The sequence below is a fragment of the Acrocarpospora pleiomorpha genome (assembly GCF_009687885.1).
GTDB classification, from domain to species: domain Bacteria; phylum Actinomycetota; class Actinomycetes; order Streptosporangiales; family Streptosporangiaceae; genus Acrocarpospora; species Acrocarpospora pleiomorpha.
Genome location: NZ_BLAF01000028.1, coordinates 9,711 through 125,053, shown reverse-complemented (window position 1 = coordinate 125,053; position 115,343 = coordinate 9,711). Strand labels below are relative to the sequence as shown.

Genomic DNA, 115,343 nt, shown 5'->3' with positions numbered 1-115,343 from the left:
AAGCGCCAGGCAGGTTAGGCGAAGGCGCGATAAGCGGAATCCCAGCAGACCCAGCCCACCCAGGCGAGACCGGGAAGGAACCCATGTCCGGCGCCACCACAGGCAGCGATGGAACAATCACCGAAGGCACCGCCCCCACCCCACCCAGATCCGGCGAAGCCGGCAGACTCCCCCCACCCAAAGGCTTCTGCCCAGCACCAGGACCGACGACAGACGGCATCCCCAAACTAGGCGAAATCCCCTGCGACGCCCCCGCCCCCTGCGCCTGAGGCACCTGCCCGACGCCAGACCCACCCTGCGCATCCCGCCCGGCAACCTGCCCCTCCTGGCCACCCGACGTCCCTGAACCACTCGGCATCCCCGAACCGCTCGGCGAACCGGGGCCGCTCCGGGGCTCGGTGGCGAAGCCACGGGATGGCGGGGGCGGGCGGAGCCCGTGGGAAAACGAAGGGAGGGTGGGTGGTGGAGACAAGCCATTCGGGAAAGTGCGCTCTGACCTGCGGAAACGTCTCTACGCAGCGGCGATATCGGGCATTTGGCCCGTGGGTGGCCCGTCGATTTGGAGCACGTTTGCCCTGGTCACAGCGGTGATGTCCGAGGCGTTGAACGCCGCCTCAATCCTGGCGTTCGCCGCGTTCTCGTCAGTCTCGATCCAGTGCGCGTACACCGCGAACAAGACCTTGACCGTGTGCCCGAGCCGCTTGGCGACCTCAAGCGGGTTGACGTTGGCTGACAGCAGCGTGGAGGCGTTGGCGTGGCGCAGGTCATAGGGACGCCGCGCCACCGGCGAGGCGTACTCAGCCGCAGTGAAGGTCGCCTTACGGGCCTGGAGCCAGATGCTGGCGTAGACCCCCTTGCCGAGTTGGCCACGGTCTAGGCCGTCCCAGAACAGCCGCCCGTCATCAGCCGTGCCATGGGTGGTGATGTGCTCGCGCAGGATGGCCACCAGCACCGGGGGAATCGGGACGACGCGGACCGCCTTACGGGAGCGGTGCTTCAGGCCCCGCTGTTCGTGGTCTTCCCCGCTGTCGGTCCACATGCCGCCCACGTACGGGGCGGAGCCGCACAGGGTGAGCCGTCCCCAGCCGGTAGCGGGAAGCAGGCAGTCACCCTCACGCAGCGCGGCCACCTCAGCAGGACGGCACCCCGCGTAGTACATGACCGCGAAGAAGGCCCGCAGACGCGGCCCCCGCACCCGGGCCTGCCGCCCTGTCAGACCCAGGCAGGCCCCCAGTAGCCGGGTGACCTGGTCCCCGTCCGGGATGGTGACCGGAGAGATCTCCTCATCGCTGACCTGACGCCGCTTGCTCTTGATCGCAGGCAGCGGGTTGACCGCGAACAGCTTCTTACTGACGCCCAGCTCGAATGCGCGGTGCAGGACGGCACGCCGATGGCGGACCACCGCCGCCGCAGCCTGCTTACCGTTCTGGAGCGTGGCCATCCCCGCCAGCAGCTCACGCAGGGTGGTGTCATCGGCCAGGGCCGACACCGGCCGGGTATGGAGCTTGAGCCAGGCCAGCGCCGCCGCGATTCGGTCTGGAACCGTCTCACGCTCGCAGCGGCCGGGTACGAACGCCCAGCTGTTGAGCGCCGCCCGCAGATCCTTGTCACACGGGCGGTTGCGGCGCGCTTTGACCGAGGTTTCGAGCATGAGCATCGTGATGTCGGTCAGGTCACGCGCGGTGCCCCGCCGGGTATTGGCCGACGCGGTAGCCCATTCCCGGGAGACGAGTTCGACGACGTGATCGAACCAGAGCGCCTGCTTACGCGCCCAGGAGAGCGGCTCACCGGTTACGGCGTCCCATTCCTGCCCGACGACCTTTGCCGCTTGGGTGAGCTTGGACTGGTGGCCCTGCGCAAGGGCTTTGGTCAGGAACGAGCGACTGTGGGCGTTCTCGCCGACCCGCCAGCGCAGTTCCCAGGGCCGCTTACGGCCCTCCCGCTTGCGGATGGCCCAGAACTGGATGTCTAACGATTCCTCCATGACCCTGCCCCTTTCTAGTCGAGTTGCTGTTCCTCTAACCATTTTACCCATTCTTTGCGGGAAATACGCCTATCTCCGTTGGGAATTCGTATCGATTTCGGGCCTTTTCCAGCAGCGAGCCACTTATAGAAAGTGGATCTAGGAACTTGCAGGCTACGGCAGCAATCAGCCACCGTCATAAAGTCCTCATCGACGCTATTCCGCGCCATTCACGCCCCCACCGGGAATGCGCACACGGGCCAGTCGCGGGCCGCCCACGGGCCAGCATGAATAGCGGACCGAATTCACGAATACGCCGCCGGAAAGGGAAGGGATCATGTCCGGGCACCCCGAGTAGTGGCCGCGCCACCCCAGCGCCGACGCTGGCACCCGTGCCCCTGCATGCCAGCCGTGACCCGAGCGTGACCCCGGTTGCGAGCTGCCGGACCCTCCCGCCCGCCCAAGGGCCAGAACGATATGGAGCCTTCGGCGCGCTCTTCCCAGGCGACGCCTCCCCGCCCCCGACGCCACCGACCCGCGAGTTCCCCGCCGCAGCTCATCGACCGCTGCCCAGCGCCCGGTGACCGAGCCCCAGTTCGCCGGAACGCCGCTACTTCCTCTGACCCCGTCCCCGCCATCAGCGCGCCCACCGGCAAGCCCCGCCCGCCTCACGCCGAGACCTCCACCGCCACCAGGCCCGCCTGACGCCGTTCGATCTCGGTACGGCCCCGAACCCGTTCGGCAACCAGCCGCAGCAACCGCAACGCAGGCGACGGCAGAGACGGATCACCCGAACTCAGCCGCTCCCACACCAGATTGGCCCCCGCGTCCGCATCCCCCGCAGGTAAGCCCAGCGCCGCCACCACCCAGGCCCGACGCTCCGCCTTGTAGTCAGCCAGCGTCTTGCCCGACCACAGACGCGACACCAGGCAACGCCGCCCGCCATACCCCGCCCGTTCGCTGCGATGTGCCTTACCCCGGCACAGGCCCGGCACCAACCCCGCATGAGCGCCTTCCGGCTGGATCCCGTACCGCAGCCAGTTCGCGCACCGCGACCCGCACGGCTCCCACCGCAACACCTCAACCAGCCGCCCCAGATGAGCCCGACGAGCCCGCCGCACCCGACCCCGACCCTCCAACACCCCCGCACTGAGACTCTTGGTCAGGTATTTCGCCAGGTACCTACTGCGCGCGTCCGCATCCGGGCTGTCACCCGTCAGCCCTTGAATGTCGAGCTGGTCACCCAGCCGCACCACATGCGCCGGAACCGCGCTAGGGTCGGCCCCGATCGCGTCTAAGGCTTCCGCCCAGGTCGGCAGCACTTCACCGGTGTCGGGATCGACCCAGTCCCCGCGCACCGAGGCGTGTTCCCCCGCGTCGGCATCGGCGACCCAGACCGGCATCCGGTCCCCGTCATAGCGGACGGTGGCGATGCTTGGCCACCACACTTGGTGGTAGGTGGCCGCCGCTACCTCCCGGATCAACGCCCGGGGGATCGCCCCCCGAATGGCCAGGTGCACATGTGGAGCCAGCCGCTTCTGTGCTTCCACCGCGCCGAAGTACTGGACCTTGAACCCGGACGTGCGGCGAAGGTTCTGGATGAACCGATCCACCAGCTTGGCGAAGTGAAGAGCGTCCCGCGCAGCGCGGACGTAGTCATAGCCGTCCGGATCGAGCGGAAGGCCGTCCTTGACCCGCCCGTAGGACGGCAGCGTGAGCGTGACGAACATCGAGGGACGATGCACCCGCCCATCCCGAGCGGTGAACGACGGCCCCACCGTCGTATCCGCCATCGGCCGCGAAGGCAGGTCCGGCGCATCCTGACGACGCCGAGTGGAGCGCACCCGACGAACCCGCCCCTCTTCCTCACCCCGGACCGCGTCCCGCGCCGCCTCTTGTGCCGACGTGATCTCTGCATCCAGGTCGGCGAGCACCTCGCGCAGCTCCACCAGCGACACCCCGTCAGGAGTCGCGTCCGCACCCGCAGCCACCGCCGCATCCAGCTGGCCCCGCCATTCCTCCCTCAGGCCCGACAGATACGCGGCGTACTCCACCGCCGACATCTCACCCCCGGACCCTTCGGGGGATGCATCGGCCGACTGGTCGCCCGATTCGATGCCCGGTTCCCCGTCCGCTTCGATGCGGGGTTGGGGATCTTCGGTCAGGTGCCAGCCGTCCCGGCATTGCGCCAGCCGCAGCAGCCGGTTGGTCCGCGCGCACGGCTTGCACTGGGCTTCCAGCCGTGCCCCGCAGGTCACCTCCACCAGCCGGGCCGACCCGGTGACCGGATCAGTGACCCGGAACGGCAGCGGACGCAGACACACGCCCACCCCTGATGCGATCTGTTCGGCAACATCCAGGGACATCAGCCCGGCATCGGCCAGCATCCCCAAACCCGCTGATAACCCCGGCTCGAATCCTGTGGTGAATCCCGTAGTGGACATGGGTGCTCCCTTCGCGTGATCTCTGATTGCCTGACTTGCTGAATCGCGCATGCCGAAATCACCTCCCTTGCATCGACGTGGAATTCCGAGGCACGCGCGGGGACGCGCATGCGGACGGAGACCGGCCAGCGTGGGGCCTGTCTCACTTACACGTGATCAACGGATTTCGCTCGACATCGGGTAATCAGCGCGCTGCAATCAGTCACGCGACGGTTGGCAACCTGTGCTCCAAGGGCGCTTACTCCCGCCCGGTACGCCCGCAACGCGGGTCCGGACTCTCATTAAGGGAGCGCGCACCGTCCCCATATTGGTGATGTCTGCTACTTCTGCTACTGCCTTACCGCCCTACGCACGGCCCCGGAAGCTAGCCCGGACCGCCCGCACGATCGCTAATCAGTCATGCCCGTACAACGCACAAACCGGGCCTGGGGTTCAAGGTCAGGCCATCCATAACCAACCGGCATAACTCGGCTCTACTCCCATCTGTCAATGCCAGTGTCAACGCCCGTACCGGCCCATGGCAACCCCCGCAGGCACCGCCGCGTACGCAACTGCCGAATTTCTCTCATGTAGGTCAAGGCGGACCGCTACGCGGCCCGCACGGGCGGCAAAGCGCCGCCCTCCCCCCGGGCATGCGGGCCTCCGGCCCGGTCCCGGGGGAGCGGCAGCCGCCCGACGTTTCGACACGGAAGCCAGCCCACCAAGATCATTAAGGGTGGCGCCGCGGAACCCTTCAAGATCAACTAGCGGCCGGCGCTGCGCCCGCCTCCTTCGGCTCTCGAACCCCCGTGCCATCCACGACCATCACGACTCCACCTCTTCAGCAAGCTTGGGCCACCGGTCCGAATCCGTCACGAACGTCCCCCGATACCGCGCCCCGCCCTGCCGCTCCCCTCCCTTCCCCAATCTCTCCGCCCTGCCCCTCTTCGCCCGCGCCCGCCATCTCAGCACCGCTCCGCACGGTTGATCTGCGGATACTTCTTCCCCGGCGCAACGGTCGGCTTGCCCGTGAAGCGCACCTGACAGCCCAGCGCCAGCGGCAGCCCGGCCCCATCCCGGAACGCCCGCGCCTCCACATACCAGTGCACGCCCACGGAGTCGGTCACAAACCCGAACCCGCGCCCGTTCTCCCACCGGTTGACCGTCCCGTACCGCCACCCGTCCCGATCCCGGCCATTCCTCACAGGCTGCCCCGCCGCCTGCTCTTCGAAGGGATAGGCCAGCCGATAGCTCCGATCCTTCAGCGTCCCCGCGATCAGCTCCATCCAGTCCGGCGCGAAATCGGCCGCTGGCCCCAGCCCCGGAGCGGTGTAAACCCGCTCCCGTTCCCCATAGTCTCCCGGGTACTCCTCATAGATCGTCGGCACGATCACCCTGACGCCCTCGGCGTGCAGACGGCGGATAAGCGACAGGTGGCAGCTGTCCCCACTCACCAGCGCCACCACATCCAACGTCGCTTCCCGCGCCCGATCGGAGACCAGCCCGTTCAGCCGCGAATCGGCGTCGAGCTCGCCAACCTCGGTCATCTTCGCGTCATGACGGGTAACCCCCGACCGCCGTAACACCAGATCCCACATGGGAGCCGCCGCCCGCCCCCGGTAGTCCATCCCGTCCGGACCCGGACGGCCCAGCATGTAGTGCGCTTCCTCCACCGTGATGGCCTCCACCGGCACACCCAAGACCCGGTGCAGGTGCCAGCGCAGCATCCCGTGCACCCCGAAGAAATTCAGCTTGGCCCGCCACGGAGAATGATCGGCCATGAAATGCCACAAGTGGCTGAACCAGCCGCCGTCATAAAACACCCCCAACCGCAGACTCTCCGGACCCGTCCCCTCACCGCGCACCAGATCACTCACCGGTCAACTCACCCTCTCTCATAAACGCGCTGGGCATTTCACCACCGCGTGCCTTCTCCACCCGATCCCGCATTTCGTCGGTGGGCACACTCCAACACCGCTCAGGGAGCACGACCGTGCCACGCCGAGCCAGGATCGCCACCAGATCCCGATGAATCAGCGGACGCAAAGCGGCCCGGACGGTTTCCCTGCCGACGCCGTAATCCCGAGCCATCTCGTCACGCCAGATTCGCGCTCCTACCGCGATCTGCCGCGACCGAATCTCAAACTCCAGGCGATCGGTGATCAGGTCCCGCACGCCAAGCCTTTCCGCACGCGCGGCACCCTCCCCACCAGAGGTCACGACGAACGACCCCTTACCCTGCACCGTGTACACCAGACCACGCTCACGCAGGGCCTCATACACGCGCCGCGCACCCCAGATCGTGATGCACAAACGGCCCGCCAGCGCGCTTTCCGTAGGCAGCCCTTCCGCGTAATCGCCATCGCTGATCTCTTGGGCCAGCAGATCAGCAAACCTCGCGATATCACTCAGGTAGCCCATCCTCAGCCCCCGGTATCGCATAATCGGCACCGGCCGCCCGGTGATCGCTCACGTGGTCCATATCGCGCACCACCCAATACCGCGCCAGCCATTCCGGGGGAAAGGTCGAAAGCACCCGATCACAGCGGTAGGCCAACTGGCCCGCCCGGAAATGCCCCACGGTAGGCGTCCGATCACCGGCCACCTCACCCGCGTCCACCCACCCCTGCCTGCCCATCTCCAAGGCCGGACGCCGGTCCTGCTTCCCGCGTTCCTGACCCGCCACCGGATGATTCACCGGGATGGCGTTGAAGTCGCCCACCAGGACCCGCAACGGCCTGTCGTCCTTCCCGCCCCCACCCTCGTCCTCCTTCTCCTCACGCTCCCTCTTCATCAGCAGCTTCATGCATTCGCCCTCAGCCGCCCTGAGACTCGCCGAATCAGGCGCGCCGTGATAGTTGATGACATCGAGTTTCAGGCCGCCGCCCACCACGCACCGCAGCACATTCATGCCATGCCAAAACGGATGACCCCTGTGCCGTTCCTCGGTAATCCGCACCACATCCGGCCGGATGAACGTCACCAAATCGCAGTCATCATGCGCGGACGGCGCAAGTACCCCCCGCATACCCAAAATCTCCTCCGCCTGGTAAAGCATGCGCTTGTAAACCTGCCGGAAGAATCGGCCCTCCTGCACGCACAGGAAATGCGGACTCCACCGCGCCAGAGCCTCAAACTGCGCCACATGCCGCGCCCCCAAAGTCCCGCCCGGCACGCGTTCCCCACGCAGGTTGTACGTCATCACCCGCACACCCATCACTCGCCTTCACCTCCCTCTCGACTTGGAATTACCGATATGACTCGCGCCGCATTCCGACGATCCAAATACGCCGCGAACAGGATTTGGCCAATCCGGGCGATCATGCAGTCAAACGCGTTCACCTCCAGCGGACGCGTAGACAGCCACGCATCCTCCCCGCCCGAATCAGCCCCGGTACCCTCCATCGCGACCGCTGGCTCCCTCCTTCGCCGCAAGCACCGCGTGAGATCAGCCCGGCCGGTCTTCCCCACAGCCAGCCACCACCCTGACCCCAGCCCCACAAGACCGAGGCCGGACGCTCACACGTGGCGGAGCGGGGAACGCGTAACGCCTCGCGCATCAAACCCGCCCCGCCACGGTCGCCCCCGGCAACCCCGCATTCCGCATGGGAGCCAACTGCCATACGCGGAACTCCTCACCAGGCACGGGGGAAGCCCGGGAGGCAAGGCATACGCCGGAGGCCGTCTCACAGATCACCCCTCAGCCGCAGCACCAGCCGCAGGCGGCGATCCCCGATAGCCGGAAATCGTCGCCGCCGCCTGTTCGGCAGTCCTGACCGTCATCAGGCGCGGCTCGTCCCCGCCCTGCAGCATGAAGACCAGGTAGGTTCTCCCGCGCGGAGCCACCAGCACCCGCGCCACCTCAAGGCCTCCGTAACCGCCCACCACCAGACCCGGAGACGAGGCCCGTCTGACGGTTGCCTCCCGCATCTCCGGCACATAGGCCGTAGGCATCCCCTTGGCGAGTAGCACCCCCTCAAGGCAGCGCAACGCGTCCTCATCGCTCACCGCCCCGGCAGCGCCCGCGACCTGACCCGGCCCGCTCACAGGCCCGCCTCAAGCGTCGCGTACACGACCTTGCCGCCGGTTTTCGGCCGTCGATAGCCCCAGCCAGCCGACAACGCATCCACCAGCCACAACCCCCGCCCGCTCTCGGCATCCGGCCCGGCTTCCAGCAGCCGGGGAGGCTCACGGGTGCAGTCCCACATCTCCACGACCACCAGCCCGTCTACCTGATAGACGCTCAGACCCATCACGCCCACGCCCGCGCGTCGCCCCGCCTCCCCAACGGGCCGACTCCGGCGAACCTCCTGCGTCGCCTTGACCGCGTTGGAGGCCAGCTCACTCGCGACCATCTCCGCCGCATCGACGAGGTCAGCCCGCCCCCACTCCTCCAGCAGCCCGCGCACATGTGCCCGCGCCTCACAGACCGACTCCGGCAGCGCCACCAGGCGCAGGAACCGCTGACGCGGCATTTGCCGAACCATCCGCGCCCAGACGCCATCTCCACCGAGGTTCACCGCAAGAGCCGCCGGTACCGACATCTGAGGTAAAACCCCAGCTAAGAGCTCCGGCGAGAGATCATCTCGCCTAACGTGACGCCTGGCTCTATCGTTTGCCATGGGTCAGGATCACCTTCCTGATCAAGGGTTCGGCTGGTCGTTCGCAGCGCCAGCCGAACCCGATTTACGCTTTTAGTCCGAATCCGCCCATGGCAAAGCCAGGGGTGGGGTAATGCGAGAGCTGATCTACAGCGGGCTTCCGAGACGCCCAAGGCACGCACGCGGTCAGTCGGGAGACTGTTCCGGCATGCTGAGACAAACGGCGTCCCGATCCGCCGCTACCACCTTCGCTGTCGTGGCCATCACTCGGCGGCCCTTGAGTAGTTCGGGATCAAGCGGTAGCCCTGGGAACCAGTGTCCGCCCGTGCATGCACGCTCCACGGATCGCACCTCCATGCGATCAAAGACCCGCCCAGCGTTGAGCCACTGGGCGGGTCCGACTATTCCCTTTCGTCCTTGGGAGGTCGTCAGGGAGTCCATGGTCTTAGCGAACGCGATGCAGTCCGTTTTGGGAGTGGCCACGGCTAGTGGCCCCGCGAGGAAAACTAGGCATCAAGCGGGACGATGTAGACATTCGCAAACCATGTCTGCACGGTAGCCGCGTGGAGGTGTCCGGAGATCGCTTTATCGCCTTCGATAGCCATTACGGCATGAATGTGCGGTTGACCGTTTACGATCTCGCCTGTTCCGCTCATCTCCGCTGGTGACGCATAGTCGGTGATGATGTCTTTCGTCGCGTCGTCGGCGGGCATGGTCGAGATGCGGAAGGTGTCGACACCTCCGACCAGAGACACGATCGCCCCCGCCGTTATGTTGAGCTCAGCAACTTTCTCGGTCAAAGTTTCGATTAGTTCGCCCTTTGTAATCGCGATCAGATGCACGGGTCTACTCCGTTCAGGATCATTCCGATGGTCCGGATGTTCTCTGGAATCGGTTCAGATCGTAGAGCAGCCCGCAGGGCCGATCTTGATGCTTGCGTCTCCGCCTCTCGCAGGAGCATCGCCGAACACCACCGCGCCCCGGCGTCCTTTGGGTTGTGCAACTCTCTGATCAGGGCATCACTAGTAGGTCCTACACGGCTTCCGACAGCGTGCAGGTAGAGGTCCCGAACCTCTTGATCCCGCCGAAGCGTCATCGTGGCTGTGTTGATGAGATCGCCCGTGGAGGACTTTGCAACGATGCCACACGCATTGACTCTGAGGATGGGCGGTCCCTCGTCGAGCCAGCTCACTAAGCGCCGGACTGTACCCGCATCTTGTGATGCCAGACGCGAGATCAGCAGATCTGTTTCATGCGAGGTCTGGACAGTGGCAAGAGGACTCGCATCCCCTTCGGCAATGGAGGAGACGATCTCCACCGCCACGTCACGTGTGACATCTGGAACGAGTGAACCTAGGGCGGTAACCGCTGTTGCGACCACAAATGAGCGACGGTTCACTGATCCAAGCTCCAGCACACTCAGTTCCACACCTAGGGCCTTTGCAAGGTGGGACAGCCAGTACGTAGGGTTCCGCTTCCCGTTCTCCCAGCGTGAAACCATCTCGCGTGTGATCGTGGGCCGACCCGAGATATCACAGAGCAGCTGGGCAAGTTCCGTCTGCGACAGGCCAGCCGCTTCTCGAAGGTCCTTGATTAAGGGTCCGACCGACACAAGCCAAATCGTACGCCTCGATTCCAGGCGAAGGGAGAGAACACGACCCCGGGATGGAGAGGGAGCGCGTACGACTTGTGGGCTCCGACTCCCGGAAGCTCCAAGGCAAACCAGCACCAACCGCAACCGCCGCTGATTGCTGGTCGTGGATTATCTACCGTGCCCGGTTGGATCGCGCCGCAAAGAGTCACCCCCCGCTCCGCTTCGCTCCGCATCCCATCTCAGCACGATGGATCTCGCCGTACCCTGCACCCGCCGCCCGATTATCCGGGGTCAGACGGAACCCATCAAGCGCGGCTGTACCGGTAGGGCAACCACGACGGTGGAAGGTCACCGGCAGGGGTACACGCGAAGCCACGCTTGACGGAACCCGCCTGAAAGGCCCCGGACCCAGGCAGCTAGCGGGAGCAGGCAGCAATGTGCCACAAGCCCAGAGCCGCGCGGCACGAGGAGAGCGACGCCACCCCAGCCCCCCGCGCTACGACGATCCAGGTACCGGACCGCACGCCTCAACACGTGGGGCATCTAGCCCGTAGGCTTCATGACAGATCGGTTCTGAGCAGGGCGAAGGTCCCCCCAAATCTGGCCCGTGTGTGGCCCGCGAATAGTGAGCCATGGTGGGTTCTGGTGGATAACAGTGAGACACCCCCCGCATCCCCTAGACCGCATTCCCGCAGGTCAGACAGATGATCAGGGCTCTGACCTGGTGTCATCTGGCCACCCCCAAATAGCTTGTCTCCATGGGTGGGACAACCCCGGAACCACCGCGCGTTTCCGAGCCACCGCGTGCCTGAGGCGCACCCTGGAGAAGGGGCATATTGGGCTTTTGGCTCGCATCCGGATCACCCCGATCCGGCGGGCTCGCGGGAGCGACCATCAGCTGATCGGGCCACCTCTTCCGTTCAGACTTCTCGCGCTCATGCATCCATCGTTCAAGCGCCTGCGATTCAGCCCTTAGACGCTGGTCTTCGAGTAGCCAGGCTCGGTCCCATTTGTCCCACTCGGAGTCCTCGCGATGCTGCACGGGCGCGAACGGTTCGACGCCCGGGCCAGCGCTGATCCCCGGCGACGGTGAGGGTAGAGGTGGCGTCGGTGCGGGACCGTTGGGCAGGCCCCTCGAAGGGGTTGCCAGGGGCTCGGTAGCCGGTACGAAGAAAGGGCCAAAAGCGGGCGAAGGCGTACAAGAGGGGTCTGGGGATGGTGGGGCTGGCCAGGGGAGGACCGAGGCGGAGGGGATCGGGACGGTGGGCATCGGGACCCAGGGGGCGGGGGTCGGGATGACCGGAATGCTTGGAATGTTGACGCCCGTGATGGGCGGCGGGACGCAGGTAGGCATGCCGGACGGAGGCAGTGGCAGAAGCGGCGCAGGCGGCCTAGGCGGCAGCGGGGGCAGAGGTAGTGGAGGGGGTGGAGGCATGGGCAACGGGGGTGGCAGTGGAACCGCGGCGAGATCTGTCAGGGTCTGGTCGTCGATGGCGGCCATCGCGGTGCCGCTGAGAATGACGGCCCCAGCTCCCACGACCGACACGACATATCCCCGTCGCCACCAATTCTTCACCCGAACTCCCCCGATGCACGCTTCGTAAGCGTTATGTCACACCAGGTCCGAGCTCAATCCTTCCTTGAGCAGATCTTGGACCGCCCCCACGATCGGAAGATCAGCCGGCAGCCACGCCACCGACGAGAACTCCCCCGGCGCCAGCCACCGCAACGCCAGATGCTCCCGCGCCACCGGCGTCCCCGCCGCCAGCGTGGCCAGCCAGACCCGCAGCACGTATCCCCCGCTCAGCGGCCAGTCCCCACCCACCCGCCGACCAATACTGATCTTTACTCCGAGCTCCTCGTCGCACTCCCGCACCAGGGCGTCATGCTCGCTCTCCCCCGGATCGACCTTCCCACCCGGAAGCTCCCACCCACCCATGAGCTCCGGCGGCTCGGCCCGCTGAGCGGCCAGCAGCCGCCCACCCTCGACTATCGCAGCGCCGACAACGATCTTCTCCATGCCTGCCTAGGGTACGCTGGAACGCTCCCCCACACCGGACCAACGCGGTTGACTCGCGCTTACCAACCAACAAACTCCTAACCAGAATCCTGCCGACCAGACGACTCACCGCCACGGCCCAGCGATCCCATCGCGACAGGACTAGGCGCCCCCGCCGCCAGCGGCAGCCGTTTGAGCTGCTCCAGCACATCCGGATTCTGCAACGGCCGGGTATACCCCACGATCCCGGTCCGATCCTTATACGTCGTGATCTTGATAGGCCCACACAACGTACACCGCGCCTCGATCATCTTCCCCGGCGAGACGATCATCCCGACATGCCCGGGATTGGTGACGGACGTCCCCGGCCCCGCGTTGAAGAACACCAGGTCCCCCGCCTGCTCCTCCCCCGCGTCGATCTTGTCCCCGAACGGCCACTGCCCGAACGTCGTCCGCGGAATCGACAACCCCGCGTTCCGATAGGCCATGTAGATGATCCCCGAACAGTCGTACGCGTCCGGCCCGGTTCCCCCCCACCGATAGGGCTTCCCCCGCTGCGCCAGCGCGTAGTCAAGGATCTTGGCCACGACCGAGCTCGGCGCCTGCACCGCGAAGTCGCAGTCGGGGTTGTTCTCCGGAGGAATGCCGACCTCACCACTGGCCGCGTACCGGGCGGCGATCTCCAGCACCTGGTCCACATACCAGGTCGCCCGGTTGTAGACGAAGATGGCTTTCCGCAGGTCATCGGGGGCGCCGTTACGTTTGAGCATCTTGGCCGCGCCCAGGATGGCATCCGCCGGGTTGTACACGTCCGCGATGCCGTCCTCGTCGCCATCGGAGGCGTACCCGTTGAACTCCGACGGGATCTCGATCCGCGCCTTGCCACCCCAGGTGCCGATCAGGAACTGCATCGGCCCAGCCGCACCCGCCTCGTTGGTGCCCGACTTGACCCCCGGAAGGTCGGAGCGCCCGTGGTCGGTCTCCCGCTTGCCGACCGCCGCCAGCACGTTCCACTGCACCCCGATGGCGGCGCCATGCTTCTTGTACAGAGCCAGATACTCCGGCGGAATGTCCTCTTTCGCGGTCTCGGACAGGTCGCCTACGTCGACCTCACACTCGGCGCCCCCGCCACCGAACAGCCCGCCCGGTAACGGCGTCATCAGCACGATCGACCCGAACAGGGTCAGCGGCAGGGCCACGGCGAGGAGCCCGGCCGCCCATTTCCACGAGAGCCGGCTCTTCGTCACGGGGTGGTGTCCCCGTCCTGCCCGGCGTCGGCGGGTTGCATGTCATAGACCCGCCAGTCCACACCCAGCTTCATGACCGTCACCGCATACGAGTCGGTCTGGTCGCGCTCACCCGCCGTGCTGGTGATGTGCTGGATGGAATCGACCACGAAGACCACCGACCCCACGCTCATGTCCCTGATCGAGGTCACCTTGGCCGAGCCGTCAGAAACGGTCTGCTCGGTGGTGTCGTGCTCGGTCAGCGCGGGCGCGGTCAGGCTCCGGGTCAGCTCCTCCCCGAACTCCACGGTCGCGAACCGCCGCACCCGATCCACCCGGGCCACCGGATCCGCATGCGTGTACGTCCCGTACGCGCCGACGAACCGCCGCGCCAGATCAGCGGCGGCGGCCAGCTCGTCCCGGCTGAGCGGCAGGTAGTCGTAGACGTCGAACTCGCCCGAAGGCGTGCTCGCCACCTGGCTCGGCAGGACGGGCGCCACGGTGCCCGAAGGCGCGTTGCGGCCGGTGGGGGCCGCCTCCGGGTCGGTCTGGCCATCCCCGCCGCCCAGCATCGTGAGATAGATGCCGAGGACGGCGAGCACGACCACCACGGCCACGAAGACGAGTCTCCTCCGGCCGTCGGTTCCCTCCATGATCAGTCCTTGTCGCGGTCGGGGGGCCTCAACCAGAACGGTGCGTTGTCGCCACCGCGCGCGCTCTTGGCTCTGCTGCTGGGCAGCCACAGCGGCGGCGCGTCGGAACGTGGCTGCCGGGGCGACTCGGCGCGCGGCGGCTGCGACGACCGGGGCGTCTCAGCGCGCGGCTGCCGTGGCGGTTCCGACCGCCGCTCCGCCCGCGGGCTCTCCGACCGCGCCGAACGCCGCCCGCCACCGAACAGGCTCCCGCCACCACCGAAGAATCCACCACTGGACGAGCCACGCGAGGAACCGCCGCCACCGAACAACCCGCCGCCGGACGATCGGCTCCCCCCACGAGACGCGGAGGACGGGCGCGAAGCCCAGCCGCCGGAACGACCGCCGAACCAGCCGCCAGAGGAGCCCGAGGAGGAGGAACCACCCGAACTCGGCACGCTCCCGCTGCTGGACGGAACCGGTCCACCCGGACGTCGCGGACCGGTGGCCCCAGGACGGGCGCCCGCAGGTGGCCGGAGGTTGAGCGGCGGAGCCGAGCCGGGCCGTGGCGCGGGCACGCCGCCGGCCTTCTTGCGCGCGTCGGTCTCCAGCGGCGCGGGCTGCCCGGTCGCCCGGACTCCGGTGGCCCCGGCCGCCTGCTCCTCGCCGCGTACCTTGCCCTGGGCCACCGTGGTGGCCGCGGCCGCTCCCGCCCCGGCCCCGGCCGCCATGGACGCGGCCCCGATGACGGGCTCCGCCTTGCGCAGCCCCCACCGGCCGATCCTGGCCGAGGCCACCGGCGGCAGCACCACGCTGGACCGCTGCAGGATCGGCGAACTCGCCGCCTCGCCGAGCATCCGGGTGGTGAGGTTGTGGCCGCCCATAGTGGAGAACAGATGCTGGAACGGACGCCGATAGAAGAACACGGCCAGCGTCAGCAACGCCATGAACATGATCTGCATGCCCCACGGCAGCGGCGTCGAGATGATCAGCGCGTAGCCGTACACCAGGACGCCCAGCACGAGGGCCAGCACCGCCTGCCGGAGCAGCGTGCCGACCAGCATCTCCACCCAGCGCATCGCGATGATCCGCCCGGCCCCTGGATGCACGCCGATCAGCAGGAACACCGGCCCGAGGATCAGCAGCAGCAGGAAGCCGATCTTGAGGACCAGCAGCGAGACCGAGACCAGGAAGATCAGCACCCCGGCCACCATGGCCGCGATGAACGCGCCGATCGCCACGCTCAGGCGGCTCGTCCAGTCCTTGCCCTGGAACAGGAAGAACTGCGGAGTGGCCTCCAGGGGCTTGGCGACCTCCTCCTCGAAACGTTGCTGGTGAGCTTCGCTGGCGGGCGCCTGGCGGGCCTGCTGCTCGGCCACGTCGATGGACTGGATCTCCAGCGTCTTCGGCCCGAAGGTGGCCACGATCGGGGCGTTCGGGTCGGCCGTGCCGAACTCGCCCATCAGCCACGGCTTGCAGACCAGCGTCGACCAGAGCGCGTCGGCGTTCTGCGCCACGCCGGGGGTGCCGGGCTGGCCGTAGCCGCCGTTGGCGGCGCGGGTGCCCTCGGCACCCTGCGCCGGCAGGCAGGACGCGCCGCCCGCGCCGGGCAGGCCGGAGAAGGCCGAGTTGACGATCTCGCTGGTCTTGTCGGTGATGGTCTTGCCGACGCCGGTCAGGTCCTGGGGACGGCTGAAGAACCAGGTGGCCACGGTGACCGCCAGGACCATCCAGATGACACCCTCGTAGGTGGTGGTGGCGCGTTTGCGGAGCAGGCCGTACCAGGCCAGCCAGATGGCGGCGATGATCACGATCGGCCGCAGGAACGGCCAGTACATCGCGTCGGCCAGGTTGACGACCATGTCGTCGACCACGTTCTTGATCGGCAGTAGCGGGCCCTCGGTGGCCGCCGCCTCGTAGGTGGTGATGGTGAGCCGGTCGACCGCCTTGGCCCAGGAGAAGATCGTGTTGGCCCAGGCGTTGCCGAGCACCGCGGCCACGTCCGAGCAGCCGAGGCCGTAGGTGTGCCAGAACTGGCCGGCCATGCCGTACCTGGCGTAGTTGGTGAGCTGCTGGTCCGGGGCGACCTCGACCGGGGTGCCCGCGCCGACGCCCGCGCCCGCCGCGGCGCCGGTGTCGCCGGTGTCCGGTGGGGGCGGTTTGACCAGGCCGTCGACGCCGCCGCCGACCATCTCGGGGGCCAGCGACGAGGACAGATCACAGATCCCGTCGGCGCTGGCCGTACTGGATGCGAAGACCAACGGAAGACTGAGGACGGTGACCACAGCCACCAGCACCAGCGCTAACCGGCGGACAAACCTCACGACCGCACCTCCTGCGCGACCCCCGACCTGCTGGATCCCCCCTGAAGATCATGCATGTTCTCGCCGGGTTTGTCGTGCGTCGGATTCGTATCGAGCCAGCGCAGCAGCTCCGGCGAGATCAGGTCCACGCCGATCCGGCCGGCCCGGCCGTCCAGATCGCGGAAGATACACTCGCCGTTGCCGAGGGAACGCAAGACCGCCTTGTGCTCCTCTGACCCATCGACACCCAGCAACTCCAGCACGTGCTCGACCTCGACCCGTTCGGTCGAGCGAAACGCGAACACCGAGGACAGGCAGTTGGTGACCTGCTCGTTCAGCAGGTCGCCCGCGTTCTGCGAGACCAGGACGAGCGCGGTGTTACGGGAACGCCCCATCCGGGACACCTCGGGCACCAGCTTGGCGCCCTCCGGCGTGGACGTGATCGCCCACGCCTCGTCCAGGAAGATCGCCTTGGGAGTCCGCCGGTCCAGGCCGTTCATCAGCCGCCGGGCGAACTGGGACACCAGGTAGAGCAGCGCGACCGAAAGCCGCTGCTCGTAGGAGTAGTCGTCGCGGGTGGTGGCCACGTCCGGCAGGGTCAGGCCGCCGAGGGTGAACACCGTGGTCCAGCCCTCGGTGTCGATCTGGTCGCCGCCGAAACGGTCGAAACAGAGCCGGGCCAGGCGCATCTCCGACATCGAGCGCAGCACCGCGCCCAGGTTCTTGGAGGCCGCGTCCTCGGTCTGCTCCAGGTGGTCGATCACCTTGCCGAGCGAGGGATCGGGCTGGTTGGAGACCGCCGCCACCGCCTGGATCATCGCCGACTCGCGCTCCTCCGACATGCGCGGCAGCAGCAGCCGCAGCGTCTCGGTGGCCATCGTCTTCTTGGCCGCGATGTCGTCGCCGAACGAGAACGGGTCGAGCAGTCCTGGCGCGGCCGAGGCCAGCGGGATCGTCCTGGCCCGGCGGCCCCGCTGGTGCAGCAGCTCCACCAGCGAGGAGGCGTCGCCCTTCGGGTCGATCACGGCCACCGTGACCCCGCGCAGCGCCATCTGGTAGATCAGCAGCAGCGCCAGCGTGGTCTTGCCGCCGCCCGGCTCGCCGGTGATCGCGATCGCCGTCGGCCGGTTCCTGGTCGCCGCCACCAGCGGGTCGAAGTGCACGATGCTGCGCGCCCGGCCCAGGGTCTCCCCGATGTACGGCCCGAGCCACCCGGAACTGCCGTCGTCCACCCGGTCACCCAGATCCACGGTCGCGTGCGCCATCCCGCCCGCGATCGTGCGCAGGGGCTGGCGCTGGGCGTACGCGTTGACCCGGACCTTCTCCCCCGGCAGCGCCTCGCAGAACAGCGAGAACTGGTCGCCGGTGGAGTTGACCACGTCGATGCCCAGGTCACGGTAGTGCTCGACGACCGCCTCGACGCGCTGCACGCACATCTCCTCGGTGGGGGCGGAGACGCTCATCCGGTGCCAGCCGTACACGAACGGCAGGCGTTCCTTGGTGATGCCGTGTTCCAGCATCCTGGCCGCGTCGATCTGCTCAGCCAGCGCCAGCGGGGCCTCCGCGCCGGCCTCCCTGATGTGGATGTCCATGTCGCGGGCGTGCGCCAGCTTGCGGGCCACGTCCTTGCTGGCCCGCACCGGCGGGATCAGCCGCATCCGGCTGGAGATCTCCACCGGGAACGGCAGCTGGTCGCCGAAGTGCATCCACGGCTCGCCGTCGGGGAACGGCATCAGGTCGGGGAAGCGGGCGAAGGACAGGTGCGCGGTGTAGGAGTCGCCGCCGGGCTGCTCGATCCGCAGCAGCGACCTGCCGTTGTGGATCTGGCCTTCGACCAGGGCCTCGATCTCGCCCCGGCCCCAGCGCCTGCGCGGGCTGGCCGAGGGCGGCGGGTCGCCGAGCGCGCCGGACGCGGCGTGCTGGAACAGCCAGGCGATCTCGACCGAGGTGGCGTGCCTGGCGTACAGCGCGCTGGAGGCAAGGGCGCGGCCGAGCCGTTCCGCCGACTCGGTCCACTTCGTCACCTCGCGCTCGGGCACGTGGTCGTCCTCCAGGCCGAGCGACTTCTCCGAACGCTGGTAGAAGCCGAACAGCTGGGCCAGCACGCCGCTGCCGAGCTGCGCGCCGCGCGGCCCAAGACGCACGCCCAGGTAGACCTCCTTGGACCAGAAGTCCTTCGCCCAGACGTGCCGGTACATCTCCTCCAGGTAGTCGCGCCAGCCCGCGCCCTCGTCCGAGGTCGCGTTCAGCGCCATCGCCCACTCGGCCGCCGGATAGGTCCGGTGCGCGACCCGCAGGTGCACCTCGGCGTCCTGCATCCGGATCGCGGCCAGCGCGATCGTCACGTTGGTGGCGAGGGACTCGCGCTCCTCTGGCGTGATGAACTCGTAGCTGACCGTCGGGAGCCTGAAGTAGGCCCACGCCGCCGACTCGGTGAGCAACACGCGGTCGTCGAAATACCGCACGGCCAGGCGGCTTCGCGCCCGGGACGCCCTAGCCAACGATGCTCTCCCCTCTCGCGGTGGTCAGCCCGCTCGCGACCACTCCGGCCAGTGCGACATACGCCCGGCGCCCGCCCGCGCGGAGATCGCCGAGATCCACCGGTCCTGATTCGGCGAGCTCGTCCTCCCACGGCACCCGCACGATGGCCCGGCACCTGCCCCGCGCCACCGCCTCGGCCCGCTCGACGTCCGCCAGGCTGCGCCGGCTGACCCCGTTCACCACCATGACCGCCCGCCGCCGCAGGTCCGCGCAGCCGTGCCCGTCCAGCCAGTCGTAGGTCATGGCCACCGCGTCCGGCGCGTCCGCGCTCGCCGGAGCCACCAGCACCAGCTGATCGGCGTACGGCAACAGCCGCGCGGCCAGCGCCGCCGCCGGATCCATCAGGATCACCCGGTACTGCTGGTCCAGCAGCCGCATCGCGCGCGCGATCCGCTGGTCGGAGAAGGCCGATCGGTCCGAGATGCGCTGTTCGGCGCCCTCGTCGGTGTCGGCGGCCAGCACGTCCAGGCCGGACTCGCACCGGCTGGTGTAGGCGCCGATGTGGGTGCCGACCTGGTCGATCACGGCCAGGAAGGAGCTGAGCGTCTCGGGGGACTCGGGCCTGATCCTGGTGGTCAGGGTGTGGTCGCCGGTGTTGGCGTCCACCGCCAGCACGCCGTCCTCGCGGTGCCGGGCCAGGGTGTGGCCAAGCAGCAGCGCCGTCGTGCTCTGGCCCGCGCCGCCGGTGCAGCCCAGCACGACCACGCGGCGGCTGCCGGTGATCGGGGTGCGCACCCGCGCCTCGTCGTTCTCGGTCCCGTCGGTACGGCCTCCGCCGCTGCCCACCACGACCTGGGCGATCCGCCGCCAGCCACCTTGGGGGTCCCGGCCGACGACGGACTCGACGCGGCGGACCTTGGGCTCTTCTGCGGGTTTGTTTTCGGGGCGGGGGACGGGGATGGGGGCTGCGGGCTGGCTGGATAATGCCGGGACTGCGCGGATGGAGACCTGGCGTTCGGGCTTGCGGTCGGGGATGGGGGGTCTGGGGGGCTGGCCGCGGCGATGTTGTTCCCTGGCCTTGTCGGCGGGGGGTGAGGAGCCGGTCGCGGAGGTGGCGGCGCTCATGGGGGTCGCGGGGGGTGACTTGTCCGGTTCGGTGGAGGCCGCGGCCAAACGACGGAGGCGACGGAGAGCGTCGGGGCCGATCGGTGGGGCCGTGGTTTCGGCGACCGGGGACTCCTGCCGCGGCTCGGGCATGCGCGGCTCGGGCATTTCCGAAATTTCCACCTGTGCCGGAATGGGCTCGGGCCTCATCGGTTCCGGCTTTCTCGGTTCTTGTTGTACGAAGACCGGAATGGCCGGGGCCTTGGCGGTAGCCGTACCCCAGGAGGGACGGACGGTCGGCTCGGCGACCGGGGGGATCGGCGTGGGCTCGGCCGGGATCGCGGCGGCCGCGGCGGCGACGGCGGGTCGGACCGTGCCAGGGACGCGGCGCTTCAGCGGCTCCAGGGACTTCTGCGGCTTCGGGGACTTCTGCGGGAGCTTCACGGAGAGCTTCGCCGACGCGGCGGCGCGGGCGAACACGGGGGCGGGCTGGGCACGGCGGGGGACCTTACGACGAGAAGCGCGCCAGACGCGGCCGTGGAAGACGACCTCGTCCGGTTCCGAGACGGGGGCCAGGCGGCACCAGGTGCGCGGCTCGGACAGGTAGCGGCTCTGCGACTGGAGCAGCTCGGTGAGGCGCTTGCCCTCGATCACCGGGCGGGTGGACAGCCAGGTGACCACGCCGGGCGGGACCAGGTAGATCACGTGCCAGGGGGCGTCGAACTTCAGGCCGACCAGCTGCAGGAAGACCCACCAGGGCGCGCTCACGCCGATGAAGACACCGATCCAGACGATGGGGAGCGGCGTCGGCAGCCGTAGGTCGTACAGCTTGTAGAGCCGCTTCTCAATGCGCCAAATATTGGTGTATGTAGGTAGGTCCACCCGATTCCTCCTCTCCCAGCGTGCCCAGGATCACTGGATGCCAAGCGCCCCCGCGATGGCCTTCGCCGTCACCTCGATGATGTTCGGCACGTAGAAGATCACTCCGATCGCGATCGCCAGAATGATGAACTGGACGAACCGCGTGATCTCCCGGGTGAAGAGGAAGAAGAGCGCGACCACCGAGACGATCACCAGGAACAAAGGCCCGAAGAAGCGGCGCAGGAATTCGGCCAGCCCTTCGGTGTTGATGCCCTGGTTCGGCGCCGGGGTCGGCGTGAAAGCAAGGAGTTCGGCGCCGCCCAGCTGGCTGGACACGGCGCTCTCCAGAATCGTGTGCACAATCATTTTCGCCCTCCCGGGGGGTGTGGATCAGCGACATCACGGTCGGCCATGTGTTACCCCACGGACCGGCCCGCGCCCTGGATCCGCCCGACGAGCCACTTCTCGCCCTGCCTCTCCATGGAGAGCTGGTAGGCCTGCTCGAGACCCGCCGATTGCGCGGCCGGATCGGCGGCCGGGTCGGTGCTCGGCTGGGCCGCGGCGGCGCCCGACGGCACGGCCCACACCACGACCGCCGTGACAGTCCGGCTCGACTCCCCGCCCACCGGCACGATCACATCGGTGAGCTGGGCCAGCTCGAACGAGCCACCAAGCCCTTCGATGGTGGCCCCATCCGTGGCGTACAGCCGGAGCTCGGCCGTGTTCCCCGACGCGTACGCCTTGAAGAAGCCCTCCAGCGTCGGCCGGAGCTGGTTCTCCAGGCTGTTGTCCCGGTCCGGGTCGGCGACAGCCGGCAGATCGGCGACGGCGGGCGCGGGCAGCAGCGCCGGGCGGCCGGTCACCACGAAGCGGTCACCCGAGTGGTAGACGGGCACCGAAAGCAGCCATCTCTTGCTGCCCGACTGGAAACTCACCACGACCGTGGCGTTCACGTTGTCGGCGGCCACATCGATACTCTGGAATTGAATGGCCCCGGCCGACATCCGGCCGTACCCATTCCAGCCGAACCGGCGCTCGCCGCCGAGGGGGAGAAAAGCGGTCAGCCTTTCGTCGCGCTGATCCGGATTGGTCGCGTCGAAATTCAAATAGACCGCGGCGAATTGACTGGCGAATCCGGCCGCCTCCTGGACCGGGAACCCGGCGTCCTCCGGCGTGGTCGGCGCGGCCGCGTTCTGGCCCTGGGTGAACCGTTCGAACGGCGCCCGCACCCCGTTGACCACGATCACGATGATGAGCGCCCACAGGATCGCCCGCCCCACCCACACGAGCCAGCGGCCCCCGCCACCGCTCCAGCCCCTGCGCCGCACCGGCGCCGAGTCGAGATCAGGCAACGGGTACGACTCGGGGTCGCCAGCGATCCGAGGATCCTGCTGGACGGTTGACCTGCGAGCCATCACGCCTCCGCTCGCGCCGATCCCCCCGGCTGGCGCGGTGTCTTCTTACTCTCGATCCGGTTATCCACGTTGAAGTATTCACCCTAGCGGTCCCGCCAATTGTTCCAGGAAAGCCACGCCCATGCTGTGCGCATCTAAGTAACCGGCCAAACCGAGTCTGCATGAGACGGAGAGTGGCCGTACCGGCAGGTACGACCACGAAACGACGTCTTAGCAGGCCAGCGGCCCGTACTATTACCAACCGGTCAGCGAGAGCTATCCAAACCGTACCGAGACTCGTACCTGGTTTTCCTTCGCCGTCACTGGCCTTCGGCAAGGCCACCGCAGGTGAAGCCCTCCTCGCGCTCGGGGCTGAGCTGCAGGCTGCCGAGGTTGGTGGTCTCGATCGGACGGCGGAAGGTATCCAGCTTGTCGCAGTCGTAGAAGAGGTACGTGCCCTCGCTCTCACCCAGCAGCATCATCCAGCGGCCGTCGTAGAGCGGCTTGTCGTCCTCGGCGTTCTTCAATATGGCCCACTGGTCCTGGAATCCCAGGGTGTCGAGCAGCAGGTTGGACTGCCCGGTCCGCTGCACCTCCACCGCGCCGTACGACAGCTGCAGGATGAGCAGGAAGCCCAGGCCCAGCCCGGTCAGACCGCCGACGAGCACCTTCAACCCGGCGCGGCCGACAGGCTTACGGCGCAGCAGCCGGAACGGCACCAGGAACGTCAGCACGCCCAGCCCCACAGCGATGACGATCATGATGGTGAGGTCGAGGTCGCCGACGAAGTTGAAGAAACCCCAGTAGGTGGCGCCACACCACAGCGCGGCGATCAGCGCGGCCACCCACGGGCGCTTCCTGATGCCTCCCACGAGTTTCTCGCCGAAGCCGAACGTCACCTTGTTGATCAGCCAACCCAGTCCCACGATCAAGCCGAGGGCCGGGATGCCCAACAGCAGGACCAGCACCAACGTGCCCATGAGCCGGCCGAACAGCACCGACTGGTCGATCCCCGCCTGCTGCGGGCTGATGCCGAAGACCGCGTACACCTCCTCGATGCCGATGTAGAGGACCGCGTAAAGCGCGACGGCGATCGGGAGGACCACCGAGGCGATCCGTTCGAGTAGTTCGACGACGCTTCCACTGGCTTCCTTGTCAGCCTGGACGTCATCGCTGGAAGGCGAAAGGTTAGCGGTGTTTTCCACCGGTATGTTCTGATCGATCACGGCGCAGGAGCCTACCGATCCAGATCCCTTGCGGTGGGCATTTCTGACATTTCCGCACGCAGAAAGTCAGCCTTTAGATGTCAAAAGACGGCCGCGCTCCCTAAGCCCTGCTTTCACCTGCGGATCGTCAGACATTGAAGCGGAACTCGACCACGTCGCCGTCGCGCATGATGTAGTCCTTGCCCTCGATCCTGGCCTTTCCGGCGGAGCGGGCGGAGGTCACGGAACCGGCCTCCATCAGGTCGTCGAAGGAGATCACTTCGGCCTTGATGAAGCCGCGCTGGAAGTCGGTGTGGATGACGCCGGCGGCCTCGGGGGCGGTGGAGCCCTTCTTGATCGTCCAGGCTCTGGTCTCCTTCGGGCCGGCGGTGAGGTAGGTCTGCAGGCCGAGGGTCTCGAAGCCGACGCGGGCCAGCTGGGAGAGGCCGGATTCGTCCTGACCGACCGACTGGAGGAGTTCGAGCGCCTCCTCGTCGGAGAGTTCCACCAGTTCGGACTCGATCTTGGCGTCCAGGAAGACGGCCTCGGCGGGGGCGACGATCGCGGACAGCCGGGTCCTGAGGTCGGTGTCGACCAGTTCGTCGGCGTCGAGGTTGAACACGTACAGGAAGGGCTTGGCGGTGAGCAGGTGGAGCTCGCGGAGGTCGGTCAGGTCCATGCCGGAGGCGTAGAGCGTGGTGCCGCCGTCGAGGATCTTGCTGGCCGTCTCGGCCGCGTCCAGGGCGGCCTTGCGGTCCTTGTTGGTCCTGGCCTCCTTCTGCAGGCGCGGCACGGCCTTCTCGATCGTCTGCAGGTCGGCCAGGATGAGCTCGGTGTTGATCGTCTCGATGTCCCGCTCAGGGGCGATGTCGCCGTCCACGTGGGTCACGTCGGGGTCGGTGAAGACCCGGATGACCTGGCAGATGGCGTCGGTCTCGCGGATGTTGGCGAGAAACTGGTTGCCGCGGCCCTGACCTTCCGAAGCGCCCTTCACCAAGCCCGCGATGTCCACGAACTCCACCTTGGCCGGGAGGATCCGGGCCGAGCCGTGGATGGTGGCGAGCTGGGCGAGACGCGCGTCGGGCACACCCACGATCCCCACGTTGGGCTCGATGGTGGCGAACGGGTAGTTGGCCGCCAGGGCGTTGGCGCTCTTGGTCAGCGCGTTGAAAAGGGTGGACTTGCCGACATTGGGCAGGCCGACGATCCCGATGCTCAGACTCACGGGATCCGAGTTTACCGGCCGGACGGGGAGCGCCTGAGCGTGCATGCCGTACGCAATGGGATGGAAACCCTAGGTAATCAGCGCACGCCGCGCAAGCGCGCCTCCCCCTTCTGCGGGGAAAGGACTGGGATCATCCCCCATGTGGACGTCATGGCTCTCGCAATCCAGCTCGCCCTCGGGTTGGCCGCCGGGCTGGCCATCGGATACACGCTCGGCCGGGGAAAGACCGGACGCGCCGCCGAGGAGACCGCGGCCAGGCTCGCCGACGCGGAGGCCCGGGCGCGGGCCGCGGAAGAGAAACTCGGCTATGTCGAGGGGCAGCTCACCGAGCGGTTCCAGGCCCTCTCCGCCCGCGCGCTCGACCTGAACAACCTGCGCTTCCTCGAACTCGCGGAGAACCGGCTCAACACCACCAGGGCCGAGGCCGCCGGGGATCTCGACCAGCGGCGGCAGGCGGTGGAGAACCTGGTCGCGCCGCTGCAGGAGACGCTGGCCCGGGTGCAGCACCAGCTGCGGGAGAGCGAGCTCGGGGCGCGCGGGGCCCGGGCCGAGCTGCAGCAGCAGATGGAGTTCGTGCGGCAGAGTTCGGAGCAGCTCCAGACGCAGACCCGCTCGCTCGTGCGGGCGCTGCAGCGGCCGGAGGCCCGGGGCCGGTGGGGGGAGCTCCAGCTGCGGCGGGTCGCGGAGATCGCCGGGATGGCCCGGTTCTGCGACTTCGACGAGCAGGTGACCGGGCACACCGCCGACGGCGCCGTCCGGCCTGACATGATCGTCCGGTTGAGTGGGGGCAAGAACATCGTGGTCGACTCCAAGGTGTCGCTCGCGGCGTACCTGGAGGCGGCCGAGGCGCAGGATCCGGAGCTGGCGGGGGCCCGGCTGGACGCGCACGCGCGGCATGTCCGCGAGCACGTGGACCGACTGGCCGCCAAGACCTACTGGCAGGCGTTCAGCCCCGCGCCCGAGTTCATGGTCCTGTTCATTCCCGGCGAGGCGTTCCTCGCCCCCGCCCTGGAGCGCGACCCCTCCCTCCTGGAGTACGCGATGAACAGGCGCGTGCACATCGCCACCCCCACCACTCTGATCACCATGCTCCGTACCGCACAGTACGCCTGGCAGCAGGCGGCGCTCAGCGAGAACGCCCGCGCGGTGTTCGACATCGGCAAGGAGCTTTACGACCGGCTTGGCGGGCTCGGGCGCAACGTGGACGCGCTCGGCAAGTCGTTGTCGAAGGCGGTCGCCGCGTACAACCGGACGGTGGGGTCGCTGGAGAACCGGGTGCTGGTGAGCGCCCGCCGCCTGAGTGATCTCGGCCTGGTGGACAGCCCATTGGCCACACCCGAACTGGTCGAGGAGCTGCCACGGCTGCTCTCCGTGCCGGAACTGGTGGAAGAAGAACAGGTAAGCGTCCCGCCACTGTCGCTGTAAAGCGGAAAGACCAGGCAAGCGCCCCTCCACTGCCCTGCAGCACGTGGGCACGCTGTACATCGAAAAGAACAGGCAAGCACTGCCCTGCAGCACGTGGGGACGCTGTACATAGAAAAGAACAGGTAAGCGCCCTTCCGCTATCGCTGCGGAGCGGGAAGAGCAGGTAAGCGCCCTCTTCCAGAGCTGTGGAACGGTAGGTTAGGGGGCTGGAGAAAGGGGGTTTCCGGCAATGAGGTTGACCGCGCGCGGCGCCATCACGCTGCTGTTCGTGATTACTCTCCTTGGCCAGCTCATCGCCCCCGGCCCCATCTTCCTCCTCGGCTGCGCGGCCGCCGTCACCCTGGTCAACCCCCGCGACCTGCTCCCCCTGGTCGTCACCCCACCCCTGATCTTTTTCCTGACGGCCCTCTTCATCGAGAGCATCCGCGCCCTCCGCACCACCCAATTCCTGCAATCCATGGCCTTGGGCCTCTTCACGATCCTCTCCGCCGCCGCCCCCTGGCTCCTCGCCGGCTCCGCCCTCACCCTCGCCATCGCCTGGTACCGCGGCCTCCCCGCCAACATCCGCACCTTCCGCCTAGCCCACGCCCACCGCGTCCCCAAACCCCGCCAAAGCCGCGAAACCACCCCCACGTACGCAGCCGAACCCGAAGGCTATTTCGAACCCCGCCTCTACGGCTCCACCAAAGAAGACTGACCTCCGGCACCGCCCCGGCGAGAACCCGCCCCAAAGCCAACCGGCATCAGCAACGCTTTGGCCTCGCCCCTGGCACAACCTCTTGGCACCGGTACGGCGAGAACTCCACACGCAGATAAACGGCGCAAGATAACGGCGAGCAACCCGGTGCTGGGGGCTTGGGCTGGGGGTCCGGGCTTGTGGGTTGTTAGGCGCGGAGGTTTTTGCGGAGTTCGTGGGGGAGGGCGAAGCGCATGCGTTCCTGGACGGATTCGACTTCTTCGACGTCGGTGAAGCCGTGGGTGGCGAGTTTGCGGAGGACGCCGTCGACCAGGATTTCGGGGACCGAGGCACCGCTGGTGAGGCCGATGGTGGTGACGCCGTCGAGCCAGGTGTCGTCGATGTGGGAGGCGTCGTCGACCAGGTAGGAGGCTTTGGCGCCATAGTCGAGGGCCACTTCGACCAGGCGCTTGGAGTTGGAGGAGTTCTCGGAGCCGACCACGAGCACCAGCTGGGACTGGGCGGCGATCTCCTTGACGGCGGTCTGGCGGTTGGACGTCGCGTAGCAGATGTCGTCGCTGGGCGGGTCGATAAGGTTGGGGAAGCGCTCTTTGAGGCGGCTGACGGTCTCCGTCGTCTCGTCGACGGAGAGGGTGGTCTGCGAGAGCCAGACGACCTTCCGCGGGTCACGGACGGATACTGTCCCGACGCCATCCAGGCCATCGACGAGTTGCACATGATCGGGTGCTTCCCCGGCGGTGCCTTCGACCTCTTCGTGGCCTTCGTGACCGATCAGCAGGATGTCATAGTCCTGGGCGGCGAACCTCTTGGCCTCATTGTGGACCTTGGTGACCAACGGGCAGGTGGCGTCAATGGTCTTCAGCCGACGACGGGCAGCCTCGTCGTGCACGGCAGGAGCCACCCCATGCGCGGAAAAGACCACGATCGCCCCTTCCGGGACCTCCTCGGTCTCATCGACGAAGATCGCACCACGCCCTTCCAGGGTTCTCACCACATGCGTGTTGTGCACGATCTGTTTGCGGACGTAGATTGGCGCCCCATACTGCGCGAGGGCCTTCTCCACCGCCTCGACAGCACGATCCACCCCCGCGCAGTACCCACGCGGCTTCGCCACCAGCACACGTCTACGGTCCGGAATGCTCGCGGGGGTCTGTGAGGTCATGGTCTCATGCTACGTGGAGCGTCAGCCGCATCCTGACCTCACGTCGACTTGACCCAATAAGACACTTTCCAGGAGCCGCGATGTCTCTCCTTCGAACTTTGACCAAACCTCTCCGTGACGCGTACGACCATCGCGGCGAAATCATGGAGAAGGCCAAGGACCTCCCGATGGCGGTCCTCCAGACCGCCCTCAGCGGCGTGGGCCACGCCCTCCTCATCGGCGACCGCGTCCGCTCCACCATCCGACGCCTGGGCGCCCCCGAGGAGAAGCCCGGTAAATCCCCCACTTCAGAAGCCGAGAAACCGGCCCGCCGCGAGCCTGTCATCTTCGCCCCCCGCCCAACGGCACCCGCCGCCGATCTCAACCAAGAACCCGAACCAGCACCCAAGCCGGCAGCCGAACCCCAGCCGACCGCCGAACCCAAACTGGACTCCGTACCCAAACCGAAAGCCGAGCCCAAGCCGGCAGCCGAACCCCTGCCCAACGTTGAGCCCAAACTGAACTCCACACCCAAGCCAAAGGCCGAACCCGAGCCCAAGGCCGAGCCCAAGCCGAAAGCCGCACCCCGGCCGAGCGCTGAACCCAAACTGGACTCCGCGCCTAAGCCGGTTGCCGAGCCCAAGCCGAACGCTGAACTCGACTCCGCGTCCAAGCCGGTCGCCGAGCCCCAGGCGGACACCGCCGTCGTCACGCCCGCCAAGAAGGCTGCCCCGGCTGAGCCCATCCCCGGGTATGCCGACTTGACGATCGCCTCCCTCCGCGCCCGCATGCGCGGAAAGTCCGCCCTCGAAATCCAGCAATTGATCGCCTACGAAGAGGCGACCTCCGCCCGCCCCGAAGTCACCACCATGTACCGCAACCGCCTGACAAAGCTCGAATCCGGAATCTGACCCAACGCCCGGCGAGGATCAGGTCGCCGAGACGAGGGCCGAACCCACGGCGGTGAAGCGGGTCGCCTGGTTCGACCAAGCCCCACCTCGTGGAAATCACCGCCAAATCGCGTGAACCGGCCGACGCTGAAATCACCTGGGCGTCGGCATACTGAGCGTTTCGGGGCGGGCACCCGCACGGCGAAAACGGACGCCGTTGGGTGAACGCCCCGTACGACAGTACGAACACGAGTCCCGCACGCGGGAGGCGGAAATGACAGGAATCTCCCGCACAACGGGACGGGACATCACGCCGTGAACACCTAAAACGACCGTCGCAGGCTGAACGCCAGAGTGTCGTGGGGATAGGCGATCTAGGACCTGTCCCGCCGATTACGTGAACGGACCTATCTGACGAAACGAGCAAGAACGGGGCAGGCCTTAGTGAACGGTGCGTTTCGCCTCCCAAACGGGGGCGGGGCGGATGGCAAACCGGGTCCTGTCGCTGGGCCAGGCGTTCCTGGAACCAGTGCCGCGTCAGGCAACATTCGCTCAGACGCGAGTGATGCCCTTTGTGATACTTTCGGCGTCGCCGTGCACCGCTACGAACTCGAGGAGGTGAGACCGATCAACACTGTGACAGATCGGGGCTCCCTCCCTTGCATGGTCTAGGGAGCGCCCGCAGAAGGCATCCCGAAAGGCTTGAAACGCTATGCGCTTCACCTCCCAGACGTCGTTGGACGGCGTCACCGAACAGCTATTCACCCTCGGCGAGATCCCCGGTGTGCTGTGGACGCCGGAAGACGCCCTCGGCACTCGTCCCCTGATCGTGATGGGGCACGGCGGCGGGCAACACAAGAAGGCCCCCGGCATCCTGGCCCGCGCGCGCCGCTTCGTCACCGAGGGCGGTTTCGCGGTCGCCGCGGTCGACGTGCCCAACCACGGCGAGCGGCCGAAGAACGAGGAGTTGGACCGGATCGCAACCGAGAACCGGGCCCGTATAGCCGCAGGAGAGGATACGGCTGCGCTGGTCGCCGCCATGCACGCTCTCGTGGCCGGGCAGGTCGTCGCGGAATGGCAGGCGGTCCTGACCGCGGTCCAACAACTCGACCATGTCGGCGGCGGTCCGGTGGGCTATTGGGGCGTGTCGATGGGCTGCGGGCTCGGTGTGCCGTTCGTCGCCGCAGAACCCCGAGTCAGCGCCGCGGTGCTGGGCCTGCTCGGGTCGCCCGCGCTGGCCGAGACCGCCGCGCGGATCACCGTACCGGTGCAATTTCTGGTCCAGTGGGACGATGAGCGGGCACCGCGGGCCCAGAGTCTGGCGTTGTTCGATGCCTTCGGTTCAGCCGAGAAGACGCTGCACGCCAACCCCGGCAAGCACGGAGATCTGCCGCGGTTCGCGACGGACGACTCGCTGCGGTTCTTCTCCCGGCATCTGGCCTGATACCCCGCTGTAGTCCTCGGCGCGCCGGTCGTGATCCGTTCACGGCCGGCGCGTTCGCGTCAGCCTGTTCGGCATGGCCGAACAGGTGCAGGTGCGGGAGATCATCGATGGGAGAGTTGGGGCGGCGGGCTGTTCTGTCGGTGGGGGTGGCTACGCTGCCGGGCGTAGGTGGATGCGGTGCGTGAGCGGGGACCAGGAGGGGTAGTGGGCGCGAAGACGTCTCCGGAGGAGCCGTTGCCGGTTCGGTCCGTGCTGCAGATGGTGGCGCAGTGGATTGGGCGGTTGGGCACGATCTGGGTTGAGGGGCAGATCACCGAGTTGACGGCGCGGGGCGGGACCGTGTTCATGACCTTGCGGGATCCGGTGGCGAATGTGTCGGCGCGGGTGACTTGTGCGCGGACTGTGTATGAGGCGAGTTTGCCGAGGCCGGTCGATGGGGCTCGGGTGGTTGTGCATGTGAAGGCCGACTTCTGGGTCAATCGGGGGTCGTTCGCATTCACGGCGTTGGAGATCCGGCCGGTGGGGGTCGGGGAGTTGCTGGCTCGGTTGGAGCGGTTGAGGCAGGTGCTCGCCGCGGAAGGGCTGTTCAACACCGATCGCAAACGGCGGTTGCCGTTCCTGCCCGGCACGGTGGGGTTGATCTGCGGGCGGGATTCCGCGGCCGAGCGGGATGTGCTGGAGAACGCGCGCCGCCGCTGGCCGGCCGTGCGGTTCAAGATCGAGGCGGTGGCCGTTCAGGGGTCGTTCGCGGTCGCCGAAGTGAGCGAGGCGCTGCGGAAGCTGGACGCCGATCGAGAGGTCGACGTCATCATCGTGACCAGGGGTGGCGGCTCGCTGGAGGATCTGCTGCCGTTCTCCGACGAGTCGCTGGTGCGAGCGGTCGCGGCTTGCCGCACGCCGGTGGTGAGCGCGATCGGTCATGAGCAGGACAGTCCGCTGCTGGATCTGGTGGCTGATCTGCGGGCGTCGACGCCCACGGACGCGGCCAAGAAGGTCGTCCCTGATGTGGGAGAGCAGCTGACGCTCGTCCGGCAGCTCAGGGATCGTGGGCGCCGGGTGGTCGGCGGCTGGCTGGATCGCGAGCAGCACTGGCTCCAGTCGGTCCGATCACGGCCGTCCCTGTCGGATCCGGTGCGGGAGCTCGATCGCCGCGCCGAGCAGGTGGACGCCCTCCGCGACCGCTCCCGCCGCTGCCTCACCGGTTCCCTGGACCGTTCGGCCGACAGCCTGGAACATCTCAGAGCCCGCCTGGTCGCCCTGTCACCCGCCGCCACCCTCGAACGCGGCTACGCCATCGTGCAACGCCCCTCCGGCGAGGTCGTCCGCCGCGCCGCCGACCTCTCCCCCGGGAACGATCTCACCCTCCGCCTGCCCGACGACCGCGTCTCGGTGACCGTCACCGAGACCGCCCCCTAGGGTGGTGCCGTGGCCCAGGACAAGCAGACCCCGTCGTACGAGCAGGCGCGCGAGGAACTCACCGAGGTGGTCCGCCGCCTCGAAACCGGCGGCCTCACCCTGGAGCAGTCCATCGAACTCTGGGAACGCGGCGAAAAACTGGCCGCCGTCTGCGAAGAATGGCTCCAGGGAGCCCGAGCCAAACTAGCCGCCGCCCTAGCCCAACGAGAAACCCCCCACCCCAACAACTCCGACGAAGCCCCCTTCTAACCCAAACCCCCAGCCCGGCAGCGCCCCCAGCCACGTCAACGAGGTGGCAGCGGCATTCTGTGGGGTGATTTAAGACCGCCCCACCAGACGCAAGCGCTCCCGCCCTCGGGGACCATCCGGCCGATAAAGACTGCGCCGGACCGGAACTATCTGCCAGGTGGGCCGTCTGGGATCTGAGTTACTCGCCGGGGGCGGGCTCTTTGTCAGGCGGCGTGCGTGACTCGAAGAGTTTGTAGAGGCCGGAAACTCCGATGCCGATCACGAGAAGTATTCCGGGCGGGTTCAAGAAGCCCTGGAAGCCTGCGAGGGCAGCCGCGATCATGAGCGCGACAATGAGGCCGGCGATGATGTAGCGGACCGGGTTGGTCATGCCCTCTTCCTCCGTGGCCGGATCGCTGGAGAGATGTTCTCCATGGCCTCATTGGAGAGCCCGCGGCTTGCACGAAGCTTGATGACCACCTGCGAATGCCGAAGCAACAACGCCACTCATGCGACCGACCGGCGGGGCGTGCTCGGAGTCAGGGGTGTTTAGGAGGCTGAGGGTTTGGGGGCGGGGGTGAGGATGGTGGCTAGGGCGGTTAGTTCGGGCCAGTCGGCGGAGCCGGTGATGATGATGGTGTGGTCGGGGAGGATTCGGATTAGGGAGCGTTGGTTTTTGTCTGCGCGGAAGCGTTGTTGCCAGGTGGTGCCGGCTATTTGCTGGGTGCCGGTGACGGTGGTGGTGTTGGCCATTCGGGCGGCGAAGTCGGCGGTTGGGGTTTCGTTGCTCTGGGCGAGCATGGCGTGCATCTTGTTGGCGGTGGCGAAGCCGAGGCGCCAGGTCAGGGTGTTCTTGTCCTGGGTCACGCGGGAGCTGGTGGGGGTCCAGCCGGTGGGGACCTGGCGGGGGACTTCGACCGCGTAAGGCGCGAGGCGGGCCGCGTTCGCGGTGTCGATGCTGAAGTCCACCCGGGGAATGTGCTGGGTCCGGCTTTGCGGGGTGATCAGGAGGAACGCGCCTGCTGCCAATAGGCAGACGAACAATGCGAACGCGTAGCCGTAGAAACCCTGGGTGAATTGGCGCACGCCAATGGAGACTACCGGGCGGGGTCAGTGGGGGCGGATTCGGCTGATGATGAGGAGGGCGTCTTCGGCCATCCGGCTGGCGGCTTCGAGGTCGTCGGAGAGGGTGAGTTCCTGGACGACGGCGGCGAGGGCGCCGGTGATGACGACGACGAGGGCGTCCTCGTTCTCGAAGAGGGTGGCGTTGCGGCGGGCCCACTGGCGGAGGCGGTCGCGCATGATGACCTCGAAGCCGGGAGGGCCGTCGCCCCGGAGGAAGAGGGCGGCGAGGTCGCGTTCGGCCAGGCAGCCGTCGAGGTAGGCGCGGGCTCCGGCGAGGAACAGCGGCATGGGGTCGGATTCCCCGGAGAGCCGGGCGAGCTGGACGGCTTGTTTGGTGCGGTTTGTCTGGCGGGTTTGGAAGTCTTCGAAGAGCGCCCGATAGAGGTCGGCTTTGCCGGAGAAGTGATGATAGAGACTGCCGACACTGGCTCCGGCCCGCTGCACCACGTCGGTCACTCCGGCGTCGGCGAAGCCGCTGGTGATGAAGATCTCCCTGGCGGCGTCGAGAAGCGCGCCGCGGGTGGCGGCGCCGCGCTCGGACGTGCGCACGGTGACCGATCGTTCGGTGGCGCTCGTGTCGCTGCTCATGGTGGCGAGATTATCCTCCGCCGTCACTCCACGAGACCGAACCTTCGCTCTAGTCGGCCCTCGCAGCCCTTTGGGAAGACCCAACTATCTCTCCGGAAAGGCCGGGAGGGTGGTGACATGCCTTGTTGATCCCTGGTGGGCGTGTTGGGGAAGCCGGTCGTAGTCGGCTGAAGGGGGGCAATTACGATCGAATGTGTCGCTGCTGGGTAGGGAAGCACCATGTGAAGGAGTTCGATCATGGCTGATCAGACGGCTGTCCCCGGTGTGCTGGCGACTGGGGAGCATGTGCCGGACCGGAACCTGGCGTTGGAGCTCGTACGCGTTACCGAGGCGGCGGCCATGGCCAGCGCCCGGTGGGTAGGGCGCGGAGACAAGATCGGAGCCGATGGCGCGGCGGTCAACAGCATGCGCCAGCTGATCAACACGGTGTCGATGCGTGGGGTCGTAGTGATCGGCGAGGGCGAGAAGGACAACGCGCCCATGCTGTTCAACGGGGAGGAGGTCGGAGTCGGAACCGGGCCGGAGTGTGATGTGGCCGTGGATCCGATCGACGGCACCCGGCTGTGCGCGCTGGGCATGAACAACGCCATCTCGGTGATCGCCGTCAGCCCGCGCGGCTCGATGTACGACTCGTCCGCCGTCTTCTACATGGAGAAACTCGTCACCGGCCCGGAAGCGGCCGACTCCGTGGACATCAACGCCCCGGTGGCGCACAACATCGGCGCGGTCGCCCGGGCGAAGGGCGGCAAACCATCGGATGTGACGGTGGTCATCCTGGATCGACCCCGGCACGAGCAGATCGTGAAGGAGATCAGGGAGACCGGGGCCAGGATCAAGTTCATCACCGACGGCGACGTGGCCGGGGCGATCATGGCGGCCCGCGCGGGCACCGGCGTAGACCTGCTGCTCGGCATCGGCGGCACCCCCGAGGGCACGGTCGCGGCCTGCGCGATGAAGTGCCTGGGCGGGGTCATCCAGGGCAAGCTCTGGCCCCAGGACGACGCCGAACGCCGCCGCGCCCTGGACGCCGGGCTCGACCTCGACCAGGTCCTGCTCACCGATGACCTGGTCCGCTCCGACGACGTGTTCTTCGCCGCGACCGGCATCACCGACGGCGAACTCATGGGCGGCGTACGCTACCGAGGCGGCGCCGCCGTCACCCACTCCCTCGTCATGCGCGGCCGCTCCGGCACCATCCGCAAGATCGAAAGCGAACACCAACTCTGGAAGCTCGGCGCCTACAGCGCCATCAACTTCGACACCGCCCTCTGAATCAGCGGCGGAAGAAGCCTCGTTTGGGGGGTTTGGGGCAGCGGGCGATGACCTTGCCGCCGTACACGAAACCGGCGAGTTCGATGATCGGTGGGGAAGGGGAGTCCGGGGGGCGGGTTTCGTTTTTGAAGGAGCGGACGCGGGCGCCGGGGGCGGGGGTGACGAGGACGCCGTCGGGGACGAGGAGGGTGACGGTGCCGGCCATGACGGCGAGTTGCACGACCACGCGGTGAGATTGCAGGAGGGCGTCGCGGAGGTCGATGTTGACCTTGCCGCCGAACGAGGTGACCGGGATCTTGGCGGGGACGACCCAGCGTCCGCCCAGGTTCTCGGTGCGGAACAAGGCCATGACCGGGCGGTCGTGCATGACGATGGGCTGGGCTTCGGGGGGTAGCAGGTCGCGGGTGAGCTCGGCGAGCCCGCCCAGCGTCTGGGCCCGGTAGGCCGCCTCGACGCGCTCTTCGTGCTCGACGGGCGAGAGCCTGCCGTCGGCGAGCGCGTCGGTGAGCGCCATGATCACTCGCTCCCGGTCGGCGTCGGAGGCTCGCAGGTCCTGGGGTCTGGGGCCGCTGGTGTCGCGGGGGGCCACCCAGGCGGCGATCCAGTCGCGGAAATCGCGGAACTCACTGCTCACGCTCTGAGCCTAAGCGCTGACCCGAAGGTCCAGCACACCGTTGACCGCCGTCTCCGGCAGCTTTAGCCTGACGGAATCTTGAATGCCCCTCATGTTCACGGAGGCATCGTGGCCCCCTCCCCACGAGACCGGCAGGCACGGCTCGCCACCTTCGCCGTCTTCTTCGTCCAAGGTCTCACCTTCGCCACGCTCCTCACCCAGGTCGCGGCCCTCCAGGAAAAGCATCACCTGACCGAGGGCGAACTGACCCTGCTCCTGCTCGTGGTCCCCGTGATCGCGGGCGTCGGCAGCGTGCTCGCGGGCGCCCTCGCCGCCCGGTACGGCAGCCGCTGGATCCTCCGCGCGGTCCAGCCCTTGGCCTGCGTAGCCGTGGCGTTGTGCGGATTCGCGGCGAACGTCCCCCTCCTGATCGGCGCCTTGGTCCTGTTCGGAATCGGCCTCGGCGGCGTCGACGCCGGCATGAACATGCAGGGCACGGCCGTGGAACGCCGGTACGCCCGCCCGGTGATGACCAGTTTCCACGCCCTCTGGAGCGCCGCCGCCGTGATCGGTGCCGGTTGGGCGTCCCTGGCCGCCGACTCCGGCCTCACGCTCGGCCCGACCTTCACGATCGCCATGGTCCCCGGCATCGCCATTTCCCTGATCGCGTCCCACTGGCTCTGCACTCCAGCGGACGAACACGTCGAATCCACCACGCGGGCCCCCGGCCGATTCCCGTGGGCTCCGATCCTGCCGCTCTGCCTCGCGATGGCCTTCCTGTACGTCGGCGACTCCTCGATCTCCAATTTCGGCTCGGTCTACTTCGACAAGATCATGCTGTCGGAGGCGTGGCTGGTGCCGTGGGCGCTGGGCGCGTACCAGGCGACGACGTTCCTGGTCCGGGTCGGCGGGGATGTCGCGGTGCGCCGGTTCGGGCCGGTCGCGATCGTCAGGACCGGCGCGGTGGTGGCCACGCTGGGCTTCCTGGCGATCGTCGCCGCCCCCAGCGAGGCCCTGGCGATCGCCGGTTTCGCCCTCACTGGAGTTGGTCTGTCCGTGATCGCCCCGCAGTCCTTCTCTGCGGCGGGCCGCCTGGATCCGGCGGGCACGGGGATCGCCATCGCCCGGGTGAACATGTTCAACTATGTCGGGTTCATCGTCGGCGCGGCCCTGGTGGGCGGCATCGCGGACGCCGCCGACCTGCGGATCGCGTTCATCGCCCCGCTGGTGCTGGCCGCCGCGATCATCGTCCTGGCCCGCGGCTTCGCCCCGACAGCCGCGCCCGCCCGGTCAGCCCTCCCATCCGACAGCCCGCCCGTGCCATAAGCCCGCCCGGTCAGCCCTCCTGTGCGATAGCCCGTACGGCTGCCGCGATCCGATGTTCCGGCAGCCGCGCGAACCCGATCGCCAGCCCGTCGCCCGCTATCTCGGCGGCGAGGCCGTGGGCTTGCGCGGAGCGGGCGAAGGTGGCGGGATCGTCGAGTTCGGCGTAGAGGTGCAAGCCCGCGGAGATGCCGCGAACGCGGATGTCGGGGAAGTGTTCGGCGAGGGCTTGGACGAGGGCGTCCCGGCGGGTGCGGTATTCGCGGCGCATGCGGCGGAGATGTCGCTCGTATCCGCCTGATCTGATGAAATGCGCGAGGGTGTGCTGATCGATCACCGGGGAGCCGAGGTCGAGTTCGGCGCGCGCCAGCCGTACCGCGCGGGCCAGGGCGGGTGGGGCGGCGAGCCAGCCGAGGCGCAGGCCGGGGGCGAGGGCCTTGCTGACGCTGCCCGCGAAGACGACGTGGCCGGGGGCGAGGCCCTGCAGGCAGCCGACGGGGTCGCGGTCGAAGCGGAATTCGGCGTCGTAGTCGTCTTCCATGATCGTCGCCCCGGTCGCGGCGGCCCAGGCGACGAGTTCGGCCCTGCGGCGCGGGGACAAAACCACGCCCGTCGGATAGTGGTGCGCGGGCGTGACCAGCACGGCCTCAGCCCCGGTAAGGGTGAGCGCTTGCACATCCACGCCCTCATCGTCCACCGGCACCCCGACGAGGTCGGCTCCGGCGCGCCTGAGCAGGGGTTCCTGGCGGGCGCTCGTGGGCGATTCCGTGGCCAGCATGATCGGGCCGCCCTTCGCCTGAGCGAGTACGGTCACCAGCAAACTGAGCCCTTGCGCGACCCCGGTGACGATCACGATGTCGCCAGGCGTGACGTCAGCGGCGCGTACCCGACGGAGGTAGGCGGCCAGCTCCACCCGCAACTCCAGCACTCCACCCGGATCCCCGTAATCCAGCCCATCGTTCGGCAACGTGGCCAGCACCTGCCGCAACGCCGCCGACCAGGCCCGCCGCGGAAACGACCCCAAATCCGGAGATGTCGGCCGATGCGCAAAGGGCTCCTCCGGCGGAACCGCCGAATGTTCCCGCTCGGAACGCCCCGCCGTCACCGCCACCCGCGTCCCAGCCCCGATCCGCGACTCCAGAAACCCTTCCGCGACCAGCTGCTCATACGCCTCGACCACCACCCCCCGCGAAACCCCAAGATCCCTGGCCAGATCCCGGCTCGCCGGCAACCGAGCACCCGGAGCAAGCCGCCCACACCGCACCGATTCCCGCAACTCCCGCGCGATCTGCCCCGCGATCCCCCCGGCCTCCCGATCAATCTCCACATGAAGATCAGCCAATTGGTCCTCAATTCCCGCACGTAATTGGACTCATAGCGAGAACCATTGCATCCCTAGCATCGTGCGACATGACCACGGATATCAAGACAGCCCATGCCCCAGACCTCCAGGCCGTCGCCATGGCCGCAGGCGCGATGTTCATGGTGGGCACCCTCGCGGCCGTCTCCGACGTGATCCAGGACTACCCCCTCTACGGCGGCCAGGCCATCCGCTACGCGGTCGCCGCCCTGGTCCTGTTCGCGACCGCGAACGCCATGGATGCGAAGAGGGCGCGGGAGGCCGGTCGGCGGACGCGAGCACTTAACAGAATGAACAGGTCGCGGGTCCTCTCGCCGTTATCCGGCGCCGTTAACGCTGGTGATAGTTCTCACCGCACCGGCGCCAAGAGCGACCGCCGCATTCTGTCAGTTGGTCCCAATGGCGCGGATCAGGCGCGTGTGAATGCGGCGCTGCTGGCGCGCGACCTCAGCGGCCAAACACAGGCGAATGACGCGGGTCAGGCGCGAGTAGATGCGGCGCGGCCGGCACAAGGCCTCAGCGGCCAAACACACGCGAATGCCGACGGGCGGGCATATACGGATGCCGCACCTGGTGGCCGGAATGGCGACGTTCGGGTGAGGTTGACGGCGCGGGATCGCGTGCTGCTTGTGTTGCTCTCGCTCACTGGGCTTGTGATCTTCAATATTTGCGTGATCGAGTCTGCTCGGCATGCAGGGCCCGCGCTGGTCGGGACCGTTCTTGGGACCGTGCCGTTGGCGTTGGCGTTGTGTGCGCCGATTCCGGCCATGCTGAGCCGGGTCAGGCCGACGCCGCCGTCCAGGCGGATTCTGATCGCCGCAGCCGTCGTCGTGGCCGGGGCCACGCTCGCGACCGGGCTGGGATCGGGGACCCCGGCCGCGTTGCTGTGGGCGTTGGGTGCGCTCGTCTGTGAGGTGTGCTTCTCGTTGCTGGCATTGCCGCTGTTGCCGAAATTGGGGGCGATCAGGGTGTCGGCGTATTCGTCGGCGCTGGCCGTGCCGTCGCTGCTCGTGCTCGGGGTGGTCTTCGACGGGTCGGGGATCCTGCGAGTTCCGACGCTCGCGGAAGCGCTCGGGCTGGGGTATCTGGCGCTGATCGTGACAACCGGGTTCCTTCTCTGGTACAGCGCGTTGCCCCGGCTCGGCCCGGGGAAGGCGGGATTGTTCGCCGGGATGATCCCGGTTGGCGCGATCGGCACGGGAGTCGTGCTCGGCCTTGGAGTGCCGTCTGTCGCGGACCTCGCGGGAGCGGCCCTCGTGATCGTCGGGATACTCCTCGGACTGCGGCCGGAGCGAGGGGTCGTACAGTGAACGGCGAGTGGACACCCCGCACGGAGGATCAAAGACGATGCCCGAGTTCGACTACACCGACCTGCTGCCGCTGGGCGCGGACGAGACCGAATACCGTCTGATCACCGCGGAGGGGGTGCGGGTCGTCGAGGGGGCGGGGCGCCGGTTCCTGGAGGTCGACCCGGAGGCGCTCCGGCTGCTCACCGAAACCGCAATTCACGATATTTCCCATTACCTCCGCGCCTCCCACCTCGCCCAGCTCCGCAAGATCATCGAAGACCCCGAATCGAGCGGCAACGACCGTTTCGTCGCGCTTGACCTGCTCAAGAACGCCTCCATCTCGGCCGGCGGCGTGCTCCCCATGTGCCAGGACACCGGCACCGCGATCGTCATGGGCAAACGCGGCCGCCACGTGCTCACCGACGGCCGCGACGCCGAGCACATCTCGCGCGGCGTCTACGACGCCTACACCAAGCTCAACCTGCGCTACTCCCAGATGGCCCCGCTGACCATGTGGGAGGAGAAGAACACCGGCACCAACCTCCCCGCCCAGATCGAGCTGTACGCCGAGGGCGACGACACCTACAAACTCCTGTTCATGGCCAAGGGCGGCGGCTCGGCCAACAAGTCCTTCCTCTACCAGGAGACCAAGGCCGTCCTCAACGAGAAGCGCATGCTCCAGTTCCTGGAGGAGAAGATCCGCTCGCTCGGCACGGCCGCGTGCCCGCCGTACCACCTGGCGGTCGTGGTCGGCGGCACCAGCGCCGAGCACGCGCTGAAGACCGCGAAGTACGCGAGCGCCCGCTACCTGGACAGCATCCCCACCGAGGGATCCCCCGCCGGGCACGGCTTCCGCGACCTGGAAATGGAGAAGAAGGTCTTCGAGCTCACCCAGAAGCTCGGCATCGGCGCCCAGTTCGGCGGCAAGTACTTCTGCCACGACGTCCGGGTGATCCGCCTGCCCCGGCACGGCGCATCCTGCCCGGTGGCGATCGCGGTCTCCTGCTCCGCCGACCGCCAGGCCCTGGCGAAGATCACCCCAGAAGGCGTGTTCCTGGAGCAACTGGAGACCGACCCGGCGCGTTTCCTGCCCGATACCACCGACGAGCACCTCTCCGACGACGTGGTCAGTATTAATCTCAACCGGCCCATGTCCGAAATACGAGCCGAGCTCACCAAGTACCCAGTCAAGACCCGCCTCAGCCTGACCGGACCGCTGGTCGTGGCCCGCGACATCGCACACGCCAAGATCGCCGATCTGCTGGACGGGGGCGGCGAGATGCCGCAGTACCTCAAGGATCACGCCGTCTACTACGCCGGCCCCGCCAAAACCCCCGAAGGGTACGCCTCCGGATCCTTCGGCCCCACCACCGCCGGCCGGATGGACTCCTACGTGGAGCGCTTCCAGGCGGCCGGGGGATCGATGGTCATGCTGGCCAAGGGCAACCGCTCCAAGCAGGTCACCGAGGCGTGCCAGAAGTTCGGCGGCTTCTACCTGGGTTCGATCGGCGGCCCGGCCGCCCGCCTCGCGCAGGATTGCATCAAGAAGGTCGAAGTCCTGGAATATCCGGAGTTGGGCATGGAAGCGGTCTGGCGGATCGAGGTCGTCGACTTCCCCGCCTTCATCGTCGTGGACGACAAGGGTCAGGACTTCTTCCAGGACACCACCGGCCCCGTGTTGACCATCGGCAGGCGTTGAACGACCGTCCTGACCGGATTTGACAGAAGATCTCGACAACTATTCGGCCAGGTGTCTACAGGCACGTGTACCGAAATGGGTAAGCTGCCACCCATGCGCGCGCCGTCCGGATACCAGTTAGCCGCGCGTTACCGGCTGCTCCAGCCGGTGGGACGCGGCGGCATGGGGACCGTCTGGCGTGCCCGCGATGAGCTTCTTGACCGTGATGTCGCGGTCAAGGAGGTGCGGCTGCCACTGGTCCTGGACGAGGATCTGCGCGCCGAACTCTGCGCCAGGACCGAACGGGAGGGCCGGGCGACCGCCATGGTGGCCCACCCCTCCGTCATCACGGTCTTCGACGTCATCACCGAGGACGACCGGCCCTGGATCGTGATGGAGCTGCTCAAGGCCGAGTCCCTGGAGGAGCTGGTCAAGAACAGCGGCCCGCAGGACCCGCAGCGGGTGGCCGAGATCGGCCGCCAGGTGCTGGGCGCGCTGCGCGCCGTGCACGCCAAGGGCATCCTGCACCGGGACGTCAAGCCCAGCAACGTGCTGGTCACCGAGGACCGGGCGGTGCTGACCGACTTCGGTCTGGCCGCGCTGGAGGGCGACGTCTCGATCACCCAGGCGGGGATCGTGCTCGGCTCGGCCGGATACATCGCGCCGGAACGGGTGCTGGGCGACAAGGCCAGCCCCGCCGCCGACCTGTGGTCGCTCGGCGCCACCCTGTACACCGCCGTCGAGGGCCGGGGCCTGCACGGCCGCCGTACGGCTGCCGCTGCGCTGGCCGCCCTGACCAGTGGCGCGCCGATCCCGATGGAGCGGGCCGGGCCGCTGGCCCCGGTGCTGCGCGGCCTGCTGCAGATCGACCCGGAGGCCCGCCTCGACGCGGTCCGGGCCGCCCTCATGCTGGCCCGGGTGGCCGCGGGCGGCTCCGCCGAGGAGCCGATCACCCCGCATCGCACGCCTCGCCCGTCCGCGCCGCCGGTGTTCCCGTCGGCGACCCGCAAACCACCGCATCGCGGGCAGCACCGCGCCGAGGCGCGCCCGCTGCCCCGGCCCGCGCCGCGCCCGTCTCCCCTGCCGGTCTACCCGCGCGAGCCGCACACCGGCGAGATCGCCGCCGTGCCGGTGCCCGCCCAGCGCCGCCGCCCGAGCGAGGGCGTGCACCGCAAACCGGCGGAGTACGAGGTGACTCCGAGCCCTTTCTCGCGAGCCCTCTCCAACTTCCTGAAGATGGTGCTTCCCCGCCGGTTCTGGCCCCGGCGACTTCGCCGATGAAAATTCGCAAGTGATCAGAAAGCGATACTCAAGGAAGAATCGCTATCTTTCTACTCATGCAGAGCAGGCTGCTCGCTGAGCGCTACGAGTTGATCACACCCCTTGGTCGCGGCACCATGGGCACCGTCTGGCGTGCCGTCGATCGCTCGCTCGGGCGCGACGTCGCGGTCAAGGAGATCAGGCAGGATTCCGGTCTGACCGCCGAGCAACGCCACGAGCTGCGAGAACGCATGATCCGTGAGGGCCGCACCGCGGCCAGGGTGCGCCATCCCTCGGTGGCCACGATCTACGACGCGATCGAGTTCGAGGGCGTGCCGTGGATCATCATGGAGCTGGTCGAGGGGCGCTCGCTGGAGGGGGTCATCGAGGCGGAGGGGCCGCTGCCGCTCCGGCTGGTGGCCGAGATCGGCCACGATCTGCTCGGCGCGCTGCGGGCCGCGCACGCCCAGGGCATCCTGCACCGGGACGTCAAGCCCAGCAATGTGATCCTCACCGATACCGGCCGGGTGGTGCTCACCGACTTCGGCATCGCCAAGTCGATCGGGGACAGCGCGCTCACCCAGACCGGGATGGTGATCGGTTCGCCTGGTTACACGGCGCCGGAACGCGCCAGGGGCGATCACACCGGGCCGGAGTCCGACCTGTGGGCGCTGGGCGCGACGTTGTACTACGCGGTGGAGGGCCGTCCCGCGTACGAGCGGCGGTCGGTCGCCGAGACGCTCACCGCGCTGATGACCGAGAGCTGCGATCCGCCCACGCATGCCGGGCCGCTGCGGCCGGTGCTGGAGGGCTTGCTGGAGAAGGACTACACGCTCCGCCTGACCCCGGATCGCGCGGCGGTGATGCTGCGCACGATCGCCGACACCCCGACGTCGGTCCGCCTGCCGGGCGAGGGCGTCGCTCCCCCGCCGATGCGGCCCGCGGCTTCCCCGGCCCCGCCGCAGGCGCCTCGTCCCACGAGCCCGCCCCCACAGCATGCTCCTCATCCGGCGAGCCCGCCGCCGCAGCAAGCGCCTCGTCCCGCGAGCCCATCGCCTCAGCAAGCGCCTCGTCCCGCGAGCCCGCCGTCACCCACTCCACCGCCGCCCGCGCCGGTGCCGAGTGCGGGACCGGACGAAACCGATCGCACGGTCGTGATCCCCCGTTCGCCCGGCGGAGCGCTCATTCCGGAAGTGGCGGAAATGCCCGCCGCCGACACGCCGACCGTCGTCAAGAAGTCGTCCGCCGAGGACACGACGGTCGGGGGACGGCTGCCCGGTAAGCGTGTCTTCCCGCCCGACAACGACGCCACCCCGAGCTCGCTCCCGCTGCCCGGCGCTCCGCAGCGCCCGCAGCAGCCTCCGCCACCGCCGCCGGGCCCGGCGCCTCTCCAGAACCAGCCCGCCCCTCCGCCCTTCGCCCACCCGTCCCCGGGCTACGCTCCGCCGCCGGAGTACCAGCCGGGTCCACCGGCCATGCCCGGGTACGGTCAGCCCCCGCCCGCGCCACAACAGCACCCGCATGATCCGCAGGGCTGGCAGCAGGGTTATCCGCAGGGCGAGGTGCCGCCGATGGTGGCTCCGCTGGGGATCGGCCCGGATTCGGCGACGCGGGCCGTACCCATCCCGGCGGGGCATATGCCGCCCGGCGGTGGGATGCCGCCGCAAGGACTGGGCACCGACCTGTTCGCGATGCAGTCCAAGCAGGGTGGGCCTCCGGTCAAGCAGGGACGCAACGGCCGCAAGGCGATGCTGATCATTTTGATCGCGCTGGCCGTGCTGGCGGCCGCCGCGATCGCGGTGTTCGCGATGAACGCGCTCGGCGCGAGCGCCGACGACGCCACGCAACTGAAGCGCCCGGCGCGGACGACCAGCAATTCGGAGGAGGGCGCCCCCAGCAGTTCGGACGAGGGTGCCCCCAGCAGTTCGGCGGCCGCCCCCGATCCTGCTCTGAAGCACCACGAAGACTCCAACGGCTTCACCGTCGACTACCCGAGCCGCTTCGCCGAGCCCAAGGGTGACGAGGACGGCATCACGTTCGGCAAAGGCCTGAACCGGATGCGCGTGGAGATCGTCCCCGAGCGTCCGGCCGACCTGGTCGAGGCCATCCAGGCGGTCGAGGCGGCGGGTGAGCAGGACGGCCAGTACCCCGGCTATCAGCTGATCAGGATTGCTCCGGTCCAGCCGAGCCCGTACTCCGGCACCGACACCGCCGATTGGGAGTTCACCTACGAGGACGGCGGCAAGACCGTCCGGGTGCTGTGCCGCTGGGTGTCTGTGCCCGGCGGAACCACGTACGCGATCTCCTGGCAGTCCCTCGCATCCGAATGGGATAAGTCCGCCTCTGAACGGGACGCGGTCTTCGCCTCCTTCGCCCCCACTTTGGATAGGCCGTCCGGAGGTTCTTGATACTGGAGTCATGACGCGGATCGAACATGACTCCATGGGCGAGGTACGGGTGCCCTCCGAGGCCAAATGGCGGGCCCAGACCCAGCGCGCGGTGGAGAACTTCCCGATCTCCGGCCGTGGCCTCGAACCCGCCCATATCGCCGCGCTTGGGCGCATCAAGGCGGCCTGCGCCACGGTCAATTCCGAGTACGGCCTGCTCGACCAGGACCTCGCTGAAGCGATCCGGGAAGCCGCCAACGAGGTGGCTGAAGGCCAGTGGCACGAGCACTTCCCGGTGGACGTGTTCCAGACCGGTTCCGGCACCTCGTCCAACATGAACGCCAATGAGGTGATCGCCACCCTGGCCGAGGAACGCCTGGGCCGCCCGGTCCACCCCAACGACCACGTCAACGCCGCACAGTCCTCAAACGACGTCTTCCCGAGTTCCATCCACATAGCAGCCGTCCAGGCCGTCACAGACGATCTCACGCCCGCCCTGGAGCATCTGGCGACCGCCCTGGTAGCCAAGTCCACAGAATTCGCCGATGTGGTCAAGTCCGGCCGTACCCACTTGATGGACGCGACCCCCGTCACACTCGGCCAGGAGTTCGGCGGCTACGCGTCGCAGATCGAGCACGGCATCGACCGCGTGCTGGGCACGATCTCCCGGGTGGCCGAACTCCCGCTCGGCGGCACGGCGGTCGGAACCGGGATCAACACCCCCGACCGGGCCTGGGCCGGAAAGGTCATCGCCGAACTCACCCGGGCCACCGGCCTGCCGTTCACCGAGGCCAGGAACCACTTCGAGGCGCAGGGTTCGCAGGACGGGCTGGTCGAGCTCTCCGGCGCGCTGAAGGTCGTCGCGGTGTCGCTCATGAAGATCGCCAACGATCTGCGCTGGATGGGCTCGGGCCCGCGCGCCGGGCTGGCCGAGATCAGCCTGCCCGACCTGCAACCCGGCTCGTCGATCATGCCGGGCAAGGTCAACCCGGTCATCCCCGAGGCCGTCACCATGGTCGCCGCCCAAGTGATCGGCAACGACACCACGGTCACCCTCGCCGGCGCGTCCGGCGCGTTCGAACTCAACGTGATGCTCCCGGTGATCGCCCGCAACGTCCTGGAGTCGATCCGCCTGCTGGCGAGCGTCTCCCGCCTGCTCGCCGACCGCTGCGTCGCCGGCATCACGGCCAACACCGAACGCCTCCGGGAGTACGCGGAATCCTCCCCCGCGATCGTCACCCCCCTCAACCGCTACCTCGGCTACGAGGAGGCCGCGAAGATCGCCAAGCAGGCCCTGGCCGAACGTAAGACCATCCGCCAGGTCGTCCTCGAACGCGGCCACGTGGCCGCCGGCACCCTCACCGAAGCCCAGCTGGACCAGGCCCTGGACGTCCTGTCGATGACCTATCCACCCACGTAAATCCAACCCTGGGACAATAACCGCCCTAGTCGTATGTGGGGTCTGGCTTGGCCGCGCCTGTGTCTGGACTGAGGAACGCAGGTCGCGGAGCGGCCGGAGTGACGAGGGAAGGCACAGGCTGAAGGCGGCCAAGCCCGCCGTGCCGGAGGCGCGGCCAATGTCACTGCCGTATCCCGCCGAGCCGGAGGGTCGGCCATCTACACAGTGCGATACGGGAGTATGTCGGCCAACCCCATGGGCGGCCCTCGGAACGCCGCCTAGATTCTGCGAGCATGACGAGTATGAACGGGGATCTAGCGGGACGTACCGCACTGGTCACCGGTGCGGGCAGTGGCATTGGGCGGGCGTGTGCGCGGCGGCTGGCGGCGGCGGGCGCGCATGTCGTGGTCGTGGATCTGCACGCCGAGTCGGCCGAGAAGGTGGCGGCCGAGCTGGGCGGGACTCCGGTGACCGTGGATCTGTCGGATCCGGGGTTCATGGCGGCGATCCGCGATCAGGTCGCGCGCAGCCCGTACGCCCAGGAGAGCGCGGACTGGACGGCTCCCTCACCCCCCGACGAGGTCCGGATATTTCCGGACATCATCGTGAACAACGCGGGGTTCCAGCATGTCGCGCCGATCGAGGAGTTCCCGCTCGAGGTGTTCGCCCGGATCCTCAAGGTCATGGTGGAGGCGCCGTTCCAGCTGGTCCGGGCGGCTTTGCCGTACATGAAGGAGCAGGGCTGGGGCCGGGTGGTCAACATCTCGTCGGTGCACGGCCTGCGGGCCTCGCCGTATAAATCCGCGTATGTGACGGCGAAGCATGCGCTCGAAGGGCTGTCCAAGGTGATCGCCCTGGAAGGGGCGTCCTTCGGCGTGACCTCCACCTGCGTGAGCCCGGCCTATGTGCGTACGCCCCTGGTGGAAGCCCAGATCGCCGCCCAGGCCGAGAGCCACGGCATCGACCCGGCCGAGGTCGTCGAGCAGATCATGCTCCAGCCCGCCGCGATCAAGCGCTTGATCGAGCCCGAGGAGGTCGCCGAGATGGTCGCCTACCTCTGCTCCCCCCAGGGCTCGTTCATCACCGGCGTCTCCATCCCCCTCGACGGCGGCTGGAGCGCCCGCTAGGACCTGGATAGCCGCCGCGCGATCCGCCGGAACAGGGACGGCTTCGCGGCGGGCTCCACAGGCAGCACCCGCACCTGCCCCGCCCGGCTCACCTCGAGCCCGAACCGCAGATCGACCACCTTGTCGTCCATCCGCAACCGCGGCCGCCACGTGCCGGGCCCGAGCACCCCGGCCCCGCTCAACCGCCGCACGGGCACCTTGGCGACCAGTTGCCCGGCCAGCCGCCCGGGCACCCCCGGCTCCACCAGCGCCGGGAACACGATCGTCCGCCCCCGCCCGCCCTTCTGCCGCAGCAGCAGCTCCACCATCGGCCCCCCGCTGGGCGGCACGTACGGCACCGGCATCGCCACATACACGTGCCCATCCCGCCGCGCCACCGTCACCCCCGGCGAGACCAGCGCGATCGACTCGGGGAACGACCGCGGCTCCACGCACACGCTCAACTCCCCCAGCTCCGACCAGCACGGCACCACCAGCCGCCGGGGATAGTCGGCCAGCACCCCGGCCACGTTCATGCCCGACTCCGGCCGCCCGACCCGGCTCCGCGCCGGATGGGTGCCCCGCATCCGGACATGCACCTCCCACACCCCCGGATCGACCGGATTGCCCAGCGCGGCCGTGCCCACGTCCAGCCGGGCCGCGCCGACCGCGCGCAGCCGTACCCGCTCGCCCACGACCTTCTGGTCGACCTCGCTGGTCACCGGGAGGAAGAAGCTGACGCCGGTGTCCGGATTGCGGATGAACACCTCCATCCGCGCGGTCGCCGCGGCCTCCGTCACATCGGCCATCTCCGGATCGAGCAGCCCGTCGATGGCCACCGGCGGCGTCCACAGCAGCCGCCCGCTCTCCTGCCGGAACCACAGCGGCGAGCCGTTCGCCCGGACGATCTCCACCGTCAGCGACAGGGTGAGCACGCTCGAATCCCAGCGCACGTCCGACAGCCGGGCCCGCAGCCGGGTCCCCTTCGACTCCCAGGCCAGATCGGTCAGCTCCGCCTGCCGCCCGGCCCGCAGCAGCGCCACCCGCGCCCGCTGGTAAACCGGCAGGTACGGATCCAGCCGCGCCGGGAACCGATCGGCGGCCAGCTGCCGCAGCAGCGTGAACGTGGTCGTCCGCAGCCCCGCCGAGGCGCTGGTGAACCGGGCGCCGCCCAGCCGCCGCAGCGCCAGCACCCGGAACAGGTAGGCGTTGACCCGATCCCGCTGCGCCCCCGGCTGCGTCTGCGCGTCCACGATGTCCATCAACGTCCGCAGCCCCGCGACCAGCGCCTGCGGATCCTCCGGCTCCCCCGGCCCCGCCGGCGCCACGTGGCAGCAGATCGGCTCGGCCAGGATCGCCACCACCTTCGCCGCCAGGTAGGCGTGCAGCACGAACGCGTGCTCCGCCAGCGGCCGCTCGGCGAAGCTCAGCTGGTGAGCCTCCAGGAAGTCGCGGCGGAACAGCTTGTGCGCGGTCGGCACGGTCAGCAGCCGGTCCTTGAGCAGATCCGCCCGGTCCCGGTTCCGGCTGAACACCGACAGCGGCGGCCCGTCCAGGGCCAGCCGCCCGAGCAGCACGTCGGCGTCGGTCTCCACGGCCTTCGCGTGCATCTTCACCATCGAGCCGGGTTCGAGCCGGTCGTGGGCGTGCATGAAGAACACGTAGTCGCCGCGCGCGGCGGCGAGCCCCGAATTGCGCCCCTTGAGCGGCGACCCGCTGTGCTCCAGGTGCAGCACCCGGATGTTGGGGCGGACCGCGGCGACCGCGTCCAGGCGCGCCTCGGTGCCGTCCGTGGACTGGTCGTCCGCGAAGATCACTTCATATTCGTCCGGCGGCAACTCCAGCAGCGAGCGTACGCACGCGTCGAAGGAGTCGTTCGAAGGCCCCGGATTGAACACCGAGACCACCACGCTGACCTTCACACCCATGCGGCAAGCGTGCGCCGCTCACCGGCGGGGGCGAATCCGCCTTGCCGAAGGATCAGGAAACCCTGACCTGGATTTCGCTAGATTTCGCTAGTACCAGCCCACCCGCTGGGAGTGTCCCCACGCGCCGCACGGCGAGCCGTACCGGTTCTTGATGTAACCGAGGCCCCACTTGATCTGGGTGGCGGGGTTGGTCTGCCAGTCGCCGCCGGCGCTGGCCATCTTGCTGCCGGGCAGCGACTGCGGGATGCCGTACGCGCCGCTGTAGCGGTTCATCGCCCGCTCGTTCCAGCCGCTTTCCTTGTCCCAGAGCTTCTCCAGGCAGCCCCACTCGTCCGCCCAGCCCATGGCCTCGGTCATGGTCTTGCCGAGGGCCTTGTTGCTGCCGGGGTCCGGGTTGGAGCCGGTCGGGAAGTCGATCGGCGGGAATCCGCCGCCGCCGGGGGCCTGCGTCGGCCGGCTGGCCGGGTCCAGGGGCTTGCGGCCCTCCCGGTCGGCCTCGATCTTCTCCTTCTGGATCGCCGCGGCGGCGTGCGCCTTCAGGGCGTCGATCTTGGGGCTGCTCTCGAAGTCACCGGCGAGAATGGCCGGATCGATCACCTGCGGCGGCAGGCTGTTGTTGTAGATGGAGGTCTTGACCAGGTAGGTGGTGCCCCCCGCGATCACCGCCACGGTGACGGCCATGATGGCGATGCGCTTGGGGGTAAGCAGGGGTTGGCGCGGGCGGCGCGGCGGGAGGTCGGGGCGATCCTGCCGGGCGGGACGCTCCGGACGCCGGGCGCGTCGGGATCGGGCGCGCGGCGGCGCCGACCGATCCGATAACTGCTGACCTGGACTCACGACCTATGAGCTTGCCCTGGGACGGGGGGTGGTCCGCAACCCATACATGAAAGTGAGTTGGTGTTTCTTTGACCTAACCGCCGGTTACATGGGGTTTCTTGGCCATTGTGATTTTGGTCACAGTGCTCGTGTGGTGCGTGTTGCTGGAGGGGCCGCCCCTCGGACCCCCGTACCGAAGGAGGGCCCCCTGGCCAGCCTTCCGGGAGATCGTTCGGATCCTGTGCGTCCGGTGTCACGGTTTCGGTACATTCGAGGCCCCATAATGACTCAGTGGCAGGCATCCTCCTGGTCGAAGACGACCCCTCGGTCCGTACCGGCCTCGAGCTCGCGCTGGCCCGGCAGGGGCATTCCGTCACCGGGTACGCGACGGGCGAAGAGGCGCTCGATCACATCAGGGCCCGGCGGCCGGAGATCGTGATCCTGGATGTGATGCTGCCCGGAATCGACGGCGTCGAGGTGTGCCGCCGGATCAGGAAGCTGGACTCGCTGCCGATCATCCTGCTCACCGCGCGCGGCGACGACCTGGACGTGGTGGTCGGCCTGGAGGCGGGCGCCGACGACTACGTGGTCAAACCGGTCGAGCCGCGGGTCCTCGACGCCCGCATCAGGGCGGTGCTGCGGCGGCTCGAATCGGCCTCCACCGACCGCATCACCTTCGGCGAGCTGGTCATCGACCGGGGCGCGCTGAAGGTCACCCACAACGCCCGCGAGATCCACCTCACCCCGACCGAGCTGCGGCTGCTGCTGGAGCTGGTCCGCCACCCCGGGCAGGTGCTCAACCGGCGCTACCTGCTGCGCGCGGTCTGGGACCACACCCACGTGGCCGACTCCCGGCTGGTGGACGCGTGCGTGCAGCGCATCCGCGCCAAGATCGAGCCGGTCCCGGCCGAGCCGATCTTCATCCACACGGTCCGCGGCTTCGGCTACCGCTTCAGCCCCCCGTGAGGAGTCTGCGGAAGAGGCTGGTCGTCACGTTCACGATCGTCGCGGTGACCGCCTCGGTGATGGTCGCGGGCATCGGCTACCAGCTGGTCCGCGGTGAACTGCTGCACCGCGCGGAGAGCAGCGCGATCGAGGACGTCCGCGACGTGCTGGACCGGATGACCCTGCCGATCGGCACCAGCGACCTGCTCTGGCCCAACGACGCCTCGGTCACCGACGACGACCTGGCCGGCCTGGTCGAATCGCTGAGCGGGCCCGACCGCCAGGTCGTCCTGGAGTACGGCCAGGAGGTCCCCCGCACCAGCGTCGGCGCCACCCTCGGCCCCGGCGACATCCCCGACAAGCTCCGCGCCGAGGCCAGGAACCGGCTCTCCTACCAGACCCTGATGATCGACGGCGAGCCGATGCTCCTGGTCGGCACCGACGTGGAACGCCTCACCGGCACCGGCTCCACCCGCTCCACCGGCATGTCGGTGTACGTCTTCGTCTCGATGCGCAACGAGGAGCGGGTCCTCGCCAACCTGCGCTACGCGCTGCTCCAGGCCGGCCTGCTCACCCTGGTGATCGCGCTCAGCCTGGCCCTGCTCTCGGCCCGCCAGGTGCTGCTCCCGATCCGCAGGCTCGGCGCGGCCGCCCGGGCGCTCGGCGCGGGCGAGCTCGACACCCGGCTGCCGGTGCACGGCCGGGACGAGCTGGCCGAGCTGACCGCCACCTTCAACGAGACCGCCGCCGCGCTGGAGCAGACCGTCTCCGAGCTGCGCGGGCTCGAGGCCATGTCGCGCCGGTTCGTGGCGGACGTGTCGCACGAGCTGCGCACCCCGCTGACCACCATGATCGCGGTCACCGACATGCTCAGCGAGGAGGCCGGCAAGCTGCCCGAGGACGCCGGGCAGGCGGTGCACCTGGTGGTGAAGGAGATCGTCCGGCTGCGGGTGCTGGTGGAGCATCTGATCGAGGTGAGCCGGTTCGACTCCGGCGCGGCCGTACTGCACCGGGAGAATGTGGACGTGGGCGACGCGCTGGCCGACTGCCTGGAGATGCGCGGGTGGAGCGACCAGGTCAAGCTGACCGTGCCGCCGGGGCTGATCTACTCGCTGGACCCGCGGCGGTTCGACGTGATCGTGGCCAACCTGGCGGGCAACGCGCTCAGCCACGGCGCGCCGCCGGTGCTGATCAGCGCCCGGGTGCTGCCCAGCGGCCTGGAGGTGATGGTCCGCGACCACGGCGAGGGCATCCCCCGCCAAGCCCTCCCGCACGTGTTCGACCGGTTCTTCAAGGCCGGGGTGACCAGGACCCGCAGCAACGGCAGCGGCCTGGGGCTGTCCATCGCCAAGGCCAACGCCGAACTGCACCGGGGCACGATCACCGTGAAGCCGGCCGAGCCCGGCACGCAGTTCACGCTCTGGGTGCCACGCCCATGAGAAGGCTCTGGCTCCTCGCGCTGGTCGTCCTCACCGCCTGCGGCGTGCGGCCGACGGACGTGCTGGACGGCGGGATGCCGCCGGTCATCAGCCCGAAGTCCACCTTCGCCACGGTTTACCTGCTGCGCGAGGACCGGCTCGAACCGCTCAAGGTCGCGGCGGCCTCGCACTCCATGGACGACGTCATGGGGGCGCTGTTCGAGGCGGGCGCCCGGACCACCGACGGGCTGAGCACCGCCCTGGCCGGGCTTCAATGGCAGACCAGCCAGATGACCCGTTTCGGTGTCGTACGCAATGACCCGGAGAACGCCGACGGGTTCCGGCTGGCGCTGTTCATCACCGGGGGCGGGCAGATCACCAGAACGGCGCTGGCCCAGATGACCTGCACCGCCATGCGGCAGCGGCAGGACATCTGGGCCGTGAAGATCACCCACACCGACGGGAGCGGGCCGAGAACCCTCGGCGAGCACACCTGCCGCGAGTTCTGGGACCTCGCGGCAGAAGGCCGGCAGCTTCCCCGTTAAACCGTGATGTCTTCCAGCATCTCGGTGACGAGGGCCGCGATCGGCGAGCGCTCCGAGCGGGTCAGCGTGACGTGCGCGAACAGCGGGTGGCCCTTGAGCTTCTCGACCACCGCGACCACGCCGTCGTGCCGCCCGACCCGCAGGTTGTCACGCTGCGCGATGTCGTGGGTGAGCACCACCCGGGAGTTGGCCCCGATCCTGGACAGCACGGTCAGCAGCACGCCGCGCTCCAGCGACTGGGCCTCGTCCACGATCACGAACGCGTCGTGCAGGGACCGGCCGCGGATGTGCGTCAGCGGCAGCACCTCCAGCATGCCGCGGTCGAGCACCTCCTCGATCACCTCCGGTGTGGTGACCGCGCCGAGGGTGTCGTAGACCGCCTGCGCCCAGGGGCCCATCTTCTCGTTCTCGGTGCCCGGCAGGTAGCCGAGGTCCTGGCCACCCACCGCGTACAACGGGCGGAAGACGATCACCTTGCGGTGCTGGCGGCGCTCCAGCACGGCCTCCAGGCCCGCGCACAGGGCCAGCGCCGACTTGCCGGTGCCCGCCCGTCCGCCGAGCGAGACGATGCCCACCTCGGGGTCCATCAGCAGGTCGAGGGCGATACGCTGCTCGGCGGATCGGCCGTGCAGGCCGAACACCTCGCGGTCGCCGCGGACCAGCCGGACCGACTTGTCCGGCAGCACCCGGCCGAGCGCCGAGCCCTTGCTGGACAGCAGCCGCAGCCCCGTGTGGGTGGGCAGCTCGCGCGCTTCCTCCAGGTCTGCCGTGCCGCCGTCGAAGAGCGCCTCGACATCCTCCGTCGTCACCTGGAGTTCCGACATTCCGGTCCAGCCGTTGTCGGTGGTGGCCACCAGCTCGGCCCGGTACTCCTCCGCGGCCAGGCCGATGGAGGCGGCCTTAATCCGCATCGGCAGGTCCTTGGAGACCAGCACCACGTCGAAGCCCTCGCTGGCGAGGTTCTGCGCGACGGTCAGGATTCTGGTGTCGTTGTCGCCCAGCCGAAACCCGGCCGGCAGCCCCGATGGGTCGCTGTGGTTGAGCTCCACCCTGATCGTGCCCTCGCCGATGGGCATTGGCTCGTCGAGTCGTCCGTGCCGCAACCGAAGGTCGTCGAGCGAGCGCAGAGCCTGCCTGGCGAAGTACCCCAGTTCGGGATGATGCCGCTTGGCCTCCAGCTCGGTGATGACGACGATCGGGAGTACAACCTCGTGCTCTTCGAACCGGCTCATCGCCGCTGGATCAGCGAGCAGCACCGATGTGTCGAGGATGTACGTGCGACGGGACTTGGACGGGTTGCCTGAGGACAATGCCACGCGTTCTCCCCCGGGCGCCAAAGCGCGGCGCCCTGCCTTGACTGGTGGTGAACGGACCGGGCCCGGACCCCGCCGAGGCGGAACCGTGGACCGGCCCTCCTCGCAAGGTCTTTGAGACGCAAGGATGGGCCCTCTCCCGAGGTAAGCACTGCTGCTTACTTCTTACGGTACGACCTGAATCCCCGCCCGCCAACGCTTCAATCCTGTCCGATAGGGGCTGTTCACGTGCCGTTTCAGGAGCCGTACCTACGGTGACGCGCGCCATAGGACCGGAGTGCCCGGAGGAAGTCGACTCTGCGAAAATCGGGCCAGTAGGCCTCGCAGAAGTAGAACTCCGAGTGGGCGCTCTGCCAGAGCAGGAATCCGGACAGTCGCTGCTCTCCCGAGGTCCGGATGACAAGATCCGGGTCGGGCAGGCCACGCGTGTAGAGATGCTCCGCGATGTGCTCGACATCGAGGACCTCGACAAGGTCCTCGATACTCGCGCCCTTGCTGGCGTGCTCCTGGAGAAGAGAGCGCACCGCATCAGCGATCTCACGTCTTCCTCCATACCCAACCGCAACGTTCACAATCAGCCCGGGACGGTGTGATGTGACTTCTTTGGCATCTTTCAGGACACGAGCCGTGTGATCGGGCAACAAATCGAGCGATCCCATGGGGGTGACGTGCCATCCCTGCTCGACGAGATTGCCCACCAGACCCTCGATCACCTGGAGCAGGGGTTCCAGCTCGGCCTTGTCGCGGGAGAGGTTGTCGGTGGAGAGCAACCAGAGGGTGACGTACTCCACTCCGGCCTCGCGGCACCACACCAGCAGCTCGGAGATCTTGTCCGCGCCCTTCTGGTGACCGCGGTTGACGTCTTCCAGGCCCATCATCCTGGCCCAGCGACGGTTGCCGTCCACTATCACGCCGACATGCCTGGGGATCGGAGCCGCCGCTTTGGCGATCTTGTGCTCCAGCCTGCGCTCGTACACCTTGTACAGGAGATTGCGGTATACGAGATCGCGCACGCCCATGGCGCCCCCAGGTTTCGTCGCCGCCGCCTCAGGCCGACTTCCGAGACAGCTGGGTCAAGCAATTATCGGGGGCGCGCGATAGTGCCCGCTCCGTTTATGAGGTTGCTGTTGCGTTCCATCCCAAAACAGGTTCCAAGTCGGTCTTCTGCTTCGGCGACCAAGGCTTGGAGGAAGGTTGCCAGTTGGCTGGAGGTGAGGACCGCTCGGAGTCCGATTCCCGAGGTGCCCCAGGCTTCGACGAACGCCCGCCTGGTCAGGTGCCATTCGCCGCGGGCCTGGGGGCCTCGCGGTTTCCATACCGGAATCGTCCGGACCTGGCAGCGCAGCTCTCCGCGGCCCACGATGTCGGTTCGCGCGCGGTAGCGGAACGCGAACAGCTCTTCTTCGCCCCTTGGGAATCGGTCGTCCGGATCCCCCCACTCATTCGCCTCTTCTCGCGCTTCCGTCACCCCTCTGGCCAGTCGCGCCAGCAGCCACCCGCATCGCTCGCCGACCATGCCGTAGGGCGCGCCGTCTCGGTGCAACGCCAGGGTGATCTCGTACGGGATGCCTGCGCTGTCCCGGCAAACGACTGGGGTAACGCTTAGGTACGAGCTATCAACACAACGTAGTCCTCCCACCTCCAGAGGATATCCACCGCACATCCCCGCAAACCCGACATGTATTCAGCCGGTGGTCTCCGAGCTGCCCAGCCTGGGGGGATCAATGGGCTCGATGGGTGGGAGAACCACGCTGATCAAGCTACCGCTTCGTTCGGGCGACCATGGCACTGGCGGGGACGGGCGGAGCCCGAGGGAAAACAAAGGCGGGTGGGAGAACCACGCTGATCAAGCTGCTGCTTCATTCGGGCGACCACGGCGCCGGCGGGGACGGGCGGAGCCCGAGGGAAAACAAAAGGGCTGGGCGGGTGGGAAAACCACGTAGCTGAAGAGCTGATCGCGGATGTGGGGTCAATTCGGCTGCTTCCGCTGTCGCCACCATCGCCGCCAAGGGGATTGGGCGGCTTCCTCTCCAGCCCAAACGATCGCTTGGCTTTCCACGCCAGGGGGTTTGGCGGCCTTTGGGCTGTCCGTACCTTCGGGGAGGCGGCCTTCCGCGCGAAGCCATTCGGCGAAAGCTCGGGCGTCGGCGCGGGATCCGCCCGGCGGTTTGGGCCGGCCGTTGGCGTAGTCGAAGAACTCGCGGGCGAAGTTCCCGCCAAGTGCGGAGGCCAGCGCGGGAAGAGCGGTCGCCACCAGACCGCGTCGCTTGGCGATCAAGCTATGCGCCTGGATCCTCAGGCGGGAACCATCGAAGCCGGGAGGTTCCGGACCGCCGGCGACCAGAGCCGCAAGCAATCGACCTTCGGCCACGGCCAGCCGCTCCCGAGCCGCATCGGCAGAGTTTTGCGAGGCCGCAGGATCAGCCGTACCCAAAGAGCCCCCCAAGCTCAACGAACCCGCAGGAGGTGTCAGGTGAAGTTGAGTGTCGGTCATGGGCGGGTGGAGGCTCGGCTCATCGCGGTGCGGATGCGGGTGAGCTCTTGGGCGAGGGCGGCGTCGCTTGGGTAGTCGTCGTCCCATTCCAGGAGGACTCCTGGCGGGTCGACGCGGCTACAGAGTTCGGTGAGGACATCCAGAATGGGTTCCGGGACGGAGGCGGTGTGGGTGTCGTGCCAGACGCCGTTGTGGGAGTGCCCTCCGGCGACGTGGACATAGGCCAGTTCGGTGAGAGGCAGGCGATCGAGGGCGGCTCTGGCGTCGGAGCCCAGGTTCACCTCGTTGGTGTAGAGGTTGGCCACGTCGATGAGCAGCTTGACGCCGGTGCGCTCGACGAGTTCGCCGAGGAATTCGGCCTCCGTGAGCTCGTCGTCGGGCCAGCCGAACAGGGCGGCGACGTTCTCCAGCGCGAATGGAACGGGCAACTCGGCTTGGGCGATCTTGATGTTCTCGACGACGACCGTCAGCGCGTCGCGGGTCCGGGGAACCGGGAGCAGATGACCGGCCTCCATTCCGTCGCCTCGGACGAAGGCCAGATGTTCGCTGACCAGCGGTGCGTCTAGGGCCTCCGCACAGGCGGCCAAATGCTCAAGTCGTGAAATTTCCGGCTTGTCGGCACCACCGATTCCCAGCGCCACCCCGTGCGGAATCACGGGCACCCCACGCTCCCGCAACACCCGCAACGACTCCGGAATCCGCCCAGGCCGCACCGTCTCCGCGATCACCTCAACGAACTCGACCCCCGGCAGCCGCTCCACGGTGAGATCGATCTCGGACCGCCATCCGATCCCCACCCCCAACTCGACCCGTGGATCAGCCGCCACCTCAGCCACCACCACCGCAGCCGCCGCCGCAACCGCCGCCGCCACAGCTGGACCCGCCGCCCGAGTCGCTGGAGCCGCCGCCGAAGTCGCCGCCGCCGAAGCCACCCGGGTCGGAGCCCCAGCTGTTGGAGTCGCTGGAGCCTCCGCCGCCGCAAGCGCCAGCCGCGCACCCGTATCCGCTGCCCCCGGAGTTCTCGTCTTCTCTCGCGATCTCAGCCGCGTCGGGCGAGTTGAACTCGCCTAGGCCGTACAGCGCGACCGCGCCGCCGACCGCCGCGTACGCGAAGGCGTTGTCGTTGGCGTGGCCGGGGTGGTGGTCAGAGTAGAAGACGAAGTTCCGGCCGGCCCCGGAACCGGGTCGGTGCGTGAGCCGGGCCGTGCTCAGGATCTCGTGCCCGGCGGTCGTCAGCAGGTTCCGCAGCCTGTTCCGGTTGGCCTGGTGCAGGGCCAGGCCGATCAGGCTGACGAACGCGCCGGCGACCAGGGCGAGGATGTTGAAGACGCTGACCGGAACCGAACCGGTGGCGAGCGCCACCACCGAGATCACCCAGTTGAGGCCGGACAACAAGACGAACCAGCCCAGGCCGCGGTTGAGTACGCGGCCGTGAGTGAGGGCCTCGTCCTGGACCATGTAGCCGCGGCCGATCAGCCGATGCATGAGCCCGATCAACGCGGGTCCTTGGGCCATTATCTGGCGTACCTCACCGGCCGTCCGGCCGCCGGGCACGGAGGCCAGATCGAGGAGCTCCTGCTCGACCGCCTCCGGCGAGCCGCCGGCACCGGCCACGGTGGTCACTCTCCCGCCCCGGGCCACACGGAGCTTGCCCTGCGCGCTGAGCATCGCGATCGCCGTGTTCACCGTCCGTCGCGGCCCTCCGGCCAGGTACGCGAGCTCGTACACGTCCGGGGGCGGCCCGCCGAGCGTATGCCCGGACCGGACCCGCCGAAGTTCACGATTGACCGCCGACGCGACCGAAAAGACCAGCACCGCGATAACGATCGCGGAGACCAGAAGCACAAGCTCCATGTCGCCTCCTGGGGACAGGACGGGGGGCCTCTGTCCCACATCACCCCGTCTACCCGATAGACGATCGCATGCCCGCCTTAGTTTCGCATCCACCTGAAGAACGAACGACCCACTCCTTCCCGGCACGGACCGGAGTACGAAATACGCGCGTCAGGCCGTCGTCCAAGGTCGGAGTTTCTCGGGGTTCCGTACTGCCCAGATGTGTTTGATCCGGTCGCCTGCGACGTCGAATGCCACCACTACCACGGTGACGCCGTCCAGTTGGGCCGCCAGACCGGGCTGGCCGTTGACCGTGCGCTCCAGGATCGTCAGGTTGGGTGCCTTGCCGGCGATCTCGACGAAGGCGCGCGCGATCCGCTCGCCGCCCTGGACCGGGTGGAGTTCGGCGCTGGCGAGGCCGCCGCCGTCGGCGGTCGCGGTGGCGTTGGGGTCGAGGAGGCCGATGAGGGCGTCGATGTCCTTGGCTTCCCAGGCCTGCTTGAAGTTCCTGACGATGCCGGCCTGCTGGGCTGTCGGCGTCGCGGGAGTCTGGGACGCGCGAATGCGGCGGCGGGCCGAGGAGGCCAGCTGGCGGCATGCCGCCGGGGTGCGGCCGACGATCTCGGCCACTTCGGCGAAGGAGTAGCGGAAGACGTCGTGCAGGATGAGCGCGACGCGCTCGGCCGGGGTCATCGATTCGAGTACGACAAGGAAGGCCATGTTGATCGACTCGTCGAGGGTGACCCGGTCGGCCGGGTCGGCCGAGGCACCGCCCGACCGGCCGTTGATCCACTCGGTACGTCCGGGCAGCGGTTCCGGGATCCATTCGCCCACGTAGCGTTCGCGCCGGGCGCGTGCCGAGCCGAGCAGGTCGAGGCAGATGCGACTGGCGACCCTCGTCAGCCAGGCGCCGGGGGACTCGATGGCTTCCTGCTGTTGCTGGGACATGGCGTACCAGCGGGCGTACGTCTCTTGTACGACATCCTCCGCCTCGGCCAGGGAGCCGAGGAGCCGGTACGCGAGATTGATCAGTTGACGCCGCTCGCTCATGATCGCGCTCAGGCTCGGATCGGGCCGGCCGTGTCCTGGCTCGGATCGGGTCATGGTGTCGACGACTCCCTCGGTCGCATCTGGCCTCACCAGTTCGACGAGATATCGCACCGAACTGTGAGGTCGGCGTCTCACCTCACCTTTCGAGGGGCCGTGTCGTCGTACTGCTGAACCGAAGCCGCTCAACCCTGCGAGGAGAACCCTCATGAACATCGCTCTGTGGATCATTGCGGGACTGCTGGCCGTAATCTTCCTGGCCGGCGGCGCCGTGAAGCTGATCCAGCCCAAGGAGAAGCTGGCCGCCTCCGGCATGGGATTCGCCGAGGACTTCAGCGTCGGCGCCGTCAAGGCCATCGGCACCCTCGAGATCCTGGCCGCGGTGGGCCTGATCCTGCCCGCCGCGCTCGACATCGCGCCGGTCCTGGTGCCACTGGCTGCCGTCGGCCTGGTCCTGCTGATGGCCGGTGCGATCATCACGCACCTCCGCCGTCACGAGGCCCGGGCAATCGTGGTCAACCTGGCCTTCCTCGCCCTGGCCGCCCTCGTGGCGTGGGGCCGCTTCGGCCCTCAGTCCTTCACCGGCTGACCACAACCCTTCGGAACGCCCGACGACGCTGGCGGGCATTCCTGCTTTAGGGTGAGCGCCGCTCACCGCCCTCAGTTTAGGCGGGCGAGCAGAGCGTGGTACTCCTCCCAGAGTTCCTTGGGCAGATGATCGCCAAAGGTTCGGAAGAACTCGGGGACGAGCGCGGCCTCCTCCCGCCAAACTTCCGGATCGACGGTCAGGAGCAACGAGAGATCCTCGGGCGAAATGTCGAGACCCTCGATGTCCAGCGAGACGGGAAGGCGACCGATCGGAGTTTCGACAGCGGAGGCCTGACCGTTGAGACGGTCGACGATCCATTTGAGTACGCGGCTGTTCTCCCCGAAGCCGGGCCACACGAAGCGCCCCTGGTCGTCCTTGCGGAACCAGTTGACGTAGTAGATCTTCGGGAGCTGCGCACCCGGCGTCCGGCCGATCGAGATCCAGTGCGCGAAGTAATCGCCCATGTTGTAACCGCAGAACGGCAACATCGCGAACGGATCCCGGCGCAGTTCGCCGACCTTGCCCTCAGCGGCGGCGGTCTTCTCCGACGCCACGTTGGCGCCGAGGAACACCCCCTGCTCCCAGCTGAGAGATTCGGTGACCAGCGGCACAGCGGTGGCCCGGCGCCCCCCGAACAGGATGGCCGAGATCGGAACTCCGTCGGGGTTCTGCCATTCCCTGGCGATCGTCGGGCACTGCTCGGCGGGCGTGGTGAAGCGCGCGTTCGGGTGGGCGGCGGGCTCGGGCGAGTCGGGCGTCCAGGACTGCCCCTTCCAGTCGGTCAGATGCGCCGGCGGCTCGTCCGTCATGCCCTCCCACCAGACGTCCCCGTCATCGGTGAGCGCCACGTTGGTGAAGATGCTGTTGCCCCACAGCGTCTTGATCGCGTTCGCGTTGGTGCTCTCGCCGGTGCCGGGCGCGACCCCGAAGAACCCGGCCTCCGGGTTGATCGCGTAAAGCCGCCCGTCCGCACCGAACCGCATCCAGGCGATGTCATCCCCGATCGTCTCGACCTTCCAGCCGGGAATGGTCGGCCGCAGCATGGCCAGGTTGGTCTTGCCACACGCGGACGGGAAGGCCGCCGCCACATAGCGGGCTTCTCCGGCAGGCGGGGTGAGCTTGAGGATCAGCATGTGCTCGGCCAGCCAGCCCTCGTCCCGGGCCATCGTGCCGGCGATGCGGAGCGCGTAGCACTTCTTGCCCAGGAGTGCGTTGCCGCCGTAGCCAGAGCCGTACGACCAGATCTCCCGGGTCTCCGGGAAGTGGCTGATGTATTTGGTCTGGTTGCACGGCCAGGGCACGTCGGCCTGCCCGGGTTCGAGCGGCGCGCCGACCGAGTGCACGGCCTTGACGTAGTCGCCGCGCTCCTCGATGAGGCGGAGCGCGTCGTCGCCCATCCGGGTCATGACCCGCATCGACACCGCCACGTACGCCGAGTCCGTGATCTCTACCCCGAGTTGCGAGATCGAACCGCCGAGCGGGCCCATGCAGAACGGGACCACATACATGGTGCGCCCGCGCATGCTGCCCCGGAACAGTTTGCCGAAGGTGGCGCGCATGTCGGCGGGCGCGACCCAGTTGTTGGTCGGCCCGGCGTCCTCTTCCCGCTCGGAGCAGATGAAGGTCCGGTCCTCGACCCTGGCCACGTCGCTCGGGTCGGAGGCGGCGTGGAAGCTGTTGGGGCGCCGTACCAGCCGGGTGAAGGTGCCCTGGTCGACCAGGAGGTTGGTCAGCCGGGTCCATTCCGCTTCGGAGCCGTCACACCATTCGATCCGGTCCGGCTCGGTGAGTTCGGCGATCGCGCCGACCCAGGCGGCCAACTCGCGGTGAGTGGTCGGGTGGGAGAACTGCTCAGAAGTCGGCTGGGGATTACGCGAAACGGTGACGGACATCGGCGACGGCTCCTTTGTCTAGCGGGGCCAAATCATCATTGACGATGAATACGCGCCTAATCCAATTGGCGTAGACCAGTATGTTTCCACGCCGTTAATCAGGCCATATCCAGCCACCTAAGCGCAGGTGGCGGCCATGATGCTCAGTGGGAGCCTACCCACCAAGGCCCGGTTCAAAGAAAACGCGCCCACTCCTTACCCGAATTTTGCGGCCCACACATTGGTATAGGCCAATCGCATTGGTCCAGACCTTTTGAATAATTGGTTTAGTCCACTACGTCGGGGCCCGCCGCACGAACTCGATCAACGTGCTGGAGGGCATCGCGCAGGTCAGCGAGCCAGGTGTCGGTGTGCTTGCCGACCAGCCTGACGCACCAGGCGAGGGCGTCGGAGCGGCTGCGCGCGACCCCGGCGGCGACGAGTGTGTCGAGCACCTGCCGTTCCGGCTGCCGCAGCCGGGTCATGACGGGCACCGAGAGAGTGGTGAACATCACTGTCTCCTCGCCGGCGGTGACCCCCCAGGAGACCTTGCGGCGGAACCGGTGCTCGGCTTCGCGGGCGATGTCGATCCGGCGTTCCCTGGTCTCCTCGCGGAACCGCTCGACGTAGCCCTCCAGCGCGGCGGCCTTCTCCACGTCCGGCAGGTCGTCGGCGACGGTCAGCGGCGGGAGCGCGCCGAGCACGGTGATCTCTTCCCGGTCCAGCACGATCTCGGGCCGCCCGGTGAACCAGCCTTCGGGCAACCGCCCGGTGAACCAGCCTTTCAGCTGTTCTTCTGCATCCATGTAATAAAGATTACATCGCCAGAGCGTCGGAGCAAAGGCGTTGACAGTAACTAGATTTTGACAGCTACTATCAATTCATGGTTACTTCCAGATGGTGGGCTCTCTCAGCCCTAGTTCTCAGCGTCCTGGTCATCGGACTGGACGCGACCGTGCTCAACGTGGCGCTCCCCACGCTCGCCGTGGACCTGAACGCCTCCACCGGCGAGCTCCAATGGATCGTCGACGCCTACCTGGTGACATTCGCGGCGCTGCTACTGCCCGCGGGCGTGTTCGGCGACCGGCTCGGCCGCAAGAAGCTGCTGGTCGCCGGTCTGGCCGCCTTCGGGGTGGCGTCGGCGGTGGCGATGCTGGCCGACACGACCGGCTGGCTGATCGCGGGCCGCGCGCTGATGGGCGCGGGCGCGGCGTTGATCATGCCGCTGTCCACCTCGATTCTGCCGAGCATCTTCCCCGCGGGCGAGCGGGCCAAGGCGATCGCGGTGTGGACGGCGGGCATGGCCGTCGGGCTGCCGCTCGGCCCGATCGTGGGCGGCTACCTGCTCGACCACTTCTGGTGGGGATCGATCTTCCTGATCAACCTGCCCGCGGTGGCGATCGCGCTGGTCGCCGTGGTCCTGCTGGTGCCGGAGTCGCGCGACCCCGCCTCGCCCCGGCTGGACGTGCCCGGCACGCTGCTGTCGGTGACCGGTCTCGCCGCCCTGGTGTACGGCGTGATCCAGGCCCCGGTGGACGGCTGGGGCTCGGCTGGGGTACTCATCCCGCTGGTGGTCGGCCTGGTGCTGCTGACCGCGTTCGTCCGGGTGGAAATGCGCAGCGGCACCCCGATGATGGACCTCAGCCTCTTCCGGGACCGGGTCTTCCTGTGGGGTTCCATCGCGGCCTCGCTGGTCTCGCTCGGCATGATGGGCGTGCTGTTCGTGGTGCCGCTCTACCTGCAGGCCGTCCAGGGCTTCGACGCGATGGGCACCGGGCTGCGCATCACCCCGATGATCCTCGGCCTGATGCTCGGCGGATTCGCGGGCGAGCGCCTGCTCAAGAAGGCCACGCTGCGGCCGATCATGACCGCCGGGCTGCTGCTGCTCACCGCCGGGCTCGCGCTCGGCGCGATCCTGCCCGGCGAGTACGCCTACACCGCCGCCTGGCTCACGGTCGCCGGAGCGGGCGTCGGCCTGACCATGGTCCCCGCCATGGACGGCGTGCTCGCCATGCTGCCCGAGCATCGCACCGGCATGGGCACGGGAGTGCTCCAGTCCCTGCGCCAGACCGGCGGGGCCTTCGGGGTGGCCGGGCTCGGCAGCCTGCTCTCCGCCGTGTACGCCGGCAACCTGCCCGATTCCGCCCCCGAGGGAGTGCGCGACTCGGTGGCGGCAGCCGTACACGTGCCGGAGTTCGCCGCGGCGGGGCGGGACGCCTTCGCGGCGGCGATGGACGCGGTGTTGTGGACGTGCGGCGCGGCGGCGCTGCTCAGCGCGGTGCTGGTGGCGGTGTTCATGCGTGGCACGAGCGCGAAGGAGGCGGGAGAATCGGCCCATGAACTCGCCGGGACTGCGTGAGCGGAAGAAGGCCAAGACTCGGCGGACGATCCAGGAGCACGCCCTGCGATTGTTCGCCGAGCAGGGCTACGACACGACGACCATCGAGCAGATCGCGGAGGCCGCGGAGATCTCCCCCAGCACGATCTTCCGATATTTCGCGACAAAGGAAGACATCGTCGTCCAGGACGACTACGACCCCCTGCTGATCGCCATGCTGGCCGAGCAGCCGAAGGACAAACCGCCGTTGCGGGCGCTGCGGGACACCTTCCGGGAGTCGATGGCGATGATCCCGCCGGACGAGCAGCGGGAGATGCTCGCCCGAGCCCGGCTGCAGCTGACCGTTCCGGCGATCCGCGCCCGGGTGACGCAGAACATGATGGACACGCTCGGCGTGCTGGCCGAGGCGATCGCCAAGCGGGAAGGCCGCGATCCGGCCGACCTCGCGGTGCAGACGCTCACCGGCGCGGTCGTGGGCGCGCTCATCCCCACCCTGCAACGCTGGGTGCGGGAGGACGGCGCGCGCCCGCTGTCCGAACTGGTGGACGAGGCGTTCGCCCTGCTGGAGGCGGGGCTGCCGATCTAGCGAACCCGGGCGGCGACACCCGGGCTCACCCGGACCGCCCCGGCGAAGCCCCTGGTGTGAATCTTGGCGATCTTGACGACGTCGCCGGTTCTGGGTGCGTGCAGCATCTTCCCGCCACCCCAGTAAATCGCCACATGGGAGATATATGCGGGATTGGTGGGATCGCTGCGCCAGAACAGCAGATCGCCCGGCTGGGCCTGCTCCAGCGGGATCTGCGGCCCGCTCGCCCACTGCTGCGACGCCACCCTCGGCATACTCACCCCGGCCTGCCGGAACGCCCACTGCACCAGACCGGAACAGTCGAAACTCTCCGGGCCTTCGGCCCCCCACTCGTACGGCCTGCCCAGCTTGCCCACCGCCGCCCGCAGCATCGCCTCGGTCTGCTGCACCGACATGAACGCCGACGCCGGCCACGCGGTCTGCCGCCGGGGCCCGGCCAGCACCGGATTGATCGTCACCACCTGGCTGCCCTTCGGCAGCAGCCGCAGCAGGGCCCGGCGCAGCTTCCCGGTGTCGGCCTTGGGCGCGCTCACCACCAGCGCGTTCCCCTCCGGCAGGCCCAGGGCCCTGGCCGTCGGCCGGGACACGATCGCGGCGATCGTGCTCATGCCCACCGTGGCGTACGCACCGATTCTGAGCTTTTGCCCGCCGCTGGTCACCTCGGACCCGAGCGGCAGGCCGCCGTCGTTGCCGAGCTCGAACGAGACGGCCACCTCGCCCTTGGCGATGTTCGCCCACAACACGTCGGACCCGGCGGTCGGCGCCGGGGTGTAAGCCCGGAATGTGGACGGATCGACTCCCATGGTGGGCACCCGCCGCCCGTCCATGGTCACCTCGGCCGCGTCGGTGACGTCCAGCGCGGCCACACCCGGCACCTCCCGGATCCGGGCGATCGTGTCCGCCGCGAGCGGCTGATCGTTCACCACGAACAGGTGCGGCTGCCGTAACTTGCCCAGCGGGGCCACCGGCGGCGGGGGGTCGTCCCTGGACTCATCGGAGGTGGTCACGAAATTCTTCTGCCGGGCGGCCACGGGGCGTTCGGTCTGGCCGTACAGGTCGGCCAGGATCACGAGGTCGGCGGAGATGACCGCGACCAGCAGCACCACCAGCAGCGGGATGGCCCGCCGCCACAGCCAGGGCCGCCGGAGTGGCCGACGGCCGGGCAACCGGGGACGGTAGGCGAGATCCCTGCGGGCTTCCGCGAGTGCCCTGCGGATCACGCCCTCACCCCTCTCGCCACGCCCCGACCCACGAGGCTAGCGGATGCAAAACGCCGAAATCCGCCGGAGCGCGTGTCTCCGGCGGATTTTGAACAAACGTCAGTTGCCGATGTACGGCACGGCTTCGAGCACCTCGACCGTGATCGCCCGGCCGTTCGGCATCGTGTACGTCGCCTTGTCGCCGATCTTCTTGCCGTTGATGGCGGCCCCGAGCGGGGACTTGGGCGAGTACACGTCGATCGGGGCGCCGCTCTCCTCACGGGAGGCCAGCAGGAAGGTCACCTCGTCGTCATCTCCGACGAAGCGGATCGTCACCGTCATGCCGGGCCCGACCACCCCCTCGGTTCGGGGGGCCTCGCCGACCTTGGCGCTGTCGAGGATCTGCCGGAGGTGGAAGATGCGGGCCTCCATCTTGCCCTGCTCGTCCTTGGCGGCGTGGTATCCGCCGTTCTCCTTGAGGTCACCCTCCTCGCGGGCGGCCTCGATTTTCTTGGCGATCTCGATCCGACCCGGACCAGAAAGGCGGTCGTACTCCTCCTTGAGGCGGTCGTACGCCTCCTGCGTCAGCCAGGTGACGGAATCGTTCTGGGAGACGGCCACGCGGGTTCTCCTTGCTTCCCTAGGTGAGTCGAAAGGCGTAGAAGTTAACGCCTTCGAACGCTTCCCCAAAGATTCCACTATACGAGATTGCAATACTGAACGTGCACGGCTGTGGCTTGCGCACTGGTCTTCACGCGCTCAGTGAACGATTTGTCGGACTCCCCCGCGGGGATCGTGACGTCGCGGGTGCCCACCTCGACGTGATGGGTGTCCAGGGCGCGCACCAGGCACCTCGCCTCGCGGTCGGCGGGCTTGTGCACCAGGAAGGTTATCGCCGCCGAGTCGGCCGCGCTCGCGTCGAAGGAGACCACCTCGGCCCGGACCTCCGGATTTCCGCGCGCGCTGAGGATCACGTAGCCCCAGCCGGAGGCGATAACCGCGACGATCAGGCCAATCACCGCATACACCACGAACCGGCTGCGGCCCGCGGGGGGACGTTCGGGGAAGTCCGCGGGCGTGCCGAGAACCGGGCGCGTGACTGGCTCTGGGGACATGCGCGGAATCTCCCTGCGGTCTGGCGGCGTTGTCCGAGACAATTGTTCGCGAAGGGGTGCCGCGGAGGGTTGCCCAAGGCGAAAACTGTCGCACCTTGAAGCTAGCCTCTTTGAGCAGTTGCCCAGGACATTTGAGGAGACCCGTGAGTGCTGAGATCGCGCCGTTGCGGCTGATGGCCGTGCACGCGCACCCCGACGATGAGTCGAGCAAGGGCGCGGCGACCATGGCCCGCTATGCCGGCGAGGGCGTGGACGTGCTGGTGGTCACCTGCACCGGTGGTGAGCGCGGATCCATTCTGAACCCGAAGATGGACCGGCCGGACATCCTGGAGAACATGGGCGAGGTGCGGCGGCTTGAGATGGAGCGGGCCCGCGAGATCCTCGGCGTGCGCCAGCGTTTCCTCGGTTTCGTCGACTCCGGGTTGCCCGAGGACGAAACCGAGCCGCTGCCGGAGGGCTGTTTCGCGCTGCAGTCGCTGGAGGTGGCCTCCGCGCCGCTGGTGGCCGCCGTCCGCGAGTTCCGGCCGCATGTCATCTTGACGTACGACGACAACGGCGGTTACCCGCACCCCGACCACATCATGACCAACCGGGTCTCCGTGGAGGCGTTCGACGCGGCCGGGGATCCCGATCGTTACCCCGAGGCCGGGGAGCCGTGGCAGCCGCTCAAGCTCTACTACCAGATGGGTTTCTCCAAGAACAAGTTCGAGGCGCTCCATGAGGCGATGACCTCGCGTGGCATGGGCTCGCCGTATGCGGACTGGATCTCCCGCTGGGAGGACAGGCCGGAGAAGTGGGATGTCACCACGCAGGTGCCGTGCGCCGACTTCTTCGAGACCCGGGATCGCGCGCTCCTCGCGCACGCCACTCAGGTGGACCCTGACGGCTTCTGGTTCGTCTGCCCGATCGAGATCCAGATGGAGGTCTGGCCGACCGAGGACTTCCACCTGGCCCGCTCCCTGGTGGACACCACCGTCCCCGAGGACGACCTGTTCGCGGGAGTCCACGCGGAGGCCCCCACCGCCTGCTCGTAGACTTGAGAGATGAACTTCATCGCCGCCGCCGCTCCTGAGTACGGCCCGGGGCTGCTCGGCTTCCTCGTCGTGTTCGCGCTGGGCGTCGCGCTGTTCTTCCTCGTCAAGTCCATGAACAAGCAGCTCTCGAAAATCCAGGTCCCGCACGAGAAGGACAAGAAGTGACCCAGGCCACCGTCGTCGACAATCCCGAAACCCACCGTTACGAGATCCTTGTCGAAGGCGATGTGGCCGGGTTCGCCCAATACCGGCTCCGCCCCGGGAAAATCGTCTTCCTCCACACCGAGATCGACTCGGCATTCGAGGGCCAGGGCCTGGGCAGCCAGCTCGCCCGCGCCGCCCTCAACGGCGCCCGCGACCGCGCCCTGTCCGTCGTCCCCCTCTGCCCTTTCATCGCGTCCTACATCAAACGCCACCCCGAATACGCCGACCTCGTCCCCGACAACTACCAGGACGAAATCGCCTGACCTACTCGGGGGACCAGGCGCGTTCCAATGCCTTCGGGAGGCCCCACCAGCCCAGCGGGGTGAGCACTTCGGCTTTGTCGACGATGCCGAGGTGGGCCCACAGGGGGGTGACCGCGGTGAAGAGCATTTCGGTCGCTTCCAGGTCTTCCAGGCTGTCGGCCTCGCCGTCGTTCTCCTCCGAGTCCGCGATGAAGCGGGCGATCCGCTCGGGTGAGGCGAGCACGCCGGGGCCGTACCGGGCCAGAGCCGTCACGGCGGCCAGCCAGTCGGCGTGGTTGATCGCGCACAGCGAGGCGAGCACCGAGTCCTCGTGGCTGAGCTCGCCGTCCAGGTCGAAGAACCGGGCCGCGTCCTCCTCGTCCGGCAGGTCCGAGATCGGCGCGGTGATCCCGGCCGCCACCGCCAGCCACAGATCCTCGTCCTCGGCCGGCAGCGCCGCCTCGTCCAGACCCGCGCAGGCCCGCAACACGTTCCCCGGGAACCCCGGCCGTACCAGCGTGCGCCGCAGCCGCCCCGCGGCCGCCCGCAGATCCTCCGCCGGCAACGGCGGCGCCGGCAGATCGGCCATGCTCCGGCGCAGCTCGCCGAGCGCGAACGCCTCCTCCTCGTCCCAGGCCGCGAACAGCTCCTCATCCTGCTCGTCGCTGACCACCGCGCTGGGCACCCGCCCATCGGGCAGCGACGTCGCCAGCCACTGCTCCTGCAGTTCCTCGTACGCCTCCCGCGCCGCCGGATCCCCCGCCGCCAGCGCATCGGGATCGATCACGCCGATCGCCAGGAGCGACTCCAGGTGCTCGACCAGGCGCGCGTACATCTCGGTGGCCACCGGGCCGCGCTCGCCCTCATCCGGCCAGACGAAGTAACTGCGGGTCAGCAGGATCGGCTCGGTCCCCGTCGACTCCAGCCACCGCTGCACGTCACCCACCGTGGCCAGCCCCGACTCGATCCGCGCCAGCGTGGTCTTCGCCGACTCCCAGAACGCCGCCGACAGCGGATTCCCCACCGCCAGCAGTTCCCGCTTCAGGTCGGGCATCGACACCAGCGCCTGCCCCGTCGGCACCGCGAGCAGCACCCGCGCCACGTCCCGCCGGGTGAGATCTTTCCCCGCCCGCCCGGAATGCCGGATCGCAAACTCCAAATCCACGCTCACGCAGCCTCCTCCACCGGCCACGCCCACACCCCACCGCGACACCTGACATCCTCGCTCACGTCCCGTGAGCCTACGCCCGCCGCCACCCGATTACATCCCCAGACCCCATACCTGCTTCGCCACCACGCCCCGCCCCCGGGCAACCTTCGCCAGAGCGATCCCACGCCGCCGTTCCCCACTGAACGCCTCATCCGGCGACTACTGCCCGGAAGATCCACGCACCCACCCCTACCCGGATCGGCATCTGGCTAGCGTCGCGCGAAAGCCGGTGGTCGTTCGGAGTTCGGGCTCGGGGAAGATGGAGGGAGCGGCTACCTCGGCCTGTCACTGGTAGCAGTGAATTATGCGAGAGGCCGTGGAGCCTGTCCGATGCGCCGTACGCTGGTGCGGTAGCGATGAAAGGTAGTGCCGATGAGCGCTCAGCCCGTCCACCAGCATTCGGCCAACGAGCCGCGTGTGCCCCGGACCATCGGTGGCATCTCCGACGCCCTACGGGGTGGCCGCCGGGCACAATTCTTCGCGGAGTTGCTGGAAGCCCAGCAGGGGCCGGAACTCGACGGCGTGCTCACGGCCTGGTGGGGGCGAGCGGTGCTCGACACCGACCCGCAGCGTGACCGTGTCCGTACGGCAGCCGAAACGGGGACGCTCCCCACCACGACGATGGACGATATCGCTCGCCGCCGGCAGGAGCGCGCCATCTCGTGAAACGATCTATGGCCTGTCCTTCCCTCAGAGATCGTTGCCGATACTCTCGGCGACCCCGCCGTCTCCGCTGACGTCTTCTCCACCGTGGCCGCGTTGACTGTCGCGATTTGTGAGGATCCCTGGTTGCCGGGCAGCGACCAGGTGGGTATGGATCCTGACTGGCGGGAAATCTTGATCCCCAAGGGGTACGGCATCGCCGAGTACCGCATCAGCAGGAAGGACCACCACGTAGTCCTTACCCGCATCGTCCTCTTCTGAGGGTGTGAGAGGCTGAGTACATGAATCGGCTAGGTAGTGAGACTTCTCCCTACCTCCTCCAACATGCCCGCAATCCAGTGGATTGGTGGCCATGGGGAGAGGAGGCGATGCAAGAAGCGAGTAGGCGGGACGTGCCCCTTTTGATCTCAGTGGGGTACTCATCCTGCCATTGGTTACCCGCTTCTTGACATCACTGGTGCCATGTGATGGCGCACGAGTCGTTCGAGGACGAGGCTACCGCCCGGATGATGAACGACCAGTTCGTCAATGTGAAGGTCGATCGGGAGGAACGTCCCGATGTGGATGCCGTGTACATGGGAGCCACCCAGGCGATGACCGGGCACGGTGGCTGGCCGATGACCGTTTTCGCGACGCCGGATGGGCATCCGTTCTACACAGGAACGTATTTTCCGCGTGCGCAGTTTCAGCGGTTGCTTCATGGGATCTCGCAGGCGTGGATGAACGACCGGCCTGCCGTGCTGGCGCAGGGCGTCAATGTGGTTGAGGCGCTGAATGAGCGGGCGGGACTGCCCGCGGGACCGCTGCCGACGCGGGAGACCCTCACCAGGGCCGTTCACAATCTGGCCAATACCTTCGACGCCACACGCGGAGGTTTCGGCGGCGCGCCCAAGTTCCCGCCGTCGATGGTGCTCGAGTTCCTTCTTCGTGCGGGTACGGCGGATGCTCTCGCGATGGCGGAGAAGACGCTCGACGCCATGGCCCGGGGCGGAATTTACGACCAACTCGGCGGCGGTTTCGCGCGTTACAGCGTGGACGCGGAGTGGATTGTCCCCCACTTCGAGAAAATGCTGTACGACAATGCACTGCTGCTTCGCGTGTACACGCATTGGTGGCGGGCCACCGGTTCCGTGCTCGCCAAACGAATCGCCCTGGAAACCGCCGACTGGCTGCTGCGAGAAATGCGAACCCCGGAGGGCGGTTTCGCGTCGGCTCTGGACGCCGACAGCGAAGGCGAGGAGGGCCGATTCTACGTCTGGACCCCCGACCAGCTCAGGGAGGTCCTCGGAGACGAGGACGGCACCTGGGCGGCGACGGTGTTCGACGTCTCGGGAACTTTCGAGCACGGCACTTCGGTTCTTCAACTGCCAGAGGATCCCGATGACGGCGATCGTTTCGAGCGGGTACGGAATGCATTGTTCGCCGCCCGGGGAGAACGTGTCCGCCCGGGACGGGACGACAAAGTCGTGGCCGGATGGAATGGCCTCGCGATAGCCGCCCTCGCCGAAACAGGCGCACTTTTCGACCGTCCAGATCTGATTGATGCAGCCAGGTCTGCCGCCGAGTTGCTCATAAAACTACACGTCACGAAAAATCCACACAAACCCATCGATTCACGCGACGACCTCAGCCCGGAGGGAACCTCCGCCGAATCGACTGGTGTATGGCTGTTGCGCACCTCCCTAGGCGGACACGCAGGACGGAATTCGGGCGTCCTCGAGGATTATGCGGATCTAGCCGAGGGGCTTATCGCGCTTTATGGCGTTACCGGGGAGACGCGGTGGTTCGAGAGCGCCGGAGAGTTGTTGGAGAGCGTGCTAGAACGCTTCGGCGACGGAGCCGGCGGTTTCTTCGACACAGCAGATGATGGGGAGCGTTTGTTCCAACGACCTCAGGACCCGACAGACAACGCAACCCCTTCCGGGCAGTTCGCGGCGGCAGGGGCATTGTTGTCATACGCGGCCCTGAGCGGATCGAGCAGACATCGGGAGTCAGCCGAGGCGGCACTGGGGGCGGTTTCCGTGCTGGCAGAAAAGTACGCCCGATTCGCCGGATGGGGACTGGCAGTGGCACAAGCCGCCTTGGACGGACCAATCGAAGTCGCCGTGATCGGCCCACCAGACGACCTCCGAACAAAACAACTCCATCGGACAGCATTGATGTCGACGATCCCCGGCCTGGTCCTAGCCTGGGGAAACGGAGACGAGACCGTACTCCTCCTACGCGGAAGGGGCACGATCAACGGCGAACCGGCCGCCTACGTCTGCCGCCAGTTCACGTGCAGACTCCCCGTCACCACCCCCGAAGCGCTCAAGAGCGAACTCAGCCAGCTGACTTGAGAGCACCCAACACAGAACAACCAGGTCGCCGAGTCACTCACCGTTATCCGGCGCCGGGTGACGGTTCTCGCCGCGCTGGCGCCAGGAGTGGCGGCGAGAGTCTGGTAGGCGTCGCTCGAAATTCGCGTCGGGCGGTTTGGTGTTCTTAGAAGTTCACTTCGGTTGTTGTGGGGTCGGGGGCTTCTGGTTCGGCGGGGGTTGGGGGGTCGGGGTTTGAGGTGTCGGTGCCGGTGCCTGGGTTGTCCTGGTTGCCCTGACCGTCGCCCTCGGTTGGTGGGGGTGAGTCGGGCGTTTCGGGGGTGTCTGTTGGGGTGGGGAATGGGGATGGGCTGTCCCAGGAGTCGGGGTTTTCGCCGTCGCCGTTCTGGTTGTTCTGGTCGGAAGGGGTGTTCGGGCTGCTCCACATTGTCTGGTAGTCGGTCGGTGGTGGGAATTCCTCGACCGGTTTGCCGTCCATCGCGGCCGACATGAAGTACTTCCAGATCTGCGCGGGTAGCGTCCCCCCGTACAAAGCGCCATAGCCAGGGACGGTCACCGCTTTGTTGTCGTCCCTGAACATGTTCACCGCGACCGACAGTTGCGGGACATAGCCGGTGAACCAGACGGCGGCCGATTCGTCGGTGGTGCCGGTTTTGCCGGCGGCGGGGCGGTCGTAGAGGCGTGCGGCCGTTCCGGTGCCGCCCTGGACGACCTGCTGGAGCGCGAACGAGGTGTCGGCGGTGGTCTCCGCGCTGAATGCCCGCTTCCCGGGCGCGGTGATCTGCCGGGTGTGTCCCCGGACATCGGTGATCGACCGAATCACGTGCGCGTCATGATGGATCCCGTCCGCCGCGAATGTCCCATACGCGGACGCCTGCTGCACCGCGCTCACCGACGCCACTCCCAGCGGGAACGTGGGCGCGGCCTGATGTTGCGTCAGCTGGTCGGCCGGGATCCCGGCTGCCTCCGCCGCCCGCGCGACCTTGGCGAGCCCGACCTTCTGCCCGAGATCGACGAACGCCGTGTTGACCGAGCTCCGGGTGGCCTGCACGAGATCCACCGACCCGTACGACGCATCCCCCGAGTTCGGGATCGTCGCGGACGCGATATGCATCGGCGAGTTCCCGTCCACCCGGGTCCACAGGTCGAACCCGTTCTCCAGCGCCGCCGCCAGCGCGTACGCCTTGAACGTGGACCCGGCCTGCACCTTCGCGTCGAAGGCGTTGTTCCACTCGGTCGCGTTGTAGTCCCGCCCGCCGTAGAAGGCCACCACCTCCCCGGTGGCCGGATCGACCGCCGCCAGCCCGGTGCGCACCTTCTTCGGCGTGTCGTCCGGCAGCACGGTCTTGACCGCCTCCTCGGCCAGCCCCATCAACTTCCGGTCGAACGTCGTGGTGACCTTCAGACCGCCTTGGTTGATGTCCTCGTCGCTGTACCCGAGCCGGTTCAACTCGGCCCGTACCTGCGCGAGCATGTAGCCCTTCTGCCCGCCCAGCGACAGCGGCGCCTTCTGCTTGACCAGCGTGGGGAACACCAGCCCGGCGGCCTGCGCCGAGGTGAGCACCTTCGTCTCGGTCATCCCGGAGACCACCGCCTGCCAGCGCGCCTTGACCGCCTCCAGGTCCGCGCCCTTCGGGTCGGCGAACCGGGTCGGCTGCTGGATCACGGCCGCCAGGTACGCCCCTTCGGCCGCGCCCAGCTTGCTCACGTCCTTGTTGAAGTAGGCAAGCGACGCCGCCTGCACCCCGTGCGCGCCCCGGCCGAAGTAGATCGTGTTGAGGTACTGCTCCAGCACCCAGTCCTTGGACTTGGAGCGATCCACCTTCAACGAGATCATGATCTCCTTGAGCTTGCGGATCACGGAACGTTCCTGGCTCAGCCCGCTGTAGTAGTTGCGCACCATCTGCTGGGTGATGGTCGATCCGCCCTGGATCTGCTGCCCGGTGAACGTGGACCACATGGCGCGAGCCGTACCCGTGAGTGAGACGCCCGTGTCCTGGTAGAACGTCCGGTTCTCGGCGGCGATCACGGCGTCCTTGACCACAGCGGGGACCTTGCTGAGCGGCACGTTCTTGCGGTTGACGCCCTGGGTGGCGAGGACGGTCTTGCCATCCCGGTAGTAGAACAGCGAGCCTTGCGCGGTGGCCAGGGCCTGGGTGGTGTCCGGAATCGGGGTCATCGCCCAGACGACCCCGAACATGCCGATCAGACCGGCGATCCCGATCCCGCCGGCGATGAGGACACGGCGTAGCAGCCTCCGGCGCGGTTTCGCCGTCGGTTCAACGGCTTCCAGCACAGCCGTCGGCTCGCCGGCCTCCTGGGCAACCGCCGGTTCGGCGGCCTCCTGACCAGGTGCCTCATCTTCCTCACCGCTTCGCACGCGATCCCCCAGACCTCTCGCAGGCGTTCACGGTAGACGATAGATAACGATGCTTGGGCCATTGCAACTACCTTGCGGCTATCGTCCACTACCGTTGCGCGGCCTTGACCAAAGGCAGAGTTCGGTAGGGCACCGGGGTGTCCAACGCGATCACAGATTCGGTCCTGACCACCCCGTGCACGTCCACGATCTGGTCGATCACCCGCTGCAGGTCGGCGTTGCTGCGCGCGACGACCCGGCAGAGCATGTCATGCCCGCCGGTGATCGTGTGCACCTCCAGCACCTCGGGGATCAGCGCCAGCCGGTCCGCCACTGGATCATGCCCGCTGACCTGCCGGATCTGCAACGTCACGAACGCGGTCACATCGAAGCCGAGCGCGGCCGGATCGATCTGCGGGCCGTATCCAGTGATCACGCCGCGGGCGGCGAGGCGGTCGAGCCTGGCCTGTACTGTCCCGCGCGCCACGTTGAGCCGCCGCGAACATTCCAGCACGCCGATGCGCGGCTCTTCCTCCAGCAGTGCGACAAGCCGGACATCCAACTGGTCAACGGTCACAATAATGCTCCGATGATCGCCGCCTTCCCTGAGCATATTGTCCACTATTTTCGGTGAGTGTTGCGCAGGTTGGCCATCGCGTCCGAGAGTGTCGCCATGACTGATGACGTGTTTCCGGTCCATGGGATGGACGCTGTCGTGTTCGCCGTCGGCAACGCCAAGCAGGCCGCCCACTTCTACTCCACCGCCTTCGGGATGCGCCTGGTCGCCTATCGCGGGCCGGAGACCGGCAGCCGGGACGAGGTAGCGTACGTGCTGACCTCGGGCGGCGCGCGCTTTGAACTGCGTGGCGCGGTGCGGCCCGGCACCGACCTGGCCAGACATGTCACCGCGCACGGCGACGGTGTCATCGACCTGGCTCTGGACGTGCCGGACGTGGACGCCGCCTATCGGCACGCCCTGGCGGCGGGCGCGCGCGGGCTGGCCGAGCCGCATGTGGTCGAGGACGACCACGGCAAAGTGGTGCTGGCCGCGATCGCCACGTACGGCGAAACCCGGCACACCCTCGTCGACCGCGCCAACTACACCGGGCCGTACCTGCCGGGTTACGTCGCCGCGGACCCGATCGTGGAGCCTGGTCAGCGGATGTTCCAGGCCATCGACCATTGTGTCGGCAATGTCGAGCATATGGACGAATGGGTGGAGTTCTACGAGCGTGTCATGGGCTTCACGCGGATGGCCGAGTTCATCGGCGACGACATCGCGACCGAGTATTCGGCGCTGATGTCCAAGGTCGTCGCGAACGGCACCCGGAAGGTGAAGTTCCCGCTCAACGAGCCCGCCGCCGGGAAGCGCAAGTCGCAGATCGACGAATACCTGGAGTTCTACGGCGGTCCCGGCGTGCAGCACATCGCGCTGGCCACCAACGACATCCTCAGCACGGTCGACCGCATGCGTGCGGCGGGCGTGGAGTTCCTGGAGACCCCCGACTCCTACTACGACGACCCGGAGCTCCGAGCCAGGATCGGCCAGGTACGGGCTCCCGTGGCCGAACTCAAGAGGCGCCGCATCCTGGTGGACCGGGACGAGGACGGCTACCTGCTGCAGATCTTCACCAAGCCGGTGCAGGACCGCCCGACCGTGTTCTTCGAGCTCATCGAGCGCCACGGCTCGCTCGGCTTCGGTAAGGGCAACTTCAAGGCTCTCTTCGAGGCGATCGAGCGTGAGCAAGAGCTTCGCGGGAACCTGTAGATCTTTTCGCCCGGCGAAAGCCGCATGGCCCGACAAGGCCCTGCAAACCTCTGTCGCCGCCGCCTGAACCTGTCGTTCTCCTCGCGTAGGGTTGCTCGTCAGGGATCGGGTGCGGAGGGGGCACGTCACACATGCGTGGACGCCAGGTGGTCAGCTTGCTCGCGGCTGGCCTTACGGTCGCCTGCTCGGCGTCGAACAGCGCCACGGGAGACAGGGCCGCAGACAGGGAGGCGCCGATCGCGTCCCGCCCACCGGCCGCGGCGCGGTCGGTGTCGGCCGCGACCGCGGGGACGACCGGGATCGGGGATCCCTACTTTCCCGGGGATGGGAACGGCGGGTATGACGTCACCCGCTACGCGCTGGCGCTGGCTTACGATCCGCGGAGCAAACACCTGGGCGGCTCGGCGACCATCGACGCGAAGGCCACGCAGGAGCTGTCGCAGTTCAACCTGGATCTGCACGGGTTCACGGTGAGCGCGGTGACCGTCAACGGGCGACCCGCCCAGTTCGAGCGGCACGGGGATGAGCTGACGATCTTCGCCGATCTCCGGGACGGCGCCGTGTTCAAGGTCGCGGTCGCCTACGCGGGCACGCCCGATCCGGTGCAGAACTCCTCGAACCTGGGCTCCTACGGCTTCATCCCCACCGCGGACGGCGCGTTCGTGACGTGTGAGCCCAACGGCGCGAAGACCTGGTTCCCCAGTAACGACCACCCCTCCGACAAGGCCACCTTCGACTTCACCCTGACCGTCCCCGAGGGCGTGACCGCGATCGCCAACGGCGAGCTGGCCGGAACGCCCCAGACCAAGGACGGCAAGACCACGTTCGTCTGGCGCGAGTCCAACCCCATGACGACCTACCTGGCCACCATGACCACCGGCAAGTTCAAGGTCCGCACCGGCGACTCGCCGGGCGGCATCCCGGTCTACGCCGCCACCGACCCCCGCTTCAGCAACACCCTGAACACTCTGTATGACCAGTCCGCCAGGATCACCGACTACTGGACGACCGTGTTCGGGCCCTACCCGTTCAAGTCCACCGGCGGCGTGGTGGACGACTTCGCGGCCGGTTACGCGCTGGAGAACCAGACCAAGCCGATCTACGGCGGCTTCGAGCCGGACGAGGGCATCATCGCGCACGAGCTGGCCCACCAGTGGTTCGGCAACAGCCTGAGCATCAACCGCTGGAAGGACCTCTGGCTCAACGAGGGCTTCGCCACCTACGCCGAGTGGCTGTGGAGCGAGCACCGCGGCAACGGCACCGCCCAGCAGTCGTTCGAGGACGCCTACGCCAGCGCCACCGACGAGATCTGGAAGTACCCGCCCGGCGTGACCCGCCCCCACGACCTGTTCAACGCCTCGGTCTACGTCCGCGGCGGCATGGCGCTGCACGCGCTGCGCACCGAGATCGGCGACACGAAGTTCTTCCCGCTGCTCAAAAAGTGGACGGCCGACCACCGCTACGGCAACGTCACCACCGAGCAGTTCATCGACCTGGCCGAGAAGATCTCGGGCGAGCAGCTGGACGACCTCTTCGACGCTTGGCTGTTCAAGCCGGCCAAGCCCGCGTCAGTGCGATGACACCCTCTTGTAGGTGGTGATCGCGCCGGTCAGGCAGATCGCCGTAATGAGCACGCACCAGACCAGCGACTTGATCAGGGGTGACAAGGTCGGGCCGCCGTGGAACAGTCCGCGCAGCGCGTCCACGGTCGCGGTGACCGGATGGTTGTGGGCGAACGGCCGGATCCACAACGGCATCGAGTTGACCGGCACGAACACGCTGCTGACGAAGGTGAGCGGGAAGACCCACACCATGCCGGCCATGTTCGCGGCCTCCACGGATTTCATCGAGAGGCCGATCCAGGCGCCGATGGTGGCGAAGGCGAAGGCGAACAGGAGCAGCAGCAGGATCCCGGCCAGCGCGGGGAAGAACCCATTGGTGATCCGGAACCCCACGATGTAGCCGACCACGATCATGATGACCAGGATCAGCGCGTTCTTCACCGTGTCCGACAGCAGCCGCCCGACCAGCACCGCGGACCTGGCCATCGGCAGCGCCCGAAACCTGTCCACCAGACCCTTGTGCAGGTCCTCGGCGAGCCCGACGCAGGTGCCCATGGTGGCGAAGGCCATGGTCTGCACGAAGATGCCGGGCAGCAGAAAGTTGGTGTAGTCCCCGCCGGGCACCCGGATCGCATTGCCGAAGACGATCGAGAACAGCAGGATGAAGATGATCGGCTGCACGATCGTGAAGAACACCAGTGCCGGGATCCGCGGGATGTGCGTCAGATACCGCCGCGCGATCACCAAACTGTCAGCAACAGCCCAGCGAACCGCCCCGAACCGTCCAGCCGCCCCGGACCGCTGCTCCATCTCGGACCGTTTAGCCATTGCGGATCACGCTCTCGACCCGATGCCCGATCAGAGCCAGCCCAGACCATTCAGCCAGCTCCGACCACCTACCCATCCCGGATCACGCCCTCGGCCCGATCCCCGGCCAGGGCCAGCCCAGACCATTCAGCCGACTCTGACCACCTAACCATCGCGGATCACGCTTCCGGTGCGGTGGCCGGTCAGGGTCAGGAAGACCTCGTCCAGGGTTGGGGAGCGTAGTTCCACCTCGCTTGGCTCGATGCCCTTGGCGTCCAGCCCGCGCACGAGTTCCACCAGCGACGCCGCCCCATTGCGTACCTCGACGGTGACGCTGTGGCTCTCGAGATCCACCTCGGGCACGCCGCTGCCGACAATGCCCGCGATCGCCTTCAGTTCGGGCAGCCGGGCCCGATCCTTCACCGCGACCTGGATTCGTTCCCCGCCAAGGCGGTCCTTGAGCTGGTCCGCAGGTCCCCGCCCGATCACGAGGCCGTGATCGATGATCATGATGTTGTCGGCGAGCGCGTCCGCCTCCTCCAGGTGCTGCGTGGTCAGCAGCAACGTCGCGTCATCGTGGACCAGCTCCCTGATCACGTCCCACATGCCGTTCCGGCTGCGCGGATCCAGCCCAGTGGTCGGTTCGTCCAGAAAGATGACCTTGGGTTTGGCCACGAGCGACGCCGCCAGGTCCAGTCGCCGCCGCATCCCCCCGGAGTATGTCCCGGTCTGCCGGTCGGCCGCATCCGTCAATCCGAACTGTTCGAGCAGCTCGGCGGCTCTGTCCCGGGCCCTCTGCTGATCCATGTGGTAGAGCCGCGCGAACATGACGAGGTTCTCGCGCCCGGTCAGATACTCGTCCACGGCCGCGTACTGCCCGGTCAGCCCGATCACCTTGCGGATCTCGTCCGGCCGGGCAAGCACGTCGATGCCCGCGATGGTGGCGCGCCCGGCGTCGGGGCGGAGCAGGGTCGCCAGGATGCGTACGGTGGTGGTCTTTCCTGCGCCCTTGGGGCCGAGCAGGGCCAGCACACTGCCGCGGGGAACCTCAAGGTCCACCCCATTGAGCGCTTTTACCTTGCCATAGTGCTTAGCAAGGCCTTCAGCCCTAATCATGGTTTCAACCACGTTTCACCCCCATTGACGTGGTTGATGCCCGTTTTATCCCCTCGTCCCGTACGCCCGCCGGAAGCTTTAGGAGAAGATGAGCTTGTAACCCTCCCGGCGGAGCGCCCCCAGCACCTCGTCGCAGTGCGCCGGCCCGCGGGTCTCCAGTTGCAGCAACACCTCGGCCTCGTCCAGGTGCAGCCGCGCCCCCACCCGCTCGTGCACGATCTCCAGCACGTTGGCCCGCAGCTCGGCCAGCCGCCCGAGCAGGGCCGCGAGCGCCCCCGGCCGATCCTGCAGCCGGATCCGGAACGCCAGATACCGCCCGGCCGCCGCCAGACCGTGCCGCAGCAGCTTGGCCAGCAGCAGCGGGTCGATGTTGCCACCCGACAGAACCGCCACCACCGGCGCGTCGAACGCGTGCGGCTGGTCGAGTAGCGCGGCCACGCCGGCGACCCCGGCGGGCTCCACCACCAGCTTCGCCCGCTCCAGGCAGAGCAGCAGCGCCCGCGACAGCGACTCCTCCGACACGGTGACCACCTGGTCCACCAGGTAGTGGATCAGCTCGAACGGCAGGTCGCCGGGGCGGCCGACCGCGATGCCGTCCGCCATCGTGGCGGCCGGTTCGACCATGACCGGATGCCCAGCCGCCAGTGACTCGGGGTAGGCGGCCGCGCGTTCGGCCTGCACGCCGACGATCCGCACCCCCGGCCGGAGCTGCTTGACCGCCAGCGCGACCCCGGCCGCCAGCCCGCCGCCGCCGATGGCCAGCACGATCGTGCCGGTCTCCGGCAGCTGCTCCAGGATCTCCAGCCCGAGCGTGCCCTGACCGGCGATCACGTCCGGGTGGTCGAAGGGGTGGATGAAGATCGCCCCGGTCTCGGCGGCGTGCGCCTTGGCCTCCTGCAAGGCCATGTCGACCGTGTGTCCCGCGAAGATCACTTCAGCGCCGTAGCCGCGGGTGGCCTCGACCTTGGGCAGCGGCGCGCCCTCCGGCATGTAGACCGTGGACTTGGCGCCCAGCAGGCCCGAGCCGAACGCGACACCCTGGGCGTGATTGCCCGCGCTCGCCGCGACCACGCCCCGCGCCCGTTCCTCCTCGCTGAGGCGGGCGATCCTGACGTACGCGCCACGGACCTTGAACGAGCCGGCACGCTGGAGGTTCTCACATTTGAGATGCACCGGGCCGCCGACGATCTCGGACAGCACCCGGGAGTGGATGACCGGCGTTTGCACAATTACGTCGGTCAGCAGCTTGCGTGCGGCGACGACATCGTCGTACGTCACCTGAGGAACGTCCATGGCGTCATCTTCGCAGGGTGGGATTCACCCTGCCCAATAGTGGTCGCTCCGAAGGATCAACGCGGCGGCGCCGATGAGACCGGCGTCCTGGCCGAGCGCGGCGGGCAGCACCCGGACACGCTGGGCGAAGTCCATCCGGGCGTGGGCGCGCAGGCTCTCCTCCAGCGGATCGAAGATCAGTTTGCCCGCCTGGGAGAGGCCGCCGCCGATGGTGACCAGGTCGAGGTCGCAGAGGTGGGTGGCCGAGGCCAGGGCGAGCCCGATCGCCCGCCCGGCCCTGCGCATCGCGGCCAGCGCGATCGGGTCCCCGGCGGCGGCGTCGAAGGCCAGCTGGCGGGCCGAGGCCATCGCGGCCTCCATGTAGAGGGGTTCCGGCAGGTCCGACACAGCGGCACCGCCGGGCTCCCAGCCCTGCGTCACGGCCCAGTTCGCCAGCGCGGGCCCGCGCGCGACCGCCTCCAGGCAGCCCCGGCCGCCGCAACCGCAGGCGGGGCCGTCCGGTTCGACGATGATGTGGCCGATGTGCCCGGCGTTGCCGGTGCCGCCGTCGATCAGGTGGCCGCCCAGGATGAGACCGCCGCCGACGCCGGTGGAGACGACCATGCCGAGCATGTTGTCGCTGCCGTGACCGGCGCCCCGCCAGTGTTCCGCCACCGCGAAGGCCACGGCGTCGTTGTGGATCCTTACCGGGATGCCGGGGAAACGTTCCGACAGGCGGGCGACCAGCGGGAAGTCGCGCCAGCCGGGCATGTTGAGCGGGGAGACCACGCCTTCCGGCCAGGCCATCGGGCCGCCGACGCCGATGCCGATGCCGATCAGCTCGCCTGCCGCCCGCTCGGCGACGCTCTCGGCCAGCCCGGCCAGGGCCTTCCATAAGGCGTCGGCGTCGCCGCCGGGCGGGGTCGGCATCCGCTCCGAGAGCACCAGCTCGCCGTCGGTGTCCACCAGGCCTACCGCGAGTTTGGTTCCGCCGACGTCGACCGCCAGCACGACCATGACGGAGCTCCCTCAGATTGTGGTGGAGAAGACCAGGACGGAGGCAGTGAAACCGTGCACGTGGTTGTGACCGGCGACCGGGCCCACCTCGCCGGCCGCGAAGAATCCGGCGACGCCGATCGGGCCGAGGGTGTCGCGGAGGGCGAGCGCGTCATGGTCGGGCGTGCCGAACATAGCCGAGCCCCGGCCGTTGCAGGAGAACAGCAGGGCGCCGTCCACTCGGCCTCCCTCGGCCAGGTGCGCGTCCAGCAACTCGTAAAGGTCCTCGTCGGCGGTTTCCGCGTCCCTGACCTGGAAGCGTACGGTACGGCCGACCGGCACGATGTCGCCGATCGCGACCGCCTCCCGCTCGGGGTCGATGCCGAGCACACCCCGGATGAGGAAGTCGCCCCGTTCGTGGCGTTCCGCGTATTCGTCCATGGCGATGCCGATCTGCAGGCCGGAGGCGACGAGCTCGCGGTCCTCCTCGTCGAGCGCGCTGACGATGTCCTCCAGCCGGGCCAGCGCGGGCTGGCCGGCGAGCTCCAGCAGCACGTTCTCCTCGGCGCGGGTGACGACCATGGTCGGGCCGATCGGGCGGCAGCCCTGGCTGACCACCGTGCTCACCCGTACCGGGCCGCTCAGCATGACGCCGATGGCGCCCTCGGTGTAGACCTCGCCGTCGGCGAACAGCCGGACCGAACCACGGCCCTGCAGGCCGTTGGCCAGGCCGCCGATGAGCGGCAGGTTCCCCAGCACCTCGCTGGAGTGCTCCACGAACGCGTCGGTCGGGAACGTGTACGGATCGGCGAGCATGATCGCCACCCGGTCGTCCACCTCCCGTTCCGGCAACCCGATCACCACAAATCGGTCATCGGCTCGCAGCGATTCCAGGGCGAACGTGGTCACCCTGGCCTCCCCCAGCGAAGCCGCCCAGGCGCTCACCGACGGGGACAGCTCGACGCCCTGGGCGTCGCCGATCACGCCGGTGGCGCTACAGCCGATCACCGCAGCCTCGCCCACCAGCTCCATCGCCCGCTGCCCGGCCTTCGTCACGTCCTCGGCGTCCTCGCCGCAGATGAAGAAACAGACCAGGTCGGCCTGCCCGGTCAGCCCCGCGAGAGCCTGCCGGATCGCGGTCTCCGCGCTCTCCACCAGGTTGGGCCCGACGGCTAGCCCGTCAGCGAACCGGCTTGTCAACACCGCCATCGCGCGCCCCCTCTCATCAGGACAAGTCCGTTATCTCATGCAGTTCTATTTCATAGCCCTCATGCCCGATTCTCCCCACAACACCGTTCCGGAACTCACCCGATTCGTCACTGAATGGTCAAGATCCGCAGCGCAATCGGATGCGGGTGTTGCATCCGCGACGTAGGCTCAATCCCGTGCACAAATCGCCCGCACCTGCTCCGTCACTGAGCACTCTGCGTGAACTGCGCGAGAGTGGACACGTCCACCGGCCGGTGAAAGCCGAGATCCGGGAGAACCTGCTGGCCCGCCTGCGCGCGGGTGAGCCCCGGTTCCCCGGCATCGTCGGCTTTGACGAGACCGTGCTCCCGCATCTCGAACGTGCCCTCATCGCAGGTCACGACCTCGTGCTCCTCGGCGAGCGCGGTCAGGGCAAGACCCGACTGATCCGCACCGTCATCGGGCTGCTCGACGAGTGGACGCCGGTGGTGGCCGGGTGCGAGATCAACGACCATCCGTACGCTCCCGTCTGCGCCCGCTGCCGGGGCCTGGCCGACGACGAGATCCGCGTCGCGTGGAAACACCGCAGCGAGCGGTACGGCGAGAAGCTGGCCACCCCCGACACCTCGGTGGGCGACCTGATCGGCGACGTGGACCCCATCAAGATCGCCGAAGGGCGCACGCTGGGCGACCCGGAGACCGTGCACTACGGCCTGGTGCCCCGCACGAACCGGGGCGTCTTCTCCGTCAACGAGCTGCCTGACCTGGCCGAACGTATCCAGGTGTCGCTGCTGAACGTGCTGGAGGAGCGGGACATCCAGGTTCGCGGCTACAACCTGCGGCTGCCCCTGGACCTGCTGCTGATCGCCAGCGCCAACCCGGAGGACTACACCAACCGGGGGCGGATCATCACTCCGCTCAAGGACCGGTTCGGCGCGGAGGTCCGTACCCACTATCCGAAGACGATCGAGGATGAGCTGGTCCTGATCCGCCAGGAGGTCATCCCCGACATCGGCGCGGACGTGCCCGAGCACCTGGTCGAGATCATCGCCAGGTTCACCCGGCTGGTCCGGGAGTCGACCGCCGTGGACACCCGCTCCGGCGTGTCGGCCCGCTTCTCGATCGCGGCCACCGAGACCGCCGCCGCGTCCGCGGTCCGCCGGGCCGCGCTGACCGGCGAGGAGAACGCGGTGACCCGGGTCTGCGACCTGCCCGGCATCGTGCACACGCTGCGCGGCAAGGTGGAGTTCGAGGTCAGCGAGGAGGGCCGCGAGGTCGAGGTGCTCGCCCACCTGCTCCGCCGCGCCACCGCCGAGACCTTCCGCAACACGCTGGGCGGCCTGGAGCTCGCCCCGCTGCTGGAGAAATTCTCCGAAGGCGCCCAGATCGAATCCGGCGAGCTGGTGCCCGCCACCGAACTGCTGCGCCGGATCGGCCGGGTGGACGGCCTCGCCAAGATCATGTCCCGGATCGGCATGGGCGAGGGGGACGAATCCCCCGGCCACGCCGCCGCCGCCCTGGAGTTCACGCTCGAAGGCCTTTACCTGATGCGCCGCCTCTCCAAGGACGACATCGCGGGCGGCGCGGTCTACCGCACATGACGGCCTACCGTTACGGCGAATATCAGGACGGGCCGGATCCGCTCGCCCCGCCCTATGACGTGCGCTCGGCGCTGGACGAGATGGGCGACGCCATCCTGTCCGGCTCCACCCCGCTGGACGCCCTGCGCGACCTGCTCAAACGCGGCCTCCCCGACGCGCCGGACCGGCGCGGCCTCGAAGAGCTCCTCCGCCAGGTACGGCAACGCCGCCGCGAACTCCGCGAGAACACCCGCCTGGACGGCACCCTCGAACGCGCCCGCGCCCTGCTGGACAAGGCGATCGGCCAGGAACGCGCGGAACTGTTCCCCGATCCCTCGGATGACGCGCGGTTCCGCGAGGCCGCCCTGGACGCGCTGCCGTCCGACACCGCGCGGGCCGTGCAGGAACTGGACGCCTACGACTGGCGGTCGGCGGCGGCCCGGCAGACCTTCGAGGAGCTGCGCGACCTGCTGCGCCGGGAGATCCTGGACAGCCAGTTCCGCGGCATGAAGGAAGCCCTCGCCAATCCGGATCCGGAGGCGATGGAACGGGTCCGGCAGATGATGTCCGACCTGAACGACATGCTCGACAGGGACGCCCAGGGGCAGCACACCCAGGAGGATTTTGAATCCTTCATGCGGAAATATGGGGACATGTTCCCGGAGAATCCGCGGAACCTGGAGGAGCTTGTCGATCAGCTTGCCCGGCGGGCCGCGGCCGCGCAGCGGCTGCTGGCCTCGCTCACGCCGCAGCAGCGCGAGGAACTCGCCGGTCTCATGGCCCAGACCCTCGAACGCGCCGGTCTCGCCGACCAGATGCGCCGCCTCGGCGACTCCCTGTACGCCCGCCGTCCCGATCTGTCCTGGAGTTCCCCCGAGCGGGTCAGCGGCGACGACCCGATGGGCATGGGCGACGCGGTGGGCGCCCTCCAGGAACTCGCCGACCTGAGCGAGCTCGAAGCCGCCCTCCGCCAGGACTACCCGGGCGCCCGCCTGGACGACATCGACGAGGCCGCCGTCCGGCGCGCGCTCGGCCGCTCCGGCGTGGACGACCTGGAGGCCCTGCGCCGGATCGAGCGCGAGCTGGAGAACCAGGGTTACCTCCGCCGCCATCGGGGCAAACTGGAACTCACTCCGAAGGCCGTACGCCGCCTGGGCGAGACCGCCCTGCGCCGGGTGTTCGCCTCCCTCGACTCCAGCCGCCGCGGTGACCACGACCAGCGCGACGCGGGCGCGGCAGGTGAGCTCACCGGCTCCACCCGCCCCTGGCGTTTCGGCGACGAGCAGCCCATCGACGTCGTCCGCACCGTCATCAACGGGGTACGGCGCGGCACGGCGGACGGCCGGGTCCGCCTCTCGGTGGACGACTTCGAGGTCTCCGAGACCGAACGCCGTTCAGCCGCCGCCGTCTGCCTGCTGGTCGACCTGTCCTACTCGATGGCGCTGCGCGGCACCTGGGCCGCCGCCAAGCAGACCGCGCTCGCCCTGCAGGCCCTGGTCGCCTCCAAGTTCCCGCAGGACTCGGTGCAGATCGTCGGCTTCTCCAACTACGCCCGCGTGCTGCAGCCCGACGAGCTGGCCGGCCTGGAATGGGACATGGTCCAGGGCACCAACCTGCACCACGCCCTGCTCATCGCGGGCCGCCACCTCGACCGGCATCCCGACTTCGAACCCGTCGTGCTGGTCGTCACCGACGGCGAGCCCACCGCCCACCTGATGCGCAACGGCGTGCCCCGCTTCGAGTGGCCGCCCTCCCGGGAGACCCTCGAACTCACCCTCGCCGAAGTCGACAAGATGACCCGCCGCCGCGCCACCATGAACGTCTTCATGCTCGCCGCCGACGAACGCCTGCGCGAGTTCGTGGACGAGGTGGCCCGCCGCAACGGCGGGCGCGTCTTCGCCCCCAGCGCCGACCGCCTGGGCGAGTACGTCGTCAACGACTTCCTACGAGCCCGCCGACGTACCTGACCAGCTTCTGGTCGAACCCGTCCCCGATATCCCGGTACGACCGGTAGACGGGCCGCTCCGCTCCGCCGCCCGCGAGCAGCTCGGCCACCCGCTCCGGTTCCGGCAGCACGCCGCCGCCCAGGTAGAGCGCCCCGGCCAGCTCGGTGCGCACGCCCTTGCGCCCGGACAGGAAGGTTCCGCGCCGCCACCCGCTCTCCTCGTCCCAGACGAGCGCGCGCCCGTGCCCGAGCAGGATCGTCGCGTCCCGGGGATCGAAGGGGTCGTCCCACCAGCGTTCAGCGCCCAGCACCTCGGCCACCCGCGCCACATAAGCGATGGGAAGCTCCAACCAAGCGTCGCTGTACGCTTCGGGCACGAAGATCATGACGCGTGTTTCCATTCTATTAATCGACCGGTTGTTTAATTCACGAGGCGAACGATCACTCGTTACCTAGTTCTCCGATATTGTAGGCCAGCTGGGTGCTGTCCCCCGCATACACATTGATGGTCAAACGGATCGGCCGGTCCGGCGAGTGGGCCGTCCGGAACAATTCTAGAACCGGCACGCCCGCGCCTAGGCCGAGAAACACCGCCTCCACCTGGGTCGGCATCCGGCAGACAATCTCGTCCCGATACCCGACCTGGCCGTGCCCGTGCCGGCGCAACTCGGTGACCGTGCCGTGCTCGATGTTCTGCGGGAACATGAGCAGAGTGCCCGCAGCGATGTCCATCGGGTAGAAGGACTCTTGGATCGACCAGGGACGGCCGTCGATCAGGCGGTTCATGCTCCGCACGACGACGGTGTCGCCTTCCTCGATGCGCAGCCGTTCCGCCACCTCGGGCGAGGCGGTCCTGATCTCCATGCGGAGGCCCAGCTGCTCGGGCTTGCGGCCCAGAACGCTCACCGCCGCCACGAAAGCGTCGCGATCGGTGACCTCCACGCCCTCCTCCGACGAGGCGAGGACCGTGAACGTCACGCGCTCGCGCACGAACGTCCCCCGGCCGTGGCGAGCTTCGACGAGGCCCTCGTTCTGCAGGATCGCGATCGCGAGCCGCACCGTGTTGCGCGAGAGCCTCGCGTCCCCTCGCCCGCTCGCGAGGTGGCCGTACAGCCGCTCCAGCGCTGACTCGGACGGGAGCTGGATGCCCGGCGGCAGCTCCCCCGTGTTGATCTTTGCCCGGAGATCTGCCGCGACCTGCCGATAGAGCGCTTCCGCCACGTGAACCCCTTCCCCTGGCAAAGTTAGACCTACACCACTCATTGGTACAAGCCGCTCATGCCAATGAGTGAGACGAGCCGGTCGCCTAAAAACATCAGACTCATTCCAATGAGTAGCTCAATGGCATGAGTCCGGTCATGAGTTTAACGATGGCCAACAGGGCTGAGTTTATATTCCAACCCTTCCTTCACAGGCCTCGAGAATGCTGATATAGAGGCCACCGAAGAAAAGGATCCGCCGTGGAAATCATCCTCATCGCGTCGCTGGTCATCGGCGCCGGCATCGCCCTCGCCTTTGTCACGCTGGCGGTCAACATCGTGCTGACCGACCGGGCGCGGACGCACCACACCTGTGACTACCGGGTGCCGCCGTGCCCGATCTGCGCGCGCCGCTACAGCCACAACCGGAGCTAACCACGAGGGCAGGACGACCATCCGTCCGGCATAGCCAAACCTGTCGGAACCCTCACAACTCAGGGTCGGATCGCCCTCATATGGTCGGTTTACAGCGTGTCATGCCTGGCGATCGGGGAGTCAGCGGCGACACAAAACCCAACATCAGATGGGGAGCCGCACGTGTTGTACACCGTAATCGTTCTCTTCAGTCTCACCGCGGGGCTGGTCGCGCTCAGCGCGTTCATGCTCCTCGTGCACAGTATCCGGCGCGAGGACCGGCGGCGGTCGCTGACCCTCAGCCCGCGGAGCGCGCTGTCGTCGGGGACCCGGCGCGTCCTCGGGCTCAGCGTCGATCACACGGCCTGCGTCATCCATCCGGAGCACGCGTGCCCGACCTGTCTGGAGTTGGACCGCGAACTGCGGGTTTGAGCATCGGCGTGATTCCGTATGTCTTGCGGGAGCCGTACGGAATCGCACTGCCGGTCTGATCACTGAAGCGATAGCCTCAGAGTATGTCGTTCCTCGACAAGCTACTGCTGTGGCTGCACATCGGGTTCGCGATCTTCGCGATCGGTCCGCTCACCGCCGTCACGAGTTATGTGCCGCGGTACATCCGGGCGCGTGACCTCAACGTCCTGCGCTTCCTGAGGCGGGCCGGGCGGCTGTTCGGGTTCCTGACGCTCGGGGTCTTCCTGTTCGGGATCCTGCTCGGCCGGTCCGACCTGGCGAAGGTGTACCTGACGGTGTCGATGACCTTGTTCATCGTGGCCGTGGTGCTGCTGGTCATCATCGACCGGGATCTGAACAAGGCCCTCCGGGCACTGGAGAACGACAACCCGGAGGACGACGCGAAGGTTCAGGTCGGGCGGATCGCCGCGCTGGGCGGGGTGACCTCGCTGATCTGGCTGGTGATCCTGGTGCTGATGGTCTTCGGGAGTTAGCCGAGCGCCTGGGAGAGGTCCGCCAGCAGGTCGTCGACGGTTTCGATGCCGACCGACAGGCGGACCAGGTCGGCGGGCACTTCGAGGGCCGAACCGGCCACGGACGCGTGCGTCATCCGGCCGGGGTGCTCGATCAGGGATTCGACGCCGCCCAGGGACTCGCCGAGCGTGAACAGCCGGGCCCGGTTGCAGACGTCCACGGCGGCGGCTTCGCCTCCGGCGACCCGGAACGAGATCATTCCGCCGAAACGCTTCATCTGCTTGGCCGCGATCTCATGTCCGGGATGTCCGGGCAGGCCCGGATACAGCACCTCGGTCACCTTCCGATGCGCCAGCAGCAGATCGACGATCCGCTCGGCGTTGTCGCAGTGCCGATCCATCCGCACCCCGAGCGTCTTCAGCCCGCGCAGCGTCAGCCACGCGTCGAAAGGCCCGGCCACCGCGCCCATCGCGTTCTGGTGGTACGCCAGGCGCTCCCCCAGCTCCGCCGACCCGGCCACGAGCGCGCCCCCGATGACATCCGAATGCCCCCCGACATACTTCGTCGTGGAATGCACCACCGCGTCGGCGCCGAGCGCCAGCGGCTGCTGCAGGTACGGCGAGGCGAAGGTGTTGTCCACCACGAGCATGGCCCCCGCGTCGTGCGCGATGGACGCGAGCGCGGCGATGTCGGCGATGCCGAGCAGCGGATTGGTGGGCGTCTCCACCCAGATCACCTTGGTCTGCGGGCGGACGGAGGCCCGGACCGCGTCCACGTCACCGAGCGGAACCGGGTCGTAGGACAGCCCCCAGGCCTCCAGAACCTTGGCGAACAGGCGGAATGTCCCGCCATATGCGTCGTTCGGAATGATCACATGGTCGCCCGGGCGGCAGACCGCGCGCAGCAGCGTGTCCTCCGCGGCCAGGCCGGACGCGAACGCCAGCCCCCGCGCCCCGCCCTCCACGGCGGCCAGGCATTCTTCCAGTGCGGTACGGGTCGGGTTGGCCGACCGGCTGTACTCGTATCCGGAACGAAGCCCACCCACGCCGTCCTGCTTGTAGGTAGATACGGCGTAAATGGGCGGAACGACGGCTCCGGTCAGCGGGTCCGCCTCCTGACCCGCGTGAATGGCCAGGGTCTCAAAGCCTTCAGTCATGCAGTGAGGCTACCGCCAGACGTTCTCTTTCTCGGCCAGGTCCTTGTCGCCCAGTCGCTCGAATCGCGACAGGAGCAGCGGATCGGCCAGCGCGAGTAGTACCACGATGACCACAAAAATGATTCCGAGGACGGTCATGCCCCCCACCTCCTCAGTAGATAGAACACTTTCGAAGCTTGGGTTCATCTCGCCCGAAGGATGGGTTCGGCCGTCCAGGGGTCGGCCGAACGGCCGATGCGGTTTGTCGGTGGGGGGTTCTAGGCTCGGCCAGCGTGGGTGAAGGTTTCGTCAACTGGATCCAGCGGCTCAGCGAGTTCGCCCTGCTGGGGCTGCTGGGGATGATTCTGCTGCTCGAAACCGCGTTGTCGGTGTCGCAGGGGCAAGCGTCGGCCTTTCTGATTCCGGTGGGTGGTCTGACGGGGCTGGTGGCCGTGCTGGCGCGCAGCCGGTTCCGGGTGGGCTCGATGGTGACGCTGGTCGTGGTGTCGCTGGTGCTCACCCTCGCCGCCGCGGCGATGGACGATCTTCCGGTGCCGGGCATGGCAGAGGCCGGGGCGTTGATGGTGCTCACGATCAGCGTGTTGCGGTGGGTGCGGCCGCTGAGAGGTGCCGTCGTGCTCGCCGGCGCGGCCCTGATCACGCTGCAGCTGTCGGCCGGACTGCGGGTGGGCGGCGGCATGCCGGGGGGTGTGTTCGAGGTCCTGTTCTTTGTCGGCTGGGCGGTCGGCGCGGTGACCGGGGCCTATCTGCGGCTGCAGCAGCATCGGCGGGAGGCGGCCGTGGAGGCGGTGCGCCGGTCCGAGCGGCTGGATCTGGCCCGTGAGCTGCACGATCTGGTGGCCCATCACATCACCGGCATCGTGGTCCAGGCGCAGGCGGCCAGGGCCGTCGGCGAGCAGCGGCCGGAGACGGTGCTGCCCGCTCTGGACGCCATCGCGACCGCCGGGGGTGAGGCGCTGACCTCGATGCGCCGCCTGGTCGGGGTGTTACGCGCCGACGAGCAGGCCTCGCGCAGTGCGGGGGTCGATCTCGCCGACCTGCGGATCCTGGTGGAGCGGTTCGCCGCTCAGGGCCCGCGGGCGAGCTTCGACATCGGCCACGGGGTCACCGACCTGGCGCTCCCGCCGGAGGTGATGACGACGCTGCATCGCGTGCTCCAGGAGTCACTCACCAACGTCCGCCGCCACGCCCCCGGCGCGGCCTGGGTGGAGGCCGCCCTGAGCGCGCCCCCCGATCTGGTACGGCTCCGGGTGCGAAACGTGGGCTCCCCCGGCGACCCGCGGCTGACCCGGCTGGGGGGAGGGTTCGGCCTGGTCGGCATGGTCGAACGCGTCCAGGCCCTGGGCGGCCAGTTGACCGCCGGTCCTACTAGGGAGAACGGCTGGGAAGTCGTCGCCGAGTTCCCAGCCGTCAGCGCGTCACGAGGAAAGTGAGCGACCAGTTCGCCGGGTCGCTCGCCGTTATCCGGCGCCGTTCACGCCGGTGGACGCTTCTCGCCGACCCGGCGCCAAGAGCGGCACTCCGCCAGGTGTTTTTGGTCTCAGTGGGACGCGAGGAAGGTTAGGAGGTCTTGGCGGGTGAGGAGGCCGATGGGTTTGCCGTCGTCTAGGACTACGGCGGCGTCGGCTTTTTCTAGGGCGTCTACTGCGCGGGCTACTGGTTCGCCGGAGCCGATCATGGGGAGGGGGGCGGACATGTGGTCGCCCAGGGGGTCCTCGGCGCGGACTTTGCCGCGGTAGAGGCCGTCCAGGAGGTCGCGTTCGACGATGGAGCCGACCACTTCGGCGGCCATGACCGGGGGTTCCTCCTTCATGACGGGGAGCTGCGAGACGCTGTACTCGCGCATGATCGCGATAGCCGTACCGACCGATTCGTGCGGGTGCACGTGGACGAATTCGGGGAGGACGCCGGTTTTGCGGCTGAGGACGTCGCGGACCATGCCCTCGTCGTCGGCGGTGGACAGGAAGCCGTAGTCGGCCATCCACTCGTCGTTGAAGATCTTGGACAGGTAGCCGCGGCCGCTGTCCGGCAGCAGCACCACCACGATGTCGTCGGGCCCGGCCCGCTCGGCCACCCGCAGTGCGGCCACCACGGCCATCCCGCACGACCCGCCCACCAGCAGGGCCTCCTCGCGGGCCAGCCGCCGGGTCATGCCGAACGAGTCCTTGTCCGAGACGGCGATGATCTCGTCGCAGATGGTGGTGTCGTAGGTGGCCGGCCAGATGTCCTCCCCGACGCCTTCCACCAGGTAAGGCCGCCCGGTTCCCCCCGAATAGACCGACCCTTCCGGATCGGCCCCGATCACCTTAACCCGCCCGCCGGACACCTCCTTGAGGAACCGCCCGGTCCCGCTGATCGTCCCGCCGGTCCCGATGCCCGCGACGAAATGCGTGATCCGCCCGTCGGTCTGCTCCCACAGCTCAGGCCCGGTCGAATGGTAGTGGCTGGCCGGATTCTCCGGATTCGAGTACTGATCCGGCTTCCACGCGTTCGGCACATCCCGCGCCAGCCGATCCGACACCGAATAGTACGAATCCGGGTGATCGGGCGACACCGCCGTCGGGCACACCACGACCTCCGCCCCGTACGCCCGGAGGACCGCGATCTTGTCCTGAGCCACCTTGTCCGGGCAGACGAACAGGCACTTGTAGCCACGCTCCTGCGCCACGATGGCCAGCCCGACCCCGGTGTTCCCCGAGGTAGGCTCGACAATCGTGCCGCCGGGAACGAGCGCGCCGCTCTTCTCGGCCGCCTCCACCATCCGCACCGCGATGCGGTCCTTCACCGAGCCACCGGGGTTGAAATACTCCACCTTGGCCAGAACCTGGGCGGGAGCGCCCGCCGCAACCTTGCGCAGCCGTACGAGCGGGGTATTGCCCATCAGCTCGATCAGCGAATCGTGTACGCGCACCGCGAGAACCACCTTTTGTACTGGAGCCTTTTGCCGAAGCTTTGTCAGCCTGCCGGTAGCCGGGGTCCCGAGGGGGTGGCCAGGACTCGGCTAGTTTCTGTCTCACACCGTATATGGGGGAGGCTGGTGTGATCTGGACTCCGGGAGCGGTCAGAGCCGCGCGCCGCATCGCCACCGCGGCCGTGGTCGGCGGTGGTGGCCTTACCGCGCTGGGCGCCGCCGCCTACGGCCTGCTTTTCGCCGAAGCCCTGCTGGCCCGCCGGATCGTCGGCCAGCCCCACGGCCTGGACGGCCCGCCGTCCGACGGCCTGTACGGCGCCGACTTCCCTGGCCAGCCTATCCGGATGGCGATGCTGGGCGACTCCACCTCGGTCGGCCTGGGCACGACCATCCCGGCCCACACCCCGGGCGTGAGCATCGCCAACGGCCTGGCCGCCGTGGCGGAACGCCCGGTCCAGCTGACCGTGGCCGGGCAGTCCGGCGCCGCCTCCGCCGACCTGGCCGTGCAGGTCGACCGGGCGCTCCAGGCTCACCCGGAGGTTGCGGTGATCTTCGTCGGGGCCAATGACGTGACCACGCAGACGCCACCGGCTCAGGCCGTACGCCATCTGCAGAAAGCGGTGCGGCGGCTAAAAGATGAGGGATGCGAGGTCGTTGTCGGGACATGTCCGGATCTGGGGACGGTGCGGCCGATCGCGCAGCCATTGCGGTGGGTGACCCGGCGGTGGAGCCGGCAGCTCGCGGCCGCGCAAACCGTGGCCGTGGTCGAGGCGGGCGGGCGCACGGTGGCCTTCGCCGACCTGCTCGGACCGGAATTCATGACATACCCGGCAGAAATGTTCGGACCCGATCGATTCCATCCATCTGACCGAGGCTACCTACAGGCCGCTTACACGGTGCTACCGTCTGTATGCGCCGCGTTGGGGTTGTGGCCAGAACCGGAACCCGAGCGCGTCGAAGGCTCGCAATACCTTCTGGCGGCGATGGCCGTGGAGGAACCCGGCACCGAGGTCACGGCGACCCGCGTCGCCGGCCGAGCGGTCGGTCCCCACGGACGGTGGGCGATCCTGCTCCGCCGGAGGCACGGGCCGATGCCCGGCAGCACCTAGGTCCGGTCACTCCCCGCGTCCGGGCCGTCACCCCCTGGAGGAGTGAAATGACCCGGCCCACTGCCCCCACTGCCCTCGCGCTCGCGCTGCTGGCCAACGGAGCACTAGTGGCGTGCTCCGGCAGCGACGCGGCCTCCGCCTTCCCGGCCTGGCAGAACACCCAGGTGAACGTGGTCAGCCGGGTGTCGACCGGGGCGGGGGTGGCGGCGACCACCTCGATGCGCCCGGACGGAACGCTGGAGACGGTGGCGCTCGATCTGGCCAGCGGCAAGAAGTTGTGGGCCTATCCGGCCACGATGGCGGGGCGGCTGCCCGGGATGGGGGTGCAGACGCCCGCGACCGTGGAGACCGGCCCGGGTCGCGCCGTGGTGGCGGCCGTCGATCCCACCAAACCGGGCAAATGGAACGCGACGCTGTCGGTGCGGGACGCGAAGACCGGGCAGCAGAAGTGGAGCCGGCCGGTCCACTCGACGTTCGGGCCGCAGCGGTGCGGGCCCTACCTGTGCCTGTCGGAGCACACGGCGCTGGCGCAGGCGCGGATGGTGGTGCTGGATCCGCAGACCGGGAAGATGCTGTGGCGGCTGCCCGGGATCGCCGAGGTCGAGTGGTCGGATCAGAACCGGGTCGTGGTGCTGCGGCTGGCGGCCAATCCGGTGCTGGAGGCCTACGAGCTGAAGAGCGGCAAGGCGCAGTGGCAGCTGCCGATCGAGCAGGCGCTGGGTGAGGGCATCGATCTGTCCGGTGGGTGGGCGTTCGGGGCCACCGGGGACAAGCTGGTGGGGTACGTCGCGCCCTATACGAATCAGCGGAGCAAGAAGACGTCCACGTTCGGGCTGTTCTCGGTGCGGCTGTCCGACGGGATGGTGGACTGGATGCGGCCGTCCGTGGTGCGGGTGTATCCGAGCGGCAATCCGGCGTACGCGCCGGTGGTGCGGCCGGTCGACCAGCAAGGGCAGTATGGCGGGTTCGCCCGGTTGGACGGGGAGAGCGGGCGGGTGCTCGGGCAGATCACCGCGACCCAGGTGCCCGGGTCCGGGTGGTGGCTGGCGTTTCCCCCGAGGATGGACAAGCTGGGCTTCCTCCAGCACAACACCCCGAGCGCGGCGTACGACCTGGCGAGCGGCCAGAAGGCCGAGGTGAAGGGTCTCAAGGCGTGGTCGTTCTGCGTCACCGATCCGCAGCCGTTGAAGCTGGCCGGGAACGTCACGCCCGGGTTCTACTCGATCGCGGCGCTGTGCGAATTCGATCTGGCGACCGGCAAGCGGGTGGCGGGCGCCGACGCGCCGCCGTCGTGGTTCACCGGGAGCCAGGGCGGGTGGCGGCTGTGGCGGGACGAGAAGGGCGCGCTGCACGCGATCAAGGACGAGGCGGCGACGGCTCCGGGCATGTACGGGTGACCGTACAAAGTTCTGGGCCGGGTGTGGCTTCCTTAGTACTGCGCGGTAACCTCCGAGAGGAGCCCAGCCGCACAACCCCAGGAGAGCCACATGCCCGAGGCAGTCATCGTCGCGACCGCGCGCTCGCCGATCGGCCGCGCCTTCAAGGGGTCGCTCAAGGACATCCGTCCGGACGACCTGACCGTACAGATGATCGGCGCCGCGCTGGCGAAGGTCCCGCAACTTGATCCGGCCACGATCGACGACATCATGGTGGGCTGCGGCCAGCCGGCCGGGGAGCAGGGGTTCAACATCGCACGGGTGGTCGCGGTGCAGCTCGGGCTGGACGGCGTGGCGGGGACGACCGTCCAGCGCTACTGCTCGTCGTCGTTGCAGACCACGCGGATGGCCTTCCACGCGATCAAAGCCGGAGAGGGCGACATCTTCGTGTCGGCCGGGGTCGAGTGTGTGTCCCGGTACGGCAATGGGGCGGCCGACCTGCCGGACGCCATGAACAGCGTGTTCCTGGATGCGAAGGGCCGTACCGACGCGGCCGCCGCGGGTGGGGCCGGGGTGTGGCACGATCCGCGGGAGGACGGGCTGCTGCCCGATGTCTACATCGCGATGGGGCAGACCGCGGAGAACGTGGCCTCGCTCCGGTCGGTGTCCCGCAAGGAACAGGACGAATTCGGGGTGCGGTCCCAGAATCTGGCCGAGAAGGCGCTGGCCAACGGGTTCTGGGAGCGGGACATCACCCCGGCGACGCTGCCCGACGGGACCGTGGTCAGCAAGGACGACGGGCCGCGTGCGGGCACCACGTATGAGGCGGTGTCCCAGCTGAAGCCGGTGTTCCGGCCGGACGGCACGGTCACCGCGGGCAACTGCTGCCCGCTCAACGACGGCGCGGCGGCCGTGGTCGTGATGAGCGACACCAAGGCCGCGGAGCTGGGCATCACGCCGCTGGCCCGGGTGGTTTCGACCGGGGTGACCGGTCTGTCGCCGGAGATCATGGGTCTTGGGCCGGTGGAGGCTTCCCGGCGGGCGCTGGCGCGGGCCGGGATGGCCATCGGGGACGTCGACCTGGTCGAGATCAACGAGGCGTTCGCGGCCCAGGTCATCCCGTCCTACCAGGAGCTCGGGATCGACCTGGACCGGCTGAACGTGAACGGCGGCGCGATCGCGGTGGGGCATCCGTTCGGGATGACCGGGGCGCGGATCACCTCGACGCTGATCAACAGCCTGCAGTTCCACGACAAGGCGATCGGCCTGGAGACCATGTGCGTGGGCGGCGGGCAGGGCATGGCCATGATCCTGGAGCGCCTCAGCTGACCCTGCTCGACCAGCCCGGCTCGGTTGGCCGCTGACCTGGTCAATTGGCCCTGCTCAGGAGCTTTGCCCAGCTTGTTGTGCTCAGCCTTGGAAGTCGGGACCGGCTTTGGTGATCCGTACCCGGATCAGGACACGCCGGTCCCGCTCCATGGCGGCCCGATAATCGTCCCAGTCGGGGTGTTCGCCGCTGATGTCCCGGTAGTAGGTAACCAGGGGCTCCATGGCATCCGGCAGGGACAGGACGTCGGCGGTCCCCTCGATCTGCACCCACGGGCCGTAGAACTGATCGCTCATCACCGTCAGGAACACCTGCGGATTTTTCCGGACATTTCGTGTCTTGACGGCGGTCTCGCGGGTGCTGATCACCACGTGTCCTTCGGCGTCGACACCCACCGTCACCGGCGACATCTGCGGACGGCCATCCGCGTGCCAGGTCATCATGACCGCACGATGGTTGGCGCGGACGAATTCGAGAGCTTTCGCTGCATCCATGCCGTCCATCATGCTTGAACGATCAAGCGCCCGCACCGGCGGACGGCACGGGCGCGAAGCAGGTGTTTCTAGAAGAAGTGGCCGCGGCGCCGGCGCTCGTGCTCCAGCACGATGGCGGCAGCGTAGCCGTGGGTCAGCCCGTGCTCATCCGCGAGCCAGTTGGCGCGCTCGTCGCAGCGCAGGAAAGCCGGGCCGTTGTCGATGGCTTGAAACCACTCTGGGAGTTCGCGACCGGTAATGGATGGGACGCGCGCGATCAGCTTTGTCTGTGTCTCCGGTGAGTGGTTCAACGACATGGGCACCTCCACGGGTAAGGCTCCTTTTGGTTGACACTGCCTCACTCATCGGGGCTTGACAAGACCCCATTAGACATCCATTCGTTACGAGATGTTGATCATTCGTTGCCGTGGGTATCTCTTGACCTAAAAACAAGACGCCCCCCGGGACTCCCGGAAGGCGCCTGTTCTGGTACGGCTTACGCCGCGACGATCAGTCGTCGCCGCTGAAGTAGCTCAGCAGCCGCAGGACCTCCAGGTAGATCCAGACCAGGCTGAGCGCCAGGCCAAAGGCCATCAGCCAGGAGAACTTCTCCGGCACCCCGGCCCGCACGCCCTCGTTGATCTGGTCGAAGTCGAGCAGCAGGAAGAAGCAGCCCAGAAGGATCATGCCGACGCTGAACGCGATCGCCAGCGGCCCACCGGACCGCAGCCCGAGCCCGCCGTCCACGAAGAAACTCGCGATGACATTCACCAGGATCAGGCCGAGCGCGGCGATCGCGGCGCCGATCACGAACTTGGTGAACTTCGGCGTCGGCCGGAAGATCTTCAGCGAGTAGACCGCGAGGGTGCCGAGGAAAGCCATCATCGTGCCGATGACGGCCTGCAACACGATCCCAGGGTAGCGGGCCTCGAAGAAGTTACTGATCACCCCGAGGAACACGCCCTCGAAGGCCGCGTAACCCAGCACCAGCGCCGGATTCGGCCGCTGGGTGAAGGAAACGATCAGTCCGAGCACGAGGGCCACCAGCGCGGCCCCGACCCCGATCCCGATCCCCCAGTTCAGGTACCAGGAAGTGCCGGCCGTAGCGAGAATCACCCCAAGGACGATGAAGCCCTTCATGACGACGTCGTCCATCGTCATGGTCCGCGAAATCGTCGGCGGCGCGTACGACGGCGCGTTGTACATCTCGTTCAGCTGCTGAGGGCTCGGCGCGGGCCCCGACCAGCCCTGCTGGCCGACGCTCCCCCGCCGACTAAATATCGGGTTCCTGCTCTCCACCATTCCTCCACGAAGCGGGCTACATGATCAGCGTAGTGCCATGCTCCCTTGTGAACGGGACTCCCGCAAGAGCAGCCACTACACCACATCGCCCAACGCGCCAACCCCCGGCGAAGTTCCCGGCGATTCTTCGACGAGGGTGCGGAGCAGTTCGGCGGGGATTCGTGACCCTGCCGCGGGTCATGGCCTGCCCCGCGTAGGAGGCAGGCCATGCGGCGGTCCCGACCAAACCGTGCCGTCGGCATCGCGTGGTCCGAGAACTCTGAAACTTTCGGTAATACAATCCAACTTTCGGCAGTATTGTCCGTACTTTGATCATGTATTGGATGGCATCTAGCGACCAACTTCACACTTGATCAGCTAAGAGAGGTCGTTTAGCAGGCCAAACATCTTTCCCGGGAATTCACAATCAAGATCAAATTTCCGATATGTTTCTGAAAGTTGTTGACAGCTCGATGGTGTCGACACACACTTTCACCATCGACAGACCTCAACCACTGTCGATCCAGGTCACTCGCCCCGACCTGGTCCCCCGGCCGTCGACCGCACGACGACCGGCCACCTCCGCCGCGTTGCACGGCGCCGACGCGCGGCGGCTCTCACCCTGTCCACCGACAGCTCCCGTCGGGTCGTATCGCGCTGCCCGGCCTCCCCCGGCCGGCCTTCACGAGGAGAAGCACGCACATGAACGACTCCCCCACCCACCCGAAGAGCCGCAGACGCGGCCGCACCAGGCTGCTCATCGGCGGCGCCTGGGTCGCGGCGCTGGCCCTGGTCACGATGATGCCCGGCATCGCCCACGCGGCCGTCACCACAAACCAGACCGGCACCAATAACGGCTACTTCTATTCCTTCTGGACCGACAGCCAGGGCACGGTCTCCATGGAACTGGGATCCGGCGGCAATTACAGCACCTCATGGAGCAACACCGGGAACTTCGTCGCCGGCAAGGGCTGGAGCACCGGCGGACGCAGAAGCGTGACCTATTCCGGCAGCTTCAACCCATCCGGCAACGCATACCTGACCCTCTACGGCTGGACGAGAAACCCACTCATCGAGTACTACATCGTCGACAACTGGGGCACTTATCGGCCCACAGGAACATTCAAGGGCACTGTCACCAGCGACGGCGGCACGTACGACATCTACCAGACGACACGAACCAACGCGCCCTCCATCGAAGGCACCAGAACTTTCCAGCAGTACTGGAGCGTCCGGCAATCAAAGAAAACCGGCGGAACCATAACCAGCGGCAACCACTTCGACGCATGGGCCAGCAGGGGAATGAGCCTGGGCAGCCATGACTACATGATCCTCGCAACAGAGGGCTACCAAAGCAGCGGCAACTCCAACATCACGATCGGCGGCTCCGGCGGCGGTGGGGGCGGCGGTGGTGGTGGCGGCGGTGGCAGCTGCACCGCATCGCTGTCCGCGGGCCAGCAGTGGAGCGACCGCTACAACCTCAGCGTCTCGGTCAGCGGCTCAAGCAACTGGACCGTAACGATGAACGTGCCCTCCCCGGCGAAAATCATCGCCACCTGGAACATCAGCGCCAGCTACCCCAGCGCCCAAGTCCTGACCGCCAGACCCAACGGCAACGGCAACAACTGGGGCGTCACCATCCAGCGCAACGGCAACTCAACCTGGCCAACGGTCTCCTGCAGCGCAAGCTGACCCCGAGCAGCCAAAACACCTGTGGCGCGGCGGCCCATGTCCGCCGCGCCACACTGTCTTGCCGACCGTATAAGGATGTGGACCCGGCGGGTCTCAATCTCCATCACGAAGAAGCGCGCGTATTCGCACAGCGCTCGGCCTATGCGGTCGCGCAGCCCCGTCACGTTCGAAGGCCTCTACCGGCCCTCAGACACCATCGGGTGACCTCACCGAAGGTGTCCGTGCTGCAGGGGAACCTCAAGGGCGCTACTGCTGCGGCCGTACTGACCGATCAGCCGTAGAACGCCGTCCAGGACCGGATGAGCCGAAGCCCCGGTTGTTGCCCGGGGCTTCGGTTGGTGTGGTGGGTTAGGCGATGGAGCCGGACCAGAGGTTCTTGGCCGCGCTGTAGACGCCGTAGAGCTCACCGTCGAAGTACGGGGAGACCGAGGTGTCGTAGCGGTTGTTGCCGTCGGTGTCGGAGACGCCGATGGTCACACCGTTCAGGTAGCCGAGACGGCGGGTGTTCTTGTACCCGACCAGCCAGGACGAGCCGAGCGCGCCCTCACCGGTGAAGCTGGACTTGACGCCCTGGAGTTCCTCGGCCTTGATGGCCGAAGCGCTTGCCGCGAAGGTCTTACCGTAGCTCCACTTGAGGGTCTTGCCGGAGTAGGCGTAGTTCCCGTCCGGGTGCGACCCGCTCGGGTAGCCGAACACGAAGACCGGCTTGCCGATCTTCTGGTTGTAGGCCAGACCCTGCCCACCGACGTTGTCGCCCAGGCGGCCGGCGTCAACGAACTTCCAGACGAAGTAGTGCCACTTGCCGTCGACCTTGACCTTGTCGACGTCGCCGATGAAGGTGTCGGCGCCCAGGTACTGCTTGTAGACCTCTTCGCTGACCTCGACCCAGCCGCCGATCTCGTTCCAGCCCTTGCCGCCATTGGCGAACCAGGTGCTCGGCTTGTCGCGGCCGGAGGTGACACCGTCGTGCGGGGCCTTGAGGCCGTTGTACACGGTGACGAACGCGTAGTCGCGGTCGCCGTCCTCGTAGACGTCGTAGTCGTAGTGGGTGAAGGCCTGCTTGCCGACGTAGATGCCCCACGGGGTCTTGCCCTGGTAGTAGCCAGGGATGAAGACCCAGTAGTCGAGGGTCTGGCCGTTGCTCTCGGTGTCGTAGACCGCATGACCGGCCGTGGCGACCAGGTTGCGATACGTGGACTGGACCGAAGTCGCGGTGGCCCAGTGCGGCTTTCCGTCGGTGCCGAGGAAGAACACCTTGCCCGAGGTCTTGGGCAGGTTGACGTTCTTGGACTTGGCCGTGCTCTTCTTCTCGTCACCGATCGCCGGGACGACGCCAGGCTTGCTGTCCGCGGCCGGGCCACCGGTCGAGATGTGCTTGGCGACAACCTTCGTCTCCACGTTGTACGGCGTGGCCCCGATCAGGTTGGCGGCGTTGTTGGCGTACCAGTAGGCGACGATGTTCTTGGCGGCGATGCCGGTCGAGGCGAGCGGGACGGCCTTGACGTCGCCGGCGGCCGAGGCCGGCGTGGTGACGAGGGCGGTGGCAAGCAGTCCGGCCGCGACTCCACCGATGGCGAGGGTGCGCTTCATGGGAGAAAACTCCTTGGTCTGTCGTGGAACGCCTCATGCGTCCCATACGTCAGGAAAGGGATCACCGGGAACTTACTCCACATCAGCCGCATTTGGAAGTTAGTTGGTAGGAAATAGGGGTTTGACCCAGGGCGGCGAACATTGCAATGGCCTCGTCCAGCGAAAAGGTGGACTCGTGTAACACGAGCACTCAAAGAGTGTGATGCACATCACGTCGACCGGTCGGCGGTCACCGCGTTGGGGTTCTCAGCAAGGCGGCTTCGCCCAGGAAGCCAGGTATCACACCCCCGGGTGCGGTAGCCGTTGCGGAAGCCCGCTGCGGGGAGATCTCCCCGCAGCCGACACCGCAATCACAGTTCACGGGTTGTGCCTAAGTGGTCACGGAGAGTGCCCCCGGCGGGAGTCGAACCCGCAACACAGCCCTTTTAAGGGGCTTGCCTCTGCCATTGGGCTACGGGGGCGCCGCGATCATATGTCACGGAGCGCACATCTGTAACTGGTGAGACTTTACGCCGCAACTCGTCCTTCTAGACAGCATGTCGGGCGCGGGAATCCGTTGCCCTGTCGGGGAATATGCCGTTTTGGGAGGGGGCGAGAGGGTGGTGGAGGCGGCGGGTCTCAGAGCAGTCATGGTGAACTGTGAGTAACCGCCACGAAAGGGACGAAAGCCCTCGGGGATGGCCGCCGGGATGGTGGGGGCGGGCATGCGGGTGGCTCGCTCGGTGGGGGGTGCCAGGCGAGGGAGCAGGGGGTGGGGTCAGCTCGTTCACGGGACGATCTCAGGTCGGTCAGGGCGATGCACGGTCAAAAGGTATCGAAAACCGGCGGACAGTGGACCGGCGCACCCCCGGGAATCTCGTTCGCCTGGATTGGGCCGGTCGGATTGCCCGGCGTGGCCGGGCCTGATGTCTACGCCGGGGAGGGCAGGATGGTCGGCCGCGTGTCGACACGCGTTGGAAGTGGCCGGTTGGCGCCTCGAAGCCCCGTGGTCGGCCGTAGAGGTCGCGTGTCGACAGGCGCTGAGAACAGCCGGTCGGCGCCTCGGGAGCTCGCGGTCGGCTGTGGAGGTCGCGTGTCGGGATGCGCTGAGGATGGCCGGTCGGTGCCTCTGAGCCTTGTGGTCGGCCGTGGAGGTCGTCTGGTGGGTGCCCGCTCTTGTGTGTGCGTGGGGAACGCATGTTGGGAGTGGGCGCCTGTCCATTCGGTATGCCCCCCTCGCGCGTGCGTGCGAAATGGTGCACGACGCCCGAGGAGGGGGTCCGTCGGTCGTGCCCTGGGGTGCCGGGCTAGCGTTTCTGGTCGGTGGCGGCTGCGGCTTTGAACTCCTGGCGTGGGTTCTCGATCGCGCCCAGGGAGATGGTCTCCCGTTTGAAGAACAGCGACAGTGTCCAGTCGACCAGCACGCGGACCTTGCGGTTCGTCGTCGGCACCCTGGACAGATGGTACGTGCGGTGCATGAACCACGCTGGGAATCCGCGAAGCTTTACCCCGTACACGTTGGCGACGCCCTGGTACAGGCCGAGTCCGGCGACCGAGCCCGCGTACCGGTGACGGTAGACGCGCAGGGGGCGGCCGCGCAGGTGGGCGGTGATGTTGTCGCCGAGGACCTTGGCCTGGCGGACGGCGTGTTGCGCGTTGGGGGCGCAGTATTCGCCGGCTTTGGTGACGTCGGGGACGCCGGCCACGTCGCCGGCGGAGAAGGCGTCCTTGACGCCGGTGACGGTGAGGCGGGTGGTGGTCATGATGCGGCCGCGCTCGTCCAGGGGGAGATCGCCGGAGTTGACGACGGCGGAGGGTTTGACCCCGGCCGTCCAGACGATGGTGGCGGATTCGAATTCGTCGCCGTCGGAGGTTTTGACCAGGCCGCCGACGCAGGACTGCAGCAAGGTGTTCATCTTCAGCTCGATGCCGCGGCCGCGGAGTTCCTGTGCGGTCCACTCGCCCATCTCGGGCCCGACCTCGGGCAGGATCCGGTCGCTGGCCTCGATCAGCACCCAGCGCAGGTCCGCGCGCGTGATGGTCGGGTAGTACTTGATCGCGTCCTCGGTCATGTCCTCCAACTCGGCGAGCGCCTCGATGCCGGCGAAACCACCGCCGACCACCACGAAGGTGAGCGCGCGGCGGCGGATTTCGGGGTCGTCGCTGGATTCGGCGCGGTCGAGCAGGCCCAGCACGCGGTTGCGCAAGGTGATCGCTTCGGCGATGGTCTTGAAACCGATGGCGGCCTCGGCCAGGCCGGGGATCGGGAGCGTACGGGAGATCGATCCGGCGGCCATGACCAGGATGTCGTACTCGATCTCGCGGGGATTGCCCGCGACCGGTTCGAAGGTGACGCTCTTGTGGTCGTGGTGGACCTTGGAGACGCGGCCGTTGAGGATGCGGGTCGCGCGCAGGACCCGCCGGAGCGGGACCACGACGTGGCGCGGGGAGATGTTCCCCGCGGCGGCCTCGGGGAGGAACGGCTGATAGGTCATGTACGACTGCGGATCGATGAGGGTGACACGCACCTGGCCGGAGCGGAGTTCGCGGCGCAGCGTGCGCTGGAGGCGCAGGGCGGTGTACATCCCGACATATCCGCCACCGACAATGAGGATGTGCTTGGCTTTGAGGTTCACCGTAGGCGCCCTTCAGATTGCTTGTGAAAGCATTCACAAGCCTACGTCATCCCACCAGGCCGACACCAATCGACCCTGAGAGCAACATAAGCGACATTTCCGGAAACGCAACGCTGGCCTGGAGTTTCCTGGGGGAAGATCGACTGATATTTCGGGACGTGATGGACTTCACACTTGTGAAGCGCTTCACAAGCTCAGTGCCGCGCTCGATCATGCGGGATGCCGTTGCCGCCAGCCGGCCGACCCTCGTCCTCCATCGCCACTGCTGGCCGACCCTCGTCGTCGGTGCCGTCAACCACTGGCCGCGTCGCGGGGGGCAGGCGTCCGGACGAGCACCCCGTGCATCAGCGCGAGCAAGGGCATGTGACCGGCAGCGTGGCCCGGCAGAGTCTCACCGCCCTGCCAAGTTCGATGCGCAAGGTGTGTTCCCGGGCTCGGTTTCGACTGGATAGGTTCGGCATGTCCGGCTTGATGCGCGGGAGGTGCATCGCGGGCAAAGGGAGGCTGAGGTGACGGAGCAGGAGCAGGCGTGGGGTGGGTCGCTGTGGGCGGCGGCCGATCTGATCACGCCGATGGCGGTGCGGGTGGCGGCGACGTTGCGGGTCGCGGATGCGATCACCGCCGGAGTGACCTCGGGGCCGGAGCTCGCCGCCCGTCTCGCTGTGGCGGCCGATCCGCTCGTCCGAGTGCTGGATCACCTCGTTACCGCTGGCTTTCTGCGACGCGACGAGGACGGCGCCTACGCGTTGACCGATGCGGGGCAGTGGCTGCGCGACGATCACCCGGAGGGCATTCGGGCGTGGATCGATCTGGAGGGCGCCGTCGGGCATGCCGACATGTCGGTGGTGGAGCTGTTGCACACGGTTCGCACCGGTGAGCCAGCCTTTCCCCGGCATTTCGGGCGCGGGTTCTGGGAGGACCTCGCCGAGCATCCCGGCAGGAACGCGTCCTTCGACGCGTTGATGGGCCGCCAGCTGAACACTGAAGCGCCATTGGTCGCGGCCGCGTACGACTGGTCCGCCCTCGGCGAGGTCGTCGATGTGGGCGGCGGCGACGGGTCGCTGCTGATCGCCTTGCTGCGCGCCCATCCCACCCTGCGGGGAACCGTGCTCGACCTCGCATCGCCGGCTGCCACCGCCGCCCGGGCCTTGGCGGCGGCCGGTCTCGCCGATCGCGGCCGTACCCAGACCGGGAGCTTCTTCGACCCGCTCCCGGTCGGCGCGGGCGGCTACATCCTCTCCAGGGTGATCCACGACTGGGACGATGACGACGCGCTCCGTATTCTCCGGAACTGCGCGCACGCCGCACGGCCCAACGGCAAGGTCATCGTCATCGAAGACACCGGCACCGAGCACGCTGAGTCTGTCAGCACCGAGATGGACCTGCGCATGCTCGCCTACGTCCTCGGCCGAGAACGAAGCCTCGACAAGCTCACCGACCTCGCGCGCGTTGCCGGCCTCGCCCGTGGCGCGGTCACGTCCGCCCGGTCCCGTTCCATCGTCGAGTTCCTGCCGGATTAGACGCTCAGTTCGAGGGCCCTCTTGAAGATCGTTTCCAGCATCTCGGCCGTGACGCGGCCGGTGAACGTGTTCTGCTGGCTCGGGTGGTAGCAGCCGAGCAGCACCGCGTCCCCGACCGGAACCTCGACCCCATGCCCGAACCGGGGCCTGGGCCGGGGCAACGCGTACCCAGCTGAACCCAGCGCGGGCCAGATCGCCTGCCACGCGAACCCGCCCAGCGCGACGATCACCTTCGGCCGGGTGAACCCCAGCTCCCGCAGCAGCCACGGCGCGCACGCGTCCCGCTCCTGCGGCGTCGGCTTGTTCGCCGGCGGCGCGCAGCGCACCGTCGCCACCATCCGGGCGCCGATCAGCCGCTGCCCGTCCCCGGCGTGCGTGCTCGTCTCCTGTACGGCCAGCCCAACCCGATACAACGCCCGAAACAGCCAGTCCCCGCTCCGATCCCCGGTAAATATCCGCCCGGTCCGATTCCCCCCATGAGCCGCCGGAGCAAGCCCGACAATCAACACCCGAGGGTCGTCATCCCCCCACCCCGCGATCGGCCGCCCCCAATACGTCTCCTCCGCGAACGCCCGCCGCTTGACCTCCGCGACCTCCTCCCGCCACGCCACCAACCGAGGACAAGCCCGACAAACCGACTCCCGAGCCAGCAATTCCCGCAGCGTACGGCTCCCACCCGCGAGCTCCACCACCTCCGCCGCATCCCGCGCGACCGGCGTATCCGCCGAAGCGGGATCGTCGGGCCAACCGGTCCCCGGAGGTACACAACTCATACGACCCAGCCTCCCACGCGATCATGTGATCCATTTCGGGAGGAGTTGGGTAGGAATGGCGGCGTGGCTATCCCCCCGATGTTCGGACCCGCGTTCGACGCCGATCCGTACCCCGCCTATGACTGGCTCCGGCGCAACGCGCCGGTGACCCGGGTGCCGTTGCCGGGCTGTGAGGCGTGGCTGGTGACCCGCTACGAGGACGCGGCCGTCGCGCTGAGCCATCCGGCGCTGGCCAAGGATCCGGAGCGGGGGTCGCCGGAGTGGCGGGCCGCGAGTCTGGGGCTGCCGCTGGATCACCGGCCGTCGCTGGCGCGGCACATGCTCAACGCCGACCAGCCCGATCATCCCCGGTTGCGGCGGCTGGTGAGCGCCGCGTTCACGCCGCGGCGGATCGCGGGGCTGCGGGAGCGCACGCAGGAGGTGACGGAGACGCTGCTGGCCGCGATGGCGGGCAAGGACGAGGTGGATCTCGTCACCGACCTGGCGTATCCGCTGCCGATCGCGATCATCTGCGATCTGCTGGGGGTGCCGGAGGCGGATCGGGCCACGTTCCACCACCACGCCTCGGTGATCGACTCCGCGGCCGCCTCGGCTGTCGAGGAGATCACCAAAGCCACCGACGCGCTGGAATTGTTCCTGGCCGACCTGGTCGCGGGCAAACGTACCCATCCCGGCGACGACCTGCTGACCGAGCTGGTACGGCGGCCGGACATCACGCCCGACGAGCTGACCTCGACCGCGTTCCTGCTGCTGATCGCCGGGCACGAGACCACGGTCGCGCTGATCGGCAACGGGCTGCTCGCGCTGCTTCGCCATCCGGAGCAGCTGGCCGCCGTCCGGGCCGACCCCGATCTGCTGCCGGACGTCATCGACGAGATGCTCCGCTACGACGGCCCGGTACGGAACGCGACCTGGCGTTTCCCCACCGAACCCGTGGTCATCGGCGGCCAGGAGATGCTCCCGGGCGAGCCGATCCTGATCTCCCTGCTGGCCGCCAACCGCGACCCGGCCGCCTTCCCCGACCCGGACGCGTTCACGCCGGGCCGGATCGGCGTACCGCATCTGGCGTTCGGGCGGGGGCCGCACTACTGCATCGGCGCGGCCCTGGCCAAGATCGAGGGTGAGGTGGCCATCGGCAGCCTGCTCAGGCGTTACCCCGATCTCGCGCTGGCCACCGACCCTGACCAGCTCACCTGGTGGCCGAGCGCGATCATGCGAGGGCTGTTCTCGTTGCCGGTCCGCCTCAACGAGCCGAAGGCGAAGGCGTAGGAGTCGGGGTTGGGGCGGGCGTCGCGCATGGGGTCGCTTCCGGTGTGGGCACCACCGATACGCGCCTCTTCAGGTCCCATTCGACGATGTAAGGATCACGCCGCAGCGGCAGTGGGTATTCGTTGCGAGGCGCCGGTCCAGCCAGACAGCGCTGATCTATCACATATCCGTTCATTTCCGGATTTAAGGTGATCGGTCTGCCGTCCTGGTCGAAGAGGCGCACATCCTGGAGCGGGGTTCCATCCTTGGCGTACGGGTAGATGTTGTACACCTCGCTCCCGCTTATCCCGACCTGGACCACAGGCGCATACGAGGTGAACTCGCTCTGGCCGTTCCATTCGGCGACGGCCACCATGCCGCCCACGAACAAGAACCCGGCGAACACGTTGACGGCGACCAGCAGCGTGCGCCCCCATCCGCCCTGCCGCGCCCGCCGCCCGATCCATACCGACAGCCAGATGGCGGCCAGCGTGAACAGCCACGCGCCGATGCTCTCCGGCACGAACTGCGTCGAACCTGTCGAAATCGAAACCAGCAGCAGCCCGAGCGCGTAACCGCGCAGCACCCACCAAGCGGGGCGTAAGTCCGGCATGAAGCCCGATACCTGCCGGTAGGGCGGGAACCGCGACGCCCTCGTGTGCGCCCGCGCCACCGTCCCAGCCGCCCAGGACCCCACCCGCGTGCGCACACCCGGCCGGACCGGCACCCGATCCTCGGGCCTGCCCCCGTAGGCGGCCCGCAACTCCGCCGCGTACGCCTCCGGCGACCCGAGCCGTTCCTCCAGCGGTACGTCGGACTCGGCCGCCACCTCCGCCAGATGATCGTCCAGATCCTCGACGAGCTCCTCCAGATCCGCCGCCGGGAGGTCGGCGAGCGCGTCCCGTACGGCCTGCGCATACTCGTTCGGATTCATCACGCGTGCACCTCCTTGAGCAGATCGTTCATGGTCGCGGCGAAAGCCGTCCACGTGGCCGCGGACTCGGTCAACTGGGTCCGTCCCACGCTGTTGAGCCCGTAATACTTCCGATGCGGCCCTTCATCCGAGGCCACCACATACGACGTGAGCGCCCCCGCCTTGAAGAGCCGCCGAAGCGTGCCATAAACGGACGCGTCCCCCACGTCCTCCAACCCCGCCTCACGCAACCGCCGGACCACGTCGTAGCCGTAGCTGTCGCGCTCATGAAGGACCGCCAGCACGGCCACGTCAAGCACACCCTTAAGAAGCTGACTGCTATCCACGCACCGCACAGTACTGCGCAATGCGCACTAGCGGCAAGTGGCTGTTCCCCACCCTCGCGTCCAGGGGTTATGCGATGGACCAGGCGATTCCGTCGAGGATGTCGTGTTCGCTGACGACCACGTCAGGGAAGTCGTAGTGGCGCATGATCTGGTCGAGGATGGTGGCGCCGGTGCTGATGACGTCCACCCGGCCGGGGTGCATGACAGGGATGGCGGCGCGCTGCTCGTGGGTCATCTGGGGTAGCCGGGAGGCGATCTCGTGGACCTGGGCGGCGGGAATGCGGGCGTGGTGGATCTTCTCGGGGTCGTATTCGGGGAGGTCGAGGGCCATTCCGGCGACGGTGGTGACGGAACCCGCCAGGCCGATCAAGGTCTTGGCGGTGCGGATGGGGACGACTTGTTCCACCTGGGCCAGCGCCGCTTCGACGTCGCGGATGACCCCGGCCACGTCCAGGCCGTCAGGTCCCGTGTGACGTTCGGTGAGGCGTACACAGCCGATATCCACGGAGAGCGCCGCGTCCACGGACGTATCGCCGAGGACGAATTCGGTTGAACCGCCGCCGATGTCCACGACCAGATAGGGGGGTTCGATGCCGGGGAGCGATCGGGTGGCGCCGGTGAAGGAGAGTTCGGCTTCCTCATGGCCGGTGATGACCTCGGGGTCCACGCCGAAGATCTCGCGTACGCCAGCGACGAAGTCGGCGCGGTTGGTGGCGTCCCGGGTGGCCGAGGTGGCGACTACGCGGACCGGCATGAGGTCGGCGCACTGCAGGCCCGTCGTCGCCACTCCGGCGCTCGGGACGAACAACCCCACCGGACCGGCCAGGGGCGGAGCCGCGTGCCGCCGGATCAGCCGGCGGTATTCGCACATCGCGTCGAACGTACGCTGCAGGGCGTCAGGCGCGAGCATTCCGGTGCGATCGACGCCCTGACCCAGCCGGACGATCTCCATGCGCCGTTCCAGGTCGGTCTGGGTGTCGCCCTTGATGTCCGTGATCAGCAAGCGAACCGAGTTCGTCCCGCAGTCGATGGCCGCCACCCGACTCATGTATGCCTCCGAGGGTTAGTCCGCGCAGCAAGGCCCATCAGACCACCAGTCGGGCAGCAGGTCCAAAGCCTCCCGCCCGAACGGGTTGATTCCGGGCACCGCCAGTTCGTGGCCGACCAGTGCATGCAAACACTTCACCCGGTCAGGCATACCCCCGGCCGTCTGCATATCCCGCGGCAGCGGCGCAAGCCCATCCTCAGCCGCCGCCTTGTCCCGCCGAGCCACATAGTCCTCATGCGCGACCCGATAGGCGGCCGCCAGCTCGGGATCCTCCAGCCGAGCCGTCATCTCCCGCATCAACCCGGACGCCTCCAGCGTCCCGATGGCCGACGCCGCCTTAGGACAGGTCAGGTAGAACAAGGTCGGAAACGGCGACCCATCGGGCAACCGAGGCGAGGTCTCCACCACATCCGGCAGCCCACACGGACACCTGTGCGCGACCGCGCGAACCCCCCGGGGTGGTCGCCCCAACTGCCGCTCCACCGCGGCCAGGTCGCCTTGATCAACCATCGTTCCCCCTCGCTGAGAACACCTAACGACGCCACGGGGCGGGTTGCCCATCGACGCCGGAGCTTCTGCCGCGCGCCTGCCCGGTCTCCGGTCAGAATGCCGCAACCGCTCTTGGCGCCGGTGCGGTGAGAACCTGAACGGCGCCGGATAACGGCGAGCAAGCCGATAGGCGCTCTGACTCACGAACAACCGGAGTGCCGGGCGTCAATCCCGCGTTGCCGTGATCTTCTTGCCTTCGCCCTTGTCGGCCGCCTCGACGGACTCCCAGAGCGCCACATACCAGGGCGCCTTGCCCTCGGCCTGCTTCCCGGCCTTCGCCTGCGTCTTCCCGGTGTCGTTCAGCACGCCATAACACTTGGCGCCAGGTTCGCAGAAGTGCAGCTTCTCTTTGGCCTGGCGCTTCACGTAATCAGGATCCTCAAGGCGTTTGCGCTGCTCTTCCAGTTTCCTGAGGTCCCCGAGTGCTTTGGCCTGCTGCTGCTCCAACTGGGCGATCTGCCGACGCTGCGCGATGAACTCGCGCACCGGATAGGCCAGGCTCATCGCGATCGCGCACACGACAACCGCGAGGATCGCCGCCCTTCCGGTCAGCTGTGGACGCTTGGCCATCACACTCCCAAAGCCGGTTCGGTACGGCTTGCGCCTCTCATTGGGCGCAAGCCGTACCGCAAAACCTAGCCGCGGTAGCGCGGGAACGCCGCGCGACCCGCGTAACGGGCGGCGTCGTCGAGGAGTTCTTCGATCCGGAGCAGCTGGTTGTACTTGGCGACGCGGTCCGAGCGGGCGGGCGCGCCGGTCTTGATCTGGCCGCAGTTGACGGCGACCGCGAGGTCGGCGATCGTCACGTCCTCGGTCTCGCCGGAGCGGTGGCTCATCATGCAGCGGTAGCCGCTGCGGTGGGCCAGCTCGACCGCGTCCAGCGTCTCGGTCAGGGTGCCGATCTGGTTGACCTTGACGAGCAGGGCGTTGGCGGTGCCCTCCTTGATGCCGCGGGCCAGCCGCTCGGGGTTGGTGACGAACAGGTCGTCGCCGACCAGCTGCACGCGCGAGCCGAGCGAGACGGTCATCGCGTTCCAGCCGTCCCAGTCCGACTCGTCCAGCGGGTCCTCGATCGAGACCAGCGGGTAGTTGTTGACCAGGTCCTCGTAGAAGGCGATCAGCTCGGCCGAGCTGAGGCCCTTGCCGTCGATGGTGTAGACGCCGTCCTTGTGGAACTCGGAGGCGGCCACGTCCAGGGCGAGCGCGATGTCCTCGCCGGGACGGTAGCCGGCCTTCTCGATGGCGACCAGGATCAGGTCGAGCGCGTCCCGGTTGCTGGGCAGGCTGGGGGCGAAGCCGCCCTCGTCGCCGAGGCCGGTGGCGTAGCCCTTCTCCTTGAGCACGGACTTGAGCGCGTGGTAGGTCTCGGTGCCGATCCGGACGGCCTCGGAGAACGTCTCGGCGCCGATCGGCGCGATCATGAACTCCTGGATGTCCACGTTGGAGTCGGCGTGGGCGCCGCCGTTGAGAATGTTCATCATCGGGACCGGCAGCAGGTGAGCGTTGGGGCCGCCGAGGTAGCGGAACAGCTGCAGGTCGGCGCTGGCGGCGGCGGCCTTCGCCACGGCCAGGGAGACGCCGAGAATGGCGTTGGCACCCAGCTTGGACTTGTTGTCGGTGCCGTCCAGATCGATCATCGTCTGGTCGATGATGCGCTGCTCTTCGGCGTCCATGTCGAGGATCACATCTTGGATCTCGTCGGTGACCGCGAGCACCGCCCGCTCGACGCCTTTACCGTTGTAGCGGGAGCCCCCGTCACGGAGCTCGACCGCTTCGAACTTGCCGGTCGACGCGCCACTGGGCACCGCGGCCCGGCCGGTGCTGCCGTCTTCCAGCAGGACTTCGACCTCGACGGTGGGGTTACCGCGTGAATCGAGGATCTCGCGTGCGTGTACGGCCTCGATGGCAGCCACGAAGCACTCCTTGAATCGAAGGACAGTTTGCGAGGAGAGCCTACCGAGACCTACTCCTCGATACGGGTATCTAGTCCATCAACTGAGACGACATGAGCCTTGTACGCCCTCGCGACGGCCCGCAGTTCCGCCTCCGGATCGAGACCGGCCGCCTGCGCCTCCCGGACGAGCGCGAACAATCGCTTTCCCAGATCCGACCCTTCCGGCGTGAACTCGGCATGATCTCCGCCCCGGCGTAGCAACTGCGCGACCAGCGACAGCGCGGGCTGCCCCATCGGCACCCCGTCCAGCGGCGACGACTTCCCCTTCGCGGCCCGCTCCGCCTTCTTGATCGCCTCCCAGTTGGCGTTGACCTCGTCCGCGTCGGCGACCTCCACGTCGGCGAACACATGCGGATGCCGCCGGACCAGCTTGTCCACGATCCCTCCGGCGACATCGTCGATGTCGAACCCGTCCGCCCGCTCCTGCGCGACCCGCGCGTGAAAGACCACCTGAAACAGCAGATCCCCGAGCTCCTCACGCAGCGCCGGGTAATCCCCCGCTTCGATCGTTTCCAGCACTTCGTAGGCTTCCTCCAGCAGGTACGGCACCAGCGACTCGTGCGTCTGCTTCCCGTCCCACGGGCACTCCCGCCGCAACCGATCCATCACCGCGACCATGTCCAGCATTCGCGCGCCCGGAAGGTCGTAAGACCCCGGCACAAGCTCAATCTCCGGCGGCTCCGCCAACGCCAACGCCGCATGCCCAACCGCCCGCAAGAAGCTCTCATCCCCATCTTGCGCGGCCAGCCACACCAGAGTGCCCTCACAACTCTCGGCCGCAACCCCAGCCGGATCCGTACGGACCTCAACGGGAACGCCCTCAAGGTAGGGCAACACAGGATGCTCAGCCGACCCGGTGACCACCCGCCCCGCCCGAAGCACCTCCCAAGCACGCTCACTCAACAGACCGGGAGCGACCCGAGGCGAGGTAGTGACAATGATCAGCGGCATGCCTTCACCCTACGACCACC

104 protein-coding genes, 1 tRNA gene and 1 pseudogene are annotated in these 115,343 nt (G+C 67.9%); 40 read left to right on the top strand and 66 right to left on the bottom strand.

Annotation, left to right across the window (positions count from 1 at the left end; genetic code table 11):
* Positions 1-511: 511 nt before the first annotated feature.
* From Aple_RS24930 to ychF, 20 genes are all read right to left on the bottom strand, one after another.
* Positions 512-1,984, bottom strand: coding sequence for a tyrosine-type recombinase/integrase (locus tag Aple_RS24930; RefSeq protein ID WP_170321650.1), 1,473 nt, complete (start codon positions 1,982-1,984; stop codon positions 512-514).
* Positions 1,985-1,998: 14 nt separating this feature from the next.
* Positions 1,999-2,163 (bottom strand): helix-turn-helix transcriptional regulator, encoded by a 165-nt coding sequence (locus tag Aple_RS24925; protein ID WP_218038499.1) that lies wholly within the window; start codon positions 2,161-2,163, stop codon positions 1,999-2,001.
* Positions 2,164-2,631: 468 nt separating this feature from the next.
* A complete protein-coding gene (locus tag Aple_RS24920; protein ID WP_155347106.1) occupies positions 2,632-4,350 on the bottom strand; it encodes a replication initiator in 1,719 nt (572 codons plus the stop codon).
* A gap of 1,001 nt (positions 4,351-5,351) precedes the next feature.
* A complete protein-coding gene (locus Aple_RS24915; protein ID WP_155347105.1) occupies positions 5,352-6,263 on the bottom strand; it encodes an NYN domain-containing protein in 912 nt (303 codons plus the stop codon).
* Positions 6,256-6,807, bottom strand: a complete 552-nt coding sequence (locus Aple_RS24910; RefSeq protein WP_170321649.1) for a GntR family transcriptional regulator — start codon at positions 6,805-6,807, stop codon at positions 6,256-6,258. The genes Aple_RS24915 and Aple_RS24910 overlap by 8 nt, the downstream gene beginning before the upstream one ends.
* Positions 6,791-7,588 (bottom strand): endonuclease/exonuclease/phosphatase family protein, encoded by a 798-nt coding sequence (locus Aple_RS24905; RefSeq protein WP_155347103.1) that lies wholly within the window; start codon positions 7,586-7,588, stop codon positions 6,791-6,793. The genes Aple_RS24910 and Aple_RS24905 overlap by 17 nt, the downstream gene beginning before the upstream one ends.
* Before the next feature lie 491 nt (positions 7,589-8,079).
* Positions 8,080-8,433: a hypothetical protein gene (locus tag Aple_RS24900; RefSeq protein ID WP_155347102.1), complete on the bottom strand. Its 354-nt coding sequence runs from the start codon at positions 8,431-8,433 to the stop codon at positions 8,080-8,082.
* Positions 8,430-8,861, bottom strand: coding sequence for an ATP-binding protein (locus Aple_RS24895; RefSeq protein ID WP_155347101.1), 432 nt, complete (start codon positions 8,859-8,861; stop codon positions 8,430-8,432). Before Aple_RS24895 ends, Aple_RS24900 begins: the two co-directional genes overlap by 4 nt.
* A 632-nt stretch (positions 8,862-9,493) precedes the next feature.
* A complete protein-coding gene (locus tag Aple_RS24890) occupies positions 9,494-9,829 on the bottom strand; it encodes a PCC domain-containing protein (RefSeq protein WP_246264757.1) in 336 nt (111 codons plus the stop codon).
* Positions 9,820-10,599: a helix-turn-helix domain-containing protein gene (locus Aple_RS24885; RefSeq protein WP_170321648.1), complete on the bottom strand. Its 780-nt coding sequence runs from the start codon at positions 10,597-10,599 to the stop codon at positions 9,820-9,822. The genes Aple_RS24890 and Aple_RS24885 overlap by 10 nt, the downstream gene beginning before the upstream one ends.
* Positions 10,600-12,193: 1,594 nt before the next feature.
* Positions 12,194-12,601 (bottom strand): (deoxy)nucleoside triphosphate pyrophosphohydrolase, encoded by a 408-nt coding sequence (locus Aple_RS24880; RefSeq protein WP_155347099.1) that lies wholly within the window; start codon positions 12,599-12,601, stop codon positions 12,194-12,196.
* A gap of 77 nt (positions 12,602-12,678) precedes the next feature.
* On the bottom strand, positions 12,679-13,827 hold the full coding sequence (locus Aple_RS24875) for a C40 family peptidase (protein ID WP_246264756.1): 1,149 nt from the start codon (positions 13,825-13,827) through the stop codon (positions 12,679-12,681).
* Complete coding sequence (locus tag Aple_RS24870; RefSeq protein ID WP_155347098.1) at positions 13,824-14,459, bottom strand: hypothetical protein; 636 nt, start codon at positions 14,457-14,459, stop codon at positions 13,824-13,826. The genes Aple_RS24875 and Aple_RS24870 overlap by 4 nt, the downstream gene beginning before the upstream one ends.
* Before the next feature lie 2 nt (positions 14,460-14,461).
* Positions 14,462-16,762, bottom strand: a complete 2,301-nt coding sequence (locus tag Aple_RS24865) for a type IV secretion system protein (RefSeq protein ID WP_155347097.1) — start codon at positions 16,760-16,762, stop codon at positions 14,462-14,464.
* Positions 16,759-19,242: an ATP-binding protein gene (locus Aple_RS24860; RefSeq protein ID WP_155347096.1), complete on the bottom strand. Its 2,484-nt coding sequence runs from the start codon at positions 19,240-19,242 to the stop codon at positions 16,759-16,761. Before Aple_RS24860 ends, Aple_RS24865 begins: the two co-directional genes overlap by 4 nt.
* Positions 19,235-21,208, bottom strand: a complete 1,974-nt coding sequence (locus Aple_RS24855; RefSeq protein ID WP_155347095.1) for a TcpE family conjugal transfer membrane protein — start codon at positions 21,206-21,208, stop codon at positions 19,235-19,237. The genes Aple_RS24860 and Aple_RS24855 overlap by 8 nt, the downstream gene beginning before the upstream one ends.
* A 30-nt stretch (positions 21,209-21,238) precedes the next feature.
* Positions 21,239-21,553: an LptF/LptG family permease gene (locus Aple_RS24850; RefSeq protein ID WP_155347094.1), complete on the bottom strand. Its 315-nt coding sequence runs from the start codon at positions 21,551-21,553 to the stop codon at positions 21,239-21,241.
* A 50-nt stretch (positions 21,554-21,603) separates the two neighbouring features.
* Positions 21,604-22,602 carry a conjugal transfer protein gene (locus tag Aple_RS24845; RefSeq protein WP_155347093.1) on the bottom strand — a complete coding sequence of 333 codons (999 nt, stop codon included), beginning with the start codon at positions 22,600-22,602 and terminating at the stop codon, positions 21,604-21,606.
* Between the two features lie 299 nt (positions 22,603-22,901).
* Positions 22,902-23,786 (bottom strand): PrgI family protein, encoded by an 885-nt coding sequence (locus tag Aple_RS24840; protein ID WP_170321647.1) that lies wholly within the window; start codon positions 23,784-23,786, stop codon positions 22,902-22,904.
* Positions 23,787-23,934: 148 nt separating this feature from the next.
* Positions 23,935-25,011 carry a redox-regulated ATPase YchF gene (gene ychF / locus Aple_RS24835; RefSeq protein ID WP_155347091.1) on the bottom strand — a complete coding sequence of 359 codons (1,077 nt, stop codon included), beginning with the start codon at positions 25,009-25,011 and terminating at the stop codon, positions 23,935-23,937.
* A gap of 150 nt (positions 25,012-25,161) precedes the next feature.
* On the opposite strand from ychF, the gene Aple_RS24830 reads away from it, so the two are divergent.
* Positions 25,162-26,436 (top strand): DNA recombination protein RmuC, encoded by a 1,275-nt coding sequence (locus Aple_RS24830; RefSeq protein ID WP_373869626.1) that lies wholly within the window; start codon positions 25,162-25,164, stop codon positions 26,434-26,436.
* Between the two features lie 229 nt (positions 26,437-26,665).
* A complete protein-coding gene (locus tag Aple_RS24825) occupies positions 26,666-27,133 on the top strand; it encodes a DUF6542 domain-containing protein (protein ID WP_155347089.1) in 468 nt (155 codons plus the stop codon).
* A 187-nt stretch (positions 27,134-27,320) separates the two neighbouring features.
* Here Aple_RS24825 and Aple_RS24820 read toward each other — a convergent pair whose 3' ends face one another.
* Positions 27,321-28,295, bottom strand: a complete 975-nt coding sequence (locus Aple_RS24820; RefSeq protein ID WP_155347088.1) for a 4-hydroxy-3-methylbut-2-enyl diphosphate reductase — start codon at positions 28,293-28,295, stop codon at positions 27,321-27,323.
* Between the two features lie 98 nt (positions 28,296-28,393).
* Here Aple_RS24820 and Aple_RS24815 point away from each other — a divergent pair, with 98 nt between their 5' ends.
* The 4 genes from Aple_RS24815 to Aple_RS24800 all read left to right on the top strand — a co-directional run bounded on the left by Aple_RS24815 (position 28,394) and on the right by Aple_RS24800 (position 32,273).
* The gene (locus tag Aple_RS24815; RefSeq protein WP_155347087.1) at positions 28,394-29,185 is read left to right on the top strand and encodes a hypothetical protein; all 792 of its coding nucleotides are present in this window, start codon (positions 28,394-28,396) and stop codon (positions 29,183-29,185) included.
* 691 nt (positions 29,186-29,876) lie between these two features.
* Positions 29,877-30,608 (top strand): dienelactone hydrolase family protein, encoded by a 732-nt coding sequence (locus tag Aple_RS24810; protein ID WP_155347086.1) that lies wholly within the window; start codon positions 29,877-29,879, stop codon positions 30,606-30,608.
* 204 nt (positions 30,609-30,812) lie between these two features.
* Positions 30,813-32,024 carry an exodeoxyribonuclease VII large subunit gene (xseA, locus tag Aple_RS24805; protein ID WP_155347085.1) on the top strand — a complete coding sequence of 404 codons (1,212 nt, stop codon included), beginning with the start codon at positions 30,813-30,815 and terminating at the stop codon, positions 32,022-32,024.
* A gap of 9 nt (positions 32,025-32,033) precedes the next feature.
* Positions 32,034-32,273 (top strand): exodeoxyribonuclease VII small subunit, encoded by a 240-nt coding sequence (locus tag Aple_RS24800; RefSeq protein WP_155347084.1) that lies wholly within the window; start codon positions 32,034-32,036, stop codon positions 32,271-32,273.
* Positions 32,274-32,451: 178 nt separating this feature from the next.
* On the opposite strand, the gene Aple_RS24795 is transcribed toward Aple_RS24800, so the two are convergent.
* The 3 genes from Aple_RS24795 to Aple_RS24785 form a co-directional block, all read right to left on the bottom strand.
* Positions 32,452-32,643: a hypothetical protein gene (locus Aple_RS24795; RefSeq protein WP_155347083.1), complete on the bottom strand. Its 192-nt coding sequence runs from the start codon at positions 32,641-32,643 to the stop codon at positions 32,452-32,454.
* Between the two features lie 158 nt (positions 32,644-32,801).
* Complete coding sequence (locus Aple_RS24790) at positions 32,802-33,338, bottom strand: DUF4245 domain-containing protein (protein ID WP_155347082.1); 537 nt, start codon at positions 33,336-33,338, stop codon at positions 32,802-32,804.
* A 24-nt stretch (positions 33,339-33,362) separates the two neighbouring features.
* Entirely contained in the window at positions 33,363-33,965 is a 603-nt protein-coding gene (locus Aple_RS24785) for a TetR/AcrR family transcriptional regulator (protein WP_155347081.1), read from the bottom strand.
* A gap of 237 nt (positions 33,966-34,202) precedes the next feature.
* On the opposite strand from Aple_RS24785, the gene glpX reads away from it, so the two are divergent.
* The gene (gene glpX, locus Aple_RS24780; protein ID WP_155347080.1) at positions 34,203-35,237 is read left to right on the top strand and encodes a class II fructose-bisphosphatase; all 1,035 of its coding nucleotides are present in this window, start codon (positions 34,203-34,205) and stop codon (positions 35,235-35,237) included.
* A gap of 1 nt (position 35,238) precedes the next feature.
* On the opposite strand, the gene Aple_RS24775 is transcribed toward glpX, so the two are convergent.
* Entirely contained in the window at positions 35,239-35,871 is a 633-nt protein-coding gene (locus tag Aple_RS24775) for a DUF1707 SHOCT-like domain-containing protein (protein ID WP_246264755.1), read from the bottom strand.
* A 108-nt stretch (positions 35,872-35,979) separates the two neighbouring features.
* On the opposite strand from Aple_RS24775, the gene Aple_RS24770 reads away from it, so the two are divergent.
* Positions 35,980-37,176, top strand: coding sequence for an MFS transporter (locus Aple_RS24770; protein ID WP_155347079.1), 1,197 nt, complete (start codon positions 35,980-35,982; stop codon positions 37,174-37,176).
* 10 nt (positions 37,177-37,186) lie between these two features.
* On the opposite strand, the gene pdxR is transcribed toward Aple_RS24770, so the two are convergent.
* Entirely contained in the window at positions 37,187-38,515 is a 1,329-nt protein-coding gene (gene pdxR, locus Aple_RS24765; RefSeq protein WP_155347078.1) for a MocR-like pyridoxine biosynthesis transcription factor PdxR, read from the bottom strand.
* Positions 38,516-38,583: 68 nt separating this feature from the next.
* Here pdxR and Aple_RS24760 point away from each other — a divergent pair, with 68 nt between their 5' ends.
* From Aple_RS24760 to Aple_RS24735, 6 genes are all read left to right on the top strand, one after another.
* Entirely contained in the window at positions 38,584-39,843 is a 1,260-nt protein-coding gene (locus Aple_RS24760) for an EamA family transporter (RefSeq protein WP_246264754.1), read from the top strand.
* A 37-nt stretch (positions 39,844-39,880) separates the two neighbouring features.
* Positions 39,881-41,521, top strand: coding sequence for a fumarate hydratase (locus tag Aple_RS24755; RefSeq protein WP_155347077.1), 1,641 nt, complete (start codon positions 39,881-39,883; stop codon positions 41,519-41,521).
* 93 nt (positions 41,522-41,614) lie between these two features.
* Entirely contained in the window at positions 41,615-42,781 is a 1,167-nt protein-coding gene (locus Aple_RS24750; RefSeq protein ID WP_155347076.1) for a serine/threonine-protein kinase, read from the top strand.
* 56 nt (positions 42,782-42,837) lie between these two features.
* Positions 42,838-45,168, top strand: coding sequence for a serine/threonine-protein kinase (locus Aple_RS24745; RefSeq protein ID WP_155347075.1), 2,331 nt, complete (start codon positions 42,838-42,840; stop codon positions 45,166-45,168).
* A gap of 10 nt (positions 45,169-45,178) precedes the next feature.
* A complete protein-coding gene (locus Aple_RS24740) occupies positions 45,179-46,567 on the top strand; it encodes a class II fumarate hydratase (protein ID WP_155347074.1) in 1,389 nt (462 codons plus the stop codon).
* Positions 46,568-46,848: 281 nt separating this feature from the next.
* Positions 46,849-47,673, top strand: coding sequence for a 3-hydroxybutyrate dehydrogenase (locus Aple_RS24735; protein WP_155347134.1), 825 nt, complete (start codon positions 46,849-46,851; stop codon positions 47,671-47,673).
* On the opposite strand, the gene Aple_RS24730 is transcribed toward Aple_RS24735, so the two are convergent.
* Together Aple_RS24730 and Aple_RS24725 are read right to left on the bottom strand one after the other, a co-directional pair.
* Entirely contained in the window at positions 47,670-49,580 is a 1,911-nt protein-coding gene (locus tag Aple_RS24730; RefSeq protein ID WP_155347073.1) for a glycosyltransferase family 2 protein, read from the bottom strand. The two genes, Aple_RS24735 and Aple_RS24730, sit on opposite strands and share 4 nt — an antisense overlap.
* Positions 49,581-49,667: 87 nt before the next feature.
* Positions 49,668-50,261 (bottom strand): aggregation-promoting factor C-terminal-like domain-containing protein, encoded by a 594-nt coding sequence (locus Aple_RS24725; RefSeq protein ID WP_308805519.1) that lies wholly within the window; start codon positions 50,259-50,261, stop codon positions 49,668-49,670.
* Between the two features lie 426 nt (positions 50,262-50,687).
* Here Aple_RS24725 and Aple_RS24720 point away from each other — a divergent pair, with 426 nt between their 5' ends.
* Genes Aple_RS24720 through Aple_RS24710 form a run of 3 tightly spaced genes read left to right on the top strand, consistent with a single transcriptional unit; the run spans position 50,688 to position 53,304 of the window.
* Positions 50,688-51,362: a response regulator gene (locus tag Aple_RS24720; RefSeq protein WP_155347071.1), complete on the top strand. Its 675-nt coding sequence runs from the start codon at positions 50,688-50,690 to the stop codon at positions 51,360-51,362.
* Positions 51,359-52,780, top strand: coding sequence for an ATP-binding protein (locus Aple_RS55620; RefSeq protein ID WP_281361610.1), 1,422 nt, complete (start codon positions 51,359-51,361; stop codon positions 52,778-52,780). Before Aple_RS24720 ends, Aple_RS55620 begins: the two co-directional genes overlap by 4 nt.
* Positions 52,777-53,304, top strand: a complete 528-nt coding sequence (locus Aple_RS24710) for a hypothetical protein (RefSeq protein ID WP_155347070.1) — start codon at positions 52,777-52,779, stop codon at positions 53,302-53,304. Before Aple_RS55620 ends, Aple_RS24710 begins: the two co-directional genes overlap by 4 nt.
* Here Aple_RS24710 and phoH2 read toward each other — a convergent pair.
* From phoH2 to sigJ, 6 genes are all read right to left on the bottom strand, one after another.
* Positions 53,301-54,575 (bottom strand): RNA 5'-3' helicase PhoH2, encoded by a 1,275-nt coding sequence (gene phoH2, locus Aple_RS24705; protein WP_218038500.1) that lies wholly within the window; start codon positions 54,573-54,575, stop codon positions 53,301-53,303. The genes Aple_RS24710 and phoH2 overlap by 4 nt on opposite strands.
* A 278-nt stretch (positions 54,576-54,853) precedes the next feature.
* A complete protein-coding gene (locus Aple_RS24700) occupies positions 54,854-55,636 on the bottom strand; it encodes an isoprenyl transferase (RefSeq protein WP_155347068.1) in 783 nt (260 codons plus the stop codon).
* A 950-nt stretch (positions 55,637-56,586) separates the two neighbouring features.
* Positions 56,587-57,111: an SCO6045 C-terminal-like domain-containing protein gene (locus Aple_RS56730; RefSeq protein WP_486303364.1), complete on the bottom strand. Its 525-nt coding sequence runs from the start codon at positions 57,109-57,111 to the stop codon at positions 56,587-56,589.
* Complete coding sequence (locus Aple_RS24690) at positions 57,108-57,938, bottom strand: MbnB/TglH/ChrH family RiPP precursor modification enzyme (protein WP_155347066.1); 831 nt, start codon at positions 57,936-57,938, stop codon at positions 57,108-57,110. Before Aple_RS24690 ends, Aple_RS56730 begins: the two co-directional genes overlap by 4 nt.
* Before the next feature lies 1 nt (position 57,939).
* The gene (locus Aple_RS24685) at positions 57,940-58,965 is read right to left on the bottom strand and encodes a TIGR04222 domain-containing membrane protein (RefSeq protein WP_155347065.1); all 1,026 of its coding nucleotides are present in this window, start codon (positions 58,963-58,965) and stop codon (positions 57,940-57,942) included.
* 150 nt (positions 58,966-59,115) lie between these two features.
* Positions 59,116-60,048: an RNA polymerase sigma factor SigJ gene (sigJ, locus tag Aple_RS24680; protein ID WP_155347064.1), complete on the bottom strand. Its 933-nt coding sequence runs from the start codon at positions 60,046-60,048 to the stop codon at positions 59,116-59,118.
* Between the two features lie 151 nt (positions 60,049-60,199).
* Between sigJ and Aple_RS24675 the strand changes: the two genes are divergently transcribed.
* A complete protein-coding gene (locus Aple_RS24675) occupies positions 60,200-60,580 on the top strand; it encodes a DoxX family protein (protein WP_155347063.1) in 381 nt (126 codons plus the stop codon).
* A gap of 71 nt (positions 60,581-60,651) precedes the next feature.
* On the opposite strand, the gene Aple_RS24670 is transcribed toward Aple_RS24675, so the two are convergent.
* Both Aple_RS24670 and abmR read right to left on the bottom strand, forming a co-directional pair.
* The gene (locus tag Aple_RS24670; RefSeq protein WP_155347062.1) at positions 60,652-62,472 is read right to left on the bottom strand and encodes a phosphoenolpyruvate carboxykinase (GTP); all 1,821 of its coding nucleotides are present in this window, start codon (positions 62,470-62,472) and stop codon (positions 60,652-60,654) included.
* A gap of 266 nt (positions 62,473-62,738) precedes the next feature.
* The gene (abmR, locus tag Aple_RS24665; protein ID WP_155347061.1) at positions 62,739-63,257 is read right to left on the bottom strand and encodes an ATP-binding transcription factor AbmR; all 519 of its coding nucleotides are present in this window, start codon (positions 63,255-63,257) and stop codon (positions 62,739-62,741) included.
* Positions 63,258-63,334: 77 nt separating this feature from the next.
* On the opposite strand from abmR, the gene Aple_RS24660 reads away from it, so the two are divergent.
* A complete protein-coding gene (locus tag Aple_RS24660; protein ID WP_155347060.1) occupies positions 63,335-64,810 on the top strand; it encodes a DHA2 family efflux MFS transporter permease subunit in 1,476 nt (491 codons plus the stop codon).
* Positions 64,788-65,375 carry an acyl-CoA-like ligand-binding transcription factor gene (locus Aple_RS24655; protein ID WP_155347059.1) on the top strand — a complete coding sequence of 196 codons (588 nt, stop codon included), beginning with the start codon at positions 64,788-64,790 and terminating at the stop codon, positions 65,373-65,375. Before Aple_RS24660 ends, Aple_RS24655 begins: the two co-directional genes overlap by 23 nt.
* Here Aple_RS24655 and Aple_RS24650 read toward each other — a convergent pair.
* From Aple_RS24650 to Aple_RS24640, 3 genes are all read right to left on the bottom strand, one after another.
* Positions 65,372-66,595, bottom strand: a complete 1,224-nt coding sequence (locus Aple_RS24650; RefSeq protein ID WP_155347058.1) for a C40 family peptidase — start codon at positions 66,593-66,595, stop codon at positions 65,372-65,374. The two genes, Aple_RS24655 and Aple_RS24650, sit on opposite strands and share 4 nt — an antisense overlap.
* A gap of 99 nt (positions 66,596-66,694) precedes the next feature.
* Positions 66,695-67,195, bottom strand: a complete 501-nt coding sequence (gene greA, locus Aple_RS24645) for a transcription elongation factor GreA (protein WP_155347057.1) — start codon at positions 67,193-67,195, stop codon at positions 66,695-66,697.
* 77 nt (positions 67,196-67,272) lie between these two features.
* Positions 67,273-67,689, bottom strand: coding sequence for a DUF4307 domain-containing protein (locus tag Aple_RS24640; protein ID WP_155347056.1), 417 nt, complete (start codon positions 67,687-67,689; stop codon positions 67,273-67,275).
* 173 nt (positions 67,690-67,862) lie between these two features.
* On the opposite strand from Aple_RS24640, the gene mca reads away from it, so the two are divergent.
* From mca to Aple_RS24630, 3 genes are read left to right on the top strand one after another with little or no spacing between them, the layout of a single operon-like run.
* Complete coding sequence (gene mca / locus Aple_RS24635; protein ID WP_155347132.1) at positions 67,863-68,723, top strand: mycothiol conjugate amidase Mca; 861 nt, start codon at positions 67,863-67,865, stop codon at positions 68,721-68,723.
* 9 nt (positions 68,724-68,732) lie between these two features.
* A complete protein-coding gene (locus tag Aple_RS52170; RefSeq protein ID WP_170321646.1) occupies positions 68,733-68,888 on the top strand; it encodes a hypothetical protein in 156 nt (51 codons plus the stop codon).
* Positions 68,885-69,190, top strand: a complete 306-nt coding sequence (locus Aple_RS24630) for a GNAT family N-acetyltransferase (RefSeq protein WP_155347055.1) — start codon at positions 68,885-68,887, stop codon at positions 69,188-69,190. Before Aple_RS52170 ends, Aple_RS24630 begins: the two co-directional genes overlap by 4 nt.
* A gap of 1 nt (position 69,191) precedes the next feature.
* Here the strand turns inward: Aple_RS24630 and Aple_RS24625 are convergent, their stop codons facing one another.
* Entirely contained in the window at positions 69,192-70,340 is a 1,149-nt protein-coding gene (locus tag Aple_RS24625; RefSeq protein ID WP_170321645.1) for a hypothetical protein, read from the bottom strand.
* A gap of 411 nt (positions 70,341-70,751) precedes the next feature.
* Here Aple_RS24625 and Aple_RS24620 point away from each other — a divergent pair, with 411 nt between their 5' ends.
* The 3 genes and pseudogenes from Aple_RS24620 (at position 70,752) to Aple_RS24610 (ending at position 73,381) form a co-directional block, all read left to right on the top strand.
* Positions 70,752-71,045: a hypothetical protein gene (locus Aple_RS24620; protein ID WP_155347054.1), complete on the top strand. Its 294-nt coding sequence runs from the start codon at positions 70,752-70,754 to the stop codon at positions 71,043-71,045.
* A 93-nt stretch (positions 71,046-71,138) separates the two neighbouring features.
* A complete protein-coding gene (locus tag Aple_RS24615) occupies positions 71,139-71,303 on the top strand; it encodes a hypothetical protein (protein ID WP_218038497.1) in 165 nt (54 codons plus the stop codon).
* 20 nt (positions 71,304-71,323) lie between these two features.
* Positions 71,324-73,381: pseudogene (locus Aple_RS24610) on the top strand (thioredoxin domain-containing protein).
* A 145-nt stretch (positions 73,382-73,526) separates the two neighbouring features.
* Here the strand turns inward: Aple_RS24610 and Aple_RS24605 are convergent.
* Positions 73,527-75,740: a transglycosylase domain-containing protein gene (locus Aple_RS24605; RefSeq protein WP_246264752.1), complete on the bottom strand. Its 2,214-nt coding sequence runs from the start codon at positions 75,738-75,740 to the stop codon at positions 73,527-73,529.
* Between the two features lie 88 nt (positions 75,741-75,828).
* Entirely contained in the window at positions 75,829-76,296 is a 468-nt protein-coding gene (locus tag Aple_RS24600; RefSeq protein ID WP_246239504.1) for an Lrp/AsnC family transcriptional regulator, read from the bottom strand.
* 96 nt (positions 76,297-76,392) lie between these two features.
* Here Aple_RS24600 and hppD point away from each other — a divergent pair, with 96 nt between their 5' ends.
* Both hppD and Aple_RS24590 read left to right on the top strand, forming a co-directional pair.
* Entirely contained in the window at positions 76,393-77,487 is a 1,095-nt protein-coding gene (hppD, locus tag Aple_RS24595; protein WP_155347052.1) for a 4-hydroxyphenylpyruvate dioxygenase, read from the top strand.
* A 131-nt stretch (positions 77,488-77,618) separates the two neighbouring features.
* The gene (locus Aple_RS24590; protein WP_155347051.1) at positions 77,619-79,067 is read left to right on the top strand and encodes a M1 family metallopeptidase; all 1,449 of its coding nucleotides are present in this window, start codon (positions 77,619-77,621) and stop codon (positions 79,065-79,067) included.
* On the opposite strand, the gene Aple_RS24585 is transcribed toward Aple_RS24590, so the two are convergent.
* From Aple_RS24585 to Aple_RS24565, 5 genes are all read right to left on the bottom strand, one after another.
* The gene (locus tag Aple_RS24585; protein WP_155347050.1) at positions 79,056-79,877 is read right to left on the bottom strand and encodes an ABC transporter permease; all 822 of its coding nucleotides are present in this window, start codon (positions 79,875-79,877) and stop codon (positions 79,056-79,058) included. The two genes, Aple_RS24590 and Aple_RS24585, sit on opposite strands and share 12 nt — an antisense overlap.
* A 144-nt stretch (positions 79,878-80,021) precedes the next feature.
* Entirely contained in the window at positions 80,022-80,972 is a 951-nt protein-coding gene (locus Aple_RS24580; protein WP_155347049.1) for an ATP-binding cassette domain-containing protein, read from the bottom strand.
* A 78-nt stretch (positions 80,973-81,050) separates the two neighbouring features.
* Positions 81,051-82,265: a threonine ammonia-lyase gene (gene ilvA / locus Aple_RS24575; protein ID WP_155347048.1), complete on the bottom strand. Its 1,215-nt coding sequence runs from the start codon at positions 82,263-82,265 to the stop codon at positions 81,051-81,053.
* Between the two features lie 24 nt (positions 82,266-82,289).
* Entirely contained in the window at positions 82,290-83,261 is a 972-nt protein-coding gene (locus tag Aple_RS24570) for an ROK family protein (RefSeq protein ID WP_155347047.1), read from the bottom strand.
* 12 nt (positions 83,262-83,273) lie between these two features.
* Positions 83,274-84,449, bottom strand: coding sequence for an FIST signal transduction protein (locus Aple_RS24565; RefSeq protein ID WP_155347046.1), 1,176 nt, complete (start codon positions 84,447-84,449; stop codon positions 83,274-83,276).
* A gap of 140 nt (positions 84,450-84,589) precedes the next feature.
* Between Aple_RS24565 and Aple_RS24560 the strand changes: the two genes are divergently transcribed.
* Together Aple_RS24560 and Aple_RS24555 are read left to right on the top strand one after the other, a co-directional pair.
* The gene (locus Aple_RS24560; RefSeq protein WP_155347045.1) at positions 84,590-86,029 is read left to right on the top strand and encodes a sigma 54-interacting transcriptional regulator; all 1,440 of its coding nucleotides are present in this window, start codon (positions 84,590-84,592) and stop codon (positions 86,027-86,029) included.
* Positions 86,026-87,975, top strand: coding sequence for a vWA domain-containing protein (locus Aple_RS24555; protein ID WP_155347044.1), 1,950 nt, complete (start codon positions 86,026-86,028; stop codon positions 87,973-87,975). Before Aple_RS24560 ends, Aple_RS24555 begins: the two co-directional genes overlap by 4 nt.
* Here the strand turns inward: Aple_RS24555 and Aple_RS24550 are convergent.
* Both Aple_RS24550 and Aple_RS24545 read right to left on the bottom strand, forming a co-directional pair.
* A complete protein-coding gene (locus Aple_RS24550; protein ID WP_155347043.1) occupies positions 87,941-88,339 on the bottom strand; it encodes a DUF6292 family protein in 399 nt (132 codons plus the stop codon). The genes Aple_RS24555 and Aple_RS24550 overlap by 35 nt on opposite strands.
* A 55-nt stretch (positions 88,340-88,394) precedes the next feature.
* Positions 88,395-89,174, bottom strand: a complete 780-nt coding sequence (locus tag Aple_RS24545) for a GntR family transcriptional regulator (RefSeq protein ID WP_170321644.1) — start codon at positions 89,172-89,174, stop codon at positions 88,395-88,397.
* Positions 89,175-89,413: 239 nt separating this feature from the next.
* On the opposite strand from Aple_RS24545, the gene Aple_RS24540 reads away from it, so the two are divergent.
* The 3 genes from Aple_RS24540 to Aple_RS24530 all read left to right on the top strand — a co-directional run bounded on the left by Aple_RS24540 (position 89,414) and on the right by Aple_RS24530 (position 90,510).
* Positions 89,414-89,587, top strand: a complete 174-nt coding sequence (locus Aple_RS24540) for a hypothetical protein (RefSeq protein WP_155347041.1) — start codon at positions 89,414-89,416, stop codon at positions 89,585-89,587.
* A gap of 162 nt (positions 89,588-89,749) precedes the next feature.
* Positions 89,750-89,998, top strand: coding sequence for a hypothetical protein (locus tag Aple_RS24535; protein ID WP_155347040.1), 249 nt, complete (start codon positions 89,750-89,752; stop codon positions 89,996-89,998).
* Positions 89,999-90,081: 83 nt separating this feature from the next.
* Positions 90,082-90,510, top strand: coding sequence for a hypothetical protein (locus Aple_RS24530; protein ID WP_155347039.1), 429 nt, complete (start codon positions 90,082-90,084; stop codon positions 90,508-90,510).
* On the opposite strand, the gene Aple_RS24525 is transcribed toward Aple_RS24530, so the two are convergent.
* Both Aple_RS24525 and Aple_RS55615 read right to left on the bottom strand, forming a co-directional pair.
* The gene (locus Aple_RS24525; RefSeq protein ID WP_155347038.1) at positions 90,507-91,646 is read right to left on the bottom strand and encodes a cystathionine gamma-synthase; all 1,140 of its coding nucleotides are present in this window, start codon (positions 91,644-91,646) and stop codon (positions 90,507-90,509) included. The genes Aple_RS24530 and Aple_RS24525 overlap by 4 nt on opposite strands.
* Before the next feature lie 9 nt (positions 91,647-91,655).
* On the bottom strand, positions 91,656-91,784 hold the full coding sequence (locus Aple_RS55615) for a hypothetical protein (protein WP_281361609.1): 129 nt from the start codon (positions 91,782-91,784) through the stop codon (positions 91,656-91,658).
* 134 nt (positions 91,785-91,918) lie between these two features.
* Here Aple_RS55615 and Aple_RS24520 point away from each other — a divergent pair, with 134 nt between their 5' ends.
* The gene (locus Aple_RS24520) at positions 91,919-93,079 is read left to right on the top strand and encodes a sensor histidine kinase (RefSeq protein WP_246264750.1); all 1,161 of its coding nucleotides are present in this window, start codon (positions 91,919-91,921) and stop codon (positions 93,077-93,079) included.
* Between the two features lie 107 nt (positions 93,080-93,186).
* Here the strand turns inward: Aple_RS24520 and Aple_RS24515 are convergent, their stop codons facing one another.
* A complete protein-coding gene (locus Aple_RS24515; protein WP_155347037.1) occupies positions 93,187-94,557 on the bottom strand; it encodes a cystathionine beta-synthase in 1,371 nt (456 codons plus the stop codon).
* A 128-nt stretch (positions 94,558-94,685) separates the two neighbouring features.
* On the opposite strand from Aple_RS24515, the gene Aple_RS24510 reads away from it, so the two are divergent.
* The 3 genes from Aple_RS24510 to Aple_RS24500 all read left to right on the top strand — a co-directional run bounded on the left by Aple_RS24510 (position 94,686) and on the right by Aple_RS24500 (position 98,371).
* On the top strand, positions 94,686-95,666 hold the full coding sequence (locus tag Aple_RS24510; RefSeq protein WP_246264749.1) for an SGNH/GDSL hydrolase family protein: 981 nt from the start codon (positions 94,686-94,688) through the stop codon (positions 95,664-95,666).
* 47 nt (positions 95,667-95,713) lie between these two features.
* Complete coding sequence (locus tag Aple_RS24505) at positions 95,714-97,063, top strand: outer membrane protein assembly factor BamB family protein (RefSeq protein ID WP_155347035.1); 1,350 nt, start codon at positions 95,714-95,716, stop codon at positions 97,061-97,063.
* Between the two features lie 90 nt (positions 97,064-97,153).
* The gene (locus tag Aple_RS24500; RefSeq protein ID WP_155347034.1) at positions 97,154-98,371 is read left to right on the top strand and encodes an acetyl-CoA C-acetyltransferase; all 1,218 of its coding nucleotides are present in this window, start codon (positions 97,154-97,156) and stop codon (positions 98,369-98,371) included.
* Positions 98,372-98,452: 81 nt separating this feature from the next.
* On the opposite strand, the gene Aple_RS24495 is transcribed toward Aple_RS24500, so the two are convergent.
* The 3 genes from Aple_RS24495 to Aple_RS24485 form a co-directional block, all read right to left on the bottom strand.
* Complete coding sequence (locus Aple_RS24495; protein WP_155347033.1) at positions 98,453-98,863, bottom strand: PPOX class F420-dependent oxidoreductase; 411 nt, start codon at positions 98,861-98,863, stop codon at positions 98,453-98,455.
* Positions 98,864-98,931: 68 nt separating this feature from the next.
* On the bottom strand, positions 98,932-99,159 hold the full coding sequence (locus Aple_RS24490; RefSeq protein WP_155342170.1) for a DUF4287 domain-containing protein: 228 nt from the start codon (positions 99,157-99,159) through the stop codon (positions 98,932-98,934).
* 193 nt (positions 99,160-99,352) lie between these two features.
* A complete protein-coding gene (locus Aple_RS24485) occupies positions 99,353-100,141 on the bottom strand; it encodes a Bax inhibitor-1/YccA family protein (protein ID WP_170321651.1) in 789 nt (262 codons plus the stop codon).
* A gap of 684 nt (positions 100,142-100,825) precedes the next feature.
* Here Aple_RS24485 and xynA point away from each other — a divergent pair.
* Positions 100,826-101,815, top strand: coding sequence for an endo-1,4-beta-xylanase XynA (xynA, locus tag Aple_RS24480; protein WP_155347031.1), 990 nt, complete (start codon positions 100,826-100,828; stop codon positions 101,813-101,815).
* A gap of 348 nt (positions 101,816-102,163) precedes the next feature.
* On the opposite strand, the gene Aple_RS54645 is transcribed toward xynA, so the two are convergent.
* The 3 genes from Aple_RS54645 to Aple_RS24465 all read right to left on the bottom strand — a co-directional run bounded on the left by Aple_RS54645 (position 102,164) and on the right by Aple_RS24465 (position 106,020).
* Positions 102,164-103,405 carry a trypsin-like serine peptidase gene (locus Aple_RS54645; protein ID WP_246264748.1) on the bottom strand — a complete coding sequence of 414 codons (1,242 nt, stop codon included), beginning with the start codon at positions 103,403-103,405 and terminating at the stop codon, positions 102,164-102,166.
* Between the two features lie 388 nt (positions 103,406-103,793).
* Positions 103,794-103,866: transfer RNA gene (locus tag Aple_RS24470), tRNA-Leu, on the bottom strand.
* A gap of 825 nt (positions 103,867-104,691) precedes the next feature.
* Positions 104,692-106,020 carry an NAD(P)/FAD-dependent oxidoreductase gene (locus tag Aple_RS24465; RefSeq protein ID WP_155347030.1) on the bottom strand — a complete coding sequence of 443 codons (1,329 nt, stop codon included), beginning with the start codon at positions 106,018-106,020 and terminating at the stop codon, positions 104,692-104,694.
* A gap of 509 nt (positions 106,021-106,529) precedes the next feature.
* Here Aple_RS24465 and Aple_RS24460 point away from each other — a divergent pair.
* On the top strand, positions 106,530-107,540 hold the full coding sequence (locus Aple_RS24460; RefSeq protein WP_155347029.1) for a methyltransferase: 1,011 nt from the start codon (positions 106,530-106,532) through the stop codon (positions 107,538-107,540).
* On the opposite strand, the gene Aple_RS24455 is transcribed toward Aple_RS24460, so the two are convergent.
* Positions 107,537-108,151 carry a uracil-DNA glycosylase gene (locus tag Aple_RS24455; RefSeq protein WP_281361608.1) on the bottom strand — a complete coding sequence of 205 codons (615 nt, stop codon included), beginning with the start codon at positions 108,149-108,151 and terminating at the stop codon, positions 107,537-107,539. The genes Aple_RS24460 and Aple_RS24455 overlap by 4 nt on opposite strands.
* Before the next feature lie 225 nt (positions 108,152-108,376).
* Between Aple_RS24455 and Aple_RS24450 the strand changes: the two genes are divergently transcribed.
* The gene (locus tag Aple_RS24450; RefSeq protein WP_246264747.1) at positions 108,377-109,582 is read left to right on the top strand and encodes a cytochrome P450 family protein; all 1,206 of its coding nucleotides are present in this window, start codon (positions 108,377-108,379) and stop codon (positions 109,580-109,582) included.
* Here Aple_RS24450 and Aple_RS24445 read toward each other — a convergent pair.
* The 7 genes from Aple_RS24445 to Aple_RS24415 all read right to left on the bottom strand — a co-directional run bounded on the left by Aple_RS24445 (position 109,557) and on the right by Aple_RS24415 (position 114,999).
* Positions 109,557-110,495, bottom strand: a complete 939-nt coding sequence (locus Aple_RS24445) for an HAAS signaling domain-containing protein (protein WP_373869627.1) — start codon at positions 110,493-110,495, stop codon at positions 109,557-109,559. The genes Aple_RS24450 and Aple_RS24445 overlap by 26 nt on opposite strands.
* Positions 110,495-110,821 (bottom strand): PadR family transcriptional regulator, encoded by a 327-nt coding sequence (locus Aple_RS24440; protein WP_155347026.1) that lies wholly within the window; start codon positions 110,819-110,821, stop codon positions 110,495-110,497. Before Aple_RS24440 ends, Aple_RS24445 begins: the two co-directional genes overlap by 1 nt.
* Positions 110,822-110,888: 67 nt before the next feature.
* A complete protein-coding gene (locus Aple_RS24435) occupies positions 110,889-111,869 on the bottom strand; it encodes a Ppx/GppA phosphatase family protein (protein WP_155347025.1) in 981 nt (326 codons plus the stop codon).
* Between the two features lie 15 nt (positions 111,870-111,884).
* Complete coding sequence (locus Aple_RS24430; RefSeq protein WP_174889870.1) at positions 111,885-112,379, bottom strand: DUF501 domain-containing protein; 495 nt, start codon at positions 112,377-112,379, stop codon at positions 111,885-111,887.
* Between the two features lie 204 nt (positions 112,380-112,583).
* Positions 112,584-112,988: an FtsB family cell division protein gene (locus Aple_RS24425; protein ID WP_155347126.1), complete on the bottom strand. Its 405-nt coding sequence runs from the start codon at positions 112,986-112,988 to the stop codon at positions 112,584-112,586.
* 65 nt (positions 112,989-113,053) lie between these two features.
* Positions 113,054-114,331, bottom strand: a complete 1,278-nt coding sequence (gene eno / locus Aple_RS24420) for a phosphopyruvate hydratase (protein WP_155347023.1) — start codon at positions 114,329-114,331, stop codon at positions 113,054-113,056.
* 50 nt (positions 114,332-114,381) lie between these two features.
* A complete protein-coding gene (locus Aple_RS24415) occupies positions 114,382-114,999 on the bottom strand; it encodes a nucleoside triphosphate pyrophosphohydrolase (protein ID WP_246264746.1) in 618 nt (205 codons plus the stop codon).
* Between the last annotated feature and the right edge of the window lie 344 nt (positions 115,000-115,343).

Bases quoted from the DNA above. Each gene is read 5' to 3' on its own strand.
- Aple_RS24725 (WP_308805519.1), bottom strand. From the start codon at position 50,261: ATGGCCGTCACCGTGGCGGTGATCGCGGGGGGCACCACCTACCTGGTC.
- Aple_RS24495 (WP_155347033.1), bottom strand. From the start codon at position 98,863: ATGGATGCAGCGAAAGCTCTCGAATTCGTCCGCGCCAACCATCGTGCG.
- Aple_RS24910 (WP_170321649.1), bottom strand. From the start codon at position 6,807: ATGGGCTACCTGAGTGATATCGCGAGGTTTGCTGATCTGCTGGCCCAA.
- sigJ (WP_155347064.1), bottom strand. From the start codon at position 60,048: ATGACCCGATCCGAGCCAGGACACGGCCGGCCCGATCCGAGCCTGAGC.
- ilvA (WP_155347048.1), bottom strand. From the start codon at position 82,265: ATGGACGTTCCTCAGGTGACGTACGACGATGTCGTCGCCGCACGCAAG.
- Aple_RS24505 (WP_155347035.1), top strand. From the start codon at position 95,714: ATGACCCGGCCCACTGCCCCCACTGCCCTCGCGCTCGCGCTGCTGGCC.
- Aple_RS24670 (WP_155347062.1), bottom strand. From the start codon at position 62,472: ATGTCCGTCACCGTTTCGCGTAATCCCCAGCCGACTTCTGAGCAGTTC.
- Aple_RS24795 (WP_155347083.1), bottom strand. From the start codon at position 32,643: ATGACCAACCCGGTCCGCTACATCATCGCCGGCCTCATTGTCGCGCTC.
- Aple_RS24905 (WP_155347103.1), bottom strand. From the start codon at position 7,588: ATGACGTACAACCTGCGTGGGGAACGCGTGCCGGGCGGGACTTTGGGG.
- Aple_RS54645 (WP_246264748.1), bottom strand. From the start codon at position 103,405: ATGAAGCGCACCCTCGCCATCGGTGGAGTCGCGGCCGGACTGCTTGCC.
- Aple_RS24880 (WP_155347099.1), bottom strand. From the start codon at position 12,601: ATGGAGAAGATCGTTGTCGGCGCTGCGATAGTCGAGGGTGGGCGGCTG.
- Aple_RS24590 (WP_155347051.1), top strand. From the start codon at position 77,619: ATGCGTGGACGCCAGGTGGTCAGCTTGCTCGCGGCTGGCCTTACGGTC.
- Aple_RS24565 (WP_155347046.1), bottom strand. From the start codon at position 84,449: ATGGCGGTGTTGACAAGCCGGTTCGCTGACGGGCTAGCCGTCGGGCCC.
- mca (WP_155347132.1), top strand. From the start codon at position 67,863: ATGGCCGTGCACGCGCACCCCGACGATGAGTCGAGCAAGGGCGCGGCG.
- Aple_RS24730 (WP_155347073.1), bottom strand. From the start codon at position 49,580: ATGGGTGTGAAGGTCAGCGTGGTGGTCTCGGTGTTCAATCCGGGGCCT.
- Aple_RS24425 (WP_155347126.1), bottom strand. From the start codon at position 112,988: ATGGCCAAGCGTCCACAGCTGACCGGAAGGGCGGCGATCCTCGCGGTT.
- Aple_RS24525 (WP_155347038.1), bottom strand. From the start codon at position 91,646: ATGACTGAAGGCTTTGAGACCCTGGCCATTCACGCGGGTCAGGAGGCG.
- Aple_RS55615 (WP_281361609.1), bottom strand. From the start codon at position 91,784: ATGACCGTCCTCGGAATCATTTTTGTGGTCATCGTGGTACTACTCGCG.
- Aple_RS24825 (WP_155347089.1), top strand. From the start codon at position 26,666: ATGAGGTTGACCGCGCGCGGCGCCATCACGCTGCTGTTCGTGATTACT.
- Aple_RS24895 (WP_155347101.1), bottom strand. From the start codon at position 8,861: ATGCCGCGTCAGCGGTTCCTGCGCCTGGTGGCGCTGCCGGAGTCGGTC.
- Aple_RS52170 (WP_170321646.1), top strand. From the start codon at position 68,733: ATGAACTTCATCGCCGCCGCCGCTCCTGAGTACGGCCCGGGGCTGCTC.
- Aple_RS24685 (WP_155347065.1), bottom strand. From the start codon at position 58,965: ATGGAGCTTGTGCTTCTGGTCTCCGCGATCGTTATCGCGGTGCTGGTC.
- Aple_RS24810 (WP_155347086.1), top strand. From the start codon at position 29,877: ATGCGCTTCACCTCCCAGACGTCGTTGGACGGCGTCACCGAACAGCTA.
- Aple_RS24655 (WP_155347059.1), top strand. From the start codon at position 64,788: ATGAACTCGCCGGGACTGCGTGAGCGGAAGAAGGCCAAGACTCGGCGG.
- Aple_RS24700 (WP_155347068.1), bottom strand. From the start codon at position 55,636: ATGGGCGTGCGCGATCTCGTATACCGCAATCTCCTGTACAAGGTGTAC.
- Aple_RS24570 (WP_155347047.1), bottom strand. From the start codon at position 83,261: ATGGTCGTGCTGGCGGTCGACGTCGGCGGAACCAAACTCGCGGTAGGC.
- Aple_RS24750 (WP_155347076.1), top strand. From the start codon at position 41,615: ATGCGCGCGCCGTCCGGATACCAGTTAGCCGCGCGTTACCGGCTGCTC.
- Aple_RS24585 (WP_155347050.1), bottom strand. From the start codon at position 79,877: ATGGCTAAACGGTCCGAGATGGAGCAGCGGTCCGGGGCGGCTGGACGG.
- Aple_RS56730 (WP_486303364.1), bottom strand. From the start codon at position 57,111: ATGACCGACACTCAACTTCACCTGACACCTCCTGCGGGTTCGTTGAGC.
- abmR (WP_155347061.1), bottom strand. From the start codon at position 63,257: ATGGATGCAGAAGAACAGCTGAAAGGCTGGTTCACCGGGCGGTTGCCC.
- Aple_RS24930 (WP_170321650.1), bottom strand. From the start codon at position 1,984: ATGGAGGAATCGTTAGACATCCAGTTCTGGGCCATCCGCAAGCGGGAG.
- Aple_RS24710 (WP_155347070.1), top strand. From the start codon at position 52,777: ATGAGAAGGCTCTGGCTCCTCGCGCTGGTCGTCCTCACCGCCTGCGGC.
- Aple_RS24870 (WP_155347098.1), bottom strand. From the start codon at position 14,459: ATGGAGGGAACCGACGGCCGGAGGAGACTCGTCTTCGTGGCCGTGGTG.
- Aple_RS24560 (WP_155347045.1), top strand. From the start codon at position 84,590: ATGCGGGTGTTGCATCCGCGACGTAGGCTCAATCCCGTGCACAAATCG.
- Aple_RS24745 (WP_155347075.1), top strand. From the start codon at position 42,838: ATGCAGAGCAGGCTGCTCGCTGAGCGCTACGAGTTGATCACACCCCTT.
- Aple_RS24550 (WP_155347043.1), bottom strand. From the start codon at position 88,339: ATGATCTTCGTGCCCGAAGCGTACAGCGACGCTTGGTTGGAGCTTCCC.
- Aple_RS24760 (WP_246264754.1), top strand. From the start codon at position 38,584: ATGACCACGGATATCAAGACAGCCCATGCCCCAGACCTCCAGGCCGTC.
- glpX (WP_155347080.1), top strand. From the start codon at position 34,203: ATGGCTGATCAGACGGCTGTCCCCGGTGTGCTGGCGACTGGGGAGCAT.
- Aple_RS24530 (WP_155347039.1), top strand. From the start codon at position 90,082: ATGTCGTTCCTCGACAAGCTACTGCTGTGGCTGCACATCGGGTTCGCG.
- Aple_RS24415 (WP_246264746.1), bottom strand. From the start codon at position 114,999: ATGCTGGACATGGTCGCGGTGATGGATCGGTTGCGGCGGGAGTGCCCG.
- Aple_RS24555 (WP_155347044.1), top strand. From the start codon at position 86,026: ATGACGGCCTACCGTTACGGCGAATATCAGGACGGGCCGGATCCGCTC.
- Aple_RS24580 (WP_155347049.1), bottom strand. From the start codon at position 80,972: ATGATTAGGGCTGAAGGCCTTGCTAAGCACTATGGCAAGGTAAAAGCG.
- Aple_RS24920 (WP_155347106.1), bottom strand. From the start codon at position 4,350: ATGCTGGCCGATGCCGGGCTGATGTCCCTGGATGTTGCCGAACAGATC.
- Aple_RS24430 (WP_174889870.1), bottom strand. From the start codon at position 112,379: ATGGTTGATCAAGGCGACCTGGCCGCGGTGGAGCGGCAGTTGGGGCGA.
- Aple_RS24620 (WP_155347054.1), top strand. From the start codon at position 70,752: ATGAGCGCTCAGCCCGTCCACCAGCATTCGGCCAACGAGCCGCGTGTG.
- Aple_RS24830 (WP_373869626.1), top strand. From the start codon at position 25,162: ATGGCTCTCGCAATCCAGCTCGCCCTCGGGTTGGCCGCCGGGCTGGCC.
- Aple_RS24500 (WP_155347034.1), top strand. From the start codon at position 97,154: ATGCCCGAGGCAGTCATCGTCGCGACCGCGCGCTCGCCGATCGGCCGC.
- Aple_RS24820 (WP_155347088.1), bottom strand. From the start codon at position 28,295: ATGACCTCACAGACCCCCGCGAGCATTCCGGACCGTAGACGTGTGCTG.
- Aple_RS24660 (WP_155347060.1), top strand. From the start codon at position 63,335: ATGGTTACTTCCAGATGGTGGGCTCTCTCAGCCCTAGTTCTCAGCGTC.
- Aple_RS24490 (WP_155342170.1), bottom strand. From the start codon at position 99,159: ATGTCGTTGAACCACTCACCGGAGACACAGACAAAGCTGATCGCGCGC.
- Aple_RS24445 (WP_373869627.1), bottom strand. From the start codon at position 110,495: ATGAATCCGAACGAGTATGCGCAGGCCGTACGGGACGCGCTCGCCGAC.
- xynA (WP_155347031.1), top strand. From the start codon at position 100,826: ATGAACGACTCCCCCACCCACCCGAAGAGCCGCAGACGCGGCCGCACC.
- hppD (WP_155347052.1), top strand. From the start codon at position 76,393: ATGACTGATGACGTGTTTCCGGTCCATGGGATGGACGCTGTCGTGTTC.
- Aple_RS24785 (WP_155347081.1), bottom strand. From the start codon at position 33,965: ATGAGCAGCGACACGAGCGCCACCGAACGATCGGTCACCGTGCGCACG.
- Aple_RS24755 (WP_155347077.1), top strand. From the start codon at position 39,881: ATGCCCGAGTTCGACTACACCGACCTGCTGCCGCTGGGCGCGGACGAG.
- Aple_RS24845 (WP_155347093.1), bottom strand. From the start codon at position 22,602: ATGGCTCGCAGGTCAACCGTCCAGCAGGATCCTCGGATCGCTGGCGAC.
- Aple_RS24640 (WP_155347056.1), bottom strand. From the start codon at position 67,689: ATGTCCCCAGAGCCAGTCACGCGCCCGGTTCTCGGCACGCCCGCGGAC.
- Aple_RS24675 (WP_155347063.1), top strand. From the start codon at position 60,200: ATGAACATCGCTCTGTGGATCATTGCGGGACTGCTGGCCGTAATCTTC.
- Aple_RS24735 (WP_155347134.1), top strand. From the start codon at position 46,849: ATGAACGGGGATCTAGCGGGACGTACCGCACTGGTCACCGGTGCGGGC.
- Aple_RS24925 (WP_218038499.1), bottom strand. From the start codon at position 2,163: ATGACGGTGGCTGATTGCTGCCGTAGCCTGCAAGTTCCTAGATCCACT.
- Aple_RS24850 (WP_155347094.1), bottom strand. From the start codon at position 21,553: ATGATTGTGCACACGATTCTGGAGAGCGCCGTGTCCAGCCAGCTGGGC.
- Aple_RS24435 (WP_155347025.1), bottom strand. From the start codon at position 111,869: ATGAGTCGGGTGGCGGCCATCGACTGCGGGACGAACTCGGTTCGCTTG.
- Aple_RS24740 (WP_155347074.1), top strand. From the start codon at position 45,179: ATGACGCGGATCGAACATGACTCCATGGGCGAGGTACGGGTGCCCTCC.